Annotated in this window: 109 protein-coding genes (1 of these 109 only partly in view); 61 read left to right on the top strand and 48 right to left on the bottom strand. The window is 71.2% G+C overall.

The features are described from left to right. Positions 1–253, bottom strand: partial view of a cell division protein ZapE gene (zapE, locus tag ACFFGE_RS07680; protein WP_376835727.1) — the start only. It extends 845 nt beyond the left edge of the window; 253 of the gene's 1,098 nt are visible here — the first part of the coding sequence; its start codon is at positions 251–253; the stop codon falls past the left edge of the window. Between the two features lie 144 nt (positions 254–397). Between zapE and ACFFGE_RS07675 the strand changes: the two genes are divergently transcribed. Then, positions 398–1,444 carry an aspartate-semialdehyde dehydrogenase gene (locus tag ACFFGE_RS07675; protein WP_376835726.1) on the top strand — a complete coding sequence of 349 codons (1,047 nt, stop codon included), beginning with the start codon at positions 398–400 and terminating at the stop codon, positions 1,442–1,444. Positions 1,445–1,446: 2 nt separating this feature from the next. Beyond that, positions 1,447–2,352, top strand: coding sequence for an EamA family transporter RarD (rarD, locus tag ACFFGE_RS07670; RefSeq protein ID WP_376835725.1), 906 nt, complete (start codon positions 1,447–1,449; stop codon positions 2,350–2,352). 134 nt (positions 2,353–2,486) lie between these two features. On the opposite strand, the gene ACFFGE_RS07665 is transcribed toward rarD, so the two are convergent. From ACFFGE_RS07665 to ACFFGE_RS07655, 3 genes are read right to left on the bottom strand one after another with little or no spacing between them, the layout of a single operon-like run. Then, positions 2,487–3,290 (bottom strand): tryptophan 2,3-dioxygenase, encoded by an 804-nt coding sequence (locus tag ACFFGE_RS07665; protein ID WP_376835724.1) that lies wholly within the window; start codon positions 3,288–3,290, stop codon positions 2,487–2,489. A gap of 36 nt (positions 3,291–3,326) precedes the next feature. Continuing rightward, the gene (locus tag ACFFGE_RS07660; RefSeq protein WP_376835723.1) at positions 3,327–4,958 is read right to left on the bottom strand and encodes a TadG family pilus assembly protein; all 1,632 of its coding nucleotides are present in this window, start codon (positions 4,956–4,958) and stop codon (positions 3,327–3,329) included. A gap of 1 nt (position 4,959) precedes the next feature. After that, entirely contained in the window at positions 4,960–5,391 is a 432-nt protein-coding gene (locus ACFFGE_RS07655; protein ID WP_376835722.1) for a TadE/TadG family type IV pilus assembly protein, read from the bottom strand. A 97-nt stretch (positions 5,392–5,488) separates the two neighbouring features. On the opposite strand from ACFFGE_RS07655, the gene ACFFGE_RS07650 reads away from it, so the two are divergent. The 4 genes from ACFFGE_RS07650 (at position 5,489) to ACFFGE_RS07635 (ending at position 7,312) form a co-directional block, all read left to right on the top strand. Continuing rightward, complete coding sequence (locus ACFFGE_RS07650; protein ID WP_376835930.1) at positions 5,489–6,313, top strand: type II secretion system protein N; 825 nt, start codon at positions 5,489–5,491, stop codon at positions 6,311–6,313. Between the two features lie 3 nt (positions 6,314–6,316). Then, positions 6,317–6,781: a GspH/FimT family pseudopilin gene (locus ACFFGE_RS07645; RefSeq protein ID WP_376835721.1), complete on the top strand. Its 465-nt coding sequence runs from the start codon at positions 6,317–6,319 to the stop codon at positions 6,779–6,781. Between the two features lie 36 nt (positions 6,782–6,817). Continuing rightward, positions 6,818–6,994 carry a hypothetical protein gene (locus ACFFGE_RS07640; protein WP_376835720.1) on the top strand — a complete coding sequence of 59 codons (177 nt, stop codon included), beginning with the start codon at positions 6,818–6,820 and terminating at the stop codon, positions 6,992–6,994. Between the two features lie 66 nt (positions 6,995–7,060). After that, positions 7,061–7,312 carry a GlsB/YeaQ/YmgE family stress response membrane protein gene (locus ACFFGE_RS07635; RefSeq protein ID WP_376835719.1) on the top strand — a complete coding sequence of 84 codons (252 nt, stop codon included), beginning with the start codon at positions 7,061–7,063 and terminating at the stop codon, positions 7,310–7,312. Between the two features lie 61 nt (positions 7,313–7,373). On the opposite strand, the gene trxA is transcribed toward ACFFGE_RS07635, so the two are convergent. From trxA to ACFFGE_RS07600, 7 genes are read right to left on the bottom strand one after another with little or no spacing between them, the layout of a single operon-like run. Next, positions 7,374–7,718 carry a thioredoxin TrxA gene (trxA, locus tag ACFFGE_RS07630; protein WP_376835718.1) on the bottom strand — a complete coding sequence of 115 codons (345 nt, stop codon included), beginning with the start codon at positions 7,716–7,718 and terminating at the stop codon, positions 7,374–7,376. 42 nt (positions 7,719–7,760) lie between these two features. Continuing rightward, on the bottom strand, positions 7,761–11,213 hold the full coding sequence (addA, locus tag ACFFGE_RS07625) for a double-strand break repair helicase AddA (protein WP_376835717.1): 3,453 nt from the start codon (positions 11,211–11,213) through the stop codon (positions 7,761–7,763). Continuing rightward, entirely contained in the window at positions 11,210–14,257 is a 3,048-nt protein-coding gene (gene addB / locus ACFFGE_RS07620; RefSeq protein ID WP_376835716.1) for a double-strand break repair protein AddB, read from the bottom strand. Before addB ends, addA begins: the two co-directional genes overlap by 4 nt. Then, complete coding sequence (gene murU / locus ACFFGE_RS07615; protein WP_376835715.1) at positions 14,254–14,967, bottom strand: N-acetylmuramate alpha-1-phosphate uridylyltransferase MurU; 714 nt, start codon at positions 14,965–14,967, stop codon at positions 14,254–14,256. The genes addB and murU overlap by 4 nt, the downstream gene beginning before the upstream one ends. Continuing rightward, on the bottom strand, positions 14,964–16,070 hold the full coding sequence (gene amgK, locus ACFFGE_RS07610; protein ID WP_376835714.1) for an N-acetylmuramate/N-acetylglucosamine kinase AmgK: 1,107 nt from the start codon (positions 16,068–16,070) through the stop codon (positions 14,964–14,966). Before amgK ends, murU begins: the two co-directional genes overlap by 4 nt. Next, positions 16,054–16,512, bottom strand: a complete 459-nt coding sequence (gene tsaE / locus ACFFGE_RS07605) for a tRNA (adenosine(37)-N6)-threonylcarbamoyltransferase complex ATPase subunit type 1 TsaE (protein ID WP_376835713.1) — start codon at positions 16,510–16,512, stop codon at positions 16,054–16,056. Before tsaE ends, amgK begins: the two co-directional genes overlap by 17 nt. 10 nt (positions 16,513–16,522) lie before the next feature. Beyond that, the gene (locus tag ACFFGE_RS07600; RefSeq protein WP_376835712.1) at positions 16,523–17,347 is read right to left on the bottom strand and encodes a lysophospholipid acyltransferase family protein; all 825 of its coding nucleotides are present in this window, start codon (positions 17,345–17,347) and stop codon (positions 16,523–16,525) included. A gap of 150 nt (positions 17,348–17,497) precedes the next feature. Between ACFFGE_RS07600 and ACFFGE_RS07595 the strand changes: the two genes are divergently transcribed. The 3 genes from ACFFGE_RS07595 (at position 17,498) to ACFFGE_RS07585 (ending at position 22,466) form a co-directional block, all read left to right on the top strand. Continuing rightward, positions 17,498–19,585, top strand: a complete 2,088-nt coding sequence (locus ACFFGE_RS07595) for a S9 family peptidase (protein WP_376835711.1) — start codon at positions 17,498–17,500, stop codon at positions 19,583–19,585. Positions 19,586–19,658: 73 nt separating this feature from the next. Next, entirely contained in the window at positions 19,659–21,707 is a 2,049-nt protein-coding gene (locus tag ACFFGE_RS07590) for a prolyl oligopeptidase family serine peptidase (RefSeq protein WP_376835710.1), read from the top strand. 60 nt (positions 21,708–21,767) lie between these two features. Then, on the top strand, positions 21,768–22,466 hold the full coding sequence (locus ACFFGE_RS07585; RefSeq protein WP_376835709.1) for a lysozyme inhibitor LprI family protein: 699 nt from the start codon (positions 21,768–21,770) through the stop codon (positions 22,464–22,466). 4 nt (positions 22,467–22,470) lie between these two features. Here the strand turns inward: ACFFGE_RS07585 and ACFFGE_RS07580 are convergent, their stop codons facing one another. Beyond that, positions 22,471–22,602 (bottom strand): hypothetical protein, encoded by a 132-nt coding sequence (locus ACFFGE_RS07580; protein ID WP_376835708.1) that lies wholly within the window; start codon positions 22,600–22,602, stop codon positions 22,471–22,473. Between the two features lie 53 nt (positions 22,603–22,655). After that, positions 22,656–23,972 carry an amidohydrolase gene (locus ACFFGE_RS07575; protein WP_376835707.1) on the bottom strand — a complete coding sequence of 439 codons (1,317 nt, stop codon included), beginning with the start codon at positions 23,970–23,972 and terminating at the stop codon, positions 22,656–22,658. A 72-nt stretch (positions 23,973–24,044) separates the two neighbouring features. On the opposite strand from ACFFGE_RS07575, the gene ACFFGE_RS07570 reads away from it, so the two are divergent. The 14 genes from ACFFGE_RS07570 (at position 24,045) to truA (ending at position 32,688) form a co-directional block, all read left to right on the top strand. Next, positions 24,045–24,455, top strand: a complete 411-nt coding sequence (locus ACFFGE_RS07570; RefSeq protein WP_376835706.1) for a hypothetical protein — start codon at positions 24,045–24,047, stop codon at positions 24,453–24,455. A 9-nt stretch (positions 24,456–24,464) separates the two neighbouring features. Beyond that, positions 24,465–25,763 (top strand): MFS transporter, encoded by a 1,299-nt coding sequence (locus ACFFGE_RS07565; RefSeq protein ID WP_376835705.1) that lies wholly within the window; start codon positions 24,465–24,467, stop codon positions 25,761–25,763. A 10-nt stretch (positions 25,764–25,773) separates the two neighbouring features. Beyond that, the gene (locus tag ACFFGE_RS07560) at positions 25,774–26,208 is read left to right on the top strand and encodes an SRPBCC family protein (RefSeq protein WP_376835704.1); all 435 of its coding nucleotides are present in this window, start codon (positions 25,774–25,776) and stop codon (positions 26,206–26,208) included. A 214-nt stretch (positions 26,209–26,422) separates the two neighbouring features. Further along, on the top strand, positions 26,423–26,752 hold the full coding sequence (locus tag ACFFGE_RS07555) for a YbaB/EbfC family nucleoid-associated protein (RefSeq protein ID WP_376835703.1): 330 nt from the start codon (positions 26,423–26,425) through the stop codon (positions 26,750–26,752). Between the two features lies 1 nt (position 26,753). Beyond that, the gene (recR, locus tag ACFFGE_RS07550) at positions 26,754–27,356 is read left to right on the top strand and encodes a recombination mediator RecR (protein WP_376835702.1); all 603 of its coding nucleotides are present in this window, start codon (positions 26,754–26,756) and stop codon (positions 27,354–27,356) included. Positions 27,357–27,368: 12 nt separating this feature from the next. Further along, on the top strand, positions 27,369–27,827 hold the full coding sequence (locus tag ACFFGE_RS07545; protein WP_376835701.1) for a DUF29 domain-containing protein: 459 nt from the start codon (positions 27,369–27,371) through the stop codon (positions 27,825–27,827). A 46-nt stretch (positions 27,828–27,873) separates the two neighbouring features. Then, on the top strand, positions 27,874–29,124 hold the full coding sequence (locus ACFFGE_RS07540) for a DNA recombination protein RmuC (protein WP_376835700.1): 1,251 nt from the start codon (positions 27,874–27,876) through the stop codon (positions 29,122–29,124). A 32-nt stretch (positions 29,125–29,156) separates the two neighbouring features. Further along, positions 29,157–29,555 carry an acyl-CoA thioesterase gene (locus ACFFGE_RS07535; protein ID WP_376835699.1) on the top strand — a complete coding sequence of 133 codons (399 nt, stop codon included), beginning with the start codon at positions 29,157–29,159 and terminating at the stop codon, positions 29,553–29,555. Between the two features lie 57 nt (positions 29,556–29,612). Beyond that, positions 29,613–30,176, top strand: a complete 564-nt coding sequence (gene def, locus ACFFGE_RS07530; protein ID WP_376835698.1) for a peptide deformylase — start codon at positions 29,613–29,615, stop codon at positions 30,174–30,176. After that, positions 30,173–30,400: a hypothetical protein gene (locus ACFFGE_RS07525; protein WP_376835697.1), complete on the top strand. Its 228-nt coding sequence runs from the start codon at positions 30,173–30,175 to the stop codon at positions 30,398–30,400. Before def ends, ACFFGE_RS07525 begins: the two co-directional genes overlap by 4 nt. Before the next feature lie 32 nt (positions 30,401–30,432). Then, positions 30,433–30,642 carry an antitoxin MazE family protein gene (locus ACFFGE_RS07520; protein WP_376835696.1) on the top strand — a complete coding sequence of 70 codons (210 nt, stop codon included), beginning with the start codon at positions 30,433–30,435 and terminating at the stop codon, positions 30,640–30,642. Further along, positions 30,639–30,962 carry a type II toxin-antitoxin system PemK/MazF family toxin gene (locus tag ACFFGE_RS07515; protein ID WP_376835695.1) on the top strand — a complete coding sequence of 108 codons (324 nt, stop codon included), beginning with the start codon at positions 30,639–30,641 and terminating at the stop codon, positions 30,960–30,962. The genes ACFFGE_RS07520 and ACFFGE_RS07515 overlap by 4 nt, the downstream gene beginning before the upstream one ends. Positions 30,963–30,977: 15 nt before the next feature. After that, complete coding sequence (gene fmt, locus ACFFGE_RS07510) at positions 30,978–31,937, top strand: methionyl-tRNA formyltransferase (protein ID WP_376835694.1); 960 nt, start codon at positions 30,978–30,980, stop codon at positions 31,935–31,937. Positions 31,938–31,950: 13 nt separating this feature from the next. Further along, positions 31,951–32,688 carry a tRNA pseudouridine(38-40) synthase TruA gene (gene truA, locus ACFFGE_RS07505; RefSeq protein WP_376835693.1) on the top strand — a complete coding sequence of 246 codons (738 nt, stop codon included), beginning with the start codon at positions 31,951–31,953 and terminating at the stop codon, positions 32,686–32,688. Between the two features lie 7 nt (positions 32,689–32,695). Here the strand turns inward: truA and ACFFGE_RS07500 are convergent, their stop codons facing one another. Further along, positions 32,696–32,833: an entericidin A/B family lipoprotein gene (locus tag ACFFGE_RS07500; RefSeq protein WP_376835692.1), complete on the bottom strand. Its 138-nt coding sequence runs from the start codon at positions 32,831–32,833 to the stop codon at positions 32,696–32,698. Between the two features lie 119 nt (positions 32,834–32,952). On the opposite strand from ACFFGE_RS07500, the gene ACFFGE_RS07495 reads away from it, so the two are divergent. Beyond that, complete coding sequence (locus ACFFGE_RS07495; protein WP_376835691.1) at positions 32,953–34,620, top strand: thiamine pyrophosphate-binding protein; 1,668 nt, start codon at positions 32,953–32,955, stop codon at positions 34,618–34,620. A 67-nt stretch (positions 34,621–34,687) separates the two neighbouring features. Continuing rightward, positions 34,688–36,526, top strand: a complete 1,839-nt coding sequence (locus ACFFGE_RS07490; protein WP_376835690.1) for a DUF885 domain-containing protein — start codon at positions 34,688–34,690, stop codon at positions 36,524–36,526. A 53-nt stretch (positions 36,527–36,579) separates the two neighbouring features. On the opposite strand, the gene holA is transcribed toward ACFFGE_RS07490, so the two are convergent. From holA to ACFFGE_RS07470, 4 genes are all read right to left on the bottom strand, one after another. Then, the gene (holA, locus tag ACFFGE_RS07485; protein WP_376835689.1) at positions 36,580–37,632 is read right to left on the bottom strand and encodes a DNA polymerase III subunit delta; all 1,053 of its coding nucleotides are present in this window, start codon (positions 37,630–37,632) and stop codon (positions 36,580–36,582) included. 169 nt (positions 37,633–37,801) lie between these two features. Then, positions 37,802–38,269, bottom strand: coding sequence for an LPS assembly lipoprotein LptE (gene lptE / locus ACFFGE_RS07480; RefSeq protein WP_376835688.1), 468 nt, complete (start codon positions 38,267–38,269; stop codon positions 37,802–37,804). Further along, complete coding sequence (gene leuS / locus ACFFGE_RS07475; protein ID WP_376835687.1) at positions 38,269–40,824, bottom strand: leucine--tRNA ligase; 2,556 nt, start codon at positions 40,822–40,824, stop codon at positions 38,269–38,271. The genes lptE and leuS overlap by 1 nt, the downstream gene beginning before the upstream one ends. Before the next feature lie 33 nt (positions 40,825–40,857). Next, on the bottom strand, positions 40,858–41,304 hold the full coding sequence (locus ACFFGE_RS07470; protein WP_376835686.1) for a DUF3576 domain-containing protein: 447 nt from the start codon (positions 41,302–41,304) through the stop codon (positions 40,858–40,860). 264 nt (positions 41,305–41,568) lie between these two features. Here ACFFGE_RS07470 and ACFFGE_RS07465 point away from each other — a divergent pair, with 264 nt between their 5' ends. Beyond that, the gene (locus ACFFGE_RS07465; RefSeq protein WP_376835685.1) at positions 41,569–41,964 is read left to right on the top strand and encodes an NtrZ family periplasmic regulatory protein; all 396 of its coding nucleotides are present in this window, start codon (positions 41,569–41,571) and stop codon (positions 41,962–41,964) included. Here the strand turns inward: ACFFGE_RS07465 and ACFFGE_RS07460 are convergent. Then, positions 41,961–42,608, bottom strand: a complete 648-nt coding sequence (locus tag ACFFGE_RS07460) for a thiamine phosphate synthase (protein ID WP_376835684.1) — start codon at positions 42,606–42,608, stop codon at positions 41,961–41,963. The genes ACFFGE_RS07465 and ACFFGE_RS07460 overlap by 4 nt on opposite strands. Between ACFFGE_RS07460 and ACFFGE_RS07455 the strand changes: the two genes are divergently transcribed. Further along, positions 42,607–43,317, top strand: a complete 711-nt coding sequence (locus tag ACFFGE_RS07455; protein WP_376835683.1) for a YggS family pyridoxal phosphate-dependent enzyme — start codon at positions 42,607–42,609, stop codon at positions 43,315–43,317. The two genes, ACFFGE_RS07460 and ACFFGE_RS07455, sit on opposite strands and share 2 nt — an antisense overlap. 65 nt (positions 43,318–43,382) lie before the next feature. Further along, the gene (locus tag ACFFGE_RS07450; RefSeq protein WP_376835682.1) at positions 43,383–44,069 is read left to right on the top strand and encodes a response regulator transcription factor; all 687 of its coding nucleotides are present in this window, start codon (positions 43,383–43,385) and stop codon (positions 44,067–44,069) included. Between the two features lie 9 nt (positions 44,070–44,078). On the opposite strand, the gene ACFFGE_RS07445 is transcribed toward ACFFGE_RS07450, so the two are convergent. The 7 genes from ACFFGE_RS07445 to ACFFGE_RS07415 all read right to left on the bottom strand — a co-directional run bounded on the left by ACFFGE_RS07445 (position 44,079) and on the right by ACFFGE_RS07415 (position 50,580). Further along, positions 44,079–44,699, bottom strand: coding sequence for a class I SAM-dependent methyltransferase (locus tag ACFFGE_RS07445; protein WP_376835681.1), 621 nt, complete (start codon positions 44,697–44,699; stop codon positions 44,079–44,081). Continuing rightward, positions 44,678–45,562, bottom strand: a complete 885-nt coding sequence (locus ACFFGE_RS07440) for a ParB/RepB/Spo0J family partition protein (RefSeq protein WP_376835680.1) — start codon at positions 45,560–45,562, stop codon at positions 44,678–44,680. Before ACFFGE_RS07440 ends, ACFFGE_RS07445 begins: the two co-directional genes overlap by 22 nt. A 39-nt stretch (positions 45,563–45,601) precedes the next feature. Continuing rightward, positions 45,602–46,426 (bottom strand): ParA family protein, encoded by an 825-nt coding sequence (locus tag ACFFGE_RS07435; RefSeq protein WP_376835679.1) that lies wholly within the window; start codon positions 46,424–46,426, stop codon positions 45,602–45,604. Beyond that, a complete protein-coding gene (gene rsmG, locus ACFFGE_RS07430) occupies positions 46,416–47,030 on the bottom strand; it encodes a 16S rRNA (guanine(527)-N(7))-methyltransferase RsmG (RefSeq protein ID WP_376835677.1) in 615 nt (204 codons plus the stop codon). The genes ACFFGE_RS07435 and rsmG overlap by 11 nt, the downstream gene beginning before the upstream one ends. Then, on the bottom strand, positions 47,030–48,901 hold the full coding sequence (gene mnmG, locus ACFFGE_RS07425; RefSeq protein ID WP_376835675.1) for a tRNA uridine-5-carboxymethylaminomethyl(34) synthesis enzyme MnmG: 1,872 nt from the start codon (positions 48,899–48,901) through the stop codon (positions 47,030–47,032). Before mnmG ends, rsmG begins: the two co-directional genes overlap by 1 nt. A gap of 85 nt (positions 48,902–48,986) precedes the next feature. Next, positions 48,987–50,285 (bottom strand): tRNA uridine-5-carboxymethylaminomethyl(34) synthesis GTPase MnmE, encoded by a 1,299-nt coding sequence (mnmE, locus tag ACFFGE_RS07420; protein ID WP_376835673.1) that lies wholly within the window; start codon positions 50,283–50,285, stop codon positions 48,987–48,989. A gap of 58 nt (positions 50,286–50,343) precedes the next feature. Continuing rightward, complete coding sequence (locus tag ACFFGE_RS07415) at positions 50,344–50,580, bottom strand: DUF6489 family protein (RefSeq protein WP_376835671.1); 237 nt, start codon at positions 50,578–50,580, stop codon at positions 50,344–50,346. A gap of 62 nt (positions 50,581–50,642) precedes the next feature. Here ACFFGE_RS07415 and ACFFGE_RS07410 point away from each other — a divergent pair, with 62 nt between their 5' ends. Further along, positions 50,643–51,629, top strand: coding sequence for a quinone oxidoreductase family protein (locus tag ACFFGE_RS07410; RefSeq protein WP_376835669.1), 987 nt, complete (start codon positions 50,643–50,645; stop codon positions 51,627–51,629). Between the two features lie 116 nt (positions 51,630–51,745). Here the strand turns inward: ACFFGE_RS07410 and rho are convergent, their stop codons facing one another. From rho to hemE, 4 genes are all read right to left on the bottom strand, one after another. Then, positions 51,746–53,149 (bottom strand): transcription termination factor Rho, encoded by a 1,404-nt coding sequence (gene rho / locus ACFFGE_RS07405; RefSeq protein WP_376835667.1) that lies wholly within the window; start codon positions 53,147–53,149, stop codon positions 51,746–51,748. Positions 53,150–53,332: 183 nt separating this feature from the next. Further along, positions 53,333–53,800 (bottom strand): CopD family protein, encoded by a 468-nt coding sequence (locus ACFFGE_RS07400; protein ID WP_376835665.1) that lies wholly within the window; start codon positions 53,798–53,800, stop codon positions 53,333–53,335. Beyond that, entirely contained in the window at positions 53,797–54,843 is a 1,047-nt protein-coding gene (hemH, locus tag ACFFGE_RS07395; protein ID WP_376835663.1) for a ferrochelatase, read from the bottom strand. Before hemH ends, ACFFGE_RS07400 begins: the two co-directional genes overlap by 4 nt. Next, a complete protein-coding gene (gene hemE / locus ACFFGE_RS07390; protein ID WP_376835661.1) occupies positions 54,840–55,904 on the bottom strand; it encodes a uroporphyrinogen decarboxylase in 1,065 nt (354 codons plus the stop codon). The genes hemH and hemE overlap by 4 nt, the downstream gene beginning before the upstream one ends. 495 nt (positions 55,905–56,399) lie before the next feature. Between hemE and ACFFGE_RS07385 the strand changes: the two genes are divergently transcribed. Genes ACFFGE_RS07385 through dnaQ form a run of 5 tightly spaced genes read left to right on the top strand, consistent with a single transcriptional unit; the run spans position 56,400 to position 60,018 of the window. Next, on the top strand, positions 56,400–57,257 hold the full coding sequence (locus ACFFGE_RS07385) for a pyruvate, water dikinase regulatory protein (RefSeq protein ID WP_376835659.1): 858 nt from the start codon (positions 56,400–56,402) through the stop codon (positions 57,255–57,257). Beyond that, positions 57,251–57,847, top strand: coding sequence for a Maf family protein (locus ACFFGE_RS07380; protein ID WP_376835657.1), 597 nt, complete (start codon positions 57,251–57,253; stop codon positions 57,845–57,847). The genes ACFFGE_RS07385 and ACFFGE_RS07380 overlap by 7 nt, the downstream gene beginning before the upstream one ends. After that, on the top strand, positions 57,844–58,653 hold the full coding sequence (locus tag ACFFGE_RS07375) for a shikimate dehydrogenase family protein (protein ID WP_376835655.1): 810 nt from the start codon (positions 57,844–57,846) through the stop codon (positions 58,651–58,653). Before ACFFGE_RS07380 ends, ACFFGE_RS07375 begins: the two co-directional genes overlap by 4 nt. Further along, complete coding sequence (coaE, locus tag ACFFGE_RS07370; RefSeq protein ID WP_376835654.1) at positions 58,650–59,282, top strand: dephospho-CoA kinase; 633 nt, start codon at positions 58,650–58,652, stop codon at positions 59,280–59,282. Before ACFFGE_RS07375 ends, coaE begins: the two co-directional genes overlap by 4 nt. 13 nt (positions 59,283–59,295) lie before the next feature. Continuing rightward, positions 59,296–60,018, top strand: a complete 723-nt coding sequence (dnaQ, locus tag ACFFGE_RS07365) for a DNA polymerase III subunit epsilon (protein ID WP_376835652.1) — start codon at positions 59,296–59,298, stop codon at positions 60,016–60,018. On the opposite strand, the gene secB is transcribed toward dnaQ, so the two are convergent. Beyond that, positions 60,019–60,549 (bottom strand): protein-export chaperone SecB, encoded by a 531-nt coding sequence (gene secB / locus ACFFGE_RS07360; RefSeq protein WP_376835650.1) that lies wholly within the window; start codon positions 60,547–60,549, stop codon positions 60,019–60,021. 156 nt (positions 60,550–60,705) lie between these two features. On the opposite strand from secB, the gene timA reads away from it, so the two are divergent. Together timA and ACFFGE_RS07350 are read left to right on the top strand one after the other, a co-directional pair. Further along, positions 60,706–61,335, top strand: a complete 630-nt coding sequence (timA, locus tag ACFFGE_RS07355; RefSeq protein ID WP_376835648.1) for a TIM44-related membrane protein TimA — start codon at positions 60,706–60,708, stop codon at positions 61,333–61,335. A 152-nt stretch (positions 61,336–61,487) separates the two neighbouring features. Beyond that, entirely contained in the window at positions 61,488–62,477 is a 990-nt protein-coding gene (locus ACFFGE_RS07350; protein WP_376835647.1) for an MltA domain-containing protein, read from the top strand. On the opposite strand, the gene ACFFGE_RS07345 is transcribed toward ACFFGE_RS07350, so the two are convergent. Next, on the bottom strand, positions 62,474–63,985 hold the full coding sequence (locus tag ACFFGE_RS07345) for a helicase HerA-like domain-containing protein (RefSeq protein ID WP_376835645.1): 1,512 nt from the start codon (positions 63,983–63,985) through the stop codon (positions 62,474–62,476). The genes ACFFGE_RS07350 and ACFFGE_RS07345 overlap by 4 nt on opposite strands. 111 nt (positions 63,986–64,096) lie before the next feature. On the opposite strand from ACFFGE_RS07345, the gene ACFFGE_RS07340 reads away from it, so the two are divergent. From ACFFGE_RS07340 to hslU, 5 genes are all read left to right on the top strand, one after another. Then, complete coding sequence (locus ACFFGE_RS07340) at positions 64,097–65,239, top strand: AI-2E family transporter (RefSeq protein ID WP_376835644.1); 1,143 nt, start codon at positions 64,097–64,099, stop codon at positions 65,237–65,239. A 247-nt stretch (positions 65,240–65,486) separates the two neighbouring features. Continuing rightward, the gene (locus ACFFGE_RS07335; protein ID WP_376835642.1) at positions 65,487–66,323 is read left to right on the top strand and encodes an outer membrane protein; all 837 of its coding nucleotides are present in this window, start codon (positions 65,487–65,489) and stop codon (positions 66,321–66,323) included. Positions 66,324–66,461: 138 nt separating this feature from the next. Then, the gene (locus ACFFGE_RS07330) at positions 66,462–71,345 is read left to right on the top strand and encodes an NAD-glutamate dehydrogenase (RefSeq protein ID WP_376835641.1); all 4,884 of its coding nucleotides are present in this window, start codon (positions 66,462–66,464) and stop codon (positions 71,343–71,345) included. Between the two features lie 18 nt (positions 71,346–71,363). Continuing rightward, positions 71,364–71,828: a universal stress protein gene (locus ACFFGE_RS07325; protein WP_376835640.1), complete on the top strand. Its 465-nt coding sequence runs from the start codon at positions 71,364–71,366 to the stop codon at positions 71,826–71,828. A gap of 55 nt (positions 71,829–71,883) precedes the next feature. After that, on the top strand, positions 71,884–73,182 hold the full coding sequence (hslU, locus tag ACFFGE_RS07320) for an ATP-dependent protease ATPase subunit HslU (RefSeq protein WP_376835639.1): 1,299 nt from the start codon (positions 71,884–71,886) through the stop codon (positions 73,180–73,182). Positions 73,183–73,332: 150 nt separating this feature from the next. Here the strand turns inward: hslU and mdh are convergent, their stop codons facing one another. The 7 genes from mdh to ACFFGE_RS07285 form a co-directional block, all read right to left on the bottom strand. Further along, positions 73,333–74,295, bottom strand: coding sequence for a malate dehydrogenase (gene mdh, locus ACFFGE_RS07315; RefSeq protein ID WP_376835638.1), 963 nt, complete (start codon positions 74,293–74,295; stop codon positions 73,333–73,335). Between the two features lie 228 nt (positions 74,296–74,523). Next, positions 74,524–75,261, bottom strand: coding sequence for a DUF1223 domain-containing protein (locus tag ACFFGE_RS07310; RefSeq protein ID WP_376835637.1), 738 nt, complete (start codon positions 75,259–75,261; stop codon positions 74,524–74,526). Between the two features lie 72 nt (positions 75,262–75,333). After that, complete coding sequence (locus ACFFGE_RS07305; protein ID WP_376835636.1) at positions 75,334–77,526, bottom strand: prolyl oligopeptidase family serine peptidase; 2,193 nt, start codon at positions 77,524–77,526, stop codon at positions 75,334–75,336. Between the two features lie 155 nt (positions 77,527–77,681). Beyond that, complete coding sequence (locus ACFFGE_RS07300; protein ID WP_376835635.1) at positions 77,682–79,871, bottom strand: prolyl oligopeptidase family serine peptidase; 2,190 nt, start codon at positions 79,869–79,871, stop codon at positions 77,682–77,684. Positions 79,872–80,086: 215 nt separating this feature from the next. Next, positions 80,087–80,407 carry a 2Fe-2S iron-sulfur cluster-binding protein gene (locus ACFFGE_RS07295; RefSeq protein WP_376835634.1) on the bottom strand — a complete coding sequence of 107 codons (321 nt, stop codon included), beginning with the start codon at positions 80,405–80,407 and terminating at the stop codon, positions 80,087–80,089. A 91-nt stretch (positions 80,408–80,498) separates the two neighbouring features. Beyond that, positions 80,499–80,843: a TFIIB-type zinc ribbon-containing protein gene (locus ACFFGE_RS07290; RefSeq protein WP_376835633.1), complete on the bottom strand. Its 345-nt coding sequence runs from the start codon at positions 80,841–80,843 to the stop codon at positions 80,499–80,501. 183 nt (positions 80,844–81,026) lie between these two features. Continuing rightward, complete coding sequence (locus tag ACFFGE_RS07285; RefSeq protein ID WP_376835632.1) at positions 81,027–82,229, bottom strand: BaiN/RdsA family NAD(P)/FAD-dependent oxidoreductase; 1,203 nt, start codon at positions 82,227–82,229, stop codon at positions 81,027–81,029. A gap of 85 nt (positions 82,230–82,314) precedes the next feature. On the opposite strand from ACFFGE_RS07285, the gene ACFFGE_RS07280 reads away from it, so the two are divergent. Next, a complete protein-coding gene (locus ACFFGE_RS07280; protein WP_376835631.1) occupies positions 82,315–83,274 on the top strand; it encodes a calcium/sodium antiporter in 960 nt (319 codons plus the stop codon). 6 nt (positions 83,275–83,280) lie between these two features. Here the strand turns inward: ACFFGE_RS07280 and polA are convergent, their stop codons facing one another. The 3 genes from polA to ACFFGE_RS07265 all read right to left on the bottom strand — a co-directional run bounded on the left by polA (position 83,281) and on the right by ACFFGE_RS07265 (position 87,133). After that, positions 83,281–86,184, bottom strand: coding sequence for a DNA polymerase I (polA, locus tag ACFFGE_RS07275; protein ID WP_376835630.1), 2,904 nt, complete (start codon positions 86,182–86,184; stop codon positions 83,281–83,283). 63 nt (positions 86,185–86,247) lie between these two features. Continuing rightward, positions 86,248–86,694, bottom strand: coding sequence for an OmpA family protein (locus ACFFGE_RS07270; protein WP_376835629.1), 447 nt, complete (start codon positions 86,692–86,694; stop codon positions 86,248–86,250). Positions 86,695–86,782: 88 nt separating this feature from the next. Then, a complete protein-coding gene (locus tag ACFFGE_RS07265) occupies positions 86,783–87,133 on the bottom strand; it encodes a YMGG-like glycine zipper-containing protein (protein WP_376835628.1) in 351 nt (116 codons plus the stop codon). A 148-nt stretch (positions 87,134–87,281) separates the two neighbouring features. On the opposite strand from ACFFGE_RS07265, the gene ACFFGE_RS07260 reads away from it, so the two are divergent. From ACFFGE_RS07260 to ACFFGE_RS07250, 3 genes are read left to right on the top strand one after another with little or no spacing between them, the layout of a single operon-like run. Then, a complete protein-coding gene (locus tag ACFFGE_RS07260; RefSeq protein ID WP_376835627.1) occupies positions 87,282–87,635 on the top strand; it encodes a hypothetical protein in 354 nt (117 codons plus the stop codon). Between the two features lie 50 nt (positions 87,636–87,685). Further along, positions 87,686–88,627, top strand: coding sequence for a diacylglycerol/lipid kinase family protein (locus tag ACFFGE_RS07255; protein WP_376835626.1), 942 nt, complete (start codon positions 87,686–87,688; stop codon positions 88,625–88,627). Beyond that, complete coding sequence (locus ACFFGE_RS07250; RefSeq protein WP_376835625.1) at positions 88,627–89,478, top strand: metallophosphoesterase family protein; 852 nt, start codon at positions 88,627–88,629, stop codon at positions 89,476–89,478. Before ACFFGE_RS07255 ends, ACFFGE_RS07250 begins: the two co-directional genes overlap by 1 nt. Before the next feature lie 43 nt (positions 89,479–89,521). Here ACFFGE_RS07250 and ACFFGE_RS07245 read toward each other — a convergent pair whose 3' ends face one another. From ACFFGE_RS07245 to ACFFGE_RS07235, 3 genes are all read right to left on the bottom strand, one after another. Further along, a complete protein-coding gene (locus ACFFGE_RS07245; RefSeq protein ID WP_376835624.1) occupies positions 89,522–89,698 on the bottom strand; it encodes a DUF1328 domain-containing protein in 177 nt (58 codons plus the stop codon). 149 nt (positions 89,699–89,847) lie between these two features. Further along, positions 89,848–90,246, bottom strand: a complete 399-nt coding sequence (locus tag ACFFGE_RS07240; protein ID WP_376835623.1) for a hypothetical protein — start codon at positions 90,244–90,246, stop codon at positions 89,848–89,850. After that, positions 90,246–90,590, bottom strand: a complete 345-nt coding sequence (locus ACFFGE_RS07235) for a glycine zipper domain-containing protein (RefSeq protein WP_376835622.1) — start codon at positions 90,588–90,590, stop codon at positions 90,246–90,248. The genes ACFFGE_RS07240 and ACFFGE_RS07235 overlap by 1 nt, the downstream gene beginning before the upstream one ends. 139 nt (positions 90,591–90,729) lie before the next feature. On the opposite strand from ACFFGE_RS07235, the gene ACFFGE_RS07230 reads away from it, so the two are divergent. The 8 genes from ACFFGE_RS07230 (at position 90,730) to ACFFGE_RS07195 (ending at position 101,660) form a co-directional block, all read left to right on the top strand. Then, positions 90,730–91,380, top strand: coding sequence for a fumarylacetoacetate hydrolase family protein (locus ACFFGE_RS07230; protein ID WP_376835621.1), 651 nt, complete (start codon positions 90,730–90,732; stop codon positions 91,378–91,380). Beyond that, positions 91,377–92,024 carry a maleylacetoacetate isomerase gene (gene maiA / locus ACFFGE_RS07225; RefSeq protein ID WP_376835620.1) on the top strand — a complete coding sequence of 216 codons (648 nt, stop codon included), beginning with the start codon at positions 91,377–91,379 and terminating at the stop codon, positions 92,022–92,024. Before ACFFGE_RS07230 ends, maiA begins: the two co-directional genes overlap by 4 nt. A gap of 172 nt (positions 92,025–92,196) precedes the next feature. Continuing rightward, entirely contained in the window at positions 92,197–93,090 is an 894-nt protein-coding gene (locus tag ACFFGE_RS07220) for an aldo-keto reductase family protein (protein ID WP_376835618.1), read from the top strand. 59 nt (positions 93,091–93,149) lie between these two features. After that, positions 93,150–95,852: a DNA mismatch repair protein MutS gene (gene mutS / locus ACFFGE_RS07215; RefSeq protein ID WP_376835617.1), complete on the top strand. Its 2,703-nt coding sequence runs from the start codon at positions 93,150–93,152 to the stop codon at positions 95,850–95,852. After that, complete coding sequence (gene glnD, locus ACFFGE_RS07210) at positions 95,849–98,545, top strand: [protein-PII] uridylyltransferase (RefSeq protein ID WP_376835616.1); 2,697 nt, start codon at positions 95,849–95,851, stop codon at positions 98,543–98,545. The genes mutS and glnD overlap by 4 nt, the downstream gene beginning before the upstream one ends. A gap of 27 nt (positions 98,546–98,572) precedes the next feature. After that, entirely contained in the window at positions 98,573–100,168 is a 1,596-nt protein-coding gene (murJ, locus tag ACFFGE_RS07205; protein ID WP_376835614.1) for a murein biosynthesis integral membrane protein MurJ, read from the top strand. Then, positions 100,168–101,208: a tryptophan--tRNA ligase gene (gene trpS / locus ACFFGE_RS07200; protein WP_376835613.1), complete on the top strand. Its 1,041-nt coding sequence runs from the start codon at positions 100,168–100,170 to the stop codon at positions 101,206–101,208. Before murJ ends, trpS begins: the two co-directional genes overlap by 1 nt. After that, positions 101,205–101,660, top strand: a complete 456-nt coding sequence (locus ACFFGE_RS07195) for an OsmC family protein (protein ID WP_376835611.1) — start codon at positions 101,205–101,207, stop codon at positions 101,658–101,660. The genes trpS and ACFFGE_RS07195 overlap by 4 nt, the downstream gene beginning before the upstream one ends. A 4-nt stretch (positions 101,661–101,664) precedes the next feature. Here ACFFGE_RS07195 and ACFFGE_RS07190 read toward each other — a convergent pair whose 3' ends face one another. After that, a complete protein-coding gene (locus ACFFGE_RS07190; RefSeq protein WP_376835610.1) occupies positions 101,665–103,383 on the bottom strand; it encodes a hypothetical protein in 1,719 nt (572 codons plus the stop codon). 192 nt (positions 103,384–103,575) lie between these two features. Between ACFFGE_RS07190 and chvI the strand changes: the two genes are divergently transcribed. From chvI to ACFFGE_RS07165, 5 genes are all read left to right on the top strand, one after another. Further along, positions 103,576–104,274, top strand: a complete 699-nt coding sequence (gene chvI / locus ACFFGE_RS07185; RefSeq protein WP_376835609.1) for a two-component response regulator ChvI — start codon at positions 103,576–103,578, stop codon at positions 104,272–104,274. Then, positions 104,243–105,886 carry a two-component sensor histidine kinase ChvG gene (gene chvG / locus ACFFGE_RS07180; RefSeq protein ID WP_376835608.1) on the top strand — a complete coding sequence of 548 codons (1,644 nt, stop codon included), beginning with the start codon at positions 104,243–104,245 and terminating at the stop codon, positions 105,884–105,886. The genes chvI and chvG overlap by 32 nt, the downstream gene beginning before the upstream one ends. Continuing rightward, positions 105,883–106,329, top strand: coding sequence for an HPr kinase/phosphorylase (locus ACFFGE_RS07175; protein WP_376835607.1), 447 nt, complete (start codon positions 105,883–105,885; stop codon positions 106,327–106,329). Before chvG ends, ACFFGE_RS07175 begins: the two co-directional genes overlap by 4 nt. 100 nt (positions 106,330–106,429) lie before the next feature. After that, the gene (locus ACFFGE_RS07170) at positions 106,430–106,834 is read left to right on the top strand and encodes a PTS sugar transporter subunit IIA (protein ID WP_376835606.1); all 405 of its coding nucleotides are present in this window, start codon (positions 106,430–106,432) and stop codon (positions 106,832–106,834) included. Further along, the gene (locus ACFFGE_RS07165; protein WP_376835605.1) at positions 106,831–107,109 is read left to right on the top strand and encodes an HPr family phosphocarrier protein; all 279 of its coding nucleotides are present in this window, start codon (positions 106,831–106,833) and stop codon (positions 107,107–107,109) included. Before ACFFGE_RS07170 ends, ACFFGE_RS07165 begins: the two co-directional genes overlap by 4 nt. 119 nt (positions 107,110–107,228) lie before the next feature. On the opposite strand, the gene ACFFGE_RS07160 is transcribed toward ACFFGE_RS07165, so the two are convergent. Then, a complete protein-coding gene (locus ACFFGE_RS07160; RefSeq protein WP_376835604.1) occupies positions 107,229–107,642 on the bottom strand; it encodes a BLUF domain-containing protein in 414 nt (137 codons plus the stop codon). Between the two features lie 359 nt (positions 107,643–108,001). Next, positions 108,002–108,712, bottom strand: coding sequence for an arsenical resistance protein ArsH (gene arsH / locus ACFFGE_RS07155; RefSeq protein WP_376835603.1), 711 nt, complete (start codon positions 108,710–108,712; stop codon positions 108,002–108,004). Positions 108,713–108,750: 38 nt separating this feature from the next. On the opposite strand from arsH, the gene ACFFGE_RS07150 reads away from it, so the two are divergent. The 3 genes from ACFFGE_RS07150 to ACFFGE_RS07140 are packed head-to-tail and all read left to right on the top strand — an operon-like array spanning position 108,751 to position 109,738. Further along, on the top strand, positions 108,751–109,107 hold the full coding sequence (locus ACFFGE_RS07150; RefSeq protein ID WP_376835601.1) for an ArsR/SmtB family transcription factor: 357 nt from the start codon (positions 108,751–108,753) through the stop codon (positions 109,105–109,107). Next, positions 109,104–109,532, top strand: coding sequence for an arsenic resistance N-acetyltransferase ArsN2 (gene arsN2, locus ACFFGE_RS07145; protein WP_376835599.1), 429 nt, complete (start codon positions 109,104–109,106; stop codon positions 109,530–109,532). The genes ACFFGE_RS07150 and arsN2 overlap by 4 nt, the downstream gene beginning before the upstream one ends. Continuing rightward, positions 109,532–109,738: a hypothetical protein gene (locus ACFFGE_RS07140; RefSeq protein WP_446680615.1), complete on the top strand. Its 207-nt coding sequence runs from the start codon at positions 109,532–109,534 to the stop codon at positions 109,736–109,738. The genes arsN2 and ACFFGE_RS07140 overlap by 1 nt, the downstream gene beginning before the upstream one ends. Positions 109,739–109,797: the final 59 nt, after the last annotated feature.

The raw sequence follows: 109,797 nt of genomic DNA, 5'->3' as shown, positions 1-109,797 counted from the left end.
GGAAGTGCGCCCGCGTCTTCTTGGGCTCGGGCGCGCAGGCGAAGAACAGGTCCATCAGCATGGACTTGCCCCGCCCCGGCGGCCCCCAGAGGTAGATCCCGCGCACGTCCGGCCGCCCGCCGAACAGCCCGCGCCTTCCCAGGCGCGTCTCGAGCGCCGACAGCCGCTCCAGCGCCTGCGTTTGGGCGGGATCATCCTTCAACCGGCCGGATTTCAGCCGCTCGGCATAGGCCTTGCGCAGTCCTGAGGGCATGGATTGGCTCTAGACTGCGACCCGATTGGTGAAAAGGCGTTGCTTCGCAGACGCGAAAGCCTAAATGCGACTTCCTACCATCCGATTGCGCTCAAGCAGCGAGGCGCCGCGCGCCGAGCGGTAGCGCGCCCGAAGGGACTGATCATGAGCTACCGCGTCGCCGTCGTGGGCGCCACCGGGAATGTCGGCCGCGAGATGCTGGCCATCCTGGAAGAGCTGAACTTCCCGGTCTCGGAGATGCACGCCGTCGCCTCGCGCCGCTCGAAGGGGGTGGAGGTGGCCTTCGGCGACCGCACCCTGCGCTGCGAGGACCTGGAGCAGTTCGACTTCTCCAAGGTCGACATCGTCCTGATGTCCGCCGGCGGCGCGGTGTCGAAGGAATGGTCCGAGAAGATCGGCAAGGCCGGTCCGATCGTGATCGACAACTCCTCGGCCTTCCGCATGGACCCCGACGTGCCGCTGATCGTGCCGGAGGTGAACCCCGACGCCGTCAAGGACGCCAGGAAGAAGAACATCATCGCCAACCCCAACTGCTCGACCGCCCAGCTGGTCGTGGCGCTGAAGCCGCTGCACGACGCGGCGAAGATCACCCGCGCGGTGGTGGCCACCTATCAGTCCGTCTCCGGCGCCGGGAAGGAGGGGATGGACGAGCTGTGGAACCAGACCAAGGCCATCTACGGCCTGGGCGACGCGACGCCGAAGAAGTTCCCCAAGCAGATCGCCTTCAACGTCATCCCCTTCATCGGCGCGTTCCGCGACGACGGCTACACGGACGAGGAAGCCAAGATGTGGGTCGAGACCCACAAGATGCTGGACCCCTCGATCCGCCTGACGGTCACCTGCGTGCGGGTTCCGGTCTTCGTCGGCCATTCGGAGGCCGTCACGCTGGAGTTCGACCGTCCCATCGAGCCGGAGGAGGCGCGCGAGCTGCTGCGTGACGCCCCCGGCGTGCTGGTCGTCGACAAGCAGGAGGCCGACGGCTACGTCACCCCGGTCGAGGCGGCCGGGGAGTTCGCCGTTTACGTCAGCCGCATCCGCAAGGATCCGACGGTCCCGAACGGCCTGTCCATGTGGGTGGTCTCCGACAACCTCAGGAAGGGCGCGGCCCTGAACGCGGTGCAGATCGCCCAGCTGCTGGACGAACAGGGCGTGATCCAGCCTCAGAGCGGCTATCGCACCCTGACGGTCTGATCGTGACCGGCGAGACGCGCCCGGCCTATCTGTCGGCGCTGGGTTGCTACGTCATCTGGGGCCTGATGCCGCTGCTGTTCATGGGGCAGGCGGCGCAGGGCTTCACCGCGCTTGAGATCCTGGCCTATCGCGCCCTGTTCGCCGCGCCCTTCGCGCTGGCGCTGGTCTGGCTGGCGCGGCAGGGGGGCCAGGTGCGCGCCGCGCTGGCCCAGCCGCGCACCCTGGCCTGGCTTCTGCTCTCGACCCTGCTGATCGCCGTGAACTGGGGCGTCTACGTCTGGGCGACCACGAACCAGGCCACGCTGGAGGCCAGCCTCGGCTACTACATCAACCCGCTGCTCAACATGGTCGTGGGGCTGTGGCTGTTCCGCGAGCGGATCGACCGCTGGGGCTGGGTCGCCATCGGCCTGGCGGCGGTCGGAGTGCTGTTCCAGGCTCTCGCCCTGGGCCGGCCGCCCTGGATCTCGCTGATCCTGGCGTTCAGCTTCGGCGCCTATGGGGTGATCCGCAAGCGCGTCCCCGTGGAGGCCCAGAGCGGTCTGTTCATCGAATGCCTGATCCTGGTCCCGTTCGGCCTGGCCTATGTGGGCTGGTTGACCGCCTCGGGCGGGGGCCATGCGCTGGACGGCGCGGCCTCGCTCGCCTGGGCGCTGGCGAACGGCCCGGCCACGGTGATCCCGCTGGCGCTGTTCGCCTTTTCGGCGCGCCGCCTGCCGCTGTCGACCATCGGCTTCATCCAGTTCCTGGCGCCCACCCTGCAATTCTGCGTGGGCGTGCTGGCGGGCGAGGCCTTCACGCCGCTCAGGGGGATCAGCTTCGCCTTCATCTGGGGCGGGGCGCTGGTCTTCGCGCTCGCCGCCTGGCGCCGCAGCCGTCTGGCCCGACGCGCCGTGGTTCAGCCGGTCTGAAGATTCTTCCGCCGCCATCCTCGGGCTTGACCCGAGGATCGGACCGTCCGCGTCCATATCTGTAGGCGCCGTGCGACACGCCCTCCGACCCTCGGATCAAGTCCGACGATGTCGATGTGTGATCGTTCAGAAGCCTAAAGGGCGGTCCTGAGCGACCACAGCTCCGGGAAGCAGCGCCGCTTCAGCGTCGAGGCCAGATAGCCCACCCCGTCCGTGCCGCCGGTGCCGCGCTTGCCGCCGATGATCCGCTCCACCGTCACCACGTGCTTGTGTCGCCAGGTCAGCAGCGCGTCGTCCAGGTCCATCAGCTTCTCCGCCAACTGATAGAGCGGCCACCACCGCGCGGTGTCGCGATAGACCTGAAGCCACGCCGCCTCGACGCCGGCGTGCGGCTCGTAGGGCCGGCGCACGTCCCGCCCGAGCACCTCGGCCGGGACCGGCAGCCCGGCCTCGGCCAGTTGGTGCAGCGCGTCGTCATAGAGGCTGGGGTGGTCGATCGCGGCCTGGAGCGCCGCCTTCGCTTCGGGCCGGTCCTCGTGGAACGCCAGAAACCGTGCGTCCTTCAGCCCCAGCAGGGCCTCCAGCCGGCGGAACTGGTCGCTCTGGAACCCCGACGAGGGCCCCAGCACCTGGCGGAAGCGCAGGTAGTCGGCTGGCGTCATGGTCGCCAGCACGTCCCAGCTCTGGGTCATCACCGCCTGGATGCGGCTGACCCGCGCCAGGCTCTTGTAGGCCGGCACCAGATCCCCGGCGCGCACCAGTCGCTTGGCCAACGCCACCTCGTGCAGGATCTGCTTCAGCCACAGCTCCTTGGTCTGGTGGATGACGACGAACAGCATCTCGTCATGCTGATCGCTGAGCGGGTGCTGGGCGGCGAGCAGCTCGTCGAGCGCGAGATACCGCGCATAGGTCATGTCGCCGGACGTGGGATGGGTCATGCCCCGGTCTAGCCCCCGCCGCGGTCGGCGCTCAAGTCATCCGACCAGCACGGCCGCCCGGCCGTCGCCCGTGGGGCATTCCACGCCATGGACCGTCAGGTTCGCCTCGCCCAGCCCGACGCCCAGCAGATCCAGGAGCGGGTTCACCACGCCGTCCAGCGTCGCTCCGACGGGCGCGAGCAGCGATCCGAGCGCCGCCGTGAGACCGCCGAGGCCGAGGCCCAGCCCCAGGACCTGAACCTCCAGGTCCAGATCCCTGAGCAGGGAAGACGCCGCACCCTCGACCATTTCGCGGCTCTGGACCGTGCGGGGGCTCCGGGCCGCCACGTCGCCCGGGCTGAAGCGGACGTCGGCCCAGCTCCGGTCCTCCGCCTTCATGGCGGCCGCGCCATGCACCCGCACGAGTCCGGCCACGCTCAGCAGGGTCGCCGGGCCCGACACGGGCTCCCGCTTGAAGTCGTTCAGCCGCGCCTCGTCGACGGCCCCCAGACGGACCGAACCGACGCCCGGCCGCGCGCTGAGCGTCACCGCCCCGGCCGGACAGTCGATGCGGCTGAGCCGCGCCTCCGCCGAGGCGAGCTCGATCAGGATCGGCAGCTCGACCTGCGCCAGTCCGTTCAGCTTCTGGGCCGTGCGGGCCTTCAGGAACAGCCGCGCCTGGGCGGTGCGGATCGTCGGCGCGCCGTCCTTGGCCACCGCCATCCAGGGACTGCCGTTCGGCCGCTCGCCGATCGCCAGCACGACATCCAGATCCGCCAGTCCGGCCTGGGCGCCGAGGTCCAGCGCCACCTGCCGCCGGCCGGCGCCGATCTGAAGGATCGCGCCGGCCAGATCCAGGCTCGAAACCGCCACGTCCAGCCCGCCCTTCAGCCCGTCCGGGCCGGTCGCGGACGCCCCGATCAGGTCGCCGATCTCCAGCTCCGCCGATCCCGCCGCCGAAGACAGCCCCTCCAGCGCGTCACCCGCTCGGCCGCCGGTCAGCTGGCCGAGCACCTCCAGCGCGACGCCGGACGTGGTGGTGCGGGCGAGCAGGCCTTCATAGTCGCCCGCCGTGACGCCCAGTCGGTGCGACAGGGCGTCGGCGAACTCCAGCATGCGCACGTCCGCGTCCGCCAGCGCGCGATAGTCCATCGCCGACAGGCTGACTTGCGACCCCGTCAGACCGCTCAGCAGCTGATTCGCCAGACCGCCGTCCAGCGAGGCCAGGCGGGAGCCGATGGAGAAGGCCGCGACTGGCGGCTGGGCGCGGGTCGCGGCCCGGCCCGTGCGTGTCACCGGCCAACGCTCCCGACCCAGAAAGATATGGGCGAAGTAAAGCCTCGCCTCCGCCGTCAGCCGCACCTCGGCGGCGTCGGGGTCGAGGCTCGACGCCGTGAACCGGTCGACCGGGGCGAGCGCCGGATCCGGGCGGTAGCGCCCCAGCGTCAACGCATAGCCGGTCAGGTCCGGCAGATTGGCGGCGGCCGTGGCCCGCGCCGCGGCGTCCGCGCGCTCCAGATGGCGCGCCGCCGACTGGGCGGCGAGGTCAGCCGCCCCCTGCACCCGCCGGGCGGTCAGGGCGATGGAGCCGAGGTCGATGGCCACGGCGGCGGCGGCCAGGGCGACGGCGCCGCCGACCGCCGCCATCACCGCCACCGCTCCAGAACGCTCGTGGACGAAGCCCCGCACCTCAATAGCCTCCGACCCGAACGACGGCGCTGCGCACCAGGATCTCCGGAGGGCGCGGCAGGGGGCCGGCCAAGGCCGTCAGCGGATGTTCGGTCAGATCCAGCCGCACCGTGACCGTCAGCCGCTCGGCGGTCTCGTCCACGTCGGCGCTCAGCCGCTCTGCGGCCAGTCCCGTCATCCCCGGGGCCTGGGCCGCGATTTCCGCGCGGGCCAGAGTCTCGCGCTCCAGGGGATCAAGGCCCGCGACCGCCGCCCGGGCCGCCTCGGCCGCCAGCGCCTGCACCGAGTGGGCCAGCCAGTACCAGCCGCCGTAGACCGCCACCGCGAGGAACAGCAGGATCAGGAAGGGGGCCACCAGGGCGAACTCCACCGCCGCGACCCCGGCTCTGGGATCGTGACGGTGGAGCGCTCGCTGGGGACGAGGGGTCGGCATGACTTCTAGTTGTAACAACTAGGCGTAAACAACTCGTATAAGTTGTTCTGCGTCCTGTCATCCGGCTGTCGCGCGCCGGGCCTAGATCGCGCTCGTGATGATCCTGTCCCGGATGAAGCTCCCCTTCGCGACGCCTGCGCCGGGCGGCCTGAGCTGGCCGCTGGTCGTCAGCGTGGCGCTCGGCCTGCTCCTGGTCGTTCAGGCCGGCCGGCTCGTGTGGGTGTTCGCCGGGCCCGCAGCGGCGCAGCCGGGCGCGGCCGCCCCCGCCGCCGCGCCCGCTGTCGATCTCGAGATCTTCCAGCGCATCGACGCCTTCTTCCGTTCGGGCGCGGCTTCGACGCTCGCGGAGCCGGGCTCCGGCGACGCCGCCCAGCTTCGCCTCTTCGGCGTGCGGGCGGGCGGCGCCGACGGCGGCTCGGCCATCATCGGCCTGCCGGACGGGACCCAGCGGTCGGTGATCGTCGGCGAGGAGGTTCTCCCCGGATTGGTGCTACAGGCGGTGGACGCCGAGGGGGCCACGCTGTCGCGCGGCGGCTCCTTGAGCCGGCTCCTGTTCAGCGACGCGCCGGCGCCCGCCCCCGCTCCGGCCCAGACGACCGCGCAGGTGGTCTCGCCCACCCCCGCCGCCTCCGCCGATCCGGTGGTCGATCCCGCGGCCCTGGCGGCCCAGGCGGGCCTGCGCCCGCGTCTCAGGGGCGCGCGGATCGACGGCTTCGTGGTTCAGACCCGGGGCGACGGGGCCGCCGTCCGCGCCGCCGGCCTCCAGTCCGGCGATGTCATCCTGGCCGTCAACGGCGTCGAACTGAACGGCGTGCGGCAGGTGGCGCAGCTGCGCCAACAGCTCGCCGACGCGGCCAGCGCCGAAATCCGCTTCGAGCGCGGCGGGGCGGTGCGCACCGTGACCGTCCGCACCCGGCCCTGAGCCATGGGCGCCCGGCGACGCGGCGGCTTCAGCCTCGTCGAGGTCCTGGTCGTGGTGACGATCATCGCCCTCGCCGCCACCGCCGTCATCCTCACCGCTCCGGACAGCTCGCCGAGCGCGCGGGGCGACGCCGAACGTCTGGTCGTTCGCCTGTCCGAGGCCCGCGCCGAAGCTATCCTGACATCCCGACCGGTCGCGCTCGACCTCGGCGCCCAGGCCGTCGCCCCCCTCGCCTTCTCGGGCGGACGCTGGTCGCCGCTCGCCGGGACCCGCCTGGGCATGGACTGGAGCGAGGGCGTGTCGCCCCTGCTGGACGGCGACGTCCAGCGCGTCGCCTTCGATCCCACCGGCCTGGCCGAGCCGGTCGAGATCCGCCTGTCGGGGCCGGACGGGACCGTTGTGGTGCGTGTCGACGCGACCGGTGAGGCAAGCCTGCCACAGGGGCGTGGCGATTCCACTTCACGTTAAGGCTTCGCCGCAACTCGGCCTTAAGTTCGCGCGCTCATGCTGGACGCTCAACTCCAGGCGATCCGCATGGCCCGGCCGATCCTCATTCCCGTCTCTCCGATGACGCCTCCGAGGCGCCCGGCCCGGTCGTCCGGCGGCATGGGCGCGCTCGCGGGCGCGGCGCTGGGCGCGCTCGCGGTGGCGCTCAGCCTGGTGATGCAGCTGATCGGCTGAGCCCGACGCGCAACGATTCGTCGCGGCCCGCATTCTTCCTGCACCTAACGCTGGAAGGAGCACACCATGGGCATTCTCGCCTGGATCGTCATCGGTATCGCCGCGGGCTGGCTCGCGGAGCAGATCATGGGCCGCAACCACGGCCTGCTGACCAACCTCGTCGTCGGCGTGCTCGGCGCCATCATCGGCGGCTTCCTGTCCGCCAACCTGCTGGGCGTCCCGGTCGGCGGCTTCAACCTGACCACCTTCATCGTGGCCACCATCGGCGCGGTGATCCTGCTGTTCGTGCTGGGGCTGTTCAAGCGCCGCACCGTCTGAGCCTTCCGGCTGGATCGAGACCAGGAAGGGGCGGCCCGACGGGCCGCCCTTTTCACGTGCGTCAGGCCGCGTCGCCACCGGCGGTCACACCGGCCTCGGCCAGCCATTCCAGGATCTTGCCCTTGGGCATGGCCCCGACCTTCATCGACGCCATCTGGCCGTCGCGGAACAGCATCAGGGTCGGGATGCCCTTCACGCCCAGCTTCGACGGCGTCATGGGCGAGTCGTCGATATTCAGCTTGGCGATGCTGACCTGACCGGCCAGCTCGTCGGCGATCTGCTCCAGCGCGGGACCGATCTGCTTGCAGGGGCCGCACCATTCCGCCCAGAAATCCACCACCACGGGCGTGGACGCCTTCAGCACGTCGGTGTCGAAGCTGTCGTCGGTGACCTTGATCGTCGCCATGTCATTCCTTTCGATCGCGGCCCGGCCGCGCGTTCAGCGTCCTCAGGTGGCGGGGCTCGCGGCGGAAATCAACCGCTCCAGCGCCCGATCCATCAGCTCGGGGGCGACCGGCGTCAGTTTCGGCCCGTCGGTCCAGACCAGCGCCGCCTCCACCGTCCGTCGCGGATACAGCTCGCTCAGCACCGCGCGGTAGACCGCCAGCTGCAGCACATAGGCGGGGTCCGCGTCCTCGGCCCGCTCCGGAGCCGGCCGCTGGGTCTTGTAGTCGACGATCAGGACACGATCCGCCGTGACCACCAGCCGGTCGATCCGGCCCGCCACCGGCCCCGGCAGCCCCGCCGCGCGCCCGGCCAGCGCCACCTCGGCCCGCGAGCCCGGTCCGAACACCTCGGCGAAGCGCGCGTCCTCGATCACCGAGAGGGCCGCCGACAGGATCTCCCCGGCCGCCGCGTCGGACAGCCCCGGCTCGCGCGCCAGCATCCGCCGCCCCGCCTCCGCCCGCTGGTCCGCCGCGAAGTCCGGCAACCGCTCCAGGAGCTTATGGATCAGACTGCCGCGCCCGAACCGACCGAGCCGCCCGTCGCCCGACGCCGCGCTCAGCGGCGACGGAACCGCCGCGCCCCGGATCGGCGCCAGCCGCGACGGCGCCAGCGCCTCGGCGCCCCGGTCCGGGGCCACGCGCGCGTTCAGCCAGCCCGGCCGGTCCGGCGTCTTCGATGCTGGCGACGGCTCGGCGGGCGTCGCCGCCGTCACGGGCGCCGGTCCGAACCGCACCGCCCCTTCCCGTCCCTCGACCGGTTCGGTCGGCAGGGCGTCGAAGGTCTGGGCGATCGCCGTCCACCAGCTGCGCTCGCTGGGGCCGGCCCTAGCCGAGCGACGCCCCGCCACGATCACCCGGTCCCGCGCCCGGGTCAGCGCCACATAGAGCAGCCGCATCGCCTCGGCGTCGCTCCGATCCTCCCGGTGCGCCCGCGCCCGCGCCACGGCGGGGCAGTCGTCGCCCCTGGACGAGGGGCACATCAGCCAGCCGACCTCGGCGTCGTCCCCGTCCACCGCCGGGATCAGCATCGGGCGGTCGCCGCCGCCGCGTCCGGTGGTGTCGGGCAGGATCACCACCGGCGCCTCCAGCCCCTTGGCGCCGTGGACGGTCATGATCCGCACCTCGCCGCGCGGTCCCTCCAGCTCACGCTTGACCTCGACCTCGGCCGTCTCCAGCCGGTCGAGCGCGCTCTCCAGGTCGGTGATCCCCTGACGCTCCAGGTTCAGGCACTGGCTGAGCGTCTCCTCCAGCACCTCGATCGCTTCGGCCCCAAGGCGCGCCAGGATGCGCGCCCGCCCCGACCGGCCCTGCCCGTCCACGCGGTCGAGCATCCGGGAGACGAAGCCGAACGCGGTCTGGTCCGCCGCGCCCCTCGCCGCCTTGAGCACCTCCAGCGCTTCAGACCATTCGGCGCGCTCGCCCGCCCGGTCCCGGATCACGCGCCAGAGGGACGGCCGCTTCGGCTCGCGGCCCGCCAGTTCGAACAGGGAGTCCTCCTCGACGTCGCACAGGGGCCCGCGCAGGATCTCCGCCAGCGACAGGTCGTCGTGCGGATAGAGCGCGAACCGCATCAGCGAGATCAGGTCGCGATAGGCGATGTGCTCGGACAGCTTCAGCCGGTCGGCGCCCGCCACCGGCACGCCCTTGTCCTTCAACGCCCGGATGATCTCCTCGAAAGTCGCGTCGCGCCGACGGACAAGGATGAGAAAGTCACCGTAGTCGCAGGGCCGATACTCGCGCCGATCCTTGTCCAGAACCGCCACGCGCCCGTGCACCTGCCGCTGGATCTCCTCGGCGATGTCGGACGCCAGTCGCTTTCTCGCGCTCGTCTCGCCGGTCTGGTCCACCGGGTCGATCCAGCTTTCGCGGTCGGGGATCGCCGGCTCGACATAGAGGGGCCACAGCTCCACGCACCCCGGATCGGTCCGCATCGCCGCATGCGCGGGCCTGTCGCCGGTCAGCGGGCTGAGCGCCCGGCTGCGAACCGGATCGCCGCCGAACAGGGCGTCCACGAACCCGAGCACCTGAGGCGTGGAGCGATAGGACGTCGACAGGGGCGAAAACGCGAACTCCCGGCCCGCCGCCGTCACCCGGTCCCGGTACTTGCGCCCCTCCTGGATCAACCGCTCGGGGCGCGCGCCCTGGAAGGAGTAGATCGACTGCTTCTCGTCCCCCACCGCGAAGATCGTGCGGCGGCCCTCCGGATCGGTGAAGAAGTCGTCGGTCAGGGCGCGGATGATGTCCCATTGCTCGGGCGCGGTGTCCTGCGCCTCGTCGACCAGCACGTGCCGGATCCCGCCGTCCAGCTTGTAGAGCACCCAGGCCGAGCTCGACCGGTCGGTCAGCAGCTCGACCGTGCGCGCCACCAGATCCTGGAAGTCCAGCGCGCCGGCCCGCGCCTTCGCCGTCTCATAGAAGCCGGCGTGCGCCCGCGCGAGCGTCAGCGCCTTGACCGTCTCGTCCGCGGTCTTCCAGGCGGCGATCTCGTCCTTGGCCGCGAACCAGGCCGCCTGCCACGCCAGCAGGCGCGCGCGCACCGCCTCCGGGATCTTCCGCGTGCCGAGATAGTCCTCGCCCTTGGGCGTTCCGTCCGAGGCCTTGGCGAAGACGGGGCGCATCGCCGCGTGGGACCAGTCCGTCTCCAGCACTGACAGCATGCAGGCGCCCAGGTCCGCGTCCCGCTTGGAGCTCGCCGCCAGCGCCTCGGCGCAGCTGCGCCAAGCCTGGGGGTCGACTCCGGACAGGAACTGCGCCGCGATCACATCCGCCGTCCGCTCCGGATCGGCGCCGGTCAGGGTGAACGGCCCGTCCGCCTCGCGCGCCTCCACCGCCGCGACATAGGCGGCCAGCTCCGCGCGCCGGTCCTCCAGCTGCTTCAGGAAGCCCTCGAACCGCTGGTGATCCATGGCGACGGCGAAGTGGGCGTAGGCTTTCCCGACGGGCCCGTCGGGATCGGCGAGCGCGGCCTGGGCGAGGTCGTCGCGGGCGCGGCGCGACAGTCCTTGCGCGCGCGCGTCCTCCAGCACCTCGAAGCGCGGCGACACCCCCGCCTCCACGGGAAAGCGCCGCAGCAGCGCCTCGCACAGGGCGTGCAGCGTCTGGATCTTAAGCCCGCCCGGGGTCTCCAGCGCGCGTGCGAACAGCCGCCGCGCCTTCGCCAGGGCCTCATCGTCGATCCCGGCGGCATCCCGACCGTCCAGGTCGACCAGGGCCTTCTCCAGCTCGCGATCGTCCGCCAGCGCCCAGGCGCCCAGCTTGTCGAACAGCCGCGTCTGCATCTCCGCCGCGGCCGCCTTGGTGTAGGTCACGCACAGGATCGCGCCGGGCTCGACCCCGGTCAGCAAGAGCCGCGCCACCCGGTCCACCAGGGTGGTGGTCTTGCCCGACCCGGCGTTCGCCGCGACGAAGACCGACAGGGCCGGATCGGCCGCCTGACGCTGCGGGTTCACGCTCACGACGCGCTCTCCGACAGGGCGTCGGCGCCGACCACCGACCACTCCCAGACCCGCGCCAGCACGTCGTAGTCCCCGTCCAGCCCCTTGGCGAACTGCGGCGCGGTCCAGGACGGATAGGGGGTGGCTGGATTGCGATAGACCTCGACCCGGCGGCGCAGACCCTCCAAGGCCTCGGCCGACAGCTCCTCGGCCGTACGCGCGTCGGTCTTGGTCGGGGCTCCGACATCGATCTCCTCGCCCGCCTCGCCCCGCCCGGTCAGGCGCACATAGGTCAGGGCGCCCGGCCGCGCCGCCGGCACGCCCTCGAACCCTCCGGCCGCGACGATCGCGCCCGCCAGCGTCAACTGTGGACTGAAGCCCGTCGCGACCTGCTTCCGGCTGGGCGCCATGCCGGTCTTGAAGTCGATGATGTCGGCGACCCCGTCCGCCACCTCGATCCGGTCGGCCCGGGCCTTGATCGTAAAGGGCGCGCCGCCCGCAGTGATCTCCAGCTCCCCCTTCACCTCGGAGCGGATCAGGGTCCCGGCCCTGCGCCGCCGCGCCTCGAAATCGACCAGCCAGCGGGCGCAGGCGTCGGCCAATAGCCCCTCCCGCGCCAGGCCGGCGGCCGGGAACCCCGCCTCGATCAGCCCGTCCCGCATCCAGCCCGCCAGCACCGCCGCGCAGCCGGGGGGCAGCTCGTCGGGATGCTCGCGCGTCAGTCGGTCCACCGCCTCATGGATGGCGTTGCCCCGCGCCGCCGCCTCCAGCGACTGGCCCGGCCTCAGCATGGCGGGCAGGTTCAGGATGTAGCGCGCATAGATGTGGTACGGGTCGCGCACCCACCGTTCCACGGCGGTGACGTAGAGGCTGTTCGGCCGCCGCTCGACCGGCGGGCGCGGCTCGGGTCTCGGCGCCAGCTTGGGCGGCGCGGTCGGCGCGTCGAGCGCCCGCGCCAGCGCAGCGGTCGCCTCGTCCCGCGCGATCCCGGCGCCCGCGCCTCTCGCCATCATGTCCAGCCGCCACAGCCAGCGCGAGCGGATCGTCGGCTGTCCGCCGCGCCGCTCGACGTGCACCAGCGTCACGTCCGGCGCGGCCGCCGCCTGGACGAAGTCCTGCGCCGTCTGGCCCAGCCTGCGCTCCGGCGAGGGCAGGCCCAGCGTCCTCCGCATCGCCCGCGACAGGAACGGATCGACCTGGGCCCCGGCGGGCCAGACGCCCTCCTCCAGCCCGGCCAGGATCATCCGGTCGGCCCGGACAAGCCGCGCCTCGATGGCGCCGAGGATCCTCAGGCGCGGGTGGGTCGCCCCGCCGGTGCGGATCGGCTCGGCGGCGAAAAGGTCGCGCACCAGCTCCGGCAGGTCGGCCCGCGCCACCCGTCCCAGCGCCCCGCCCGCCTCGATCAGCCGGGTCAGCAGACCGGCCGCCGCCTCGCCGTCCGCGCCGGACCATACGGCCTCGCCCGCCAGCGTCTCGACCAGCTCCACCAGCGCTCGCGCCGCGTCGTCCGCCGAAGCCTCGGGCGTGAAGCGGGCGCCGGCCCGGTCCAGCATCGCCTCGACGGCCCGAACCAGCCGCTCGGCCGAGGCCAGCCGCGCCAATTTCCAGTCCGGCGGCGGAGCACCCCGCCGATCCGGCCCCCGCGCCTTGACCAGCCGCTTCATCAGGTCGGCGGCGTCCCGGGGCGGCGCCTGGCGAAGCGCCGCCTCCTCCAGCGCCTCCAGCCCGGCCAACGCTTCGGGCTCGCCCGGCAGGGCCGTCAGCGGCGATTTCAGCGCCGCCAGCAGCAGATGCGGCGACATCGGTTCGGCGATCCAGCGCGCCGCCGTCTCCACCAGCCGCCCGACCGGCGTCAGGTCCAGCGGCGTCCCCGCCGAGACGTCCGGCCTGACCCCCCAGCGGGCCAGCCGGGCCTCCACCCGCCGCGACAGCTCCAGGTCGGGCGTGACGAGCGCGCAGGTCAGACCCGGCGTCTCAAGGGTCTCACGCATCTTCACCGCGATGGCGGCGGCCGCTTCGTCCTCGGTCCGCAGCGTCATCAGCGACAGCCCCGCGAGGCCCTCGGCGACCGGGTCGCGCCCCGTCCCGGCCTCTTCCGACCGCCAGGCCTTCAGCGCGCCCTGCCAGGCGTCGGTGGCGTCGGCGGGCCTCAGCGCCCCGTTCAGCAACCGTTGACGGGCCCCGCCGCGCCGCGAGGTCTCCGGCGAAGGCCAGGCTCGCACCTCCGCCCGCGTCACGCCGCGTCCGTCCAGCAGCGCCTTCAGCGCCGCCTGGGGATGTTGGTCCTCGATCCGATCCCACACGTCGTCGGGCAGCTCCAGGTCCAGCCCCGGCAGCACCACGGCCCCTTGGGGCGCCTCGGCCACCGCGCCCAGCACCGCCGCGGCGGCGGGAAGCGTGCCGGTCGAGCCCGCGGCGATCACGGGATGTTCCGGCGGCCGCTCATCCCACTGCGCCGCCAGCCGCCGGAGCAGCGTCGCGCGACGCCGGGCCGGATCGCTGGCCCCCAGTTCCTCGAGCCGCCTCGGCCACAGCTCCAGCGCCCCGCCGAGCAGGGACGCCGCGGTGCGCCAATGGTCGGCCAGATCCGCCTCGACCAGATCGATCACCCGCTCGGGCCGCTCGACCTCCTCGAGATAGATCGCGTCGAGGAACCGGCCCAGGGCGTCGCCCATCGCCAGCGCCCGCATCGGCGACTCCGTGCGCCCCGTCAGCCGGGCCGCCAGGGTCGCCAGCTCGAACCGGCGCGTCAGGCCGTCCAGCGGCGGCGCGAGGTCCAGCTCCAGCGACCCCGGCGCGAACGGCGGCTCGTCCGCCTCCAGATCGCCCAGCGGCCGCACCTGCGGCAGCAGCACCGGATGGTCCGACACCTCCGCCAGGGCGTCGGAGAAGGCCCGCGCCGCCCGCCGATTGGGCAACAGCACCAAGGCGTCGGACAGCCGCTCGGGCGCCTCTGGGCCAAGCCAGTCCAGCAGCCCCGCGGCCAGGTCCTTCAGGAACGGCCGGTGCGCCTGGATCGCCCACCAGCGCGGCCCGGCGCCCGCGAATGGATCGAATTCGCTCATCCGCCCGCCTTCAGCCGCGCCTCGGCCTCGTCGCGGGACCGCGGGTCGCCGACGTGCATCCAGTCGCCTTCCAGCACCGTCCCGAACAGCCGCCCCTCCGCCGCCAGACGCCGCCACACGCCCGCCAGCGAGAACGGCCCCTCCGGCCCGTCGTCCACCACCTGCGGCTTGGTGATGTGCACGCCCATGTAGGCGTAAGGCGCGCTCGGCGCCTCGCCCCGGAAGGTCAGCCGCCCGTCCTCGGCCATGAACACGTCGCCCGACCCCTCGAACCCGATCGAGCCCTCGCGCCGCGCCAGCAACAGCGCCACGTCCATCCGCGCCGGGTCCCACAGTCGGATCAGATCGGCCAGCGCATTCCCGCGATCGATCCAGACGCTGTCGATATTGGCCACGAACACCGGATCGTCGCCCACCAGCGGCCGCGCCTTCTTCAGGCCGCCGCCGGTCTCCAGCAGCTCGGCCCGTTCGTCGGAGATGACGACCGTCGGCCGGGTCCGCCCGCTCAGGTGATCCTCCAGCCGGTCGGCGAACCAGTGGACGTTGACCACCGCCTCCTCGACGCCTGCGTCCGCCAGCCGATCCAGCACATGGTCGATCAGGGCCCGCCCGCCGACCTCGACCAGCGCCTTGGGCCGGTCGTCCGTCAGCGGGCGCATGCGGGTGCCCAACCCCGCCGCCAGCACCATCGCGCGCGTCGGCGAACTCATCTTCCGATCTCCCCCGGCGCGTGTTCGGCGAACCAACGCGCCACCGCCTCCAGCCCCCGCGTCTCCAGATTGCGCCTGAGATGGTCCCACATCCGGGGCATGAAGGCGGCGTAGCGGGGCTTGCCGTCCCGCACGATCAGGCGGGCGAAGACGCCCAGGATGCGCGCCTCGTTCAGCGCCGCCAGCCCGGCGTAGGCCCGCATGAAGGCCTCCCGATCCGTCTCGGGCCTGAGGGCGAAGTACCGGTCCAGCGCCGCCGCCTCCAGCTCGGGGGCCACGTCGCGGCGCGCGTCCTGGAGCAGGGAGTGAAGGTCCCAGGCCGGGTGCGCCCGGACCGCGTCCTGGAAGTCGATCATGCCCGCCCGCGCCGGACCAGCCCGCTCGGCCAGCCAGATCAGGTTCTCGGCGTGATAGTCCCGGTGCGCCATGACGCTCGCCCCCGCCGCCCCGGCCTCGACCACCGGTAGCCAGGCCGCGCGCCACGCCTCGATCGCCGCCGCGTCGAACGCCAGCCCGGGCTCCAGCTTCGGCAGCCATTCGACGAACAGGTCCGCCCCGGCCTGCAACGCCACGGTGTCGTAATCCTGAACCGGCCAAGGGCCGCCCGGGCCGTCCAGCACCTCTGGGGGCGGGCCGGCCGCGTGCAGCCGGGCCAGCGCCTCGATGGCGGCGAAGTACAGGTCGCGGGGGTCCGCCCCCGCCTCGATCACCCGCGCGAACACCGCCTCGCCGAAGTCCTCGAGCACCGCCAGGCCGCTCTCGGGGTCCAGCGCCACGATCTCGGGCGCGGAAAGGCCCAGCCCCTTCAGATGCGCCGCCACCGCGGCGAAGGCCTCGATCCGGCCCGCCGACAGGCGCGCGGTCGCGTTCCAGCCCTCGGCCCGCCGCCGCGCCTCGTCCCACGACGGATCGGCCGGCGGGCTCTCCGCCGACGGCGCCTGGTCCATCAGCATGAGGGTCGTCCCCGACGGCGTGGTCAGACGCTCGTAGCGCCGCGTCGAGGCGTCGCCCGGCAGCGGCGCGCGGCGCGCGTCGGCCAGCCCCGCCTGGGCCAGAAAGGCGCGTCGCCGGTCCTCGCGGTCGATGTCAGGGCTCGAGGTCACGCAGCTTTCTCTCCCAGCTCCCTGCGCCGGAAACGGTCGCAACGCGACCCGCTCCCTCCGGCGCGATCTCCACCGTCAGCCGATCCGGCCCAAGCCAGCGCGCCACGTCCTCGCCCAGCCGTTCAGGCCATTCCACCAGCGCCGCGCCCTCGTCCAGCGCCTCCGTCAGCCCGATCTCGCGCGCCTCGTCGGCCGTTTCCAGCCGGTAGAGGTCGAAGTGGGCCAGGGGCGGCTCGGCCTCGTAGTACTGCACCAGGGTGAAGGTGGGGCTCGGGACGTCCTCTTCCGGCGTCGTCAGCGCCCGCACCAGGGCCCGCGCCAGGGTCGACTTGCCGGCGCCCAACGGTCCTGACAGCAGAACCGCCTCGCCGGCCTCCAGCCGTGCGGCGACCGCCTCGCCCAGCCGCCCCGTGGCGGCCTCGTCGCGAAGCGCGATCCTCATGCGCCGACCTTCAGGCAAAGGACGCGTCCGGTTGCCCCGGCAGCACCCGCTCCACATAGGCCTTCAACGCATAGGTCGCCTTCGCCGCGTCGATGTCCAGCCGGGCGGGCGGGATCGGCGGCCCCACCTTCAGCTCGAATCGGCGACCGGTCTTGTTCAGCATCTCATGGAACAGGGTGACGTCCCTCAGCTCCTGCGAAAACCGGTCGAAGAGGTGGAACAGCCGGGAATAGGGCCCATCCACGTGGATCGGCACGATCGGCGCCTGATATTTCCTCGCCAGGGACGCCGCCGTCGTCGCCCAGTCGGGGTCGGTCAGGGAGCCGTCCTTCGACACCCGCGCCAACCGCCCCGCCGGGAACATCACGACGCAGCGTTCCGCCTCGAAGGCGTCCCGGGCGGCGTTCAGGGTCGCGCGGGTCTTCTCCCGGGTGCGTTTGGCCTCGACCCACTCCACCGGGATCACGCTCTCCCCCAGTCGGGGACTGACCCTCAGGGCGTCGGCGTTGGCGAAATAGATGGCGTCGCCGCGCGCCCGCTGGACCGCGGCGTGCACCGCCAGACCGTCCGCGATGCCCGTGGGGTGATTGGCCACCACCAGACAGCGGCCCGTGGCCGGAATCCGCTCCTCGTTCAGCACCCGCACGTCCAGCCTCAGCAGCTCCGACACATAGGCCAGGGCGTCAGGCCCCGACATGTGGGCGATGGCGTCGGCCATGGCGCGCGCCCGGCCGTAGCCCAGCACGGCGTAGAGCACGGGACGGACCAGGGGCCAGGCGGACGACGCCGTCAGCCGGGGCGCCCGCTCGGCGATGAGTTCGTCGACGATGTGCATCGGCGCGCCCCTCTCGGGCGCGGCGCGTCGGACGCTTTCAGGATCGACCAGGACCATCGCCCGCTTGTCGCCGCTTCGTGAGGGTCGGGCAAGCTTCCGCGCCGTGGCAGGGCCATGCTACCGATCGCGCCTCATCGTCGCGAGGGTCTCATGCGCCTGCTGTCCGCCGTCTCCGCCGCCGCCGTCCTGGCTTTCGCCGCCGCGTCCGCCTTGGCCCAGGACGCGGTCCAGGACGCGCCTCAGCCCTTCACCTATCGCGATCTGATCGAGCTGAACCGGCTGTCGGACCCGCAGGTCTCGCCGGACGGAAACTCGGTCGTCTACGCCGTGCGCGCCACCGACCTGGAGAACAACCGCGGCGTCACCAGCCTGTATCTGCTGCCGCTGAACGGGGGCGAACCGCGTCGGCTGGCGATCTCGGACGGGGGCGCCAACACCGCGCGATGGGGCCGGGACGGGCGACTGTATTTCCTGTCGGCGCGCTCCGGGTCCAATCAGGTCTGGATGACGGACGCCGATGGGGCGACCGCCGTCCAGGTCACCGACTTGCCGACCGACGTCCAGGCCTATCGCCTGAGCCCGACGGGGGACCGCATCGCCGTGTCCCTGTCCGCCCATCCCGACTGCCCGGACCTGGCCTGTTCGGTCGAGCGGGCGAACGCGCCGCGCATGGGCTCGGGCCTGACGTACGACCGCGTCTTCGTGCGTCATTGGGATGCGTGGGGCGACGGCACGCAGAACCACCTGTTCACCCAGGGCCTCGACGCCTCGGGCCGCGCGACCGGGCCGCTCGCCTGGGTGACGAAAGGCTTCGACGGCGACACCCCCTCCAAGCCGTTCGGCGACGAGAGCGAGTTCGCCTTCACGCCCGATGGCGCCTCCGTCGTCTTCGCCGCGCGCGAGGCGGGCCGGACCGAGCCCTGGAGCACCGACTTCGATCTCTACGTCACGCGGTCGAACGCCGACGCCGACGGGCGGTTCGAGAACCTGACCGAGGCCAATCCCGCCTGGGACACCGGGCCCGTCTTCTCGCCGGACGGGCGCACCCTCGCCTATCGCGCCATGGCCCGGCCGGGGTTCGAGGCGGACCGCTTCGTCATCCACCTGCGCGACGTCGCCACGGGCGCGGTGCGCGCCCTGGCCGCCGACTGGGACCGCTCGCCCGACAGCCTGACGTGGAGTCCGGACGGCCGCACGCTCTACGCGACAGCGCAGGACGTCGGCTCGACCCGGCTGTTCGCCATCGAGGTGGCGTCCGGCCGGGTGACCCCCGTCACCGGCCCCGGCCATGTGGGCGCGGTGCAGACCACGCCGCGCGGGCTCGTCTTCTCCCGCGACGCGCTGGACGCCCCGGCCGACCTCTACTTCAAGACCTATCGCGGCCGCGACGCGCCGCGCCGCCTGACCGAGGTCAACGCCGAGCGCCTGGCGGACCGCGCCTTCGGCGAGCATGAGCAGTTCAGCTTCCCCGGCTGGAACGGCGAGACGGTCCACGGCTTCGTGATCAAGCCCGTCGGCTACGTCGAGGGCCGCAAGTATCCGACCGCCTTCCTGATCCACGGCGGGCCGCAGGGGTCCTTCGGCGAGAGCTGGTCGTATCGCTGGAACCCGATGACCTACGCGGGCGCGGGCTATGCGGTGGTGATGATCGATTTCCACGGCTCGACCGGCTACGGCCAGGCCTTCACGGACTCCATCAGCGGCCACTGGGGCGACCGCCCGCTGGAGGACCTGCAGAAGGGCTGGGACCACGTCCAGCGCACCTACGACTTCGTCGATGGCGAGCAGGCCTGCGCGCTGGGCGCCTCCTACGGCGGCTACATGATCAACTGGATCGCCGGCAACTGGGCGGGCGCGTTCGACTGTTTGGTCAACCACGACGGCATCTTCGACACCTTCGCCATGGGCTATTCCACCGAGGAGCTGTGGTTCACCGAATGGGAGAACGGCGGCACGCCCTACGACGTCCCCGAGAATTACCAGCGGTTCAACCCCGCCAACCACGTCCGGAACTGGCGCGATCCGATGCTGGTGATCCAGGGCGACCTCGACTTCCGCGTGCCGACCACCCAGTCGCTGTCGACCTTCAACGCCCTGCAGCGGCGCGGGATCGAGAGCCGGCTGATCGTCTTCCCGGACGAGAACCACTGGGTGCTCAAGCCGCGCAACAGCCTTCAGTGGCACACCGAGGTGTTCGGCTGGCTGGACCGGCACCTCGACGGCCAGGCCGGACGCTGAGCCGCGGCGGCTTGGCGGCCCAGCGTCGCGTGCTAACGATGCGCCCCTGAAGATCGGATCGGGGAGGATCGGAATGCGTGTCGTCGTCGCCTTGCTGTGCGCAGCCCTCGCGTCACCCGCCGTGGCGCAGGAACCGGCCGCCCCGGCGCCCACGGCGTCCGGCGGCCTCAGCCTCGAGCAGCTGGCGATGATGGAGCGGGTCTCGGACCCGCAGCTGTCCCCGGACGGGCGACGGGTGCTCTACCATGTGCGCACCACCGACTGGGCCGGCAACCGGGGCGTGGGCGCCCTGTGGATGATCGAGGCGGACGGCGCGAACCGTCGGCTGCCGATCTCCGACGGCGGGGCCGCGAACGGCCGCTGGAGCGCGGACGGAAGGGCCGTCTACTTCCTCTCGAGCCGGGGCGGCTCCAGCCAGGTGTGGCGGACCGACGCCGAGGGCCAGGCCGCGACCCAGGTCACGACCGCGCCGGTGGACATCGGCGGCTTCCGCGTCTCCCCGTCTGGCGACGCGCTGATCCTGTCGGCGGCGGTCTTCATCGACTGCGCGGACCTCGCCTGCACCCGCGACAGGCTGAAGGCGCGGTCCGAGCGCAAGGCGACGGTGGAGAGCTACGACCGGCTGCCCCTGCGCCCCTGGGACAGCTGGAACGACGGACGGCGCAATCACCTGTTCCTCCAACCACTGAACGGCTCGGGGTTGGCCGAGGGCGCGCCGCGCGATCTCACGCCCGGCCTCGACGCGGACATCCCGTCCCGACCGCAGGGCGGCGAAGGCGAATACGTCGTGAGCCCCGACGGGCGCCATGTGGTCTTCTCCACCCAGACCCAGGGACGCGTCGAGGTCTTCACCAACAACAGCGACCTCTACCGCGTGGCGGTGGACGGCGGCACGCCGGTCAATCTGACGGAGCAGAACCCGGCCCCCGACTTCGCCCCGGCCGTCTCGCCGGACGGACGCCGCCTGGCCTGGCTGGCGGGCCGCCGCGAGAACGTCGGCGGCGATCAGGCGCGCGTCATGATCGCCGGGGCCGACGGCTCGGCCGCGCGCGTCCTCGTCGACGACTGGGACCGGGGGCCGGCGAGTCTCGCCTGGCGCTCGGACGGCCGCGCCCTCTACGCCACCGCCGCGGAGAACGGGCAGAACAAGCTGTTCGAGATCGACGCCGCCTCCGGTCGGGTTCGCGCCCTGACCGATCGCGGGACCGTGTCGGGCCTGGACGAGGCGGGCGGGCGGCTGGTGATGGCCTGGGACGCGTCGGACCGGCCCACCCAGATCGTCGAGGGCGCGCGCGCCCTGACCGACCACAACGCCGCGCTCCTGGCCTCGACCGCCCTGTCGACGCCGGAACCCTTCACCTTCGCGGGCTGGAACGGCGACACCGTGCAGGGCTGGGTCTACAAGCCGGTCGGCTGGCGCGAGGGCCAGACCTATCCCGTGGCCCACCTGATCCACGGCGGGCCGAAGTCGCCGTGGACCGACGGCTGGAGCTATCGCTGGAATCCGCAGGTCTATACGGCCGCGGGCTTCGGCGTGGTGATGATCAATTTCCACGGCTCGCCCGGCTTCGGCCAGGCCTTCACCGACGCGATCAACGACCACTGGGGCGACCGCCCGCTGGAGGACCTGGAGCGGGGCTTCGAGGCCGCGCTGTCCGCCAACCCATGGATGGACAGGGGGCGCGCCTGCGCGCTCGGCGCCTCCTACGGCGGCTACATGGTGAATATGATCGCGGGCCGGGCGCACGAGCCCTATCGCTGCCTCGTCAATCACGCCGGCGTCTTCGACGTGGGCATGCTGATGAACGCCATGGACATCGGCAACTTCATCTGGGAATTCGGCGGCCCCTCGTGGGAGCGGGCGGCCCTCTACGCCGAGATGAGCCCCAACACCTATGTGGGCCAGTGGGAGAAGCCGATGCTGGTGCTGCACGGATCGCGAGACTTCCGCGTACCCGTCGAGCAGGGCCTGGCCACCTTCTCCGCCCTCCAGCGCCAGGGGATCGAAAGCCGCTTCGTCCACGTGCCGGACGAGAACCACTGGATCCTGAAGCCGCAGAATTGGGTGGAATGGCAGCGGGAGATCCTCGACTGGACGACGCGCCATACGGCGGCGCCATAGAACCGCCGGCCTGTCGGGGCGTTAGTTCGTCGGGCTGAGCAATCTCGGGAGACGGGCGCGATGACCCCGGATCGGAACCCTGGCTGGCGCGCACGCTTCACGTCCGCCTTCGACCACGGCCGTCGGCGCTGGCCGCTGAAGCGTCGAGGAACCATCACCCTGGGGGCCCTGGCCGCGACCGGCCTGATCGGCGTGGCGGGGCTGAACGCCGTCGGGGCCGCGCTCGACGGGCGGGGCGGCGAGCCGAGCGGGCCGGGGCTGCAGATCGCCCTGTTCGACCCTCCGCCCCCGCCGCCCGCCGAGCCCGGCCCTCGACTGGAGGTCCTGAGGGATGCGCCCGACGGCTTCGAGCTTCCGCCGCCCCGGCCGGTCGAGCCTGTGGAGACGGCGATCCTCCCGCTCGACGCGCCGGACCCGCTGGACTTCGACGATCCGCTCGGCGGCGCGGCGTCCGCTCGAAAGCCGGCGGCTCCGCCGAGGGAGGCGCGGGTCTATCGCTCCGCCGGCGACGAGTGCAGCCACGCCCTCACCCGCGCCGAGGCCATGGTCTGTCGCGACGGCCGCCTGGCCGCGGCGGACCGCCGCCTGCGCCGGACGCTGGATGAGGCGCTGGACCAGGGTCGGGTCGAACCCCGTCGCCTGCTGCGCGATCAGGAGGCCTGGGAGCGGGCGCTGGACCGCGCCGCCGTCGACGGCCCCGGTGCGCTGGACCGGCTTTACCGTATCCGGCAGGCCGAGCTCGAAAGCGCACTGAACTGATCGGCTAGAGCAACGCCCCGGCCGCCCACCAGGCCGCGGCGAAGACCACGGCGACCAGGCAGGCGAGGCCGAACAGGCTCCGGCCCCCCTCGCCTCGGGGTCGCTCCGGCGGAAGCTGGACGGGCAACTGACGCATGGGCGCGGCCTCTGCAACGCGCCAGCATCCGCCCGTCACGCTTTACCTTTCGTTCACGAACGTGGTTGCTCGAGGAACCGCAGGGCCGTCAGCACATGGGCGCGGACACCCACCGGCAGGACCGACTCATTGACGTCGAACTCCGGCGAATGGTTCGGCGGCGAGGTCGCCGGATCGACGCCGTCGGCCGAGGCCCCAAGATGGTAGAAGACCCCGGGGATGCGCTGCTGGAAGTAGCTGAAGTCCTCCGCCACCGTCGTCGGCGGCGTCGCCGGATTGACGTTCTCCGCGCCCGCCGCCTCGCCCAAGACCGGCGCCAGCCAGGCGGACAGGTCGGGATCGTTGAACACCAGCGCCGCGTTCTGGCGGACGGAGAATTCGGCTTCGGCGCCATGGGCGTGGGCCACGTTCTCGATCGCCGCCTCGGCCCGCTGGATCAGGGCGTTGCGCTGATCGACGTCGAAGGTCCTGAGCGTGCCCGACAGCGTCGCGTCGCCCGGGATGATGTTGTAGCGCACGCCCGCGTCCAGGGTGGCGATGGTGAAGACCGTCGGCGTGGTGGTCGGATCGACGGTGCGCGCCGTCAGGGTGTTGACCGTCTGCACCACCGCCGCAGAAGCCGCGATCACGTCCACGCCCTTCCACGGCCAGGCGCCGTGGGTCTGACGCCCCGTCAGGCGGATGTCGACGCGGTCCGACGCCGCCATGAACCCCTGCGGGCGATAGAAGATCGTCCCGGGCCGCCCCGGCACGACATGAAGGCCGAAGATCGCCTCCGGCGCCGGGTTCTCCAGCGCGCCCTCCTCGATCATCAGCGCCGCGCCCCCCAGCGGCTCGCCGGGAGGCGCGCCCTCCTCCGCCGGCTGGAAGATGAACACCACCGTCCCGCTGATCCGGTCCCGCAGGCCGGTCAGCACCTCGGCGGCGCCCATCAGCATGGCGATGTGGGCGTCGTGACCGCAGGCGTGGGCGACGGGCACGGTGTTCCCCTGATAGGTCCCGGTGGCCGTGGAGGCGAACGGCAGGCCCGTCGCCTCCTGCACCGGCAGGGCGTCCATGTCCGCTCTCAGCGCCACGGTCCGGCCGGGCCGCGCGCCCCTCAGGACGCCGATCACGCCGGTCTTGCCGACGCCCTCGCGCACCTCCAGCCCCAGCGCCCTGAGGTGGGCGGCGACCACGCCGGCCGTGCGCGTTTCGGCGAAGCCCAGCTCAGGGTGCTGGTGCAGGTCGCGACGCCAGGCGACGACCTCCGGCGTCACCGCCTCGACGGCGCGGGCGACCTCGGCGGCGGCGACCTGGGCCGCGGCGGGTGCGGCCGCCGTCAGGGCGGCGAGGGCGAGGAGGGCGGCGGCGAGGGCGGGGTGGCGCATGGCGGGCTCCTGGAACAGCGGCCCCGCAGCATGGGCGGAACGAACACCGTGACGCAACCGCTTGCGACTGTCATGGAACGCCCGCATCTCAGGACCATGCCGCTCAAGACCGCCAAGACCCGCTGGCGCGAGGTCGTCCTCGTCTGCAGGAAGTGCCAGAAGAAGCTGGACGGCGGCTTCGGACCCGATGGGGATCAGAGCCTGAAGAAGGCGCTGAAGCGCTACCTCAAGCCCGAGATGAAGGTCGGCAAGGGGCGCAAGGCCGATCTCGCGGTCATCGAGACGGGCTGTTTCGACATCTGCCCCAAGGGCGCGGTGGTGGCGGTGAACGCCGCCCGGCCCGAGACGGTGCTGATCGTGCCGCCGGGCATCGATCTTCTCGAGCTGCGCCAGAAGCTGGGCGTGCCGGAACGTCGACGCCCGGCGGACACCTTCGAGATCGTGGCCCGCGACCCGGTGGACGCCGCGCGCCGCAAGGCCTAACCGGAGCGTGTGACCCTTCGCTCCACCGCCTTCGGCCTCCTGTTCGCCGTCAGCCTGATCGCGGCGGCGGGCAACATGGCGCTGCAGTCGGTGCTTCCCGCCATCGGCCGGGCGTTCGAGCTTTCGGACACCCTGGTCGCCGGCGCCTTCGCCATCTCGGCGCTGATGTGGACGCTCACCTCGCCCTACTGGGCGCGGCTGTCGGACCGGCTGGGCAGGAAGCGCGTCATCCTGATCGGCCTTTCGGGCTTCGTCGCCTCCATGGGCGCCTTCGGCCTGGCCGCCACCAGCGGGCTGGAAGGCTGGCTGGCCGCGCTGGTCGCCTTCACCCTGATGGCGGTGGCGCGCACCATCTACGGTCTGTTCGGCTCGGCCGCGCCGATCGCCTCCCAGGCCTATGTGGCGGACCGCACCAGCCGCCGGGCCCGCACCCGCGCCATGTCCATGCTGGCCTCGGCCCAGGGGCTGGGCACCGTGCTGGGCCCGGCGCTGGCGCCCTTCTTCGTCCTGCCGTTCGTCGGACTGGCGGGGCCCATGTACGCCTTCGCCGCGCTGGGCGCCGTTGTCCTGGTGCTGGTCTGGCGCCTCTTGCCGTCGGGCGGGGTGGAGCGCCGGCCCACGACGCCGGATACGCACAGGGGCCTGTGGAAGGATCCCCGCCTGCGGGACTTCCTGCTGTACGGCCTGCTCGTCACCGGGGCCCAGGCGGTCAACATCGGCGTGCTGGGCTTTCACGTCATCGACGAGCTGGCGGTTCAGGGCGTGGGGCTCGAGGCCGCCCAGCCCTTCGTGGGGATCGCCATGTTCGCCGGCGCCGCCGCCACCCTGATGGTCCAGTGGGGCGTGATCCCGCTGCTGCGCATGCAGCCGCGCGCCCTGATGCGCTGGGGCGCCGCCCTCGCCCTGGCCGGCAACGGCGTCAGCGTCTTCGCCGAGGGCTTCTACGGCGTCGTGGCGGGCTATGCGATCATTTCGATGGGCGTGGGGTTCGCCCGCCCCGGCTTCACCGCAGGCGCCTCGCTGGCCGCCCGTCCGGAGGAACAGGGCGCCGTGGCCGGCCTGATCATGGCGCTGGCGGGCCTCAGCTTCCTCGCCCCGCCGGTCGCGGGCGTCGCGCTTTACGAATGGGCCGAGCCGGCGCCGTTCTGGCTGAACGTCGTCCTCCTCGCCGTGTCGCTGGCCCTGTGCTTCATCAGTCCGGCGCTGAAGGACGGCGAGGGCCGCGCCGCCCCGACCCAGCCGGCCTCCCAACCGGGTCCGGAAGGCGCCGCTGTCGCACCGCCTTCCTCAGGCCGGATTAGCGTGTGAGAACAGCGCCATGAGCACCGTCATGAGAGTGGAGAGCCGGGTCGGCGTACGCGCGACCTCGGAGCGGATCTGGGACCTGTTCGCCGACTTCGGCGACTGGTCGCGCTGGAATCCCTATGAAGGCGATGTCCAGGGAACCCTCGGCATCGGCGCGCCCGTCGCCCTGACCGAACGCCTGCCGGGCCTGAAGGAACGCCGCGTCGAGGCGCGCCTGGGCGACTGGCAGCCCTACGCCCAGCTGGTCTGGCACGAGCGCCGCGGCTGGCAGTTCCGCGCCACCCGCTACTTCGAGATCGAGGAGCTGGAGCCCGGCAGCTGCATCGTCGCCAACGGCCTGATCGTCGGCGGCCTCGTCGGCGAATGGTGGTTCGACAAGCACCGCCGGAAGGTCAAGGAGGCCTACGCCGAGATCGGCGAGGCCATCCGGCGCGCGGCGGAGGGATAGAAGCTTTCTCCTCCCCCGCCTGCGGGGGAGGGGGACCGCCCGAAGGGGGGTGGAGGGGGCGAGTTCAGGCGCCGGCGCTCCCAGTCGCCCCCTCCACCGCTTCGCGGTCCCCCTCCCCCTCGCGAGGGGGAGGAGATGGTCGCGCGTCTTCATGCCCACCTCGCCGCTCTCATCACCCTGTTCCCACCGCTCGAACGCGCCTATCTAGACCCCCATGAAAGACCTCAACGCCCTGATGCAGCAGGCCCAGGCGATGCAGCAGAAGCTGCAGGACGCCCAGGCCAAGATGGCCGAGACCACCGCCGAGGGCTCCTCCGGCGGGGGGCTGGTGACCGTGGCGCTGAAGGGCCCGGGCGAGATCACCCGCGTCGCCATCGACGACAGCCTGATGGTCCCCGGCGAGACCGACATCCTGGCCGACCTGATCGTCGCCGCCCACGCCGACGCCAAGCGCAAGCTCGACGAGGAAAACGGGCGGCTGATGCGCGAGGTCGCCGGGCCGCTCGGCGGGATGAACATCCCGGGCATGCCGAAGCTGTTCTGACTTGGCCGCGACCGCCGGACCCGAGATCGAGCGCCTGATCGGGCTTCTGGCCAAGCTGCCGGGCATGGGCCCGCGCTCGGCCCGGCGCGCCACGCTCGCCCTCCTGAAACGCCGCGAGCAGCTCCTGGAGCCTCTGGCCCAGGCCCTGCGCGACACCGCCGACCGGGTCGTCTCCTGCTCGATCTGCGGCGCGCCCGACACCCGCGACCCCTGCGCCGTCTGTTCCGACGACGCCCGCGACAACGGGCTGGTCTGCGTGGTGGAGGAAGCAGGCGCCCTGTGGGCCATGGAACGATCCGGCGCCTTCCGCGGCAAGTACCATGTGCTCGGCGGGCTGCTCTCGGCGCTCGACGGCGTGGGGCCGGAAGCGCTCAGGGTCGGCGAGCTGGTCGGCCGCGCCCGCTCCGGCGCCGTGAAGGAGGTGGTGCTGGCCCTGCCCGCCACCGTCGACGGCCAGACCACCGCCCACTATCTCGCCGAACGCCTGAAGGAGTCCGGCGTCGAGATCACCTCGCTGGCCCGCGGCGTTCCGGTCGGCGGCGAGCTGGACTGGCTGGACGACGGCACCATCGTCCAGGCGCTTCGCGCCCGCCGGCCGGCGTGATAGTTTCCGGCCATGGCGGATGATCGCATCAGGCCCGATGATCTCTACGAGACGGACTTCGTCGCTTGGACAGAGGCGCAAGCGGACGCCCTGCGTGCGCGCCGGAGTGGTGGGAACGCGCTCGACTATGACCATCTCGCCGAGGAGATCGCGGATTTGGGCCGATCCGACGTCCGCGCCTGCCGCAGCCTGATCGACCGCATCGTCGAGCATCTGATCAAGCTTGAGGCCTTTCCCCACGATCAGGCTGTCCCGCACTGGCGGCGGGAGGTGCGGGTGTTCCGTCGCGATCTGGCCGACACCCTGACGGCGACGATCCGTCTTCGACTCGAGCCGAGACTGGCCGACGTGTTCTCCGCCATGCGCTCGGGGCTGATCGAGGACGGCTACGACCTGGCCGCGTTCGACCGGGAGCCCTACGGCTGGGAACAGGTCGTCAGTCCCAACTGGCTGCCGGGCGGCGACGGCTGAAACGTCCAGCCTTTCTCGCGCGCCGGACTCGCGCTAGGAACGGAGCATGAACGCTCTCGCGATCGCGCTCGCCGTCCTCTCCGCCGCCTTGGCCGGCGGCTTTCTGTGGGCCTTCCTCGGCTGGCAGCGGGCCAGGAGCGAGGTCGCGGCCGCCGAGCACCGCATCGCCCTGATCGAGGAGAGCCGGAAGGAGACCGCCGAGTTCATCAAGGCGCAGTCGGCGCAATCGGCGCAGGCGGTGGCCGAACAGCTGGTCCAGCGCGCCACCGAGACCTTTCAGGCCCAGGACCGCGTGGCCCGCGAGCGCATGGAAGCCCAGCTCAAGCCCGTCGCCGAGACGCTGAAGGCCTTTCAGGAGAAGGTCTCCCTGCTGGAGAAGGAGCGCGCCGAACAGGCGGGCGGCCTCAAGGCCCAGATCGACGCCCTGATGCGCGCCTCGGCGGAGACGCAAGGAGAGGCGAGGAAGCTGTCGGCGGCGCTCCGGCGCGGCGCGGGCGTGCAGGGCCGCTGGGGCGAGCAGACGCTCAGGAACGTGCTGGAGGCCGCCGGCCTGACCAGCCGGTTCGACTTCGAGGAACAGTTCAGCCTGGACACCGAGGAAGGCCGCCGGCGTCCCGACGTCAAGGTGCGCATGCCCGGCGGCGGCGTCTTCGCCATCGACGCCAAGGCCTCGTTGAACGCTTTCCTCGAGGCGCAGGAGGCCGCCGACGACGCCGCACGCGAACAGGCCCTGATCCGTCACGCCCAGTCGCTGAGGGCGCATATGAACGGCCTTTCGGCCAAGGCCTACTGGGACCAGTTCAAGGGCGAGGCCTCGCCGGATTTCGTCGCCATGTTCGTCCCCGGCGATGGCTTCCTCGCCGCCGCCCTGGAGCGCCAGCCGGACCTGCTGACCGAGGCCATGGACAAGCGCGTGCTGATCGTCACCCCGACGACCCTCTTCGCGCTCTGCAAGGCCGTCGCCTACGGCTGGCGCGCCGAGGAGCAGACGAGGAACGCCGACAAGGTGGCTCAACTGGGCCGCCAGCTCTATCAGCGCCTGTCGGTCATGGGCGGCCATGTCGAGGGCCTGCGGCGAGCGCTGGATCAGGCGGTGGGCAAGTACAACCAGTTCGTGGGCTCGCTCGAGAGCCAGGTCATGGTCTCGGCCCGCCGTTTCGAGGATTTGCACGTCGATCACGAGGGCAAGGATCTGCCGGAACTCGGCGCGGTCGAGCAGACGCCGCGCGGCCTGGCGCGACCCGAGCTGACGGCGCCCGACGCGCCCGACCGCCCGCGCCTGATCGCAGAGGGGTGACGCGCGCGCCGACGCCCGCCATAAGCGCGGCCATGACGGACCTCCCCGCCTCCCCCATGCCGACCGGCCAGCTGGTCGGCCGCATGATCGCCATGCCCGCCGACACCAACCCCGAAGGCGACATCTTCGGCGGCTGGCTTCTGGCCCAGATGGACCTGGCCGGCTCCACCCCCGCTTTCGACCTTGCGGGCGGGCGCTGCGCCACCGTCGCGGTGGACGCCATGGTGTTCCACCAGCCGGTGTCGGTCGGCGACGAGATCAGCCTCTACGCAGAGGTGTTGAGGACCGGCCGCACCTCGATCCGGGTCCGGGTCGAGGCCTACAAGCGCGGCCGCGCCTCGGACCACATCGTGCGCGTGACCGAGGGCGTCTTCACCTATGTGGCCATCGACGCGGACCGCCGGCCGCGTGCCCTGCCGGGGGTGGAGTAACCCACCTCCAGGGTCGGAAATCTTGACCCGGACGACCTCCGGGCTTACCTGCCGCCCATGGCCGTCCGTCGCATCCTGACCATTGACAACCCCGCCGACCTGCAGGTCCTGAAGCAGGTCTCGACCCCCGTCGCGGCGGTGGACGACGACGTTCGCGCGCTCATGGACGACATGCTCGAGACCATGTACGCGGCCCCCGGCATCGGCTTGGCCGCGGTTCAGATCGGCGACACCCGGCGCGTCGTTGTGATGGACCTCGGCGACGGCGAACCCGACCCGGACGCGGAAGACGGCGAGGACGCGCGCCGTCCCAACCCCCGCTACTTCGCCAACCCCGAGGTGCTGTGGGCGTCGGACGAGCTGTTCGCCTACGAGGAAGGCTGCCTTTCCATCCCGGAATACTTCGACGAGGTGAAGCGCCCCGCCCGCGTGCGTGTCGCCTATCTGGATCGTGAAGGTCAGCGGATCGAGGAGGAGATCGAGGGCCTCTACGCCGTCTGTTTCCAGCATGAGCTCGACCATCTGAACGGGGTGCTGTTCATCGATCACCTGTCGCGCCTGCGTCGCGAGCGCGCGGTGGCCAAGGTCAAGAAGACCCAGCGCGAAAGGGCCGCGGCATGACCCTCCGGCGCGGCGGCAAGAGCCGCATCATCGATCCGCGCGGCCGTCGTCGCCTGACCCGCAGCGAGCGGGTGGGCGTGGCGGGCGTGGTCACCCTGCTCGGCGTCGCCGCCATCGGGGTGATCGCGGGCGTCCTGCTGGATCGCCTGCTCGACTTCGACGACGCCCTGGACGCCGGCGGCGAGTGGGACGAGGGCGGCGGGACCTTCACCCGCTGGCAGTAGAAATTTCGCGCCGCATGCGTTACATGTAACGCATGTCCAGCTCCGCCAAGCGTGTCGCTCAGCACCGCGCCACGCTGCGCGCACAGGGCCTTCGTCCCGTGCAGATCTGGGTGCCGGACACCCGCGCGCCCGGCTATTGGGAAGCCATCGAGCGACAGCTCGCCGCTCTGAAAACCAGCGAGGCGGAGCGCAAGGCGTTGAAGGAGCTCGACGAGTTTCTCGACTGGGACGATGAGGATTGAAGCGCGGTGACATCGTCATCACCCTGGTGAAGGGCGAGTATGGCAAGCCGCGCCCCGCTTTGGTCGTTCAGAACGACCGGTTCAGCGCGCATACCTCGATGACCATCGCCCTGATCAGCGGCACGCTCGCCGAACTCGACGGCATCCGACTGACGATCGAGCCGTCGCCATCGAACGGGTTGCGCAAGCCCTCGCAGGTGCAGCTCGATCGCCTGCAGACCGTCCCCCGAGGCCGGATCAAGGATGTCGTGGGACGCCTGTCCGCCGAGGAAATGACACGCGTCGATCGTGGGATCGCCCTGTTCCTGGGCCTCGCCTGAGGGTAAATCCCCGCCATGCGTCTCGCCTTCATGGGCACCCCCGCCTTCGCCGTTCCGTCGCTGGCCGAGCTGATCGCCTCGGGTCACGAGATCGTGGCCGTCTATTCCCAGCCGCCCAAGCCGCGCGGACGCGGCCAGAAGCTGACGCCCAGCCCGGTCCAGGCCTTCGCCGAGACGATGGGTCTGCCGGTTTTCACCCCGGCGTCCATGAAGGCGCCCGACGCCGTCGAGACCTTCCGGGGTCTGGAGCTGGACGCGGCCTGCGTCGTCGCCTACGGCCAGATCCTGAAGCCCGAGGTGCTGGAGGCGCCGCGCCTCGGCTGCCTGAACCTGCATGGCTCGCTCCTGCCGCGCTGGCGGGGCGCGGCGCCCATCCAGCGGGCGATCATGGCCGGCGACCGCCAGACGGGCGTCCAGATCATGCGGATGTCCGAGGGTCTCGACGAGGGCCCCATCCTGCTGTCGGAGGTCATCCCGATCCACGCCGACGACACCTCGGGCACGCTCGCCGAACGCATGTCGACCATCGGCGCGAGCCTGTGGCCCCGGGCGCTGGCGGCGCTGGAGCGGGGCGGGGTCGTCCCTCAGCCCCAGGTCGGCGACGCCACCTATGCGAAGAAGATCAGCCCCGCCGAGGCCCGCATCGACTGGTCGCGCCCCGCCGCCGAGGTGGACGCCCACATCCGGGGCCTGTCGCCCGCCCCCGGCGCCTGGTTCGAGGCGCCCGGCCCCGACGGTGCGGTGCGGATCAAGGCTCTGTTCTCCCGCCTCAGCCTGAAGGGCTCGGGCGCGGCCGGCGAGGTGTTGGACGACCGCCTGCTGGTGGCCTGCGGCGACGGCGCGGCCGTGCGCCTGCTCAAGGTCCAGCGCGAGGGCCGGGCGGCGCAGGACGCCGAGGAGATGCTGCGGGGGTTTCCCATTCCCGCTGGGGCGGTGCTCCCCTCAAGCAGCGAGCCCCCGCGGGGCGAGCGGTAGGGGAGCACGAAACATGCCCCGCTATCGACTGACGGTCGAGTACGACGGCTCGGCCTACAACGGCTTCCAGGTCCAGGCCGGTCAGCCGACGGTCCAGGGCGCGATCGAACGCGCGATCACCGCCTTCAGCGGCCAGACCGTGCGCATCGCCGCCGCCGGCCGCACCGACACCGGCGTGCACGCCACGGGCCAGGTGGTCAGCTTCGACCTGGACAAGGCCTGGCCCGCCGCGACCGTCATGAACGCGCTCAACGCCCATCTGGTGGAGGAGGCCGTCGCGGTGCTGGACGCGTCGGAGGTCGATGCGGCGTTCCACGCCCGCTTCTCGGCGACCGGCCGGGCCTATCTTTACCGCGTGTTGAACCGGGCGGGACGCCCGGCGCTCGATCTGGGGCGGGTCTGGCACGTGAAGGGCGCGCTGGACGTGGAGGCCATGCGCGCCGCCGCCGCCCATCTGGTCGGCCAGCACGACTTCACCACCTTTCGCGACGTCAACTGCCAGTCCGCCTCTCCGGTGAAGACACTCGACGTGGCGGACGTCGCGCGCTCCGGCCACGAGGTGCGGCTGGTGTTCGAGGCGAGGAGCTTCCTGCACCGCCAGGTGCGGTCCATGACCGGCAGCCTGGTCCAGGTGGGCCTCGGCCGCTGGAGCCCGGATGACCTGAAGGCGGCGCTCGACGCGCGCGACCGGAGCGCCTGCGGCCCGGTCGCGCCGTCGGACGGTCTTTATCTGACCGGCGTCAGTTACTGATCGGACGTCAGTTCCGGGCTTCGTTCGAGGCACCGGTGACCGCGTCGCCCGCGGCCGAGACGTCGCGGCCGATGCCGGCGACGGTGTTGCAGGCCGACACGGCCAGGGCGGCCCCGAGGGCGGCGAGAATGACGAGCTTCTTCATGGCGGGTCTCCGCGTGTGAGTTGAACCGTGGCCGTTAACGCCAAGCGTGGCCATACGGTTGCACCGCCCGCACTCGGTCGCGTGGCCAACGCGCCGCATCCTCTGCTAAGTCCCCCGCCATGTCCCAGCCGCCCAACACCGCCGCCCGCCGCCTTGTCGAGACCCTGATCGTCAACGGGATCGACAAGGTCTTCTGCGTGCCGGGCGAGAGCTACCTGGCGGTGCTGGACGCGCTGGCCGACGTGCGCGACCGCATCCAGGTGATCACCTGCCGCCACGAGGCGGGCGCCGCCAACATGGCCGAGGCCTACGGCAAGCTTACGGGCAGGCCCGGCGTCTGCATGGTCACACGCGGACCCGGCGCGACCCACGCCTCGATCGGCGTGCACACGGCGCACCAGGACTCCACGCCGATGATCCTGTTCGTGGGCCAGATCGCCCTGAAGGACCGCGGCCGCGGCGCCTTCCAGGAGGTCGATTACCGCGAGGTGTTCGGCGGCCTGGCCAAGTGGGCGACCGAGCTGGAAAGCCCGGATCGGACCGTCGAGATCGTCGAGCGGGGGATCGCCACGGCCCTGCAGGGCCGGCGCGGCCCCGTGGTCATCGCCCTGCCAGAGGACATTCTCGAAGAAGACGGCGGCCCGGCGCCCGCCGGCCCCGTGGTTCCGGCCCGCGCCGCGCTCGACCCCGCCCTCCTCGCGGACATCGGCGCGCGGCTGGCCCGGGCGGAGCGGCCCCTGATCGTGGTCGGCGGCTCCGGCTGGAGCATCGAGGCCGCCCATGCGCTGGCTGACTGGGCCGAGCGGCTGGGCGTGCCGGTCTCCGGCTCGTTCCGGCGCAAGGACATCATCGCCAACGACCGGCCGAACTACGCCGGCGACCTGGGGCTGGGCTGCAATCCGAAGCTGATCGCGCGGGCGCGCGCCGCGGACCTGATCATCGCCGTCGGCGCCCGGCTCGGCGAGAACCCGACCCAGGGCTATACCCTGTTCGACCGCGACCACACGGCCAAGGTCCTGGTCCATCTGCATCCAGGCGCCGAGGAACTTCACCGCGTCTGGCCCGCGGCCCTCGCGGGAGTCGCCGACAACAGCCTGGCGGCGCTGGCGCTGACGACGTTGGAGCCCGGCCGGACCTGGACCGAGGGCGCGGACGCCCACGCGGACTACATCGCCTTCTCCACCCCGGTCGCCGTGACCGGCGCGGTGAACCTGTCGGAGTGCATGGCGCACCTGAACACGGCCCTGCCGGCCGATGCGGTGATCACCAATGGGGCGGGCAACTTCGCCGCCTGGCTGCACCGCTTCTATCGCCACAGGGCCTGCCGTACCCAGCTGGCGCCCACCTCCGGGGCCATGGGTTACGGCTTTCCGGCCGCGCTGGCGGCCAAGGCCGTCCACCCGGAGCGGGAGGCGGTGTGCGTCGCCGGCGACGGCGATTTCCTGATGACGGCCCAGGAGCTGGCCACCGCCGTCCAGCACGGGCTGAACGTGGTCGTCATCGTGGTCGACAACGGGACCTACGGCACCATCCGCATGCACCAGGAGACCCATTATCCGGGCCAGGCGCGGGTGATGGCCACCGACCTGACGAACCCGGACTTCGTCAGATACGCCGAGGCGTTCGGCGCCTTCGGGGTGCGCTGCGAGACCACCGGGGACTTCCCGGCGGCGCTGGACGCGGCGCGGGACGCGGCCAGGGGCGGTCGTCCGGCGCTGGTCCACCTGATCACCTCGGCCGAGGACATCGCACCCGGCCGCACGCTCACGGCCCTGCGCGGCGGCTGATCCCGCTTGCCAGGGGCGCGCCGTCGAGGCGAAGGTGCGGCCCTCCGAAGGGATCGAGGAAGCGTCCATGCGTAAACTGCTCACCGTCGCGGCGGGGGCCGCCGCCCTGCTGCTCGCCGCCGGAACGCCGGTTCTGGCCCAGAACGGGCCCGCGGCGGCGGCTGAGGCGACCCAGGACGCGGAGCTGAACGCCTTCTTCGAACAGGCCTTCCAGGCTCGCATCGCCCTCAGCCCGCAACAGATGACGTCGCTGGGCCTGAAGACGGATTACGACAAGCTGGACGACGTGTCCGCCGCCGCCGCGGACCGCGCGCTGGCGCTGCAGGAGACGCAGCTGGCCGAGATGCGCGGCCGCTTCAATCCGGACCGCCTGAGCGCCCAGGCGCGACTGTCCTATCGCCTGTTCGAATACGGCGTCGAACAGGCCCGGCGGGGCGCGCGCTGGCGCGACTGGGGCTTCCAATTCGCCGCCAACGGCAACCCGACCACCGGCCTGCCGGTCTTCATGATCAACAACCACCGGGTCGGATCGGTCGAGGACGCGGAGGCCTATGTCTCCCGCCTGACCGAGGTCGAGCGCTACATGGGTCAGGTGGTCGAGACGCTGAACGCCCGCGCCGACGCCGGGGTGATCTCGCCCCGCTTCGTGTTCGAGCCGTCGGTGGCCGCGACGCTCGCGGTCATCACCGGGGCGCCCTTCGACGACGGGCCGGACAACCCGGTCTGGGCCGATTTCCAGCGCAAGGTCGCGGCGCTGGACGCCCCCGAGGCCGAGAAGGCCCGGCTGATCGCGGCCGGTCGCGACGCCCTGACGGGGCCCTTCCGGCGCGGCTACGAACAGGTTCTGACCGCGCTGGACGCCGTGGCCGAGCGCGCCGACTCCGACGCCGGCGTGTGGCGGCTGCCGGACGGCGAGGCCTACTACGACGCCCGTCTGCGGCTCTCGACCACCACCGACCTGACCGCCGACCAGATTCACGAGATCGGCCTGGCGGAGGTCGCCCGCATCCAGGCCGAGATGGAGGCGATCAAGACCGAGGTCGGCTTCGACGGCACGCTCCAGGAATTCTTCACCTTCGTGAAGACCGACCCGCGCTTCCAGTATCCGAACACGGCGGAAGGGCGCGAACAGTATCTCGCCGACGCCCGGGCCTTCGTGGCCCAGGTCATGGCCGTGGGCCCGCGGTGGTTCCGTGACCTGCCCGAGGCGCCGCTCGAGGTGCGGGCGGTGGAGCCCTGGCGCGAGGCCACCGCCTCGATCGCCTTCTACAACTCCCCCGCCCCGGACGGGTCGCGGCCCGGCATCTACTACGTCAACCTCTCGGACATGACCCAGGTGCTGAAGCCCCAGATCGAGGGCATCAGCTATCACGAGGGCGCGCCGGGCCATCACTTCCAGATCGCCTACGCCCAGGAGATGGAGAACCTGCCGCGCTTCCGCCGCTTCGGCGGCTACGGCGCCTACGCCGAGGGCTGGGGCCTCTACGCCGAGCGGCTGGGCCGGGAGATGGGCTTCTACCAGGACCCCTATTCGAACTTCGGCCGGCTCTCGACCGAGCTGTGGCGCGCGGTTCGGCTCGTCACCGACACGGGCCTTCACGCCAAGCGCTGGAGCCGCGAGGACGCCATCGAATACTTCCGCGCCAACTCGCTGCTGTCCGAGCGCGACATCGTCAAGGAGGTGGAGCGCTACATCACCAACCCCGGCCAGGCGACCAGCTACAAGATCGGCGAGCTGAAGATCATGGAGCTCAGGGACCGGGCCCGCGCCGAGCTCGGCGACCGCTTCGACATCCGCGACTTCCACGCGGTGGTGCTGGGCTCCGGCTCCATGCCGCTGGACGTGCTGGAGGACGTGGTGAACGCCTGGATCGCGAGCGGCGGCGGCGATCCGACGGCCTCGTAGAAGAAGGTCGTCATCCTCGGGCTTGACCCGAGGATGACGTGACTGGGCGAGCCTCAAAGCCCCGCCCGGCGGGCCCTGGCGGAGACCTCGAGCAACAGGCGTTCCGCCAGCAGCTGGTCGGGCGAGCCGGTGGAGCGCACGGCGGCGTCGGTCGCGTAGACGCTCTCGTGCACCTCCTCGAGCAGCTCCAGCCGCCAGGATCTGGCCTGGCGCAGCATCTCCGCCTCCTGCTTCCAGAAGACGCCGGCGGCCTTGGCGGCCTCCTTGGGACCCGCGCCGTTCGCGGTCAGCACCGCGATGCGGCGCAGCTTCTGCAGGTGGAGGCTGAGCTGGCGCAGCGCCGAAACAGCGCTCTCGCCCTCGGCGAAGGCCCGGCGCAGCGCCCCTTGCGCCTTCTCCGCCCGGCCGCCGAACGCGTCCAGCGCCGCGTCCTGCAACGAGGCGTCCGGCTCCACGCCGAGGTGCGCCTCCAGCCCGTCCAGATCCAGCGTCCGGCCGCTGCCCGGCCCGATGTAGAGGGCCAGCCGCTCGATCTCCTGACGCATCAGGCCCCGCTCGCGCGGCAGCCGCGCCACGAACCGCTCCAGGGCGTCGGACGTCAGGCCGACCTTGTCCGCCGCCAGCGCCTCGCGCGTCATGCGGGCCACATCCCCGGTCTCGTCCTCGTAGCAGGCGATCGCGGCGGCCCCTTGCGCCGCCTCCGCCGTCTTCCTCAGCGCGGAGTCGCGGCCGAGCGCATCCGTTTCGATGACCAGGAGCGTCTCGGGGTTGAACTCGCCGTCCGCATGGCGCTTGACGGCGTCCGCCAGCGCCTTGTCGATCCCGGCCTTGGCCGCGCCCAGCCGAACCCGCACCAGCCGGCGCCCGCCCATCATGGACATGGCCGCGAGCGCGTCCTCCAGCCGGCCGTCGCCGGCGTCCAGGTCCGCGTCGGTCAGCAATGTGACGTTGAAGGGGTCGTTCAGATCCTTGACGACGGTCCTGCCCAGCGTCGTCGCCCGCTCGCCCACGCCCGACCGGTCCTTGCCGTGCAGCAGCACAGCCCTGACCGCCGGATCGGGCCGCGCCAGGAAGCGATCCACCTCCGGCCGCTTGGCCAGGATCATCTGACGAAGCCCTTCTCCCCTCGGGGGAGAAGGTGGGCCGCAGCGCGGCTCGGATCAGGGGGCTTGCTCAGCTCGCACATGGTCAAGAGGTGGGCGGTGGACACTTCCCCCTCATCCGTCATGCTCCGCATGCCACCTTCTCCCCCGAGGGGAGAAGGACGACGATCCGTCATTCCGCCAGCACCCGCATCAGGTCGAGCCGGATCAGGCGGGCCAACTCGGCGGCGGCGCGCTCCTCGCCGTCCTGCTGGGCCGCGATGGCGGCGTAGGGCTGGTCGGCCGCCGCATAGGTGGTGGTCACCACCTCGCGTCCGGTCGCCGGCGCGCCCCCGCCCGACGGCGTCAGGGTCCAGTCGCCGGTCACCACCAGCTCATAGCGCACCGCCGTGTCATCGATCCTGCGCCCCAGCGGACGGCGCTGCTGATCCACCGCCACCTCCAGCCTGTGGGTCGTCGCCGCGCCGGGGTTCCGCCCCAGCGCGTCCTCCAGCTGCTCGCGCAGGCGATAGCCCAATCGGTCGTCCGGCGTGGACACGGCGATGCGCGACAGGGTCCCCAGCTCGGGCTCGGCGTACAGCGGCGTGAATCCGCAACCGCCCAGCGTCAGCAAGGCCAGGGCGACCGCCGCGCGGCGCATCAGGCGATCACCAGGTTGACGATGCGGTCCTTGACCACGACCACCTTCTTGATGGCCTGGCCTTCCAGCTTCGCCTTGACGGTCTCGTCGGCCAGCACCAGCGCCTCCACCTGCGACGGCTCCATGCCCCGCGCCACGCGGATTTCGGCGCGCCGCTTGCCGTTGACCTGGATCGGCAGGACCACCTCGTCGTCCGCCGCCAGCGCCGGATCATAGACCGGCCAGGGCGCGTCGAGAACCATTCCTTCCATGCCCAACCGCGTCCAGCCTTCCTCGGCGAGATGCGGGGTGAAGGGTGCGATCAGTCGGGCCAGCGCCGACAGGGCCTCGCCCCGCGCCGCGCCGCCGGCCTTGTCGTGGTCGCGAAGGGTGGCGACGAAGGCGTAGAGCTTGGCGATCGCGGAGTTGAAGCGGAAGCCTTCGACTCCTTCGGTCACCGCCTTGATCGCCTTGTGGGTCTCGCGGCTCAGCGCCTCGTCGGCCGCCGGATCGCCCGGCTTGTCGGCCTCGTGCGCGTCGAACAGGGCCCAGGCGCGCTGCACGAACCGGCCCGCGCCCTCCAAGCCGCCGGCGGTCCACTGCACGTCCCGCTCCGGCGGGCTGTCGCTGAGGACGAACAGCCGCCCGGCGTCGACCCCGTGGCTCTCCAGGATCTCGGCCGGCGCCACGACGTTCTTCTTGGACTTCGACATCTTCTCGATGTCGCCGATGGTCAGGGTCTCGCCGGTCGACAGCTGGCGCGCGCGCCGCGCCCCGCCCTCGGTGACGATCTCCACGTCCGTGGGCTCGACCCAGGTTCCGTCGGCCCGGCGATAGGTCTCGTGGACCACCATGCCCTGGGTGAACAGCCCGGCGAAAGGCTCGCGCACGTCCATCAGGCCCGCGTCCGACAGCGCCCGTGAGATGAACCGGGCGTACAGCAGATGCAGCACCGCGTGCTCCACCCCGCCGATGTACTGGTCCACCGGCAGCCAGCGGTTCGCCGCCGCCCGGTCGATCGGCGCATCGGCCTTCGGATCGGCGAAGCGGGCGAAGTACCAGCTGGAGTCCACGAAGGTGTCCAGGGTGTCGGTCTCGCGCACCGCCTTGCCGCCGCAGGACGGACAGGCGACGTGCTTCCAGGTCGGATGCCGGTCCAGCGGATTGCCGGGGACGTCGAAGCTGACGTCCTCCGGCAGCACCACGGGCAGCTGGTCGTCCGGCACGGGGACCGCGCCGCAGCTCTCGCAGTGGATGATCGGGATCGGGCAGCCCCAGTAGCGCTGGCGGCTCACCCCCCAGTCGCGCAGGCGATAGATGGTCGCGCCCTGCCCCTGGCCCATGGCCTCGATCTTCTCGATCGCCGCCGCCTTGGCCGCCTCGATGTCCAGCCCGTCCAGGAAGTCTGAGTGGAAGATGCGGCCCGGCCCGACATAGGCCTCGTCGGCCACGTCGAAGTCCTCGCCCGCCCCGTCCGGCTTCACCACGGGGATGACGGGCAAGTCGTACTTCCGGGCGAAATCCAGGTCGCGCTGGTCGTGGGCCGGGCAGGCGAAGATCGCGCCCGTGCCGTATTCCGACAGGATGAAGTTGGCGATCCACACCGGCAGCTCGCGCCCGTCGAAGGGGTGGACGACCTTCAGGCCCGTGTCGAAGCCGATCTTCTCGGCCTGTTCGATCTCCGCCTGACTGGAGCCGCCCTTCCGGCACTCGGCCACGAAGTCCGAGACCGCCGGGTTCGCCGCGGCCAGCTGCTGCGAGATGGGGTGGTCCGGGGCCAGGCCGATGAAGGAGGCGCCGAAGAGCGTGTCCGGGCGGGTCGTATAGACCTCCACCGCCTCACGCCCCTCGGGGGCCGCGCCCTCGGCGAAGCGCCAGCTCATGCGCAGTCCCCTGGACCGGCCGATCCAGTTCTCCTGCATCAGCCGGACCTTGTCCGGCCAGCGGTCCAGCGTGGCCAGGCCGTCGATCAGTTCGTCGGCGTAGTCGGTGATCCGCAGGAACCACTGGTTCAGCTTGCGCTTCTCGACCACCGCGCCCGAGCGCCAGCCGCGCCCGTCGATGACCTGCTCGTTGGCCAGGACGGTATTGTCGACCGGGTCCCAGTTGACGACTCCGTCCTTGCGATAGACCAGGCCGCGCTCGAACAGCTTCAGGAACCACGCCTGCTGCTTTCCGTAGTATTCGGGATCGCAGGTGGCGAACTCCCGGTCCCAGTCCAGCGACAGACCCAGCAGCTTCAGCTGGGACCGCATGTTGGCGATGTTGTCGTAGGTCCAGGCCTTGGGATGGACCTTCCGCTCCATGGCCGCGTTCTCGGCCGGCATGCCGAAGGCGTCCCAGCCCATGGGGTGCAGCACGGCGAACCCCTGGGCCCGCTTGAAGCGCGCCACCACATCGCCCATCACATAGTTGCGGGCGTGCCCCATGTGGATGTTTCCCGAGGGATAGGGAAACATTTCAAGCACATAATAGGTCGGTCGGCCGTCGTCGGCTTGCGGCGCGGAAAAGGCGTTCGCCGCCTGCCATCGCGCCTGCTGGCGGGGCTCGGCGGCTTTCGGATCGTAGCGGGCCATTCGGTCCTGAGGCGGGAGGAGTGTCGGTCCGGCTCAGCCGCCGGCGGCGAGGTTCAGCTGGCGCGCGCGCGTCAGGATGGCGTTCTCGAGGTCCGCCTCGGTCTGGGCGGCGAGCGGCGCGGTCGTCCACTGGCCCGAGGCGTCCTGAACTTCCTTGGTCACGCTGACGTTCAGGGCGTCGGCGCGCAGGCGTCGATCAAGGATGAACACCGTCGCCTTGAAACGCTCGTTGGGAACCTGCGGATTGACGTACCAGTCGTAGTTGATGACGCCGCCCCAGGGGTCCGCCGTGGTCAGGGGCATGAACGACAGGGTGTCGAGAGACGCGCGCCACAGGAAGGCGTTGACGCCGATGCCGAGTCGCTCGGTCGCGTCCGCGGGCTCGCCGCGACCCCCGAGGCCCAACCCCCCGCACCCGGCCAGACCTGTCGCCGTGAGCGTCATCGCCAGGGCGATCGAGGCGCCGCGAACCATGCCCATAGGTCTCATCTCCGTCGTGATCGAGGCCGTCCGGCCGCTCCGGCCGGTCGAGGCGCTCGTCGGCGCCCCCGCGCCCTGCTTCGTCTATAGCACGGCGAAAAGGGGCTCTGACAAGCGTGGAGCCCCGGCCCGGGCCGTGACGAAGGGGACACACGCGCCGGGGGAACGAAGTTCGCCGAGGAGGGGTTCATTGACCGCGGCCGGCGGAGGGATCAAATGCCAGTTTCAGAGACCGGTCGAACCGGCGTTGAGGGATGGCTTGGGATGCGCGCTCGCGGCGTCATCGGCGGACTGGCGGCGATCTTCGTGATCGCGAGCGCCGGCGCGGCCGTCGCCCAGTCGCCCGCCCAGAGCCAGACGCCCGCGGCCACGCCGAACGCCCGGACGACGCTCCAGCTCAACGAGGCGCGCGCCGCCCGGCGCAGCCTGCAGTTCAACGAGAACGGGCGCTGGAGCCTGAACCTCAACATGCAGCAACCGGTCGGCCGCGAAACCGAGTGGGGCGATGTGGAGGCCGGGGCCTACTATCGCGTCAATCCTCGCCTGCGTCTGGGGGCGTCCGCCGGTCTGGGCCGCCCCGAGACCGATCCCGCCCGCGCCGCCGAAAGCGATCGCCGCGCCCAGCCGCGCGTGCGCCTGGAATCGATCTTCCGCTTCTAGTCGGAACCGAAGGCCCGCCGGATCGCGTCCACGCCGGCGATTCCGCTCGCGCCGGTCCCCCGGAGCGTCCCGACGTTTCCCGCCGTCAGCCCGCCCAGCGCCACCACCGGCAGCCGGGTCGTCGCCGCGAGCTTCGCCACCCCGTCGGGCCCCAGCGGCGCGCCGCTCGAGCGTCCGCCGGGGACGAACACCGGCGAAAGCATCGCGAAATCCGCACCCGACGCCGCGGCGTCAGCCAGCGCCCTCGCGTCGTGGCAGGCCGCGCTGATCAGTCGATCAGGGCGCCTGGCGCGCAGGCGCGCCGCCCGGTCGATCATCCGCTCCGGCAGATGCACGCCGTCCGCCCCCACCGCCTCGGCCAGATCCGGATCGGCGGCGATGAGGAAGATCACCCCCGCCCCGGCCGTCGCCGTCCTCAGCCGCCCGGCCCAATCCAGAGCTTCCGGCCGCCCGAAGTGGCGCAGGATAACCCCCGCGCCCGCGGGCAGGCGCGCCGCCGCGCCCCACGGCTCCGGCGTCCGCTCCGGGTCGGTGAGGAACCACAGCGGCGGGATCGATCGGCCGGCGGGGCTGACGCGGGCGTTCTCCCGGCCTAGATCAAGCGCCGTGGCCCAAAGGGTCCTCGCTTCAGCCGACAGGGTCATGACCGATCTCTCGCCCGACCACCCCGCCGCGTCCAGTCCGAGCGTCGCCGAAGCCTTCGCCCGCGCCCGCCATCGCATCTCCAGGGCGGCTCGCGCGGCGGGGCGGCCGGATGAGGACGTGGTCCTGGTCGCGGTGACCAAGACCCAGTCCGACGCCGCCGTCGAGGCGGCGCTCGCGGTCGGCCAGCGGACGTTCGGCGAGAACCGGGTGCAGGAGGCGCAGGCGCGCTGGGCCGGACGCAAGGCCGTCCTCCCGGACCTGAATCTGCGCCTGATCGGCCCGCTCCAGACCAACAAGGTCGTCGACGCGCTGCGGCTGTTCGACGTCATCGAGACCCTGGACCGGGAGAAGCTGGCCCGTGCGCTGGCGGAGGCCGGATCGAAGCTGGGCGTCCGGCCGCGCGTGCTCGTTCAGGTCAATACCGGCGCGGAGCCCCAGAAGGCGGGGGTCCTGCCGGGCGAGGCGCCGGCCCTGATCGCGGCGGCCCGGGCTCTGGACCTGGCGGTCGAGGGGCTGATGTGCATCCCGCCGGTCGATGAGGCCCCGGGCCCTCATTTCGCCCTGCTGGCGAAGATCGCCGCCCGTGAAGGCCTGGGCGTCCTGTCCATGGGCATGAGCGACGACTATGAGACGGCGGTGCGCTTCGGGGCGACCCATGTGCGGCTGGGATCGGCGCTGTTCGGGCCGCGCTCGAAGCCCGCACCTTGAACCAGCGGCGATTTTCGGCGTTTCCGGCCTTGGCGTGGCCGTATCGCGTCGCCATTGTCTAGGTCATGCCCAGCCCCAAGAGCCTGCTCATCATCGACGACGACGACGACCTGCGCGAAGCGCTGGCGGAGCAGCTGGCGCTGCATGAGGAGTTCCGGCCGATCCAGGCCGCGACCGCCGCCGACGGGCTCAAGCTGGGGCGCGAGACGCGCGCCGACCTGATCATCCTCGACGTCGACCTGCCCGACATGGACGGGCGCGAGGCCTGTCGTCTGCTGCGCAAGGACGGCATCTCGACCCCGATCATCATGCTGACCGGCCAGACCTCCGATTCGGACGCGATCCTGGGCCTTGACGCCGGGGCCAACGACTATGTGGCCAAGCCCTTCCGCTTCGCCGTGCTTCTGGCCCGCATCCGCGCCCACCTGCGCAGTCACGAACAGTCCGAGGACGCGGTCTTCTCCATCGGGCCCTATGAGTTCCGCCCCGCCGCCAAGGTCCTGATCGACGCCAAGGGCAGGAAGATCCGCCTGACGGAGAAGGAGACCAACATCCTGAAGTACCTCTATCGCGCCGGCGCCAAGGCGGTGTCGCGCGAGGAGCTGCTGACGGAGGTCTGGGGCTACAACGCTGGCGTGACCACGCACACGCTCGAGACCCACATCTATCGCCTGCGCCAGAAGATCGAGCCCGAGCCGGGCCAGGCGCGGCTGCTGCTCACCGACACCGGGGGCTACAGGCTGCAGCCCTGAGGCCGGGGCTCAGCCGCCCTTTCGCGCCAGCCAGATGGTGGCGTTTCCGGCCGAGGCGTCGTCGGTGACCTGCTCCACGACCCGCAGCCGGCCGCGCGCCAGGGCCGCCGCGTAGGCCCCTGGGTCCAGGCTGGCGTGGTAGAGCGGAACGCCGTTCCAGTCCCCCAGGCGCTCGTCGGCCCGATCCCCGGACGTGAACATGGCCACGCCGCCCTCGACCAGCCAGCCGCCGATGCGGGCGATCAGCTCGGCCTGCTGCGCCGGCCTCAGGTGGAACAGGCTGTGCCAGGCGATCACGGCGGCGACGGGCGCGCCCGGCGTGAACGCCCGCATGTCCGCCTCCACCCAGGTCTGGTTCGGCCAGGCCGCGCGGGCGTGGTCCAGCAGGGCCGCGGAAGCATCGACACCGATCACGCGCCTGCCCCGCGCGATGAGATAGCGGGCGACCGGCTCGCCGAAGCCGCAGCCGAGGTCCAGCACCGGCCCGTCGGGCGCCAGGGCCAGGAAGCGGTCGAGCCAGGGCCGCTCGAACAGGGTGGTCGTGCGCCGCGCCACATAGTCCGCCGCGCCGTCGCGATACAGGTCCACGACCGCCGAGGCGGCGCGAGTCAGCGCATCAGGCGTCGGCACAGGTCGTCCAACTGCTCCAGGGACTCGAACCGGAGCTTCAGGTCGCCCCGGCCGTCCCGATAGGTCAGCTGAACCCCGAGGCCGAGGACTTCCGCCAGGTCGTGTTCCAGAGCGACGATGTCGGGCGAGGTGTCGCGGGGGGCCGATCGCCCCGCCGGGCGCGGCCTGACGCCCTGCACCGCCTGGCGCGCGAGGGCTTCGGTCTGGCGCACGTTCAGCGACTTCGACAGCACCTCCTCGGCCAGGGCGGCCGGGTCGGGGGTCGTCACCAGCGCCCGCGCGTGACCGGCGCTGAGCCGCCCGTCGGCGACCATCTCGAGCACCGGATCGGGCAGTTGCAGCAGACGCAGGACGTTGGCCACATGGCTGCGGCTCTTGCCGACGACCCCCGCCAGCGCGTCCTGGGTGCGGCCGAAGCGGTCCATGAGCTGGCGATAGGCCTGAGCCTCCTCGACGGGGTTCAGATCCGCGCGCTGGACGTTCTCGATGATGGCGACCTCGAGCACCTCGACGTCGTTCATCTCCCGCACGATGATCGGGGCCTCGCTCAGACGCGCGGCCTGGGCGGCGCGCCAGCGCCGTTCGCCGGCGATGATCTGCCAGATCCCCGGCTCGCCGGGCTGCTCCCGCACCAGGATCGGTTGCAGCACCCCCTTGTCACGGATCGAGGCGGCCAGTTCGTCGAGCTCCGCCTGGGCGAAGCGGCGGCGCGGCTGATCGGGATTGGGGCGGATGCTCTCGATGGGAACCAGGCGCACCCCGCCCTGGGCCGCGACGGCGCCCGCGACCGGCGTCTCGATCGCGATATCCTCCCCAAGCAGCGCCGACAGGCCGCGCCCCAGTCCCCTCTGACGTTCACTCACAGGCGTTCCGCCCTCTTCTGTCCGCGGTTTCGATTTGGCTCAGGCCGCCTGGCGACGCCGGCGCTCGCGCGACACCACCTCGCGGGCCAATTTGAGATAGGCTTGGCTGCCGGCGCACTTGAGGTCATAGATCAGCGCCGGCTTGCCGAAGGACGGGGCCTCGGACACCCGCACGTTACGGGGGATCACGGCCTCATAGACCTTGTCGCCGAAGTGGGCGCGGACGTCGTTCGCGACCTGGCCTGACAGGGCGTTGCGCCGGTCGAACATGGTCAGGACCAGTCCCTGGATCTCCAACGCCGGGTTCAGGCTGCGCTTCACCATGTCGATGGTGCGCATGAGCTGCGACAGGCCTTCCAGGGCGAAGAATTCGCACTGCAGCGGCACCAGCACCGCGTCCGCCGCCGCCATGGCGTTCAGCGTCAACAGGTTGAGCGACGGCGGGCAATCGATCAGCACATAGTCGTACCGGGTGTGACCGCCGCCCTGAGGTCCCCCCTGACCCTGTTTCGCCAGGGCGTCGCGCAGCCGATAGGACCGCCGATCGGCGTTGGCGAGTTCGATCTCGATGCCTGACATGTCCGCGTCGGCCGGGATGATCGACAGGCCCGGCACCGCCGTCGCGACCGCGGCGTCGTCCACGGCGCGCCCATCGACGATCACGTCGTAGATGGTCACCCGCCGCGTTTCACGTGGAACGCCCAGGCCGGTGGACGCATTGCCCTGCGGGTCCATGTCGACGATCAGCACCCGCTCGCCGATCGCGGCGAGCGCGGTCCCCAGGTTGATGGCGGTGGTGGTCTTGCCCACCCCGCCCTTCTGGTTGGAGACGGCGAGGACGCGCGTGGGGCGTTCAGCGGACACGGCGAAGACTCCGGACGAGAACGAGGCGGCCGCGTTCGTCGCTGGCCGAGGGAAGAAGCTCGGCCTCGAAATGCCAGGATTTCCGCGCCTGAAGCAACTCGTCCTCCACGCGCTGTCCCTTCAGGAACAGACCTTGTCCACCGGCGGCGATGTAGGGCTGTGCGTAACCCAGCAGCCGTTCCATCGGCGCGACCGCGCGCGCGGTCACGACCTCGACCTTCAGCCGCTGATCCTCGGCCCGGCCGTTGACCACCGTGGCGGGCAGGCCGAGCTCGTCAACGATGCACTCCAGAAAGCGGCAGCGCTTCGCGAGGCTCTCGACGAGCCAGACGTGCGCACCCGCTCGGCCCTTCAACAGTATGGCCAGGATCAGACCCGGGAAGCCCGCGCCGGCCCCGAGATCGGCCCAGGTCACAGCCCCCGGTTTCACGTGAAACAGCTGGGCGCTGTCCCAGGCGTGCCGGTTCCAGAAGTCGGGAAGGCTGTCGGGGCCGACCAGGTTCATCACGGCGTTCATGCGCGTCAGCCGCGCCTGGAAGTCGTGCAGGTCCGCCATCGCGGAGTCGCTCGCTCCGGTGCGCGCCTGGAACGCCTCGGGCGTCATCAGGCGGCTGCGTCCCGGTCGGCGCGTCGCACATGCGCCAGCAGCGCCGTCAGGGCGCCGGGCGTCACCCCCTCGATCCGCCCCGCCTGGCCGAGCGTCGTCGGACGCACGCGCGCCAGCTTCTCACGCACCTCGGACGACAGGCCGCCGATCGCCGCATAGTCGAGATCGGGCGGCAGCATCAGGGCCTCGTCCCGCCTCAAGGCTTCCGCGTCCGCCGCCTGACGGTCCAGATAGCCCGCATAGGCCGCGTCGATCTCCACCTGCTCCCGGATGTCCTCCCGCCAGCCGGCGATATCCGGCGCGGCGGCCACGAAGTGATCCAGGGTGACGCCCGGATAGGCGAGAAGGTCCAGGATCGACCGCCGCTGGCCGTCGGCGTTGACCGCGATCCCCAGGCTCGCGGCCTCCTTCGGGGTGAAGCGGGTCTCCCGCGCCAGCCGCTGGGCCGCCGCCAGCGCGACCGCCTTGGCCTCGAAGGCGGAGCGTCGGGCGGGGCCAGCGAGACCCAAATCCGTCGCGAGGGGGGTCAACCGTTGATCGGCGTTGTCGGCCCGCAGCGACAGTCGGTATTCGGCCCGGCTGGTGAACATGCGGTAGGGCTCGGTCACGCCGCGTGTGACCAGATCGTCGATCATGACGCCGATGTAGGCCTGGTCGCGGCGCAGGATCACCGCGTCCAGGCCGGCCGCCGCGCGGGCGGCGTTCAGGCCGGCCATCAGCCCCTGGGCTCCCGCCTCCTCATAGCCGGTGGTGCCGTTGATCTGACCGGCGAGATACAGGCCGGGCAGCGCCTTGACCTCCAGCGCCGGCGTCAACTCGCGCGGGTCGACGTAGTCGTACTCGATGGCGTAGCCGAAGCGGAACACCTCCACCGCCTCCAGCCCCGGAATGGTGCGCAGGAACGCCAGCTGGGTCGCGTCAGAGACCGAGGTGGAGATGCCGTTCGGGTACACGGTGGGATCGTCCAGCCCCTCGGGCTCGAGGAAGATCTGGTGCGAGGTCTTGTCGGCGAACCGGACCACCTTGTCCTCGATCGAGGGGCAGTAACGCGGCCCGCGACCTGACAGGCGGCCGCCGTAGACGGCCGACTCGCCGAGGTTCTCGGCGATGATGCGATGGGTCTGTTCGGTCGTATGGGTCACGCCGCAGGCGATCTGCGGCACGGTGATCCGGTCGGTCATGAAGCTGAACGGGACGGGCCGATCGTCGGCGGCCTGCATCTCCAGCCGGTCCCAGGCGATGGTGCGGCCGTCCAGCCGCGCGGGCGTGCCCGTCTTCAGCCGCCCGAGCGCGAGGCCCGCCGCGTGCAGATCCTGGGCCAAGCCGGTGGAGGGCGCCTCGCCATGACGCCCGGCCGGCACGCGAAGATCCCCTCGATGGATCACCCCGTTCAGGAAGGTGCCGGTGGTCAGCACGACGGCGTCGGCCGCCAGCGCCCGTCCGTCCGCGGTGACGACACCCCGAACCCGACCGTCGATCAACCTCAGCCGCTCGGCCGCGCCCTCCACCAGGACGAGGTTCGGCGTGGCCGCCAGTTCGGCCTGCATGGCCTCACGATACAGTCGCCGGTCGATCTGGCTGCGGGGGCCCCGCACCGCGGCGCCCTTGGAGCGGTTCAGCATGCGGAACTGGATGCCGGACATGTCCGCCATCCGGCCCATCAGGCCGTCCAGGGCGTCGATCTCGCGGACAAGATGGCCCTTGCCGAGGCCGCCGATGGCCGGATTGCAGCTCATCTCCCCGATCGTGTCGAGACGCTGGGTCAGCAGCGCCGTCCGCGCGCCCAGGCGCGCGGAGGCCGCGGCCGCCTCGCAGCCCGCGTGGCCACCGCCGATCACGATCACATCAAAGGAGAGCGCCGTCGTCATGGGCGGCGACACATAGGCGAAAGGGGCCGAAATCTCCAGATGCGGCGGTCCGCTGTTTCACGTGAAACGGCGCTGGGACGATCTCCTATTTGCCGATGCAGAAGTTGGCGAAGACCTCGCCCAGGATCTCCTCGACCCCGACGGCTCCCGTGACCGCCGCGAGCGCCGCCCCGGCGCGACGAAGCTCCTCCCCGGCCAGCTCCGGGGCGTCGGCCAGCCGGTGGCGCGCCGAAAGCGCCGCCGAGCGGGCCGCCTCCAGCCGCCGCCGATGGCGCGCCCGGGTCACGGGCGGAAAGTCCGATCCCGACAGGGCCGCGGTCACCCGGTCCGTCAGCGCGGCGCGCAGCGCCTCCAGACCCGCGCCGGTCGCCGCGCTCACCGAAAGCCCCTCCCCTGCCGGGGCGCCCAGATCGGCCTTGGTCCAGACGATCAGGTCGCCGGACCTGACGAAGGGCGCCGCGGCGCCGTCGGGATCACCTGGGGCGCGCACCCACAGCCGGAGGTCCGCCGACTCCGCCCGCGCCCGGGCGCGCCGGACGCCCTCGGCCTCCACCGCGTCGTCGCTGTCGCGCAGCCCCGCCGTGTCGGACAGGATGACGCGATAGCCGCCGAGCGTGAGTTCCGCGTCCAGCACGTCCCGCGTCGTGCCCGGGATCGGGGTCACGATGGCCGCGTCGCGGGCGACGAGCGCGTTGAACAGGGAGCTCTTGCCGGCGTTCGTTTCGCCGATCAGGACCACGCGATAGCCGTCGCGCACCCGCTCGCCCCGCGCGGCGTCGCCGAGCGCCGCCTCCAGCGCCTGGATCAGCTCATCGAGCACCGGACCGGCCGAACGGGCCAGGTTCTCGGGCACATCCTCGTCGGGGAAGTCGATCTCCGCCTCGACCAGCGCCAGCGCGCGCACGAGGCGGGCCCTCAGCGCGGCGTAGGTCTGGGCCAGCGCCCCCTCCAGCTGGCCGAGCGCCTGCCGCGCCTGGGCCGAGGTCTCGGCGTCGATCAGGTCCGCCACGGCCTCGGCCTGGGTCAGGTCCATCCGGCCGTTCTGAAAGGCGCGACGGGTGAACTCCCCCGGCTCGGCGGGCCTCAACCCCGTGTCGATCAGGGCCGCGCTGACCGCCTCGACCACCGCTCGACCGCCGTGCAGATGCAGCTCGGCCACGTCTTCGCCGGTGTAGCTATGGGGCGCGACGAACCGGAGCACGAGCGCCTGGTCCAGCGCCGCGCCCGCATGCGCCAGCGTGCGCACGCCGGCCAGACGCGGCTTCAGGCCGCCGGCGCCGAGCGCCTCCAGCGTCCCGGCCACCTGCGGCCCCGACAGGCGGATCACCGCGACAGCGCCCCGCCCCGGCGGCGTCGCCAGGGCGAAGATGGTGTCGTGGCTCACACGCCGCCCCCTTCTGGCGCCAGGCGACCGAACCGCGTCCGAGGATGCGAGACGGGCCTCACGCCCTGGAGCCCGACACAGCCGCCTCCATCAGGCGGCGGAACTGGTCCTGGGCCTGCACGCCGAAGCTGGTCCAGGTCTTCATCAGCTCCTCGGGCTGCATGGCCTGCATGTTCTCGGCCATCCGTCGCTGCATCTCGGCCACCAGATGCTCATTCAGCGGCGTGACGTCCGGCAGCCCCAGAAAGGCGCGGGCCTCGACGGGGGTACAGTCGATCTCGACCTTGATATTCATCGGCGGGCTCCAACTTCCACCAGGCCACCTTTGGCGCAAACCCCGGCCGGAAGGAACCCGCCATGAGCCAAGCCGAGCATCGCGCCATTCGCCTGAACCAGACCGGCGGACCTGAGGTCCTGGAGCTTCACACAGTGGCGACGCCAGAGCCCGGCGCGGGCGAGATCCGTGTGCGTCACGCGGCGATCGGGCTGAACTTCATCGACATCTACCAGCGGGACGGCCTTTATCCCCTGACCTTCCCGACTGGCCTGGGCCTGGAAGCCGCCGGCGTCGTCGAGGCGGTCGGGGACGGCGTCACCCGCTTCGCACCGGGCGATCGCGTCGCCTACGCCAACGGCCCGGTGGGCGCCTACGCCGACACCCATGTGGTCCCGGCGGATCGGGCCGTGACCGTACCTCAGGACGTCGACCTGACGACGGCCGCCGCCGCCCTTCTGAAGGGCATGACCGCCGAGATGCTTCTGCGCCGGGTGTTTCACGTGCAACAGGGCCACGTCGTCCTCGCCCATGCGGCCGCCGGAGGCGTCGGCCTCATCCTTACCCAATGGGCCAAGGCGTTGGGCGCCACGGTGATCGGCACGGTCGGCGACGAGGCCAAGGCCGAGTTGGCGCTCGCCAACGGCTGCGATCACGTGATCCTGTACGACCGCGAGGACGTGGCGGCGCGGGTCCGGGAGATCACCGACGGGCAAGGCGTCGAGGTCGTGTACGATTCCGTGGGGGCCGCGACCCTGGAGGCGTCGCTCGCCAGCCTGAAGCGACGCGGCATGCTGGTCAGCTTCGGCAATGCATCCGGGCCCGTGCCGCCGATCGCGCCGCTCAGGCTGTCACGCGGTGGCTCGCTCTATCTGACCCGGCCCACCCTCTTCGACTATGTCGCCACGGTCGAGGAGCTGGACGCCAGCGCCAAGGCCCTGTTCGACGTCATCCGGTCGGGCGAGGTGAAGGTCCGCATCGGCCAAACCTTCCCCCTCGAGCGGGTCGCCGACGCCCACCGGGCGCTCCAGGGCCGCGCCACCACCGGCTCGACCCTGCTGATCCCCTGAGTTCCCCGGAGGCGGCCCCCGCCCTCAAACAGCGAGGCGCAGAACGCCGAGCGGTAGGGCGACTCCAACACGCCCTCAAGCAGCGAGCGACGGCGTCGCGAGCGGTAGGGCAAGCCTCACGTATTCATGCTCTGGAAGAACTCGCTGTTGGTCTTCGTCTGGCGCAGCTTGTCGAGCAGGAACTCGATCGCGTCCTGCGGGCCCATGGGGTTCAGGATGCGGCGCAGCACATAGGTCTTGGTCAGCTGGTCCTTCGGCGTGATCAGATCCTCTTTCCGCGTGCCGGATTTCAGCACGTCGATGGCGGGGAAGATGCGCTTGTCGGCCACCTTCCGATCCAGCACGATCTCCGAGTTGCCGGTGCCCTTGAACTCTTCGAAGATCACCTCGTCCATGCGGCTGCCGGTGTCGATCAGGGCCGTGGCGATGATGGTCAGGCTGCCGCCCTGTTCGATGTTCCGGGCGGCGCCGAAGAAGCGCTTGGGCCGCTGAAGCGCGTTGGCGTCCACGCCGCCGGTCAGGACCTTGCCCGACGACGGCACCGTGGCGTTGTAGGCGCGGCCCAGGCGGGTGATGGAGTCCAGCAGGATCACCACGTCCTTCTTGTGCTCGACCAGGCGCTTGGCCTTCTCGATCACCATTTCGGCGACGGCGACGTGACGTGACGCCGGTTCGTCGAAGGTGGAGGCCACGACCTCGCCCTTCACCGTGCGCTGCATGTCGGTGACTTCCTCGGGCCGCTCGTCGATCAGCAGCACGATCAGGAACACCTCCGGGTGGTTGGCCTCGATCGACTTGGCGATGTTCTGCAGCATCACCGTCTTGCCGACGCGGGGCGGCGCCACGATCAGGCAGCGCTGGCCCTTGCCCAGGGGCGCCACGATGTCGATGACCCGCCCCGACCGGTCCTTCAGGGTCGGGTCCTGGATCTCCATGTGCAGCCGCTCTTCGGGATAGAGCGGAGTCAGGTTGTCGAACAGGACCTTGGTCTTGACCGTCTCGGGGTCTTCCAGGTTGATCGTGTCGACCTTCAGCAGGGCGAAGTAGCGTTCGCCCTCGCGCGGGCCGCGCACCGCCCCGTGGATGGTGTCGCCCGAGCGCAGGCCGAAGCGCCGGATCTGCGACGGCGAGACATAGATGTCGTCCGGCCCCGGAAGGTAGTTGGCGTCCGGGCTGCGCAGGAAGCCGAAGCCGTCCGGAAGGATCTCCAGCACGCCGTCGGCGATGATCTCGACCTCCTCGTCGGCCAGGGCCTTGAGGATGGCGAACAGCAGGTCCTGACGGCGCAGGTTCGAGGCGTTCTCGACCTCCAGCTGTTCGGCGAAGGCGACTAGGTCGGCGGGGGTCTTCTCGTTCAGCTCGGCCAGGGTGATGCGGCCGTTCGGCACGATCGGCTCGCCGTCCTCCTCGTCCTCCTCGGCGGAGGTGTCGACGCCCTGGTCCTGGTCCTGCTCGGTCGCGCCGGCGTCCAGTTCCGGGGTTTCGGGGGCGGTCGGGTCGGTGTCGCGCACGTCGGTCATGGTCGAAAACTCTTCAAGCGCGCGCGTCCGCTCGCGGGGGCGAGGGCGGACGGGCTGACGATGTCATGGCCTCGCGGCCGGAGGGAGACGCGGAGGGTCCCGGGCCACAAGGCGCGGGGTCCGCGAAAGGAAGGGAGCCCAGCCGAACCACAGGGGCGAAACGGCGTCAAGCGGAACGGGAGATCAGGCTCCCCACTCCAAGGTGACGGACAGGACCATGACGATGGCGATGAGGAAGGGAATCTCGTTGGTCATCCGCCAGAAGCGGCCTGTGCGGACCGACGTCCCCGCCTGGACGCGACGGAACTCGGCCGACAGATAGCCATGCCACCCGCTCAGCGCCAGGACCCCCGCCAGCTTGGCGATCATCCAGGGCTGGTGGGCGAAGCTCCAGTCCGCGCCGCTCCCGCTGCGGAGCCAGAACAGCCACAGGCCCAGACCCCAGGCCAGGATCATCGCCGGGTTGACGATGATCTTGAGAAGACGCCGCTGCCAGGTCCGCAACAGCGCCCGCATCTCGCCCTTCAGCGGCTCGGCCTTGTCCGCCTGCTCGGCGTCATAGGCGTAGAGACGGGGCAGGAACAGCAGACCCGCCATCCAGGCGATCACCGCCAGGATGTGGAGGCCCCGCGCGAGATCATAGAGGTTCACGCCGCCCGCCTTTCCCGCTGACACGGGCAGGCCTTCCAGCGGCCCTGACAACCCGGACCGAACGGCGCCACGCCGGTGCGGCCCAGGCCGTCGATCACGGCATCGGCCAGGGCGCCCACGAACGCCGGGTGCAGGCTGACGGTCGGCGCCCGCAGATAAGGCGCGACGCCCTCCTCGTGGGCCAGCTCGCCGTATTCCTCGTCCAGCTCGACCAGGGTCTCGATATGCTCCGAGACGAAGGCGATCGGGACCAGGACGACCCCCTTGCCGTCCCGACCGGCCTGTTGGATGGCGTCCGGCGTCGCCGGGCCGAGCCATTTCAGCGGCCCGACGCGGCTCTGGTAGCAGATCGACCAGTCGATCGGGCCCAGCCGCGCGGCCACGGCGGCGCAGGTGGCCTCGATTTGCTCCTGATACGGATCGCCCTTCTTCGCCACGAGCGTCTCCGGAATTCCGTGGGCGGAGAACAGCACCCGCACCGGCCGATCGCCGGCCTCGGCCAGCTTGGCGCGGATCAGGTCGGCCTGGGCTTCGATCCATCCATCGGCGCGCGGATAGCAGCAGACCGTACGGCTCACCCCCGGCCCGCGGTAGGTCTCGTTCCAGAGCTTCAGCGAGGACTGGCTCGTGGTGGTCGAGAACTGCGGATAGAGCGGCAGGAGCACGATTTCGTCGGGCGCAAAGGCGGCGACCTCGGCGGCCGTCTGCTCCGTCAGCGGATTCCAGTACCGCATGGCGATGAAGACGCCGACCTCGTCGCCGGGACGGCGGCTCTGAAGCTCGGCCTTCAGCGCCTCGGCCTGGCGGCGGGTCTCAGGAAGAAGGGGCGATCCGCCGCCCATGCGGGCGTAGTTGGCCTGGGCCTCCTTCTCGCGCCGGCTGGAGATCAGACGGGCCAGAGGCGTGCGCACGACGCCGGGCAGGCCGATGATCGCCGGGTCGTTGAACAGGTTGAACAGGAAGGGCTTCACGTCGGCCTGGCCATCCGGCCCGCCGAGGTTGAACAGAACGACGGCGATCCGCCGTCCGTTGGCCGCGCTCATTCCGCGCCGATCCTCTTCAGCACCTGTTCCACATGGGCGATCGGGGTGTCGGGCAGGATCCCGTGGCCCAAGTTGAAGACGTAGGGACCGCCGGCCCAGGCGTCCAGCAGCTGATCGACCCTGCGATCCAAGGCCGCGCCCCCGGCTCGCAGCAGCAGCGGGTCCAACGCCCCCTGGATCGGCTTGATCGCCTGCACCCGACGACCGACCTCGAGCGGACAGGCGGTATCGAGCGCCACCAGCTGCACGTCACAGGCCCGGGCGTAGTGTTCGGCGATGGCCGCCGAGCCGCGCGGGAAGCCGATCAGGGGCGCGGTCACGCCCAGCTCGCGCACTCTCGCGACCAGCTTCTGGTGCGGCTTCAGCACCAGTCGGTCGAACAGGTCGTCCGACAGGCCCTCGGCCCAGCTCTCGAAGATCTTCAGCGCCTGGGCCCCGGCGTCGGCCTGCATCTTCAGATAATGGGCGGTCGCCTCCACCAACACGTCCAGAACGGCGTCGACCTTCTCCGGTTCGCGATAGGCGAAATCCCGCGCCTCGGCCCTCTGGCCCTTGCCGATCGCGCGTTCGCCGCCGTCCAGCATGTAGGTGGCGACGGTCCAGGGCGCGCCCGCGAAGCCGATCAAGGCCCGGTTGGCCGGCAGGGCCGCGCGCACCCGCGACAGGGTCTCGCCGACCTGGGACAGGGCGCCGCCGGCGTCAGCCGACCGCTCCGCCATCGCCTCGACCGGCGGAAGCGGCCCCAGGACCGGCCCCTCCCCCGCCTCGAAGGCGACCTGCTGGCCCAGCGCCCGGGGGATCAGCAGGATATCGGCGAACACGATGGCCGCGCTGAACGGAAACCGCCGCATGGGCTGGAGCGTCGCCTCGGCGGCCTTCTCCGGGTCCAGGCAGAAGGCGATGAAGTCCGGCGCCGTCGCCCGCAGCGCGCGATACTCCGGCAGGTATCGACCCGCCTGCCGCATGAACCACACGGGCGGCGTCGCCTGACGCTCCCCGGCCAGCACCTTCAGGAAGGGCGCCTCGCCCAGGGTCGGAACGGTCTCAAGGCCGGAGGTCATGACGGGGCTCTAGGCCGGTCGACGCCAAGGCTCAAGGTTCGCGCCCCTTCCCTCCTCTCCTCTCAAGATTCGAAAGGTTGAAGAGGATAGGTGGAGGGGGGGAACAACGGGCGCCGATCCCCGCCTGTCCGCAGCCGATCGACCTCGGCGCCCCGGTGTCGACGCCCGAGATGGCGTCTATGCGAAAGCCTGTCGAAAACGGGGATGGATCCTAACGAATCCTTACCGATCGGGCGTTTGACCGCGCCGCTCCGAGGACTCGGACGAAGACTGCGTTAGGGACTCATTAACTTTTCCCCGGCGAAGGGGCACAGAGAGCTCACACTTGGCAAGACTCGGGAAAACGGCGCCTCCGGCGTCCCGGTCTGTCCTCGCTCGCCCCCCGCATCGCGGCGCGCTATAGGCGGCGGGACCGGATCATCCGCAGCTTCGCCCACCCCATCCACAGGGCCGTCCAACGTTGCTGGCCCGCTCGCCCACGGGAATCCGCCGCTCATGCATAAGCCGCACGGCCGGCTCGCCACCTACTTCCACGTTCACCTGGTCTCGGACTCGACCGGCGAGACCCTGAACGCCATGGCCAAGGCCGTGGTGGCCCGCTTCGACGGGGTGATCCCGATCGAGCACATCTACGCGCTCGTACGCTCGAGAAAGCAGCTCGACCGGGTGCTGGAGGAGATTTCCGCATCGCCCGGCGTCGTGCTGCACACCATCGTCGACAAGGAGCTGCGGGCCGCCCTGGAGGACGGCTGTCGCGCCCTGGACATGCCCCAGATCGGCGCGCTCGATCCTCTGGTCGGGGCCCTGTCGCGTTATCTGGGCGCGGCCCTTTCCACGCGGGTGGGCGCCCAGCACGCCCTTGACCACGACTATTTCAACCGCATCAGCGCGCTCGACTTCGCCATGGCGCACGATGACGGCCAGGGCACGGCCGAGGAGCTGGAACGCGCGGACGTCGTCCTGTGCGGAGTCAGCCGGACGTCGAAGACGCCCACCTGCATCTATCTGGCGCACCGGGGCATCCGCGCCGCCAACGTGCCCCTGATCCCCGGGCAGGAGGACGGCGAGCGTCTGACCCATCTGAAAAACCCGCTGGTGATCGGCCTGACGGTCTCGCCTGACCGGCTGGTCCAGATCCGCCGCAACCGGCTGGACAGCCTGAACGCCGACCGGTCCTCGGCCTATGTCGATCATGACCTGGTCCGGGAAGAGACGGTGAAGGCCCGGCGCGCCTTCGAGCGGCGCGGCTGGCCGGTGATCGACGTCACCCGCCGCTCGGTCGAGGAGACCGCGGCGGCCATAGTCAACCTGTTGAGCGAACGCCGCACCAAGCAGCTGGGGGCGACATGGTGAGGCCCCCGATCGTGCTCGCCTCGGCCAGCGCCGCGCGTCGGGCCATGCTGTCCGGCGCCGCCGTCCCGCATACGGCCCAGGTCTCCGAAGTGGACGAGCCGGCGCTGAAGGCGTCGCTGACGGACGCCTCACCCGCCGAAGTCGCGCTCGAGCTGGCCAGGGCCAAGGCCCTGGACGTGTCCGCCCGGCGGCCCGGTACGGTGGTGATCGGCTCGGACCAGACCCTGGATCTCGACGGGCGGACGCTGGACAAGGTCGCCGACCTCGCCGCCGCGCGCGAGCGGCTGATCTCCCTTCGGGGCCGGCCGCACCGGCTGCATTCGGGCGCGGCCTTGGCGCTGGACGGCCGCATCGCCTTCGCCGTGGTCGAGAGCGCGACCCTGACGGTGCGCGATTTCTCGGATGCCTTCCTGGACGACTATCTGGCCACCGAAGGCCCGCGGGCGCTCGGCTCGGTCGCCTGCTACAGGCTGGAGGGGCCCGGCGCCCAGCTGATGGCGGCCGTCGAGGGCGAGCATTTCACCATCCTGGGCATGCCGCTGTTTCCGGTGATGCAGGCGCTGCGGAACCTCGGGGCGCTCCCGTCGTGAGCCGGACGGTCCGGGCCGGGGTCGTCGGCCATCCCATCGATCATTCCCTCAGTCCCCTGATCCACGGCGCCTGGATCGCGGCGCTGGATCTCGACGCCGCCTACGATCGGTTCGGGCCGGGGGATCAGGCGGGCTTCGACGCGCTGGTCGGGCGGTTGAGGGCCGGAGAACTGCGGGGACTGAATGTCACCGCCCCTTACAAGGAACGGGCTCTGGCCCTGGCCGATCAGGCGTCCGACGTCGCGCGGGCGGCGGGGTCGGCGAACCTTCTAACCTTTGAGAACGGCCGACTGATGGCCGACAGCACCGACGGGCTGGGCATGATCGCGGCGATCCGGGAGCAGGCGCCCGCGCTGGACCTGACGTCCGGCGCGGCGGTGGTGCTGGGGGCCGGAGGCGCGGCGCGGGCGGCGATCCGGGCGCTGCTGGACGCGGACGCGCCGGAGGTGCGGATCGTCAACCGCACCCGGGCCAAGGCCGAGGCGCTGGCGGAGACCTTCGGTCCGAGGGCCCGCGCGGCGGGACCCGAGGCGCTGGACGGCGCGCGGCTGGCGGTGAACGCCGCCGTGGGCGCTGATCCGCCGGACCTGTCCGGGATGGTCTCGAACGGAGCGGTGATGGACATGACGTACAGGCCGCTGATGACGCCTCTGCTGCGGGCCGCCGTGGCCCGCGGCCTGACGCCGGTCGACGGTCTGGCCATGCTGATCGGCCAGGCGCGGCCGTCGTTCGAGCGCATCTTCGGCGCGGCGGCGCCGGTCGATGTGGACGTGCGCGCGCTGGCGCTACAGGCGATGGACGCATGATCGTCCTCGGACTGACCGGCTCCATCGGCATGGGGAAGTCGACGACGGCGGAGATGTTCACCGAAGCCGGCTGCTACGCCTGGAACGCCGACGCGGCGGTGCATCGCCTCTATGCGCCGGGCGGGGCGGCGGTTGAGAAGGTGGCCGAGGCCTTTCCGGGCGTGGTCGTCGACGGGGCTGTGGATCGCGACCGCCTGGCGGCGGCGCTGGGCGCTGACGCGGCGGCGTTCCGACGGCTGGAGGCGATCGTGCATCCCCTGGTCGCCGCCGATCGCGCCGAGGCCCTGACGGCGGCGGCCGATCGCGGCGTGACGGTCGCGGTGCTGGACATTCCCCTGCTGTTCGAAGTGGGCGCAGACAAACTGGTGGACGCGGTGGTGGTCGTCACCGCCGACCCTGAGATCCAGGCGGCGCGGGTGCTGGCCCGGCCCGGCATGACGCGCGAGCGGTTCGAGGCCATCCTGGCGCGCCAGGCGCCGGACCCCGAGAAGCGCGCCCGGGCGGACTTCGTCATCGACACCGGGCGGGGCCTAGAGGCCGCCCGCGCCGAGGTCGAGCGGATCGTCCGCACCGTGACCGATCCGTCGTGGATATCGCCGCGCAGGGGATTCACCTCCCCGGCGACTTAGGCCAAGAAGGGTCATGGCCCGCGAGATCGTCCTCGACACCGAAACCACCGGCATCGACCCGCGCCAGGGTCACCGGATGATCGAGATCGGCTGTATCGAGATCGAGGAACTGATGCCGACGGGGCGGACGTTCCACCGCTTCATCAACCCAGAGCGGCTCATCGATCCGGACGCCATCCGGGTCCACGGCATCACCGACGAGAAGGTCAGGGACGCGCCCGTCTTCCGCCTGATCGCCGAGGAGCTGCTCGAGTTCTGCGCCGACGCGCCCCTGATCGCCCACAACGCCGCCTTCGACCGGGGCTTCATCAACCACGAACTGGGTCTGTGCGGTCATCCGGAACTGCATGAGAGCCGCTGGGTGGACACCCTGCGGCTGGCCCAGACGCGCTTTCCCGGCATGGCCAACTCGCTCGACGCCCTGTGCCGCCGCTTCAAGATCTCGCTGGTCGAGCGGACGCTGCACGGGGCGCTGATCGATGCGCGCCTCCTGGCGGACGTCTATCTTGAGCTGAAGGGCGGCCGCGAGCGGGCGCTGGACCTGGGCTCCGGCGTCGCGGCCCGCGCCATGGTGGCGGCGGCCGCCTCGGGCGGACACGGGGATCGGCCCCGCCCGCTTGCGCCCCGCTCCACGGACGAGGAGCGGGCCGCGCACCTCGCCTTCCTCAGGGCCAACCTCAAGGACCTGTCGCTGTGGGCCGCGAACGGACTGCCGGTCGAGACGAATCCGGCCTGATCAGGCTTGGGCCGGGGCCCCGGGGAGCTGAGCGGCCTGGGCGGCCTGCTGGCGCCGGGCGATGTAGATGGCGGCGAAGTCCAGCGGCTCCAGCATCAGCGGCGGATAGAATCCGCCGTCGGCCGTCTGCTTGGCGATGATCTCCCTGGCGAACGGGAAGAGGTAGCGCGGGCACTCGACCAGCAACATCGGCTCGATGTCCTGTTCGCGCACGCCCTGGAGCTGGAACAGGCCGCCATAGACCAGCTCGACGTGGAACAGGGCCTGATCCGCGTGCGACGCCTTGATCGACAGCTTGATGTCGACCTCGAACAGATTGTCCGGACGTCCCTGGGCGCTCATCTCCACGCCCATGTCGATCGCCGGCTTGCCATCGACTCGCAGGCTGTCGGGCGCGCGCGGGTTCTCGAACGACAGGTCGCGGACGTATTGGGCCAGCACGCGATAGCCCGGCGCCGGCGGGGTTCCCGCCTGGCCGTTGGCGGCGCCGTCGGTCGGCGTGGCGGTGGTGTCTGCGGGAACGTCTGTCATGGCGGGCCTTGAAGGGCGAGTGTCGATAGGCGGCGGCGACTAGCACGGCGCGTCCCAGGGTCGCAACGTCGCAGGCCGGTTCGCGCGGCGGGGGCGGCGGCTTGGCGGGGCGACCCTATATCCGCTAGAGCCAATCGTCGCCGCCAGGGAAACGCCGTGCCCTATCAGTTCCAGATCGTCATCTTCGCCGCCATCGCGGCCGTGGTGCTGTTCAGCCTGTACAACGTGCTGGGCAAGAAGGTCGGCCGTCAGCCGGAGGACAACGCCGACAAGGCCCCGCCGGCGGGGATCCCGCCGGCCGAGATCGTCCAGGCGCCCAAGGCGCCGCCGCCCGTGGATCCCTTGACCGCCGCCGCCGCGGCGCCCCTGAAGGCGCGCGACCCGGCGTTCGACCCCAATCGCTTCCTCGAAGGCGCGCGCACGGCCTATGAGACCATCGTACGCGGCTATGCGTCCGGCGATCGCGGCGCCTTGAAGCCGCTGCTGACCGAGGCCGTCATGGGCTCCTTCGAGGCCGGCATCACGGCCCGCGAGGGCCGCGGCGAGCGCGAGGAGGTCGAGTTCATCCAGGCTCCGCGCGCCGACCTGGAGAGCACCTCCGTGGCGGGCGATCGGGCCTCGGCCAAGGTCCGCTTCCTGGCCGAACTCAGGAACCGGGTGATCCCCGTGGAGGGAGAGCCGGTGATCGAGGAGCGTCGCACGGCCGAGCACTGGACCTTCGAACGGACCCTCGGCGCCTCGGATCCCAACTGGGTTCTCGCCCGCGTCGAGCCGGCCGAGGCGTGACATCGGGACGAGGCTTGCGGGCGTGGGCCGCGATCTCGTTCGCGGCCCTCGCGTCGGCCTGCGCCACGCGGCCCGAAGGCGCCGCCCCGCCGCCGCCTTCGCCTTCGCCCGTTCCCGCCCCGCGTCCCGAGCCCCCGGTCGGGCGTCCTCCCGTGACCGCGGACGGGACGGTCGCGGCCCTGCCGGGCTGGGCCGAGGAGGACCACCGGGCGGCGTTGCGCGCCTACGCCGCCACCTGTCGCGTGGCGCCCGGACCGGCCGAGCGCGCGGTTTGCGCCGCCGCGGCGGACCTCGCGCCGTTCGCCGACGCCGCCCGGGCGCGCGCCTTCTTCGAGACCCGGTTCACCGCCGTGCCCGCCGAGACCGCCGACGGGCGCCCGGGCCTGCTGACCGCCTATTTCGCCCCGGAGTATCCGGCGCGGGCCACGCCGTCGGCCGAGTTCGACGCGGCCGTCCTCGCCCGCCCCTCCGATCTGGTGCGCCAGGGCGGCCAGGTGATGCGCCGGACGACGGGGGGGCTCGAGCCCTATCCCGACCGCGCCGCCATCGAGGCGGGTGCGGTTCAGACGGAAATCCTCGGCTGGATGCGCACCGAGGACCTCTTCTTCATGCAGATCCAGGGCTCCGGCTACCTGACCTTCGAGGACGGACGGCGGGTGCGCGCGGCCTATGCGGCGGACAACGGCCGGCCCTTCGTCGGCATCGCCCGGCCCATGGCGGAGCGGGGCCTCCTGCCGCCGAACGGCACGTCGGGCGAGGCGATCCGCGCCTGGCTGGCGGCGCGTCGGGGACCGGAAGCGAGGGCGATCACGGCGCTGAACCCGCGCTACATCTTCTTCCAGCTCCAGCCCGACGACGGCGAGCCGGTCGGCGCGGCGGGCGTTCCGCTTGTCGCGCGCCGCTCGATCGCGGTGGACCCGGCGTCCTGGCGCTACGGCGACCTCGTCTTCATCGACGCCGACGGCGGGAATCTAGCGGGCGCGCGAGCCAGCTATCGCGGGCTGGTGACCGCGCTGGACACCGGCAGCGCCATTCGCGGCCCGGTCCGCGCCGACTTCTACATGGGTCGCGGCGACGCGGCGGGCGAAGAGGCCGGCACGGTGCGGCACCCCTTGCGCATGTGGCGGCTGGTTCCGCGCTAACGCCGCCGCATGCTTCCGAGCACGCCGCGCAGGATTTCGCGGGTGATCGCCGAGCCGGCCGTCCTGAGCACCGACTTCGTCAGGGCCTCCATCGGCGTCTCGCGCGTGCGGGCGCGGGGTCGGGCCTCGGCCTTGGCGGCGTCCCTAGCCTGGCGTTCGGCGATCTTGGCCTCGGTGGCGCGGGCGGCCTCGGCGGCTTCGGCCTGGGTCGAGGCGGCGGCCCGGGCGGCCAGCACCTCGTCGGCGGATTCGCGGTCCAGCGCCGTGTCATAGACCCCGCGCACCGGGCTTTGAGCCATGACCGCCTGCCGCTCCGCCTCCGTCGCGGGGCCCAGCCGCGAGGCCGGCGGGCGGATCAAGGTCCGCGCCGCCACCGTCGGCGCGCCCTTCTCGTCCAGCACCGAGACGACCGCCTCCCCCACGCCCAGGGCCTGGATCGCCTCGGCGGTGTCGAAGCCCGGATTGGCCCGGAAGCTGTCCGCCGCCGCCTTCAGGCCCCGCTGCTCCGAGGGCGTATAGGCCCTCAGCGCGTGCTGGACCCGGTTGCCCAACTGAGCCAGCACGGTGTCGGGGATGTCCGCCGGGTTCTGGGTGACGAAATAGACGCCGACCCCCTTCGAGCGGATCAGGCGCACCACCTGCTCGATCTTTTCCAGAAGCGGCTTGGGCGCGTCGTTGAACAGCAGGTGCGCCTCGTCGAAGAAGAAGACCAGGCGGGGTTTGTCGGGATCGCCGATCTCCGGAAGCTGTTCGAACAGCTCCGACAGGAGCCAGAGCAGGAAGGCCGCGTAGACGCGCGGGCTGTTCATCAGCCGGTCGGCGGCCAGAACATTGACCTGGCCCCGGCCCGACAGGTCGGTGCGCACAAGGTCCTCGAGCCTGAGCGCCGGCTCGCCGAAAAACGCTTTGCCCCCTTGGGTCTCCAGCTGCAGCAGGGCGCGCTGGATGGCGGCGACGGAGGCCGGCGCCACATGGCCGTAGCGCTTGCCGATCGTCTCGGCGTTCTCGGCGACGTAGGCCAGCAGGCTTCTGAGGTCGTCGAGGTCGAGCAGCAGCAGGCCTTCCTGGTCCGCGACATGGAAGGCGATGGTCAGCACCCCCTCCTGCACCTCGTTCAGATCCAGCATCCGTGACAGCAGCAGCGGCCCGATCTCGCTGACGGTCGCGCGCACCGGGTGGCCCTTCTGGCCGTACAGGTCCCAGAACACCGTGGGGGCGGCCTTCGGCTCCAGCGTCAGGCCCAGCTGAGCCGCGCGGGCCAGGAGCTTCTCGTTCGGGGAGCCGGGCTGGCTGATGCCGGACAGATCGCCCTTCACGTCGGCGCAGAAGACGGGGACGCCGGCGTCGGAGAAGCCTTGCGCCATGATCTGCAGGGTCACGGTCTTGCCGGTGCCGGTCGCGCCGGCGACCACGCCGTGACGGTTGGCGCGCTTGAACAGCAGATTCTGGGCCGCCCCGCCCGACGCGTCCTGGGCCAGCCCCAGGAACAGACCCGCCGTCTCGCTCATTGAAGGACGCCTCCCGTGTCGCTGCGTCCCTGCTTAAGCCCTCATCGGGACGGGCTCCAGCCGAAAGACCCGCGATTGACGACCCCGTCCGGCCGCCCGACAAGACGTCGCATGAAAGCGCCGATCACCCTGCCGACCTCGACCGTCACCCGCAACGCGGTGGTTCTCATCGCCGCCGTGGCGGTGGGGGCGGCGCTGTACTGGCTCAGGGACATCCTCACGCCGCTGGCCATGGCGATCTTTCTGCTGATCATGATCGACGGGGTCAAACGCTTCGTGGAGAAGCGCTTCCGCCTGCATTCCCGCGCGGCGGGGACCGTGGCGCTGATCCTGGTGATCCTCGGCTTCTTCGCCTCGATCGGCATCCTCGTGAACGGGGCGGCGGGCTTCTTCACCGACGCCTCCGGCGTCTCGACCAACCTCGGACCCAGGCTCGACGCCATCATCCGTGACGGCGCCGCCCTGTTCGGCATGGAGACGGCGCCGACGGCGGCCGAACTGATCCGCGACATCGACATCCGGGGCTACGTCACAGACCTCGCGTTCCAGATGCAGGGGGTGGCGTCGGGCGCCTTCTTCGTCCTCGTCTACCTCGGCTTCCTGATCGCGGCCCAGGCGGGGTTCAGGAAGAAGCTGGTTCATCTGTTCCCGCACCGCGAAGCGCGCGGCGAGGCGGTGGAGGTCTTCGAGCGGGTCCGGTCGGGGGTCGAGGGCTATCTGTGGGTCCAGACGGTCACCGGCGTGATGATCTGCGCCGCCGCCTGGATCCTGATGCGGGCCGTCGGGCTCCAGAACGCCGAGTTCTGGACCTTCGTCATCTTCATCGTGGGCTTCATCCCGGTGCTCGGCGGGGCGGTGGCGGGTCTGGCCCCGCCGCTGTTCGCCCTCGTGCAGTTCGACAGCTACTGGCCGGCGCTGATCCTGCTCATCGGGCTCCAGACCATCCTGTTCCTCGTCGGCAACCTCGTCCAGCCGAGGATGCAGGGGGACAATCAGAACATCGACCCGGTGGTGGTGCTGCTGTCGCTGGCCCTCTGGGGCAAGATGTGGGGCGTCGTGGGGATGTTCTTGTCGACCCCCCTGGCGGTTATGGCCATGGCGATCCTGGCCGAGTTCAAGGGATCGCGCTGGATCGCCGTCCTGCTGTCGGGCGACGGGGAGCCGGACACGGGCCACCCCGATCCCCACCACGCCGGCCGCCGCGACAAGCCGCCACAGGTCGATGAGGCCAGGACGCCGCCCCCCGCATCTTGACCTACACGTCAAGCGCTCCCACCTGCACGTTACAGACGGAGCCTCCCTCCCCCTCCCTCGGCTCCGTCTCAGTCCGCCGGTCCCTCCCCTCCCTCCCCTGGGCCGGCAACGAAGACCGCCGGCCGCGAAAGCGCCGGCGGTCTTTTCGTTTTCGGCGCAAGCTTCACGGGAACCGGGTCAACGAGGCCGCGTTGCATCGCACGGAAGGGCTCACGCGCCCGCGGGCGCACCCGGGAGATCAGTTTTCATGAAGACCGCAGTTTCGTTCGCGGCCCTCGCGGCCGCCGGCCTCATCGCGTCCCAGGCGCAGGCCCAATCCGCCCCGACCGACTGGTCGGGCCCCTACGTCTCGATCTACGGCGGCGGCCTCCTTCCGGAGGACGACGAGGACGAGCGTCTGGTGTTCGATCGTGATTTCGACGGCGACTTCGACGACACCGTGGTCACCGGCGCCGGCGCCGACGCCTTTTCGCCGGGCTCGTGCGGCGGCCAGGCCCTGGGGGCCACCCCCGCGGCGGGCTGCGACGACGACGGCGAGGGGGTCGAGGCGGGCGTCCGTGTCGGCTGGGACTGGGCGTTCGGCCCGATCGTGGTCGGCGCGCTGGCCGAATACGGCGTCGCCGACGCCGAGGACACGGTGACGTCCTACAGCACCACGCCCGCCTTCTACAGCTCGACCCGTACGCTCCAGCGCCTCGGCGCGGTTCGGGCCCGGGCGGGTTACGCCTTCGGTCAGAACCTCCTCTACGCCACCGGCGGCCTGGCCCAGGCGGAGATCACCAACACCTTCTTCACGTCGAACCGGGCGAACAGCTTCACGCCGACGGTCAACGACGACGAGGCCGACGGCTGGCAGGCCGGGGTGGGCTGGGAGCGTCAGCTGGGCCGGGGCCTGAGCTTCGGCGCGGAGTATCTCTACACCTCGCTGGAGGCCGGAGAGTACGACATCCGCGTGGGACCGGGGACGGCCCCGGCCACCAACCCCTTCATCCTGCCGCCCAACACGGCCGGCACCGACCTGCGCCGCAGCAACCCGGATTTCGAGATGCATCAGGTCCGGGTGAGCATGGGCTACCGCTTCTAAGTCCCCCCAGAGGAGCTTTCGCGCGCCGCCGGTCCCCCGGCGGCGCGTTTCTTTTGGGCCGTGGTTGATCGGCGCGTCGAGAGGTCTAGTTTGCCGGCGTTCAGCGGCCTCAGAAGCCGTGCCAGCCCAGGTCCCCGAATGCCCGCCGATTCGCGCACTCCCGCCCGTCCGCAGCCGGAGAAGGGGGGCCAGGACGCGCAGGTCCTGCTCGATCATTTCGCGAAGGCGCTGGGCAAGGCCGGACCCGCCCTGAACTCGCTCGAAAGCGACTTCGTCGCCCAGGCCCACGAAGACTATCTGGCCGACGAGACGCCGGAGCTGGACCTGGTCGATCTCGCCGCCGCCCTGGCCGACGCCTGGCGCGCGGCCGAGGACCGCGCCGACGGGACGCCGCCCCTGATCTCCGTCGGCCCGCTCAAGGGCGCCGACGGCCGGCAGACCGGCTACGACGCCCTGCGCATCATCCAGGACGACGCGCCTTTCCTCGTCGACAGCGTCATGGGCGAGATGGCCGACGCCGGCGTGACCGTGCGCGCCCTGTTCCATCCCGTCGTGGCCCACGAAGGCGGTCGTCGCGAGTCGGTCATCCTCGTCGTCTTCGATCCCGTCCCGCAGGAGCGACGGGACGCGATCGGCGAGGGCGTGGCCGCCGCCCTGGCGGATGTCCACGCCGCCGTGGGCGACCACCAGGCCATGTTCGAGCTTATGCGCCGTTCGGTGAGGGAGTTGGAGGCCTCCTCCGAGGGCGTGGACCCGGCCGTGGTGGAGGAGAACATCGCCTTCCTCCGGTGGCTCAAGGACGATCATTTCGTCTTCCTGGGCGCGCGCGACTACAGCTATCCGCGCACCCCCGACGGCGGCTACGAGGCCGAGGCGCCGCTGGACCAGTCCGGCGAGGGGCTGGGCGTGCTTCGCGACCCCAGCCGAACCGTCCTGCGCCGGGCGTCGGAGCCCGCGGTCCTGACGCGACAGATGAAGCGCCAGCTGGATCTGTCGGAGCCGGTGACCGTCGCCAAGGCCAATCTGCGCAGCCGGGTGCACCGCCGAGCCTACATGGATTACGTCGGCGTCAAGCGGTACGGCCCCGACGGCCGTCCGTCGGGCGAGACGCGCTTCGTGGGTTTGTTCACCGCCGAGGCCTATGACCGCGCCGCCTCGGAGGTGCCGCTGGTGCGGCGCAAGCTGGCCAACGCCCTGACCCGCGCCGGCAAGCTGCCCGGAAGCCATAACGAGAAGCGGCTGAAGAACATCCTGGAGAACTATCCCCGGGACGAGCTTTTCCAGATCACCGAGGACGAACTGCTCGAGACGGCGCTCGGCGTCCTTCACCTCTACGACCGGCCCCGGGTGAAGATCTTCACCCGCAAGGACCCGTTCGACCGCTTCGTCTCCGTCCTGGCCTTCGTGCCGAGGGAGCGGTTCGACGCCGGCGTGCGCGAGCGGATCGGCAAGCTGCTGGCGGCCGCCTGGGGGGGCCGCCTGTCGGCCTGGTATCCGCAGCTGTCGGACGCGCCCCTGGTGCGCATCCACTACATCATCGGCGTGACGCCGGGCGATCACCCGATCCCGGACATGGCCGAGCTGGAGGCCGCCGTGGTCGAGACGGCGCGCAGCTGGACGGACCGCTTCGAAGCCGCGGCCCGCTCGGCCGACTTCGCCGAGGCCGAGATCGGCGCGGTCAGCGCGCGCTGGGCCGAGGCCTTCGGCCCCGCGTACCGCGCCCGCTACGACGCCTTCGAGGCCATCGCCGACCTGATGGAGATGGATCGGCTGAGCGCGGACGGCTTCGGCCTTGAGGGCGTGGCGGTGCGGGCCTTCCGCGCGGCCTCGGACACGCCGCTGCAGTTCCGCTTCAAGCTTTACAAGCGGGGCGGCGCCGCCCCGCTGTCGGACGTCCTCCCGATCCTGGCCGACATGGGTCTGAAGACGCTGGAGGAGTACGGCCACGAAATCCATCCGGCCGACGACGCGCCCATCCACATCCACGAGTTCCTGCTGGAGGATCCGCGCGGGGAGGCCCTGACGTTCGCCGATGTGAAGGCGCCGTTCGAGGCGGGCTTCCAGGCGGTCTGGTCCGGCCGGACCGAGAGCGACGGCTTCAACAGGCTGGTGCTGGAGCTGGGCGTGTCGTGGCGGGAGGCGGCGCTCATCCGCACCCTCGCCAAGTATCGCCAGCAGTCGGGCCTGGACCCCAGCCAGTCGGTGCAGGAAGAGGCGCTGGCCCTCTATCCCGACGTGGCGCGCGGCCTGCTGAAGCTGTTCACGCTCAAGTTCGACCCCGGGGCCGGAGGTGACGCCGCGTCCCGCGTCGCGGCCGCCGACGCCCTCAAGGCCGAGATCGCCGCGGGCGTTCAGGTCGTGAAGAGCCTGGAGCACGACCGCGTGCTGCGCCGCCTCGCCGACCTGATCGACGCGATCAAGCGGACCAACTATTTCCAGACGGACGCGGCGGGCGAGCCCAAGCCCTACATCTCGATCAAGATCGCCTCGCGCGAGGTCGAGGACCTGCCGCTGCCCAAGCCCTATCGCGAGATCTTCGTCTGGGCCCCGCACGTGGAGGGGGTGCACCTTCGGTTCGGGCCGGTGGCGCGGGGCGGCCTGCGCTGGTCGGACCGGCGCGACGACTTCCGCACCGAGGTGCTGGGCCTGGTGAAGGCCCAGCAGGTCAAGAACGCGGTGATCGTGCCGGTCGGCTCCAAGGGCGGCTTCTATCCCAAGGGGCTGCCCGCCCTGGTGCGGGCCGGCGCCGAGCGCGACGCCATCCAGGCCGAGGCGATCCGCGCCTACAAGACCTTCCTGTCCGGTCTTCTCGACCTGACCGACAACATCCTCGCCGACGGTTCGGTGAAGCGGCCCGACGCGGTGGTCGCCTGGGAGGACGACGACCCCTATCTGGTCGTGGCCGCCGACAAGGGCACGGCCACCTTCTCCGACATCGCCAACGGGGTCTCGGCGGATTACGGCTTCTGGCTGGGCGACGCCTTCGCCTCGGGCGGCTCGGCCGGCTACGACCACAAGGTGATGGGCATCACCGCCCGCGGCGCCTGGGAGGCGGTGAAGCGGCACTTCCGGGAGATGGGCCGCGACATCCAGACCGAGCCCTTCACCGTCGTCGGCGTCGGCGACATGTCGGGTGACGTGTTCGGCAACGGCATGCTGCTGTCGAAGGCCACGAAGCTGGTCGCCGCCTTCGATCACCGCGACATCTTCATCGACCCGAACCCGGACCCCGCCTCGAGCTGGGAAGAGCGCAAGCGGATGTTCGAGCTGCCGCGCTCGTCCTGGCAGGACTACGACGCCTCGAAGATCTCCAGGGGCGGCGGCGTCTTCTCCCGCTCGGCCAAGTCGATCGACCTCTCGCCGGAGGCGCGCGAGGCGCTGGGGATCGAGGCCGAGAGCCTCGACCCGGCGACCCTGATGAACGCGATCCTGAAGGCGCCGGCGGACCTGCTCTACCTCGGCGGGATCGGCACATACGTGAAGGCCGGCGGCGAGACCGACGCCCAGGTGGGCGACAAGGCTAACGACGCCATCCGCGTCGAGGCGGGCGAGCTGCGCGTGAAGGTGGTGGGGGAGGGGGCCAATCTCGGCCTCACCCAGGCGGCGCGGATCGCCTTCGCGGCGAACGGGGGACGGATCAACACCGACGCCATCGACAACTCCGCCGGCGTCGATTCCTCGGACCACGAGGTCAACATCAAGATCCTGACCGGATCGGCGATCGTCTCGGGCGCGCTCAAGGCCGAGGATCGCAATCCGCTTCTCGCGTCCATGACCGAGGAGGTGGCGCAGAAGGTTCTGGCCCACAACTATGACCAGACGCTGGCTCTGACGCTGCGCGAGGTCCAGGGGACGGCCGAGCTGGACCATCAGGCCGGCTTCATGCGTCGGCTGGTCGAGGCCGGTCGCCTGGACCGCAAGGTCGAGGGTCTGCCGACCGACGCCCAGATCTCCGAGCGGCGCGAGCAGGGTCGGGCCCTGACCCGGCCGGAGCTGGCGGTGCTGCTGGCCTATTCCAAGCTCGAGCTGAGCGAGGACATCGTCGCCTCTCGGGCGCCCGAGGACCCCTTCTTCGAGGAGACCCTGGTCCGCTACTTCCCCGAGCCGCTGGCCAGGTTCGACACAGAGATGAAGACCCACCGGCTACGCCGCGAGATCGTCGCCACGGTGATGTCGAACGAGATCGTCAACATGGCCGGCTTCACCTTCCCGGCCCGGCTGCGCGCGGCGGCGGAATGCGACACCACCGCCCTGGTGGTCGGCTTCGAGGCCGCGCGGCGCATCTTCCGGCTGGATCAGGCCTGGGACGCCGTCTCGGCGCTGGACCTCAAGATCCCGGCCGACGCCCAGATCGCCCTGTACCAGGAGGTGGCCAACGGCCTGCGGCGCCAGACCCTGTGGCTGGCCCGGCGGGCCCAGGCGACGGGTCGTGGGGTGGAGGCGCTGATCGCGGCCTACCGGCCCGCGGCGGACGCGCTGCGCTCGGCCGGCGGCGATGTGCTGTCGCGCTTCTCCCAGAGCCGGCTGAAGGATCGCATCGACGGGCTGACGGCGCTCGGCGCCCCCGCCGAGATGGCGGCGGACCTGGCCATGCTGCAGCCGCTCGCCCCGGCCACCGACATCGCCGACCTGGCGCGCGAGGCCGGCTGGAGCGATCCGGCCATGGCGCGGCTGTATCACCAGGTGGGCGCCGCCTTCGATTTCGACCGCCTGCGCGCGGCGGCGCGGCAGGTGCCCTCGGAGGACCACTACGATCGCCTGGCGGTGCGGCGACTGATCAGCGAGCTGTCGGTCGAGCAGATGGCGCTGACCCGGGCGGTGGCCAGGGGCGCGAACGCCGGCGTCGGCGATACCGAAGCGGCGGCGGAGGCGGCCGTCGACGCCTGGATCGGGCCGCGTCTGGCCGAGGTGGAGGCGCTCAGGGCCTCGGTGGACGAGATCGAACAGTCCGGTCGCGGCTGGTCCTTCGCCAAGCTGACGATCGCCAACGGCGCGATCCGCGGCTTCGCGGCCGCGCTGTAGCCGGGCGGGGAGGGGGGCATGCCGAGGAAGTTCCTGGTCGTCGCCGACGACACGCCCGAGTTCGCCAGCGCCCTGGCTTTCGCCGCGCGCCGGGCGAAATCCACCGGCGGCCGCGTGGCGCTGCTCCGCGTCATCTCCCCGACCCATGACGAGCACTGGTCCGGCGTCCGCGAGGAGATCGAGCGTCAGATGCGCGAGGAGGCCGAGGCGCTGCTCCGCCGCTTCGCCGAGGAGGCCGAGGCCCGCTCGGGCGCGCAGCCGGTGCTGCTGATCGAGAGCGGCGACGTGCAGACGGCGATCCGCAAGGCCGTGGCCGACGATCCGGAGATCAAGATCCTCGTGCTCGCCGCCAGCGCCGGGGCGCGCGGGCCGGGCCCCCTGATCAGCCTGCTCCTCAAGCAAGGGGGCCTCGGGGGGCGCAAACTGCCGGTCACCATCGTGCCTGGAGAGCTGTCAGAGGCGGAGCTTGAGGACCTGGCTTGAGCCTCGCGGCCAGGTCCCCCTCCCGCCGCCGCTGATCAGGCCCTATCTGGCGGGGATGACAGACCTTTCCCCCCGCGAGATCGTCTCCGAACTGGATCGTTTCATCGTCGGCCAGGACGACGCCAAGCGCGCCGTGGCCGTGGCGCTGAGGAACCGCTGGCGCCGCAAACGGGTCCCTGAGGACCTGCGCGACGAGGTCACGCCCAAGAACATCCTGATGATCGGCCCGACGGGCGTGGGCAAGACCGAGATCGCCAGGCGGCTGGCCAAGCTGTCCGGCTCGCCCTTCCTGAAGGTCGAGGCGACCAAGTTCACCGAGGTCGGCTACGTCGGCCGCGACGTCGATCAGATCATCCGCGACCTGGTCGAGGCGGCGCTGGTCATGGTGCGCGACCGCCGCCGGGCGGGCGTGCGGGCCCGGGCCGAGGGCCAGGCGGAGGCGCGGCTGCTGGACGCGCTGGTGGGCCCGGGCTCGCAGCCGACGACCCGCGAGGCGTTCCGGAAAAAGCTGCGCGCCGGCGAACTGGACGACAAGGAGGTGGAGATCGCGCTCGCCGACACCGCCTCGCCGCTCCAGGGTCTGGACCTGCCGGGCGCCAATGTGGGCGTGCTGAACCTGTCGGAGATGTTCGGCAAGATGGCCGGGGGGCGCACCAAGACGGTCAAGCTGCCCGTCCGCGACGCCTGGGCCCCGCTGGTCACCGAGGAGAGCGACAAGCTGCTGGATCAGGAGAGCCTGGCCAAGGAGGCGGTTCTGCTGGCCGAGAACGAGGGCATCGTCTTCCTGGACGAGATCGACAAGGTCGCGGCCCGCTCCGAGGCGCGCGGCGCCGACGTCAGCCGCGAGGGGGTCCAGCGCGACCTGCTGCCCCTGATCGAGGGCACCACGGTCTCCACCAAGTACGGGCCGGTGAAGTCGGACCATGTGCTGTTCATCGCGTCCGGCGCCTTCCACGTCGCCAAGCCGTCGGACCTGCTGCCCGAGCTGCAGGGGCGGCTCCCCATCCGGGTGGAGCTGAAGGCCCTGACGCGGGACGACTTCCGCCGCATCCTGACGGAACCCGAGTCCAACCTGATCCGCCAGAACCAGGCGCTGCTCGCGACCGAGGACGTGACGCTGGAGTTCACCGACGACGCTGTGGATGCGCTCGCCGACGCGGCGGTGGCGGCCAACAGCGCGGTCGAGAACATCGGCGCCCGCCGGCTTCAGACCGTGATCGAGCGGGTGCTGGAGGAGACCAGCTTCAGGGCCTCCGACCTGTCGGGCCAGACCGTCCGCTTCGACGGCGACGCGGTGCGCGAGAAGATCGCGGGCCTGGCCGCCAACGCCGACCTGAGCCGGTATATTCTCTGAAGTAAGTTCCTCCCCCGCCTAGCGGGGGAGGGGGACCCTGCGCAGCAGGGTGGAGGGGGCGAGTTCAAGCGCCGGCGTCCGGGGGGGTCGCCCCCTCCACCACTTCGTGGTCCCCCTCCCCTTCAAGAGGGGGAGGAAACGCCTGTCCGATCAGCCCAGCGAGGGGTCGATCTGCTTGCAGGCCTCGATCAGGCCCTGCACCGAGGCGACCGACTTGGCCAGCATGGCCTTCTCGTCGTCGTTGGTGGTGAACTCGATCACCTTCTCCGCGCCGCCGGCGCCGATCAGGGCGGGCACGCCGACGTAGAGGTCGTTCAGGCCGTACTCGCCCGACAGCCACACGGCGCAGGGCAGAACGCGCTTCTGGTCCAGCAGGTAGGAGCGGGCCATGGCCACGGCGCTCTCGGCCGGGGCGTAGAAGGCCGACCCGGTCTTCAGCAGGGCCACGATCTCGCCGCCGCCCTTGCGGGTCCGCTCGACGATGGCGTCCAGTTCGGCCTGCGTCATGAAGCCGGCCTTGACCGCGTCCGGCAGGGGCAGGCCGCCGACGGTGGAGTGGCGCACCATCGGCACCATGTCGTCGCCGTGGCCGCCCAGCGTCCAGGCGTGGATGTCCTGGATCGACACGCCCGTTTTCTCCGCCAGGAAGTAGGCGAAGCGGGCCGAATCCAGCACGCCGGCCATGCCCACGACCTTCTCCTTCGGAAGGCCCGAGAACTTCTGCAGCGCCCAGACCATCGCATCCAGGGGATTGGTGATGCAGATCACGAAGGCGTTCGGCGCATGCGCCTTGATGCCCTCGCCCACGGCCTTCATGACCTTCAGATTGATGCCGAGCAGGTCGTCGCGGCTCATGCCAGGCTTGCGCGGCACGCCCGCGGTGACGATGCAGACGTCGGCGCCGGCGATGTCGGCGTAGTCGTTCGCGCCCTTCAGCGCCACGTCCTGGCCGATGACGGCGGTGGCTTCCGCGATGTCCAGCGCCTTGCCCTGGGGGGTGCCCTCGGCGATGTCGAACAGGATCACGTCGCCCAGCGCCTCGCGCGCGCAGATGTGGGCGAGGGTGCCGCCGATCATGCCGGCGCCGATGAGGGCGATCTTCGCGCGAGCCATTCAGGCCTCCAGAAGCTTGTGCGTTGCGAAACGGAACGCCGCGCGGTCTAGACCCGGGCGGGGCGAGGGGCAAGCCACCCGTCTTCCTCACCCATAGCGTAGCGTATGGGGGAGGGGGACCATGCGCAGCATGGTGGAGGGGGCGAGTTCAAGCGCCGGTGTCTGGAGTCGCCCCCTCCACCGCTTCGCGGTCCCCCTCCCCCGCTCGCGGGGGAGGAGAGACATGCCCTACCGCGCCGCCGCCGCCAGGATGCTGCCGTCGGCGCGGCTCTGGACCAGCACGGCCATGGCCGCGCCGTCCTCGATCTCGGGCAGGGTCAGAAGGGTCGAGCGGCCGCGCCAGTCGCCGAGGGACCGCACGTCGCTGACCACGTTGACCTGGCGCAGCTCTCGGCCCCGATTGTCGCCTGCGCCGACCTCGACCACCTGGACGCCCGGCTTGAACACCACGGCCCAGACCTCCGCGCCGCCCGCCGGCGGCCGTCCGGATCCGACGCCGACGTGACGACCCGTCTCGCGAAACTCGATCTCAGGCGGGAACAGGCGCTCCTCGGCGGCCGCGTTGACCGCCTCCGTCACCGCTTCGGCGTCCACGCCCGAGACCGCCCGCCGCCCGTCGATCACGATCTGAGGCGTATAGACCCCGCGCAATCTGAGCGCCTGCTGATAGGCGCGCTGGCGTCGCACGAACTCGGGCTTGGCGAAGGTGTCGGCCCAGCCCTGATAGTCCCAGTAGTCGACCCCGTAGGTCAGGGCGATGACGCCCGGCGCCTCGGCCAGGGCCTCCACCGTGCGATCGGCCTCGGGACAGGCGCCGCAGCCCTGGGCGGTGAAAAGCTCGACCACCACCGGCTCGGGCACGGCGACGCGCGCGGGGGAGGACCGGGCCGGCTGCGCCGCCGACCCGGCCGTGAACGCCAGCGCCAGGGCGCCCGCCCCGGCCATGACCCAGCCCCTCGTAACCATGTCCGACGTTCTACGGCCGCGCGAAGATCACCGCCCCTCATATCTGCGTGAGGCGAAAAAGCGGCGCGAGATTCAGTCCATCAGCTGCTGGGACAGATAGACGTAGTGCCGCGCCCACCGCCGGGCGTTCGCCACCGGGTCGGCGTCGTTGGAGTGCCCGCCCGACGTCTCCTCGTAATAGAGGTGATCGTAGCCGAGGTCGCCCAGCCGCGCGGCGAACTTGCGCGCATGGCCGGGATGGACCCGGTCGTCCAGCGTGTTGGTCGTGATGTAGACGCGCGGATACTCCCGGCCCGGCGCCAGCCGCTGGTAGGCCGAATACGCCGCGATGAAGGCCGCGTCGCCGGGCACGCGCGGGTCGCCGTACTCGCCGATCCACGAGGCCCCGGCCGGCAGCAGGTGATAGCGCAGCATGTCGATCAGGGGGCTCTCGATCACCGCCGCGTCGAACAGCTCCGGCCGCTGGGTGATCGAGACCGAGGTCAGGACCCCGCCGTTGGATCGCCCATAGATGCCCAGGTGATCCGGGCTGGTGATCCGCCGCGCGATCAGGTCCTCGGCCACGGCGGCGAAGTCGTCGAAGGCCAGTTGGCGGTTCTCGCGCAGCGCCGCCTGGTGCCATTCGGGCCCGAACTCTCCGCCGCCCCGGATGTTGGCCTGGACGAAGACGCCGCCGTTCTCCAGCCACAGCTTGCCCATCTCGGGCTTGTAGGCGGGCGGGAAGCTGACCTGGAACCCGCCGTAGCCGAACAGGATGGTGGGCGCCGAGCCGTCCATCGCCAGGTCGCGCGGCCGCACCACGAAGTAGGGGATCAGGGTCCCGTCGCTGGACCGCGCCTCGAACTGCTCCACCTGATGGGTCGAGGCGTCGAACAGGGCGGGCGCGGCCTTCAGCGGCGCGATGCGTTCCGGCGGCGGCGGCGTGCCGGGCGCGCGGCGGGGGATGGCCACGCCCGCGTCCAGCAGTCCCAGCGACGGCGGCGTCAGGAAGCCTTGCGACGCCACGAAGACCTGCGCGCGGCTCTTGGAGGCGTCGCCCAGGTCGATGGCGCTGTTGTCAGGCGCCTCGACCGAGCGTTCGGTCCAGCCCCATTCGCCATGGTTGGCGAAGATCGACACGCGGCCGCGCACATTGTCGTTTCGCGCCACCACAACCCGGTCCGACAGGACGGCGACGTCGCTGATGGACTGGCGCGGGCCGGGCGCGAGGATCTGGCGCGCCTGGTTACTGATCACGACCTCGTTCCCGTCACGCAGCGTCGCGAGCGGGAAGGACAGCAGGGATCCGGCCGCATACTCGATCCCCGTCGGCGCCCACGCCTGTTCGGGAGAGAAGATCAGCACGTTCCCGATCGTCCCATAGATCGAGGCCCGCTCGGGAAGGTTCAGGCGGACCACGCGTCCGTCCACCCATTCCGACCGCTCGCTCCTGAAGGTGTCCAGCGGGCGGTTGAAGATCACGGCCTGGACGACGCCCTCGGCGTCCCGGAAGACCGAGGCGCTGACGCCGTAACCCCCGTCGCTCCGGTCGCCGCGATAGACTTCCGTCGCCTGGGCCAGGGTCTGCCCGCGCTTCAGCGACTTCACGATGTAGGGATAGCCGGACTCGGTCAGCGTCCCGGGGCCGAAGTCCGTGGCGACCAGAAGCGTGTCGGCGTCCAGCCAGCTGATGCGGTGCTTGCCCTCCGGCAGGCTGAAACCGCCGTCCACGAAGGCCTTGGCCGCGGTGTCGAACTCCCGCACCACCACCGCGTCCTTGCCGCCGTCGGACAGGGAGATCAGGCAGCGGCGCTCGTCCGGCGCCAGGCAGTTGGCCCCCTTGAAAACCCAGTCCTCGCCCTCGGCGCGGGCCAGCGCATCGATGTCGAGCAGCGTCTCCCAGGCCGGCGTGTCGGTCGCATAGCTCTCCAGCGTCGTGCGCCGCCAGACGCCCTTCGGATTGGCCGCGTCCTGCCAGAAGTTGCCCAGGCCCTCTCCGAGAAAGGTCGGGTAGGCGATCCGGTCCTGCGACGTCAGGATCGCCTCGGCCTCGCGCCGAAAGGTCTCGTAGCGCGGATCGCCGGTGAGGCTGGCCAGCGCCCGCTCGTTCGACGCCCGCACGAAGGCCAGGGCCTCGGCGCCCTGCACCTCCTCAAGCGCCAGATGGTCGTCGGCGGCCGCGACGGCCTCCGGCGTCAGCTCGGCCGGAAGGTGCGGCATCGCCTGCTGGGCGACAGCGGGAGACGCGAGGACGAGGGCGGAGGCGGTGAGCAGCAGCAGGCGCATGGGAACTCCAGTTTTCTGTTTCCTCCCCCTCGCAGAGGGCGAGGGGGACCGCGAAGCGGTGGAGAGGGCGAGGTCAGGGCGCGGTGGTCGAGGTCTCCCCCTCCACCACGCCACGCGGGGTCCCCCTCCCCCGCTCGCGAGGGAGGCGTGGGTCTTCAGTCCTCCGGCATCAGCCGGTCGGACAGATAGGTGTACTCCAGCGCCAGCCGTCGGGCGGTCTCGCGCAGGTTGGCGCCCGCCGCATGTCCACCGTCGGTGTTCTCGTAGAACAGGACCGGATAGCCCAGCTCCTGAAGCCGAGCGGCGGCCTTCCTCGCATGGCCGGGGTGCACGCGGTCATCCTTGGTCGAGGTGTGGATGAAGACCTCCGGATAGGGCTGGCCGGCGCGCAGGTTCTGATACGGCGAATAGGCCTGAATCCAGGCGCGCTCCTCGGGGATGTCCGGGTTGCCGTACTCCGCGATCCAGGACGCCCCGGCGAGCAGGCGGTGATAGCGCAGCATGTCGAACAGGGGGACCTGGATGACCGCGGCGTTGATCAGGTCCGGCCGCTGGGTCAGCATCGCCCCCATGAACAGCCCGCCCTGGCTGCCGCCCATGATCCCCAGGTGCGGCTGGGAGGTGATCCCGCGCCGAATCAGGTCCAGCGCCACCGCCTGGAAGTCCTCGTGCGCCCGCTGGCGGTTCGCCTGCAGCGCCGCCTGGTGCCAGCGCGGGCCGAACTCGCCCCCGCCCCGGGTGTTGGCGACCACATAGACGCCGCCACGCTCCAGCCACAGCTTGCCGACGGTGGCCGAGTAGCCCGGCAGCATCGACACCTGGAACCCGCCGTAGCCGTAAAGCAGCGTCGGATTCGAGCCGTCCATGGGCATGTCGGACCGGCCCACGACGAAATAGGGGACCATGGTCCCGTCGGCGGAGCGCGCCTCGAACTGGCGAACCTCCATGCCCTCGGCGTCGAACTTGGCGGGCAGGGACTTCACGGCTTGCGCCTGCAGCGTCGAGGCGTCGGCGAGATACAGGGTGGACGGCGTCAGGTAGCCGTTGATCGAGACGAACACCCGGTCGTCCAGCTCGCTGGCCGAGCCCAGACCCACAGACACGTTCTCGGGCAGGTCCATCCGCTCGCGCGTCCAGCCGTCGGCGGTCGGCTGATAGACATAGACCCCGCCGCGCACGTTCTCATACAGGGCGACGATCAGGCGGTTGCGGGTGATCTGGACGCCTTCGATCGACTCGCGGGGTCCGGGCCGCAGGATCAGTTGCATCGGCGCGGCCGAATCGGCCAGCCAAGCGTCGAGGTCGACGCTGAACAGGTCGCCGGTCTGGAAGCTCTGGCCGGAGCCCGAGGTGAAGTCCTCGTCCGTCGTCAGGATCAGCCGGTCGCCCAGCAGGCCGGTGATCGACGCCTTCTGCGGCAGCTCCAGCCGGCGCGTCGAGCCGTCGGCCTGCAGCACGAAGTATTCGCGCGTGTAGAAGGTCATCGCCCGCGAGATCAGGGTCGCCCTCAGCGTCCCGTCCGGGTCGCGCAGGGTGAAGGCGCTGACGAAGACGTCGTCCGGCCGGGCCTCGAAGATCGTCTGCGCCTGATCCAACGACTGGCCGCGCGCGAGTCGCTTCAGGATCCGGGGATAGCCGCTGGCGGTCAGCGAGCCCTCCCCGAAGTCGCGGGTGATGAGAAGCGTGTCTTGGTCGATCCAGGTCGCGTCGCCCTTGGATTCCGGCAGTACGAAGCCGCCCTCCACGAAGGCGCGGCTGACGCGGTCGAACTCGCGCAGCGTCGAGGCGTCCTTGCCGCCGTCCGACAGCTCCACCAGACAGCGCCGGCCCTGCGGCTCCAGGCAGTTCGCCCCGCGCCAGACCCAGTTCGCATCTTCGGAAGCCGCCAGGGCGTCGAGGTCCAGCACCGTCTCCCAGGCCGGCTCGGCCGTGGCGTAGCTCTCCGGCGTCGTGGTGCGCCAGACGCCCCGGACGCTGTTCGCGTCCTGCCAGAAGTTGTCGATGCGCTCGACCCCCTCGACCCTGCGGAAGCCGGGCGTGGGGATGCGGTCGCGGGATTCCACCAGCGCCAGGGCGTCGGCGTGCAGCCGGTCGTACAGCGGATCGCCCTGCAGCCGCCCGAGCGACGCCGCGTTCTGCTCGCGGACCCAGGCCATGGCCCGCTCGCCCTCCACCTCTTCGAGCCAGATGTAGGGGTCGGCCTCGGCGACCTGCTCGGGGGCGTGCGGAGGGGTGGGCAGGCCGACCTGCGGCTCCTGCGGAGGATTGGACATGGGCGTCTCTGAAACGGCCGATCCGGCCAGAAGAACCGCCGCGAGGGCGGCGAGCGAGGCGGCGCGGGACATCAGGGCTCCCCCCAGTCGAAACACAGGGCGGGCACCTTAACCGGCTGAGGACGCGGATCAATCTCTCCTCCCCCAGCGCAGCGTACGGGGAGGCGGACCGCGCGCAGCGTGGTGAAGGGGGGCGAGGGCAAGCGCCTGCGCTCCCGGTCGCCCCCTCCGTCTCGTCGCTGCGCGACGATCCACCTCCCCCGCTTCGCAGGGGAGGAGACCCTCATTCAGTGCTGGCTCTCGGGCAGGCGGACGACCAGCCCGTCCAGGTCGTCGGAGACGCGGATCTGGCAGGACAGGCGGCTGTTCGGCTGCACGTTCTCGGCGAAGTCGAGCATGGATTCCTCCATCGCCGACGGCCGCCCGGTCTCGGCCTGGAAGGCCTCGTCGACATAGACGTGGCAGGTGGCGCAGGCGCAGGCCCCGCCGCAGTCCGCGTCGATGCCGGGCACGTTGTTGCGGATCGCGCCCTCCATCACGGACAGGCCCGTCTTGACCTCCACGACGTGCTCGGTTCCGTCGTGCTCGATGTAGGTGATCTTCGCCATCCGGGCCTCATAGCAACGCCCGCGCGGAATGGAAGCCGACGCTCTTTTTGCCGCGCTATCGCTCGCGACGCGGTCGCTCGCTGCTTCAGCGCTAGTCGAAGATGTCGAAGATCGACGGGCGCTTCTTGCGATAGCCGTAGCCGCGCTCGCCGTACTCGCCGCGTTCACCCCATTCCCCGCGTTCGCCACGTTCGCCATAGCCCCAGGGCTGCTGGGGCGGCGGCTGCGTCGGATAGGGGGGCGCGGGCGCGGCCTGGGGCGGCGGCGCGGGCTGGGCGACGCGCGGGGCCTCGTCCACGGCGGCCTGCATCAGCTTCTCCAGCTCGCCCCGGTCCAGCCAGACGCCCCGGCAGGTCGGGCACATGTCGAACTGCACGCCGGAGCGCTCGACCGTGGTCATGGCGGCGTTGTCGTTGGGGCACATCAAGAGCGGCATGGTCGTCCTCTCAAGCAGGGAAGGTCACCCGCGGTCCGACATCGCACGCCGTCCGTGACGGCCCGCCAGAGGGGCCCGCACCGCCGACCGACACTAGGGGCGCGACGGCGCCGCTTTCAAGGCCATGAGCGCCAACAAGCCCGCCCTCAAGCAGCGAGCGACCGCGTCGCGAGCGATAGGGCGTCAACATACCTGCCCCGCGGCCCAGCCGGACGACCAGGCCCACTGGAAGTTATAGCCGCCCAGCCAGCCGGTGATGTCGACGGCCTCGCCGATGACATACAGGCCGGGGGCGGTCTTCGCCTGCATCGTCTTCTGGTCCAGCTCATCGGTCGCGACGCCGCCCAGCGTCACCTCGGCGGTGCGATAGCCTTCCGAGCCGACCGGCTTGACCCGCCAACGGTTGATCGCGGCTCCGACCGCCGCCAGCCGCGCGTCCGGCCTCTCGGCCAGCGCCCCGCTCGCCCCCTCGGCTTCGGCGACCGCTTCCGCCAGGCGTCGCGGCAGGTGTTCGGAGAGCGCCGTGACGACCCCTTGCCGTCCCGCCTCCCGCTTTCGGGCCTTCAGCATCTCCGCGACGTCGACGTCCGGCGCCAGGTCCAGCTCGATCGACTCGCCCTCGCGCCAGTAGCTGGAGATCTGCAGGATCGCCGGACCGCTGATCCCCCGGTGGGTGAACAGCACCGCCTCGCGGAACCGGCCCGACCGCCCGCCCTCGCCCGCGCGGGCCACCGCGTCGGGCGCGGCGACGCCCGCCAGCGGCTTCAGTCGCTCGAGCAGCGCCGCCTCGAAGGTCAGGGGCACGAGCGCGGGGCGGGTCTCGACGATACGGAGGCCGAAGCGGCGGGCGACGTCATAGGCCCAGCCGGTCGCGCCCATCTTGGGGATGGACTTGCCGCCGGTGGCCAGCACCAGCGAGGCCGCCTCGATCCCCTGGCCGTCCGAGAGGGTCGCGCGGAACCCGTCGCCCGCCCGCTCGACCGCCTCCACGGAGGTGTTCAGGCGCAGCTCCGCGCCCGCCCGCCGCATCTCCTCGGTCAACAGATTGACGATCTGGCGCGAACTGTCGTCGCAGAACAGCTGGCCCAGCGTCTTCTCATGCCAGGCGACGCCGTGACGGTTCACCAGGGCGATGAAGTCGTGCTGGTCGTAGCGCTTCAGCGCCGAGGCCGCGAAACGAGGGTTCTCGCCCAGGAACGCGTGGGGTCCGCAGCCCAGGTTGGTGAAGTTGCAGCGCCCGCCGCCGGAAATCCTGATCTTCTCGCCGGGCGCCCTCGCATGGTCGATCACCAGCACCGAGCGGCCGCGCCGCCCCGCCTCGGCGGCGCACATCATGCCGGCCGCGCCCGCGCCGACGATCAGGACATCCACCTTGCGGCTCTTCATGCGAGGGGCCATAGCAGGCCGGAGCGGGCAAGGCTTCACCGTGTCGCGGTTGCGATGACCGGCGGTTCATGACAAGCGGCGCCGCATGATCACATATCTGATGTTGGCGCTCGGCCTGGTTCTCCTCACGGTCGGCGGTGACACCCTCGTGCGCGGCGCCTCGACGGCGGCCAAGAGCCTGGGTGTTTCGCCCCTGCTGATCGGCCTGACCCTGGTCGGCTTCGGCACCTCGACGCCCGAACTGGTCACCAGCCTTACGGCCGCCCTGGCCGGGTCGCCGGGGATCGCGGTCGGGAACGTGGTGGGCTCGAACACCGCCAACATCCTGCTGATCCTGGGGCTGACGGCCCTGATCGCGCCGATCGCTGTGGACCGCACGGCGTTCCGGCGGGACGGCTGGATGCTGGTCATCGCGGCGGTCGTCTGCGCCGCCGCCGTTCTGGCCGCGCGGATCGGACCGATCTGGGGCGCGGCGATGGTGGCGATGCTGCTCGCCTATCTCGTCGTCGCCTGGCTGGGCGAGCGGAACGCCGTCGACCCCGAACGGGACAAGTACGAACACATCGCCGAGGACGCGCCGAAGTCCGGCGGCGGCCTTCTCGTCGGGCTGGGTCTGGCGGTCCTGGGCATCGCCCTGACCATCGGCGGCGCGAACCTGCTCGTGAGCAACGCCATCGTCATCGCGCGGGACTTCGGCGTGTCGGACGCGGTGATCGGCGTCACGGTGGTGGCGGTCGGCACCTCGCTGCCGGAAATGGTGACGTCCGTGGTCGCGGCGATGAAGCGTCACGCCGACGTGGCGCTCGGCAACGTCGTCGGCTCAAACATCTTCAACGTGCTGTTCATCCTGGGCGTGACCTCGATGGTCCAGCCGATCCAGGTCCCGGCCGAGATCGCCCGGCTGGACATCTGGGTCATGCTGGCCGCGACGGCGCTTCTGGTGGTGTTCGTCCGCACCGGCATGAAGATCGTGCGCTGGGAAGGCCTTGCGCTGCTGGCCGCCTACGCCGCCTACATCTGGTCGCTGGTGCGCGGGATCGTCTGACCAGCGCTAATGAGCGTCGTCCCAGTTGGCGGCGGCCTTGGCCTCGACCTCCAGCGGCACGGTCAGCGCCACGGCCGGCTCCGCGGCGGTCTCCATGACGCGGCGGATCAGGGGCAGGGCCGCCTCGACCTCGGCCTCGGGCGCCTCGAACACCAGTTCGTCGTGGACCTGCAGCAGCATGCGGGTCTGAAGCCCGGCGTCGCACAGGGCTGACGGCATCCGCATCATGGCCCGGCGGATGATGTCCGCCGCCGCGCCCTGGATCGGGGCGTTGATCGCCGCGCGCTCGCCGAACGCCCGCTCGGCGTTCGACTTGGACCGGATCGCCGGGATGTGGATGCGCCGCCCGAACAGGGTGGAGACGAACCCCGCCTCGCGCACCTCGGCCTTGGTGCGGTCCATGTAGGTGCGGATGCCGGGGAAGCGCTCGAAATAGGTCTTGATGTAGGCCCCGGCCTCGCCCTGGTCGATCCCGAGCTGGTTGGCCAGGCCGAAGGCCGAGATGCCGTAGACGATGCCGAAGTTGATGGCCTTGGCGCGCCGCCGCGTCTCGGCGGGCATGCCCTCCACCGGCACGCCGAACATCTCGGACGCCGTGGCCGCGTGGATGTCCAGCCCCGCCTTGAAGGCGCGCTTCAGCTCGGGGATGTCGCCGATGTGGGCGAGCAGCCGAAGCTCGATCTGGGAATAGTCGGCCGAGATCAGGACGTGGCCCGGCCGGGCGATGAAGGCCTGACGGATCTGTCGGCCCACCTCGGTGCGGATCGGGATGTTCTGAAGATTGGGGTCAGAGCTCGCCAGGCGTCCGGTGGTGGCCGCGGCCAGCTGGTAGGAGGTGTGCACCCGGTCCGTCTCCGGGTCGGCGGCGGCGACCAGCGCGTCGGTATAGGTGCCCTTGAGCTTGGACAGCTGGCGCCATTCCAGCAGGGTGGCGGGCAGGTCGTGCGTCAGCGCCAGCTCCTCCAGCACGCTGGCGTCGGTGCCCCACTGGCCCGTGGCGGTCTTCTTGCCGCCCGCCAGGCCCATCTCGCCGAACAGGATGTCGCCGATCTGCTTGGGGCTGCCCAGGTTGAAGGGCCGACCCGCCAGGCCGTGGGCCTTCTCCTCCAGCTCGGCCATGCGCAGGCCGAACTCCGACGACAGCCGGCGCAGGCGCTCCGGATCGACGCGGATTCCCGCCAGCTCCATGTCGGCCAGCACCGCCGGCATGGCCCGCTCCAGCGTCTCATAGACGGTGGTCAGCTTCTCCTCGACCAGCCGGGGCTTGAGGATGCGCCACAGGCGAAGGGTCACGTCCGCGTCCTCGGCGGCGTAGCAGGTCGCCGGCTTGAGCTCGACGTGCTTGAAGCTCTTCTGGCTCTTGCCGGTCCCCGCCACGGTCTTGAAGGCGATGGGCTCGTGGCCGAGATGCAGCCGCGCCAGCTCGTCCATGCCGTGGCCGTGCAGGCCGCCCTCCAGCACGTAGGAGATCAGCAGGGTGTCGTCGATCGGATGGACCCGGATGCCTCGGCGCGCCATCACGGCCAGGTCGTACTTGATGTTCTGCCCGACCTTCAGCACCGCCGGGTCTTCCAGCAGCGTCTTCAAGCGCGCCAGGGCGGTGGGCTTGTCGATCTGGGTCAAGGGTTCGCGCGTGTCGGCCTCGCCGCCGAAATCCAGCCCGCCCGAGCCCTCCACGGGCGCGTGCTCGTGGGTCAGGGGGATGTAGCAGGCCTGGTTCGGCCCGATGGCCAGCGACACCCCGCAGAGCCCCGCGTGGGTCGCCGACAGGCTGTCGGTCTCGGTGTCGAAGCCCACGATCCCGGCCGCCCGGGCCTTGTCGATCCAGGCGTCCAGTTCCTCCAGCGTCTGGATGCAGGCGTAGCCGTCGTGGTCGAAGGCATGATCCCCAGGCTCTACCGGCGCGCGGGGCGCGTAGCGGGGCGTCATCACCGGCGCGGTCAGAGGCTTGGGCGCCCGCTGCATGGCCGGACCGTCCCGCTCGGGCGCCTTGCCGTCGCCGACGCGCCGCGCCAGCGAACGGAACTCCATCTCGTCCAGGAAGGCCGACAGGGTCTCGGGGTCCGGATCGCGGACGGCGAAGTCCTCCATCGGCTCGGGCGCCGGGGCGTCGCAGGTCAGGCGCACCAGCTCGCGCGACAGCCGGATCTGGTCGGCGAACCCGATCAGGGTCTCGCGCCGCTTCGGCTGCTTGATCTCGCCGGCCCGGGCCAGCAGCGTGTCGAGGTCGCCGTACTCGTCCAGCAGCTGGGCCGCCGTCTTGGGGCCGATGCCCGGCGCGCCCGGGACGTTGTCGACGCTGTCGCCGATCAGGGCCTGCAGATCGACCATCTTGTCCGGCGTGACCCCGAACTTCTCCATGACCGCGTCCTCGGCCAGGACCTTGTCCTTCATCGGGTCGTACATGACCACCGACGGGCCGATCAGCTGCATCAGGTCCTTGTCGGAGCTGACGATGACGGCCTTGCCCCCCGCGTCCCTGGCCTTGCAGGCGTAGGTGGCGATCAGGTCGTCGGCCTCGTAGCCGGGCAGTTCCACGCAATGCACGCCGAAGGCGGCGGTCGCCTGGCGCACCAGGGCGAACTGGGGGACCAGGTCCTCCGGCGGCGGGGGACGGTGGGCCTTGTAGCCGTCGTAGAGGTCGTTCCTGAACGTCTTCTCGGAGTGGTCGAAGATGGCGACCAGATGGGTCGGGCCGTCCTCGCCCTTCAGGTCCCGCAGCAGCTTCCACAGCATGTTGCAGTAGCCCTGCACCGCCCCCACCGGCAGGCCGTCGGACTTGCGGGTCAGCGGCGGCAGGGCGTGGTACGCCCTGAAGATGTAGGCGGAGGCGTCGATCATCCACAGCCGGATCGGCGGCCCGTCTTGCGTGAGGGGGCGGTCGGTCGTCTCGGCGGCGTCGTCGGTCATGGGTGGAAGATAGGCGGGCGCGCCGCCGCCGTCATCGCCTGATCTGGGTCGCCACGACGGGTGTCAGCGCGGCGCGGCGTCGATCCGGACCTCGACCCGGCGTCGCAGCGGTTCGGCCGCCCCGGTGGGGGTCACCGCGCCCTGATCGCCCGCGGCGTAGAGCTGGAACTCGGGGGCCGGAAATCCGGAGGCTGCGAGCGCCCGCGCGACCTCGGCGGCGCGGCGCTCCGACAGGGAAAGATTGGCGCTGCTGGACCCCGTGGCGCTGGCCAGGCCCACCACCTGGACCGCGCGGACGGCGCAGGCGGAGACCATATCGGCGTGCAGCCGCACGGCCTCGGCCGCCGGATCGGTCAGCCGCGCCTCGCCCTCACGGAAATACACCTCGAACACATGCGCCCGGCACGCCGCAGGCGCGGCGACCAGCGGCGCCCGATCTTCGGCGCGACCCGCGCACCCCGCCGCCAGCGCCGCCAGCGACACCGCCGCCAATCCCCGAACCCACGTCATTGGAGCCTCCCCAGGCCTGTCGAGCAGAGAAAAGGCGGCCCGCGTCGCGAGCCGCCCTGTACGATGTCTCTCGCGGACCGCGATCGCCTCAGTAGCGACGCGAGCCGTCTTCCCAATAGCATTCGACCTGGCGGCCGTCGTAGCAGTAGTAGTAGGCGCGACGCTGGGCGTCGTAGTAGCGCTGCTGGTTGGCGCGGTCCTGCTGCGAGCCGCGGATCGCGCCCGCCGCGCCGCCCACCACCGCGCCGATGGCCGCGCCGGTGCCGGCGTTGCCGTCGCCGACGTTGTTGCCGATGATAGCGCCGGCCACGGCGCCGATGCCGGCGCCGATCGCGCCCTGGCGGACGGTCTCATTGGTCCCGCCGTAGCCGTACGGGTCGCTCGCGCAGGCCGAGGCCAACAGACCGGCGCCGGCGACGGCGATAATCGCCTTTTTCATGTGAGATCCCTTTATCCCTGCGGTTCGCCCCCGGGGTGAGAACGCTGGACCAGCGTGGCGGTTCCAAGGCCTATCCCCGAGCGAGCGTTGAGATTATCACGTTCGACGAGCAGGTGGGAGCGGGCGAGACCGCCCGTCGGGAGGCGACATGAAGTTCCTTGAACCGGTCCGCATGGCGGACGACGACGGCCACGGTCCGGTCTGGGCCCGCTCCAGACGCAAGAGCGGCGGCAATCCAGTGGTGGGCCTGATCGTGACCCTGGTTGCGCTGTTCGGGGCGCTGACGATCGCCCTGTCGGTCGCGGAGCGCTCGGTGGCGGGCGCGGGAGAACGGATCGACGGCTGGATCGCGGTCGCCGTCGACGGCGTTCGCGGCCTGACCGGACAGGCGGACGAGGCGGCGGAGGCGGCCGGGCAGGAAGCCGTCCAGGCCACCGAAAAGGCCGGCGACGCCATGCAGGCGGGGGCCGAGGCGGCGCGTGAGGAACTCTCAAATCCCTGAAGCCTGTCCCTCGAACGGAACGGCAAGGGTCGGACGGGCGTTGGCGGGCGATGACCGCCGCTGACGCCCCCCTTCCCGATCTGTCCGAAGCGAAGCGGTCGAGCCTGACGCCTCACGCGCCGCTGAGACGGATCACGGTGCTGGTCAATCCGCTGTCGGGCTCAACCGGACCCCACGCCGCCGAGCAGGCGGAGGCCCTGCTGGCCGATTACGCGGTCGAGGCGGAGGTGCGGCGTCTGACCGACGGCCGGTTCGAGCCGCAGATCGAGGCAGCGCTGGCCGACGAGCCCGACCTCCTCGTCGTCCTGGCGGGGGACGGCACCGCCCGAGCGGCGGCCGGGCTGGCCGGCCCCAGGGGGCCGCTGGTGGCGCCCCTCCCCGGCGGGACCATGAACATGCTGCCCAAGGCGCTTTATGGCACCACCGACTGGCGCGCCGCGCTGAAGGTCGCGCTGGAGGAGGGTGAGCCGCTGGACGTGGTCGGCGGCGAGGTGGACGGCCACCCCTTCTACTGCGTCGCCATCCTGGGCTCGCCCGCCTTGTGGGCGCCGGCGCGGGAGGCTGTGCGGGTGCGCAAGTTCAGTCTGGCCTGGCAGTACGCCCGGCGAGCGCTGCGCCGGGCCTTCTCCGGCCGTATCCGGTACAGCCTCGACGGCGGCCCCCGCACCTCGGCCGAGGCGCTGGCGCTGATCAGCCCTCTCATCTCGAAGGCGCTGGAGGAGGATGACGGGCTGGAGGCGGCCGCCATGAGCCCCGTGGACGCGGCCGAAGCCTTTCGCCTAGCCTATCACGCCCTGACGAGCGACTGGCGCCATGATCCGGCGGTCCGGACGCGAAAGATCCGGCGCGCCGAGGTGACGGCGCGCTCCCGCATTCCGGCCGTTCTGGACGGAGAGTCCGTGCTGCTGACCCACCATTCCCGGGTCCGTTTCCGGTCCAAGGCCTTCCGCGCGCTGGCGCCGCGACCGCCGGCCGAGGCGGACAGCGTCTGATGCCCAAGCTCCTTCAGTTCTCGGACGTCCACTTCGGCGTGGAGCATGCCGACGCCTGCGCCGCGGCGCTGGACTATGCACGCGCGGCGCGCCCGGACCTCGTGCTGGTCACGGGGGACGTGACGCAGAAGGGGCTGCCGGACGAATTCGAGGCCGCCGCGCGATGGATCAAGGCCCTGCCGGAACCGGTGTTCGTCATCGTCGGCAATCACGACGTGCCCTATTATGACCCCGTCGCGCGCATCTTCTATCCGTGGCGGCGGTTCGAGACGGTGATCGGCCATCCGGCCCACGATCACGAGTATCGGGGTCCCGGCGTGATGGTCCGGGGCGTGACCACGGCGCGGGGCTGGCAGGCGCGGCTCAACTGGTCGAAAGGCGTGATCGACCTGGATCAGACCCGCCGCGCGGCCCAGGCCCTGGCGGCGGCGCCGACCGGCGATCTTCGCATCCTCGCCTGCCATCACCCCCTGATCGAGATGATCGGCACGCCCATGACGGGCGACGTCATCCGGGGCGAGAGGGCCGCTCACATCTTCGCCGAGGCCGGCGTGGACCTCATCATGACGGGCCACGTGCATGTGCCGTTCGCCCTGCCGATCCGCCTCGGCGACGGCTGCTCCTACGCCGTGGGATGCGGGACCCTGTCCCGGCGCGAGCGCGGGGCCCCGCCCAGCTTCAACCGCGTGGAGTGGGACGATCGCCGGATCGTGGTGACCGCGGTGGCGTGGAAGGACGGCCGGTTCGCCGACAGCCAGACCTGGACCCTGAACCGTCGCCAGGACACCCGGCACGCCGAGTCGCGACCGCCGGCGCCGAGCGAGGCGGCCATAAGAAAAGCCGCCGTCTGATCGACGGCGGCTTGCCTTGTAACCCGATGACCTGGAGGTCGCGCTAGATCCTCGACCCTCGACCGCGCAGACCGCCGGCGACCAGAGAGATCACGAACAGGATCAGCGCGATGACCGCCACGAACTTGGCGATCTCGAAAGAGAAGTTGGCGATGCCGCCGAAGCCGAGAACGGCGGCGACCAGCGCGACGATCAGAAAGATAATGGCCCAGCGAAGCATGGGGTCCCTCCGTTGTTGATCGGCGAGTCGGCGACGACTTGCCGAGCTCGAGCACACAACGTTTGGACGGCTCCGCTGTTCCCTCGCCAGAAGAAAGGACCCGGCCGGATACCTTCCGACCGGGCCCCGCCGCATTCAATGGGGACGTCTCAGCGCCGCCGGCGCGAGCTCCGGCTCTGCTCGGTGAAGGCCGCCGCGACCATGGTCGCCAGGGCGGGGTTGCGGAGAAAGATCCAGCCGCCCGCCAGGGCCGCCACCGTGCCGAGGATCGGTCGCTGGCGGAAAAGATGGTAGGCGCGCGCGCCGAGCCCTTCCGGCTCGTCGTCCTCTTCAGGGTCGTCGCCGCTCGCCTTCGACAGGAACATTGCGGCGACACCTCCGGCGAGGGCGGCGAAGATCAGGGCGGTCACGGCCGCGGCGCCGAGCGGCTCAAGCGCCAGGGCCAGGGCGTAGTAGGTCGCCGCGCCCAGCGCCACGACGACGACGAAGGCGCAACCGGCGACGACGAACGCCGCCGCCAGGCGCTTGACCAGCCCCTTGCCCAGCATCAGTGACGCCGGCCGGCGAGCAGCAAGCCGAGGACGACGCCGACGCCGAGGGCGATTGCGGTGGACTGCACCGGGCGCTCCTGAACCCGCTCGACCAGATAGCGCTGGGCTTCGTCGAGCCGTTCGGCGGCGTCGTCGTAGTACTCGCGGCCGCGCGTGCGGGCCTCGTCGTAATAGACCCGAGCGCGCTCGCGGGCGGCTTCGGCCTTCTCGCGCAGCCGGGCCTCGGTCTCCGCCGCCTTGGCCTTGAGGCGGGCGGACTCCTCGCGGCTCACGGCCTTGAGATCTTCCTTGAGGGTGTTCAGGTCGTTCTTGACGTCTTCCCGAGCCTTGGACGTGGCCATGATGCGCGCTCCTGAGGTGAAAGCTTGGCGTTACGATGATCTAGGGGACCCCGCGGGCAAACGCCAGATCGGGGCGAGGGTTCCCACCGTCAGACCCGGCGGTCGACAGCTCGCGGGCCGCCGACTATGGCTTCGGGCCATGAGCGAATGGCTGTTCGACCCGCCCGCCGCGCCGTCCCTGCCCATCGTGGGGCGGACCGAGCGCTTCCCGGTCCGCCGCATCCTCTGCGTCGGCCAGAACTACGCCGCCCACGCCCGGGAGATGGGGTCTGAGCGCGCCGAGCCCTTCTTCTTCTCGAAGCCCGGCGACGCGATCGCTCCGGAGGGGGGGCGGGTCGCCTATCCGCCCTCGACTGCGAACCTGCACCATGAGGTCGAACTGGTCTGCGCCATCGGTCCGGGCGGGACGATCGTCGGCTGGGCGGTCGGCTGCGACCTGACCCGGCGCGACCTCCAGGCGGCGGCCAAGGCGGCGGGGCGTCCGTGGGACGCGGCCAAGGGCTTCGACCAGTCCGCCCCCTGCGGACCGATCACGCTCGGCGCCCTGCCGGACGCGGACGGGGAGATCGCGCTCGACGTCAACGGCCGGTCGCGGCAGCGGGGCGTCCTGTCGGACATGATCTGGGCGCCGGAGGAGATCGTCGTGGGGCTGGGGAAACTGTGGCGGCTCATGCCCGGGGACCTGATCTTCACGGGAACGCCCGAGGGGGTGGGGCCGGTGGTCGACGGCGACCGGATCGATTGCCGCATCGCGGGCCTGGCCCCGCTCAGCTTCGAGATCGCCGGATGATCCTGCACGGCTATTGGCGCTCAGGGACGAGCTATCGCACCCGGATCGCGCTCAACCTCAAGGGCCTGACCTACGACCAGGTCGGCGTGGACCTGCGTGCGGGCGCGCAGCGGTCGGACGCCTTCCTGGCCTTGAACCCGCAAGGCATGGTCCCCGCGCTGGAGCTTGGTCCGGAGGACGGCGGTCCGGCGGTCCTGACCCAGAGTCCGGCGATCCTGGAGTGGCTGGACGAGGCCTTTCCCGAGCCGCCGCTCTTGCCGGTGAACAAGATCGAGCGCGCCCATGTGCGGGCCATGGCGGCGCTGGTCGAGTGCGACGTGCATCCCCTCAACAATCTGCGGGTCCTCAAGGCGGTGCGGGAGATCTCCGGCGGCGACCAGGCCGACACCGACGCCTGGGCCGCGCGCTGGATCCGGCCCGGCCTCGAGGCCCTGGAAAGCCTGATCGCCCGCCATGGGCGCGGCTGGTGCTTCGGCGAGACGCCCACGCTGGCGGACTGTTGCCTGATCCCCCAGGCCTATTCGGCCACGCGCTTCAACATCGCGCTCGACCCCTGGCCCCGCATCGCGGCCGTCGTGGCCCGCGCGGCGCTGCATCCGGCCTTCGCCGCGGCGCATCCGGACCGTCAGGCGGACGCGGACTAGGCAGTAGTCAGTAGGGCAGTCGGCGGCGGTTGGAGGCGGCTGGCCTGGACGGCAGGGGCCCTCACAAGTCCTGCTCCCTAACCCCTACTGCCTACTGTCGACTGCCCCTCCGGTAACCCTTCGGTAGCGTCTGGGAAGCGGTCCCTTAAACTTTCGGGGGCAGGGTCGTCCGGTGAACCCGTCCGCGCCCGACAATCCCGCCGAACGCCTGTGCGTCGCGCTCGCGCCCTCCCCGGTGCGTTCGCCCGCGCCGCCGCCGGGGGCCCAGGAGGACGCGACCCGTCAGCTGCTGCAGACCGCCGCGGACGCCGGCGTCCGCCGCGTCACCTCGCGGCCGGAGGGCGAGGTCGAACGTCTGCTCGGCCAGGCGTGGCCCTTCCCCTCGCCGTTCCGCGTCGATGTCCGCACCGTGGCCATCTCGGAGGGGCTGGATCGGGTGGAGGCGCGCGCCCGCCGGTCGCTCGAGCACATGGGCCTGCCCAGGGGCGAGACGCTGTTCGTCGGCCGCGCCTCGGATCTGGCCGGCGCCGAGGGTCGCGCCATGTGGGACCGGCTGGAGCGGCTGAAGGCGCAGGGCCTGTTCAGAAAGCTCGGCATCTGCGCCGGGCCGGAGGATTCGCCCGCCCTGCTGGCGCGCCGGTACGCCCCCGACGCCATGCGCGTACCGTGCAGCCTGCTGGATCAGCGGGCCCTGAGGACCGGGACGCTCGAGGCGCTGGCGGCGATGGATCTGGAGGTCCAGGTGTCGGCCGTCTTCGCCCACGGCCTGCTTTTCGGCGCCGTGGACCTGGCGCCCCAAGGGGCGGACATGCTGGCGCTGTCGCGCGTGCGGCGCCGCCTCGCCGAAGCGCGTCTGGACCCTATGCAGGCCGGGCTCAGCTTCGGGCTGGACCTGCCCGGTCGGCCGCTGCTGGTCACCTCGGTCGCGTCCGCGGCGGAGCTGCGGGCCATGCTCGCGGCCGCCCACGGTCTTCGGTCCCACGCCGGCCTGGACTGGGCGGGGTTCGCGCTCGACGCCGAGGCGGCCCAGGCGCTGTCGGCCCCCAGGGCCGCCAGCGCGGCCTGACGTCGTCGCAATCCGGCGCTTGAGCCGAAGGGGCTGATCCGCCACCCTGCGGCGGCCTCATGAACGCCCCGCTCTCCCATCCGCCGAAGACCGCCGCGAACGACGGCGCCACCCCCGTCATGGCCCAGTTCCTGGACGCCAAGGCGGGGCATCCGGACGCGCTGCTCTTCTTCCGCATGGGCGACTTCTACGAACTGTTCTTCGAGGATGCGGAGAAGGCGGCCGCGGCGCTGGGCCTAACCCTGACCAAGCGCGGCAAGCACCTGGGCGAGGACATCCCCATGGCGGGCGTGCCGGTCCACGCCATGGAGGGCTATCTCGCCCGCCTGATCCGCCAGGGCTTCAAGGTCGCCGTCTGCGAACAGGTCGAGGATCCGGCCGAGGCCAGGAAGCGTGGCTCCAAGGCGGTGGTGCGGCGCGAGGTCGTGCGCGTGGTCACGCCCGGCACCCTGACCGAGGACTCGCTGCTGGATGCGCGCGGCGCGAACCGGCTGGCGGCGGTGGCGATCGTGCGCGGCGAGGCGGCGGTGGCGGTGGTGGAGCTGTCGTCGGCCGAGGTGGAGACGGTCGCCTGCGCGCCGGAGGACCTGGCCGCGGCCCTGGCGGCGTTCCGGCCGAGCGAGGTGCTGGCGGCGGAGCGGCTGTTCGCGGACACGCACGCCCGGGCGGCGCTGGACGCCTCCGGCGCGGTCGCCCAGGCGATGGCCCAGGCGCTGGCCGAGCCGACGGGCGCGAAGGGGCGGGTCGAGCGGCTCTACGGCGTGCGCGCCTTGGACGGGTTCGGGGCTTTCACTCCTGCGGAGATCGCGGCGCTGGGCCTGGTCGCGGCCTATCTGGAGACCACCCAGGCGGGGCGGCTGCCGCCCCTGAAGGCGCCGCGCCGGCTGGGACAGACCGGCTTCCTGGCCATCGACCCGGCGACGCGGGCGAGCCTGGAGATCGACCGGACCCAGCGGGGCGAGCGGGAGGGGTCGCTGCTGGCGTGCCTCGACCGGACCGTCACGTCGGGCGGCGCGCGGGCGCTGGCGGAGCGGGTGGCCCGGCCGCTGACCGACCCGGACCGGATCAACGCCCGGCTGGACGCGGTCCAGTGGTTCCTGGAGCGGCGCGAGCTGAGGCGCGACGTGCGAGAGCTCCTGCGCGGCTCGGCCGATCTGGCGCGGGCGGCGACCCGGCTCAGCCTGGGGCGTGGCGGGCCGCGCGACCTGGCGGCGGTGCGCGCCAGCCTGACGACGGCCGAGGGCCTGGCCGCGCGGATGCTCGAAGCCGGCGAGCCGCTGGCCGGACCGCCGGCGGAGATCGCCCGCGCGCTGAAGGCCCTCACCCCCACCGCCGACACCGGCGGGCTGCTGGCGGAGTTGAACGAAGGCCTCGTCGAGGGGCCGCCGCATCTGGCGCGAGACGGCGGGTTCGTCCTGCCGGGCTACCGGCCCGAGCTGGACGCCGCGCGGGCGCTCAGGGACGACAGCCGCAAGGTCGTGGCCGAGCTGGAGGCGCGCGCGGTCGCCGAGGCGGGCGTGCCCTTCAAGATCCGGCACAACGCCGTCCTGGGCTACTTTCTGGAGACGACGGCGAAGGCGGCCGAGCCTCTGATGCGGCCAAAGGACGGACTGGGGCCGGACAGCCCCTTCATCCACCGCCAGACGCTCGCCAATCAGGTGCGCTTCACCACCGTGGAGCTGTCGGAGCTGGACGCCAGGATCAGCCAGGCCGGGCATCGCGCTCTGGCGGTCGAGGCCGAGGTGTTCGAGACCTGGCGGCGCCGGGTCGAGGCGCTGGCGGAACCGCTGGGCGCGGTGGCCGAGGCGCTGGCGGCGCTGGACGCCCACGCCGCCCTGGCCGAGTGGGCGGAGGAGGTCGGCGCGGTGCGCCCGACCGTGGACGACACGACCTGTTTCTTCGTCGAGTCGGGTCGCCATCCGGTGGTGGAGGCGGCCGTGAAGGCCGAGGGGCTGCCCTATACCCCCAACCCCTGCCGGCTGGACGGCTCTGGAGAAGGATGCGCGCGGCTGGCGATCGTCACGGGCCCGAACATGGCGGGCAAGTCGACCTTCCTGCGCCAGAACGCGCTCCTGGTGATCCTGGCCCAGGCCGGCGCCTTCGTGCCGGCGTCCTCGATGCGGCTGGGGGTGGTGGATCGCCTGTTCAGCCGGGTGGGGGCGGGCGACGACCTGGCGCGGGGCCGTTCCACCTTCATGATGGAGATGGTCGAGACCGCCGCCATCCTGACACAGGCGACGGATCGAAGCTTCGTGGTGCTGGACGAGATCGGGCGCGGCACCGCCACCTATGACGGGCTGGCCATCGCCTGGGCGGTCGCGGAGCACCTGCACGAGACCAGCCGGGCCCGCACCCTGTTCGCCACCCACTATCACGAACTCGCCGATCTGGAGGGGCGGCTGGATCACGTCTGCAACCTGTCGATGCGGGCGCAGGAGTGGAATGGCGAACTGGTCTTCCTGCATGAGGCCAGGCCCGGGGCGGCGGATCGCTCCTACGGCGTGCAGGTGGCGCGGCTCGCCGGCGTGCCGGGCGCGGTCGTCGCCCGGGCCCGCGAGGTGCTGGAGCGGCTGGAAGGCCAGGCGACGGCCAAGGCGCGGCTCGACGACCTGCCCCTGTTCGCTGTGGCGGAACCGCCCTCGCCGCCGCCGCCGAGCTCGGCGCTCGACGACGCGATGCGGGCGATCGAACCCGACGACCTGACCCCGCGCGAGGCGCTGGAGGCGCTCTACAGGTTGAAGGGGCTGGCGGGTCTCCGATGACCCTTTCTCCGGACCTCGCCGAGGCGCCTGACGTCCGCGTCGCCGTCGCCGGGGCCCTGAGGGCCCAATACGACGCCGGACGGGCCCGGGCCTTCCGCAAGCTCGAGGGCGGGGCGGGCGGGGTGGAGGTCGCGCGGCTGCTGTCGCAGGCGGCCGACGAGATGATCGGGACGCTGTGGGCGTTCACCACCGAGGTCCTCTATCCGGCGCCCAATCCGACGGAGGCCGAACGGTTGGCGGTGCTGGCGGTCGGCGGGTACGGGCGCGGCGTGCTCGCCCCCTTCTCGGACCTGGACCTCCTGTTCCTCAGGCCCTGGAAGACGACTGCGCGCACGGAGTCGGTGGTGGAGTTCATGCTCTATGTCCTGTGGGACCTGGGGCTGAAGGTCGGCTCTGCGGTGCGGTCGGTGGACGAGAGCCTGTCGATCGCGCGTCAGGACATGACGGTGCGGACCGCGCTTCTGGAGGCGCGCTGGCTGGTGGGGGACCAGGCGCTGGCCGAGGGATTCCTGACGAAGTTCAGGACCGAGGTCGGTCGCGCCGATCCGCGCGCCTTCATCGCCGCCAAGCTGGAGGAGCGCGACGCCCGTCACCAGAAGGCCGGGGCCGTCCGCTACAAGGTCGAGCCCAACGTCAAGGACGGCAAAGGGGGCCTGAGGGATCTCAACACCCTGTTCTGGATCGCCCGCGCCCTGGCGCCGGAGAGCCCCCTGGGCGAGCGGGTGATGGACGACCTCCTGACGTCGCGGGAGCGACGCAGCTTCGAGTTCGCCTTCGACTTCCTGTGGCGGGTGCGGGCTCACCTCCATCTGTCGGCGGGCCGGGCGGTCGAGACCCTGTCCTTTGACCTCCAGCCCGAAGTCGCGCGGCGGATGGGCTGGCGCGGTCGTGGCGACGAGCCGGCGGTGGAACGCTTCATGCGTCGCTATTTCCAGGTCGCCCGCGACGTCGGCGCCCTGACCCGCGCCATGTCCGCCAAGCTGGAGGCGCGGCATCAGAAGACGGCGCTGAGCCTGTCGCGACTGCTCCCCCGCAAGTCGAGGAAGCTGGGCGTCGAAGGTTTCATCGAGGACGCCGGGCGCCTGTCGGTGACGGGGCCGGAGGTTTTCGCCGACGACCCGGTCAGGCTGATCGAGCTGTTCGTCGCCGCCGACGCGCACGACCTGGACCTCCACCCCGACGCCTACGCGGCCGTGATCCGCGCCCTGCCGACCGTGTCGCCGTCCCTGAGGCGAGATCCGCGCGCGGCGGCGGCCTTCCTGCACGTGCTGGCGCACGGGGAGAATCCGTATCGGGCGCTGACGCTGATGAACGAGACCGGCCTGCTCGGCCGGTTCCTGCCGGAGTGGGGTCGGATCGTCGGCCAGACCCAGTTCAACATGTACCACGCCTACACGGTCGACGAGCACACGCTGCAGGCCATCCGGGTGATCGCCGACATCGCCGCCGGGCGGCTGAGGGACGACCATCCGCTGGCGACCGAGATCGTGCACCGGATCGCCGACCGCGAGGCGCTGTTCCTGGCCATGCTGCTGCACGATGTCGGCAAGGGCGGGGAGCGCGGCCAGCTCGAGGACGGGGCCATCGCCGCGCGACGGGCCTGCGAGCGGCTGGGGGTCGAGGGCCGCCGGATCGAACAGGTGGTCTGGCTGGTGCGGCACCATCTGGCCCTGTCCGACTACGCCCAGAAGCGCGACGTGTCCGACCCGGCGACGGTCAGGGCCTTCGCCGAACTGGTCGGGGATCCGGAGCGCCTGCGGCTGCTGCTGGTCCTGACCGTGGCGGACATCCGGGCGGTGGGGCCGGGGGTGTGGAACAGCTGGAAGGGTCGGCTGATGCGCGACCTCTACGGCCAGGTGGAGGCTCTTTTCCGAGGCGAGGCGCTGGAGCACGCCGATCCGCTGGCGGAGCATCCGGGCCTGCTGGAGGCGGCGCAGGCCGAGGGCGCGGCGGTCGAGGTGCGGGCGCCCGAGGCGCGGGTCAAGGGTCCCGCCGACGCCGACGAAAGCCTCCACGTCACCGAGGTCGCGGTCGCGGCGCGGGACCGCCCCGGACTGTTCGCCGATCTGGCGGAGGCGCTGGCGGCGTCCGGGGCCGACGTGGCGGGCGCGCGGGTGGCGACCACCGACGACGGCTGGGCGCTGGACGTGTTCCAGATCCAGGACGGGACCGGCGCGCCCTACGGACAGGCCGAGGCGCGCCGCCTGCCGGGGCTCGCGGCGGCGCTTCGGACCGCGGCGCTGGGCCGCAGTCAGGTGCGGGCGTTGGAGATCCAGCCGGTCAGCCGCCGCCGGGCCGCCTTCGAGGTCCGTCCGGTGGTGATGATCGACACCGCGACCAGTCCGCGCGCGACGGTGGTGGAGGTGTCCGGCGCCGACCGCCCGGGCCTGCTGGCCGATCTGGCGCGCACCCTGACGGAGCAGGAGGTCTCGATCCGGTCCGCCCACATCGCGGCCTTCGGCGAGCGGGCGGTGGACAGCTTCTATGTCACCGACGCCGAGGGGCGGAAGCTGACGTCGGAGGCCGCGCTCGACCGGCTGCAGACGGCGCTGGAGGCGGTGCTTGAGGAGGGGCCGCCCCTGCCGTCCGGGCCGCCGCTGATCCGGGCGCGGGCCAGCGCTCGGGACGTCTCGGAACTGAAGCGTCGCCGCCGTCGCCGACCGGGCGTATCCAGCGCCGCCGAAGCGGGCTAAGGCGAACCGTCCCTCCCGGAACCGGTCATGAGCCTCGCGCGCAACACCCTGGTCCAGTCGACCCTGATCCTGGGCAGCCGCATCCTGGGGTTCGCCCGCGACCTGTTCCTGGCCGCGCGCTTCGGCCAGGGGCCGATGATGGACGCCTTCACCACCGCCCTGATGCTGCCCAACCTGTTCCGGCGGCTGTTCGCGGAGGGGGCCTTCGCCCAGGCCTTCGTGCCCCTGTATGGCGAGGCCCGCGAGCGGGACGGCGAAGAGGCGGCGGCGCGGCTGGCCTCGGAAGCGGCGGCCTTCATGATCGCCTTCGTGGCCGGCTTCTGCATCGCCATGCAGATCGCCCTGCCCTGGCTGATGCCGCTCCTGCTGTCCGCCTATCGCGACGACCCGGAGGTGTTGAGGCTGGCGGTGATCGCCACCCAGCTGGCCATGCCGTATCTGGCCTGCATGACCCTGGCGTCCCTGTTGTCGGGGGTGCTGAACACGGCGGGACGATTCGCGCTGTCGGCCGGCGTGCCGGTGCTGTTGAACGTCTGCACCCTGATCCCGCTGGCGGCGCCGCTGGTCGGCGTCGAGATGGCCCAGTCGACGCTGCTCTTGGTCACGAGCGCCGCCGTGACGGTCTCGGGCGTGCTGCAGGCGGCGCTCCTGTGGTGGGGGGTGCGGCGGCTGGGCGTGCGGCTCAGGCTGAAGGCGCCGCGTCTGACCCCGGCGGTGAGGCGCACCATCCGGATCGCCATCCCCGGCGCCCTGGCGGGCGGCGCCATGCAGCTGAACAGCCTGGTCAGCCAGGTGCTGTCGGGCTCGGACGAGGGCGCTCGATCGGTGCTCTACAACGCCGACCGGCTCTACCAGCTTCCGTTGGGCCTGGTGGGCGTGGCCATCGGCCTGGCGCTGGTCCCGCGCCTGACCCGCGCCTTCGTCGCCGCCGATCACGCGACGGGGCAGCGGACCATGGACGAGGGCGCGGCGCTGGCCATGGCCTTCACCCTGCCGGCGGCGGCGGCCCTGTTCGTCATTCCGTTCGTGATGATCGACGCGACAGCGACGCGCGGGGCCTTCACCTCGGCGGACGCGGCGCGCACGGCCGAGGTGCTGCGCCAGTTCGCCTGGGGGGTGCCGGCCTTCGTGCTGGCCAAGGTGCTGACCCCGCCCTTTTTCGCCCGCCAGGATACGCGCCGGCCGATGCGCTACGCGGTGGTCTCGGTGATCGCCAACATCGTGCTGGGCGCCGCCCTGTTCTTCGGCTTCAGGTCCATGGGCGAAGACGGGGTGATCGGCCTGGCCATCGCCACCAGCGCCGCGGCGTGGATCAACGTCGGCCTCCTCGCGTCGACGCTGATCCGCGAGGACGCCTGGCGACCGTCGGCGGCCTTCACCGCGCGGCTAATACGGATCGGCCTGGCCGTCGCGGCCATGGCGGCGGTGCTGTTCGCGGCGGGCGTCAACTATGGACGGCTGTCGGAGCTGCTGACCAAGGAGATCGCCGTTCTGCTGATCGTCGGCGCGGGCGGGCTTGTCTATGCGCTCGCGGTCGTGCTTTTCCGGGCCGCCAGCCTGTCCGAGCTGAAGTCGGCCCTTCGCCGCGAGCCGGGCGGGCCACCGACCACCGGACTGGACTGATGACCGACCACGCCTCTCCGCCCGCCTATCAGGGCCCGCGCCGCATCCTGTCCGGCATCCAGGCCTCGGGCGCCCTGCACCTGGGGAACTATCTGGGCGCGCTGAAACGCTTCGTCGCGCTTCAGGACGAAGCGCCGCTTTTCGTCTTCGTGGCCGACCTGCACGCCATCACGGTCTGGCAGGATCCGGCGGTGCTGACGGCCCAGACGCGCGAGATCGCCGCGGCCTACATCGCTTCCGGTCTTGACCCCGACAAGGCGGTGATCTTCCCGCAGTCCGCGGTGCCTCAGCACGCGGAGCTGGCCTGGGTCTTCAACTGCGTCGCCCGCCTCGGCTGGCTGGACCGCATGACCCAGTTCAAGGAGAAGTCGGGGAAGCACAAGGAGCGGGCGTCCGTCGGGCTCTACACCTATCCGGTGCTCCAGGCCGCCGACATCCTGCTCTACAAGGCGACCGAGGTGCCCGTCGGCGAGGACCAGAAGCAGCATCTGGAGCTGACCCGCGACATCGCCGCCAAGTTCAACACCGACTTCGGCCGGCCCGGCTATTTCCCTCTGCCGGAACCGGTGATCCAAGGCCCGGCGACGCGGGTGATGAGCCTGCGCGACGGGGCCGCGAAGATGTCGAAGTCCGACCCGTCGGACCAGTCGCGCATCAATCTGACCGACGACGCCGACGCCATCGTCGCCAAGGTGAGGAAGGCCAAGACCGATCCGGAGCCGCTGCCGGAGACGGTCGAGGGGCTGGACGGCCGGCCCGAGGCGAAGAACCTGGTGGCCATCTACGCCGCCCTGTCGGACAGCACGGCCGCCGAGGTCATCGCCCGTTTCGGCGGCCAGGGCTTCGGCGCCTTCAAGCCGGCGCTGGCCGAACTCGCGGTCGAGGCGCTGGCCCCGGTCACCGCCGAGATGCGCCGCCTGATGGCCGACCCCGCCGAGATCGACCGGGCTTTGGCGAAGGGCGCCGAACAGGCCCGCGCCATCGCCGAGGTCACGGTCGCCGAGGTCAAGGACATCGTCGGCTTCTGGAGGGCGCCTTGAGCCTGCACGTCGCCGAGATCGAATGGTCGCGGGGCGATCAGCCCTTCCTCGATCAGACATACAGTCGCGCCCACGCCTGGCGCTTCGACGGCGGGATGGAGGTGAGGGCTTCGTCCGCTCCCACCAGTGTTCCCGTCCCGATGTCGGACCCGACGGCGATCGACCCGGAAGAGGCGCTCGCCGCGGCGGTGGCCAGCTGCCACATGCTGTTCTTCCTGGCCCTGGCGGCCAAGGCGGGGTTCATCGTCGACCATTACGCCGACCACGCCGAGGCGCTGCTGGAAACCGACGACCGGGGCCGCAAGTCGGTGACCCGGGTGACCCTGAAGCCGCGCATCGACTGGGCGGGCGATCCGCCGGCGCCCGAGGCGCTGCGCCAGCTCCAAGATCAGGCGCACCGGCTCTGCTACATCGCCAACTCGATCCGCGGCGAGGTGTTGGTGGAGGGCTGAGCGGTCACGCCGCCAGGCCGGCCGCCTGCATCAGGGGCTTCAGCGTCGGAAGGACGGTCGGCTCGGCCGTGATCTCGGCGCGCGTCTCCGGAGCCCTGAACAGCCGCATCGCCTCCGCCTTGGCGCGGTCGGCGGCCGGGCCGGAGGGGGCGGTCTCGCCGGCCGCCAGCTTCAGCAGCGCCGACAGCTTCTGATGCGCCGGCGCGGGCGAGCGGCCCAGCTGGGCGACCAGCCGGCCCTCCGCCTCGACCACCCCGCCCACGGCGCCGATCGCTTCGAGGATCTGCTGTTCGTCACGCTCGCCCAGCGCGGCGGCCCGCACCCCCTTCTGCAGGCGCGCCAGCACCGTCAACCGTTGCGCGGCCACGGGCGGCGTCGCGCCGGCGCGCATCTCGCTCTCGAACTTCAGGGACGTGACGCAAGCGGCGAGCCAGCGTGCGGCCGACCGCTTGTTGGCGCCGCCGGTGACGTTCTCGCAGAGCCGGGTCAGATGTTCGGCCTCGCAGATGGCCGTGTCGCAGATGGACACATAGGCGCCGACGAAGTCGGCGGTGACCAGGGCCTTGGACCGTTCGGTGAAGGCGTGCTGGATCTCGTCCAGCGAGAGGAGCCGCCCCGCCGTGGCCGTCAGACCCATCGCGAGCGCTCGCAGGATGTCGATCTCGCCTCGGGCGTTGGAGGGGCGCAGGCGGCGCGGCCCGGTCAGCTCGCGCACGACCATCCGCACGAGGGCGGCGGCCAGCAGCGGATACTCGCCCGCCGCCAGACGGGCGGCGAGCCGGGCGGTCGGCCCGTCGGTCGGCGGCATCATCGCGGCCATGCGGGGATCGGCCCGGGTCAGCATCTCGACCTCGCGCGGCGCGACAAGCCGGACCGCCGCGGCAAGGCTGGCCCCCAGGTCGAGGTCGGCGCCCAGGATCGCGGCGAGCACGGCCCGCGAGCCCAGCATCTCGGAGAGAATCTGTTCGATCGGCACCATCACCAGGGCGCGCGCGGGCCCCGCCTCCGGAGCCCGGTCGGCGAGATCCATCAGCCGGTCGAGCCGCTCGGACGGCTTGCGCAGCCCCTTCAGCGCGTCGCAGACCACGCCGCCCATCAGAAAGGCGCGGTCCGGTCCGCCGGCGAGCTTGCCGGCCACATCCGCGAGGGACCGGTTGGCCAGGCTCGGAAACTGTTGCCTCCGGCCCGCCTGGATGACCCGCTCCACCGCTTGATCGCTGAGCTTCTGGTAGAAGCGGACGAGCTCGTGCACCGGCTGCCCGGTGGCCTGGCTCTCCGGCACGGCGACCTTCTGAATCGCATGCTGGAGCTCCACGCCGGAGGCTTCGAGCAGTTCCGCGAGGTCCGGGCGGTGCAGCAGTTCGAACGCCGTCGCCCCCTGCCGCGCCAGCCAGTCCTCCAGCACCCGGCCGATCAGCTCGCGCGCGTGAGGCGTATAGAGGTCCCCCGGACCGGTGCAGGGCGGCGCCAGATCGGCGTCGCGGGACGCCTTTGGCTTCGGCGGCTCGGGCGCGCCGCGCGTCAGGATGGTGACGCTGTCGAAGGCCATGGTGTCCGGATCGAGCGTCTCCTTGGTCACGCGAACCGCCACCGCCCGCTTGTCGGTCAGCATGTCCTCGGCGGTCTCGATCGCCTGTTTGCGGTCCTCGCACGCCTGCAGCAGCGTCCAGGGGGCGGGCGCCGTCCTGCGGAAATAGATCTCGTAATGGATCGGACCGGCCATGAACGCGCTTTCCCTTGCACTGCGCGTGTAACCCTAACGGCGAGCCCGTAAGGGCCGGTTTGCGCCGGACGGCGTGGCGAAACGGCCTCGGCCGCCCTAATCTCAACAGGATCGGCGGCGAACGGTTACGCTTGCCGCGCGTTCGAATGGGGACGGGTGGCGCGGTTCGCGCCGCAACGAGGAGACTTCGCCTTGGCCAACATCACCCTGGTCGACGACGACGAGAACATCGTGGCCTCTGTGTCCTTGGCTTTGGAAAGCCACGGCCATACGGTCACCGCCTACCACGACGGGGCCTCTGGCCTGGAGGCGCTGGAGGCCAGCCCGCCGGATCTGGCGATCCTGGACGTGAAGATGCCGCGCATGGACGGCATGGAGGTCTTGCGCCGCCTGCGCCAGTCGTCGGCCGTGCCCGTCGTGATGCTGACGTCCAAGGACGAGGAGATCGACGAGATCCTCGGCTTCAACCTCGGCGCGGACGACTATATCCACAAACCCTTCAGCCAGCGGCTGCTGATCGAGCGGGTCAAGGCGATCCTGCGGCGGTCCGGCCAGTCGGGCGAGGAGATCGAGCCGGCCGGCGACGGCAAGGCCATCCGTCGCGGCAAGCTGGTGATGGACCCGGCGCGCCACGAGTCCACCTGGGACGGCAAGCCGGTGAAGCTGACGGTGACGGAGTTCCTGCTGCTCCAGGCGCTGGCCCAGCGGCCCGGCTTCGTGAAGAGCCGCGACAACCTGATGGACGCCGCCTACGACGATCAGGTCTACGTCGACGACCGCACCATCGACAGCCACGTCAAGCGGATGCGAAAGAAGTTCCGCATGGTCGACCCCGAGTTCGACGCGATCGAGACCCTGTATGGCGTCGGCTACCGATACCGCGAGAGCTGATTCCGAGGGGTCGCTTCGGGGAGAGGGCGACGGCGGCGATCGCCCCCGCCGCCGCTTCAACTTGGTCGGGTCACGCCTCGGCGGGCTGATTCTCGCGCTCAATCTGCTCAGCCTGCTGATCCTGCTCGTCGGAGCGCTGGCTCTGAACGAATGGCGGCGCAACCTGATCGACGCGCGCCTGGATTCGCTCACCGCCCAGGCGGAGCTTCTGGCCAACCTCCTGGGGGAGACCGGCGCCACGAGAGGCGAACCCTATCCGGCGCTCAATCCCGTGGACGCGGGTCTTCTGCTGCGGGACAACTTCATCCCGGTCGGCCAGCGGGCCCGGCTGTTCGATGAACAGGGCCTGCTCGTCACCGACAGCTATGCGGTGTCCGAGATCATCCCCGGAGAACCGCTGCCGCCCGCGCGACCCGCCGGCGAGCCCGTGACCCCGCCCGACCTGGAGGCGAGCGCCCGCGAGCTGGAAGAGGCCCAACGGCAGCTGAACGCCGAGGTCGAGGCCGCGCTGGGTGGACGGGGACAGGCCGGGTTGCGGCGCTCTGAGACCGGCGATCGGGTGGTCTCCGTGTCCTTGCCGATCCGCCATGTCGAGCAGGTTCTGGGCGTGCTGACGCTCGAGGCGGGCGACGTCGATGAGACCGTGGCGGCCCAGCGCCGCGCGCTGATGCCCTTCGCGGTCGTGGCCATCCTGGTCTCACTGCTGTCCTCGGCGCTGCTGCACCTGTTCGTGGCGCGACCGGTCATGCGGCTGTCCGCGGCGGCGGATGCGGTGCGCCTGCAGCGGGCGCGCGCCATCTCCTTGCCGGACCTGGAGGCGAGGAAGGACGAGGTGGGCGACCTCGCGCGGGCTCTGGAGACCATGACCCGCACCCTGTCGGACCGCATGGACGCCATCGAACGCTTCGCCGCCGACGTGGCGCACGAGATCAAGAACCCGTTGACCTCGATCCGGTCGGCGCTGGAGACCCTGCCGCTGGTCAAGGCGGACGCCCAGCGCGAGAAGCTGACCGGACTGCTCCAGGCGGACGTGCGCCGGCTGGACCGGCTGATCACCGACATCTCGAACGCGTCGCGGCTGGACGCGGAGCTGTCCCGCGACCGGCCCCGGCCGGTCGATCTGGGGCGGCTCCTGGCGGACATCACCACGGTTTACGAGGCCTCCGCCAAGTCCGGCGAGGCGCCCGTTAGGTTCTCCGCCGAGCTGGTGGACAGCGCCCGCGTCATGGGCCGCGACGGTCCCCTGGGCCAGGTGTTCCGCAACCTGATCGACAACGCCCGCTCTTTCAGCCCGCCGGGCGGGGTGGTCGAGGTGCGGCTGGATCAGGACGAGGTGGATCCGGAACGCCCGCTTCGCGTCCGCGTCATCGATCAGGGCCCGGGCGTGCCGCCGGAGAATCTGGAGACCATCTTCCAGCGCTTCTACACCTCCCGGCCGAAGGGCGCGGCCTTCGGCGCCAATTCGGGCCTGGGTCTATCCATCGCCCGGCAGATCGTCGAGGCCCACGGCGGCCGCATCCACGCCGAGAACCGGCCCGCGCCCGAGGCCGGCGCGGTCTTCACCGTACGGCTGCCGACGACGCCGTCCGCCGCGCCGCGCCGGTCGCGGTGAGCGCCTCAGAACTGATCCACGGCTGCGTCCTGGGCTCCCGCTTCGCCGAGGGCTGGCGCGGCGTGCTCATCGAGGGGCCTTCCGGCGCGGGCAAGAGCCGCCTCAGCCTCGCGCTGACGGCGGCCGGCTGGCGGCTGGTCGCGGACGACTACGCGCGGGTCTGGGCGTCCGGCGGCGCTGTCTACGCGACGGCGCCGGACACGATCGCGGGCCGAATGGAGGTGCGTGCGCTGGGAATCGTCCCGATCCGCCATCTGCGAACGGTCCGGCTCTCGCTCGCCGTGGTCCACGACGACGCGCCCGAGCGGCTTCCCGAGCCCGCCACGCGCGGCCTGTGCGGACTGGTGCTGCCGCGGCTGCGGCTCGATCTCCGCGAACCGCAGGCCGCCCAGGTGATCGCGCTCGCGGCGAGACGGCTTTCGCAGCGCGGCGTCTTGGCCTAAGACACGCCGCCTGTGCGCGCTCTCGACGGCGCGAAGCCAGCGAAGGCGGCATGAGCGGAATGCAAGTCGACGGTCGGGGCGGCCAGATGTTCGGGGCGGCATGATCGGGCTGGTCATCGTCACCCACGGGGGCCTGGCGTCGGAATTCCTGTCGGCCATGGAGCACGTGGTGGGGCCCCAGCGCGGGGTCGCGGCCATCTGCATCGGGCCGGACGACGACATGGATCGCCGCCGCCGGGACATCATCGACGCGGCCCAGGCCGTGGACGACGGCGAGGGAGTCATCCTCTTGACCGACATGTTCGGCGGCACTCCGTCCAACCTGGCGATCTCGGTGATGGAGCAGACGCGGGCCGAGGTGATCGCGGGCCTGAACCTGCCCATGCTGATCAAGCTGGCCAGCGTGCGCGGCCGGGAGCCGCTGGAGGCCTGCGTGGCCCACGCCCAGGACGCCGGCCGCAAGTACATCTCGGTCGCCAGCTGGGTGCTCGCCGGAGAGAAATGAGCGTGTCGGCCAGGGCGATCGTCAACATCTGCAATGCGCGGGGCCTGCACGCTCGCGCCTCGGCCAAGTTCGTGAAGCTGGCCTCGGCCTTTGAGAGCGAGGTCAGGGTCACCCGCGACGGCGCGACGGTCGACGCACGCTCGATCATGGGCCTGCTGATGCTGGGAGCCGGCATCGGCTGCGACATCGAGATCGCCGCCGAGGGCCCGGACGCGGACGAGGCCGTCGAGGCGTTGAAGTCGCTGGTCGAACGCCGCTTCGACGAGGGTGAGTGAAGCCGCGAGCCGAGCGGTAGCGGCCTCACTCCGCTCAAGCAGCGAGGCTCCGCGAGCCGAGCGGTAGCGGCCTCACTCCGCTCAAGCAGCGAGGCTCCGCGAGCCGAGCGGTAGCGGCCTCAAGAATGTATCGCGTCGACGTCGGTCAGGTGCTTCAGCGTCGTGATCGCGCCGAGCGGATTGTCCTCGGCGAGCTCCAGGATCTCGGCCATCAGCGGCGCGGCGTCGGGACTGACGCGGGGGACCGCCATGGCCCAGTCCGGGAACACCCGGCTCTCCAGCGGCCGCCGCAGAACGACGGAGATGTCCGAGTGCCGGGGATCGGCCTGAACGCGGCGCATCAGACGATCGATCGCGTCGCTGCGGCCCTCCACGACCTGGAAGAACCGGCCGTCGCTATAGGCCAGGGCCCCGGTGATCTGGTCGCGCCAGTTGTTCCGCTGCGACGCCGCCAGAAGTTCGGCGACCGCCTGCAGGGACTCCATCTCCACTTCGGACCGGCTGATGTAGGCGAGTTGTTCCAAGGCGGGCATGCGAGACTCCCTACGCGATCGCCGCGACGCAACGCCGCAGCGCGAGGCTATCAACCACGCGCCGTCCTGGCGAGACGTGTGTTCGGAAATCGCCTGGTGGAGCCGAGGGGATTGCATTGGGGTCGGTTTCGTCGGTCATGGCAAGTGCTGCGAGTCGGTTGATCGAGCCGCAGNCTACAGTCAGTTCATCGTCCCGAGACTGTGGCGCCGTCTCGTCACACATACCGTCCAAACGGCCCCTTCAACCGTCTCCCCGGTCACCTGATGCTCGGCGTCGGCAATCGTCTGGCCTGATCGTCAGAGGATCGACCTACTACCTTCGCCTTCGTGTCCCGAGATCGTTGGCAGGGATCGTCGGCTCACTCCAATGTGTCGGCCAGAATGCTCGCTGCCGGTGATCGACCTTCAGCCTTCCGTTCGCTGTAGCGGTCAACGAGGTAGTCTGCCCGCCCTCGGGTGAGGAGGGTGAACTTGAACAACTCCTCCATCACATCGACAAGCCGCTCGTAATACGGCGACGCCAGCATCCGGCCCTGCTCGTCGAACTCATTGAACGCCTTGGCTACCGAGGACTGGTTGGGGATGGTCAGCATCCGCATCCATCGACCCAGCACGCGAAGCTGGTTCACGGTGTTGAACGACTGCGAGCCAGCGTTGACCTGCATGACCGCGAGCGTGCGTCCCTGCGTCGGCCGAACGCCGCCGCTCTCCAGCGGGAGCCAGTCGATCTGCGACTTGAAGATGCCGGTCATGGCGCCGTGGCGTTCGGGGCTGCACCAGACATGACCCTCCGACCAGATCGACGCCTCACGCAGTTCCTGAACCTTGGGATGGCTTGGATCGGCGTCGTCTGGCTGGGGCAGGCCGCGCGGGTCGAAGATGCGCGTCTCGGCTCCGAAGCTCCGCAAGAGACGATCCGCCTCCTCGACAAGCAAGCGGCTGAAGGAGCGTTCGCGCAACGATCCGTAGAGCAGCAGGAAGCGCGGAGGATGGTCGAACGAGATCGGCTCCAGCCGATCCAGCGTCGGGTAGTCGATGAACTCGGGCACAAGGGCGGGGAAATCGGTCATGGCTTTCCCATGCCATACATTTCGTATATTCGTGAAGTATGGAATCGGAATCAGCCGTCGATGCGTTGTCCGCTCTTGCCCATGAAGGGCGACTGGCGATCTTTCGTGCGCTCGTTCGCGCCGGGCCTGATGGTCTGGCGGCGGGCAAGTTGGGCGAGGAGGTCGGGATCGCGGGCAGCACCCTGTCCAACAATCTCACCGTCCTGACGCGGGCCGGTCTTGCGGCCTCTGCGCGCGACGGTCGGTCGATCATCTACACCGCCGACTATGGTCGGATGACCGATCTGCTCGCCTTTCTTCTGGAGGATTGCTGCGACGGGTCGCCGAGTGTCTGCGCCCCGCTGGGCGACGTGATCGCCAAGGCCATGTGTTGCCCGCCGCAGGTGGGCGCATGACGCTCGCAGTTCTGACCCCAGCCGATCCTGCATGGTCTGCCTTCCTATCGGCCCTGATGGATGCCGGTCTGCCCGTCGATGACCTGACGGATGCAGGTCAGTTATTCTTCGTCAGCGAGGCTGGCGCCTACGGCGGATTCGCCCTGCTCGGATCGCATGCTCTGCTGCGCTCCATCGTGACCCCGCCGTCCCTTCGCGGCACGGGCGAAGGCCGTCGCATGGTCGAGGCTCTATGCCGAGAGGCGGCTGAACAGGGCGCCTCGACGGTGTGGCTGCTGACTACGGGGGCCGCCGACTTCTTCGCGTCGTGCGGCTTCGACCGGACTTCCAGAGACGACGCTCCCAACGCCATTCGGACCACGAAGCAGTTCTCCGACATCTGCCCCGGCAGCGCGTCGCTCATGCGCCGCGTCTTGGCCGCCTGATGGCGGTCTTCGAACGCTACCTCTCCCTCTGGGTGCTGCTGTGCATCGGGGTCGGCGTCGCACTCGGTGCGCAGGCGCCTGACGCCTTCGCCGCGCTGGGGTCGATGGAAGTCGCGTCGATAAACCTGCCGGTCGCCGGGCTGGTCTGGCTGATGATCATCCCGATGTTGCTCGCCAATGGCCTCGGGACACGAAGGCGAAGGTAGTAGGTCGATCCTCTGACGATCAGGCCAGACGATTGCCGACGCCGAGCATCAGGTGACCG

Source organism: Brevundimonas balnearis (assembly GCF_042434805.1).
Lineage (GTDB): Bacteria > Pseudomonadota > Alphaproteobacteria > Caulobacterales > Caulobacteraceae > Brevundimonas > Brevundimonas balnearis.
Note: the sequence above shows the minus strand (reverse complement) of the source record. Positions and strands in the feature narration are given on the sequence as shown.

What these genes read in the sequence shown, in the direction of transcription:
- ACFFGE_RS07675 (WP_376835726.1), top strand. Translation starts at nt 398, where the DNA reads ATGAGCTACCGCGTCGCCGTCGTGGGCGCCACCGGGAATGTCGGCCGC.
- ACFFGE_RS07665 (WP_376835724.1), bottom strand. Translation starts at nt 3,290, where the DNA reads ATGACCCATCCCACGTCCGGCGACATGACCTATGCGCGGTATCTCGCG.
- ACFFGE_RS07655 (WP_376835722.1), bottom strand. Translation starts at nt 5,391, where the DNA reads ATGCCGACCCCTCGTCCCCAGCGAGCGCTCCACCGTCACGATCCCAGA.
- ACFFGE_RS07650 (WP_376835930.1), top strand. Translation starts at nt 5,489, where the DNA reads ATGATCCTGTCCCGGATGAAGCTCCCCTTCGCGACGCCTGCGCCGGGC.
- ACFFGE_RS07645 (WP_376835721.1), top strand. Translation starts at nt 6,317, where the DNA reads ATGGGCGCCCGGCGACGCGGCGGCTTCAGCCTCGTCGAGGTCCTGGTC.
- ACFFGE_RS07640 (WP_376835720.1), top strand. Translation starts at nt 6,818, where the DNA reads ATGCTGGACGCTCAACTCCAGGCGATCCGCATGGCCCGGCCGATCCTC.
- ACFFGE_RS07635 (WP_376835719.1), top strand. Translation starts at nt 7,061, where the DNA reads ATGGGCATTCTCGCCTGGATCGTCATCGGTATCGCCGCGGGCTGGCTC.
- trxA (WP_376835718.1), bottom strand. Translation starts at nt 7,718, where the DNA reads ATGGCGACGATCAAGGTCACCGACGACAGCTTCGACACCGACGTGCTG.
- addB (WP_376835716.1), bottom strand. Translation starts at nt 14,257, where the DNA reads ATGAGCGAATTCGATCCATTCGCGGGCGCCGGGCCGCGCTGGTGGGCG.
- murU (WP_376835715.1), bottom strand. Translation starts at nt 14,967, where the DNA reads ATGAGTTCGCCGACGCGCGCGATGGTGCTGGCGGCGGGGTTGGGCACC.
- tsaE (WP_376835713.1), bottom strand. Translation starts at nt 16,512, where the DNA reads ATGAGGATCGCGCTTCGCGACGAGGCCGCCACGGGGCGGCTGGGCGAG.
- ACFFGE_RS07600 (WP_376835712.1), bottom strand. Translation starts at nt 17,347, where the DNA reads ATGCACATCGTCGACGAACTCATCGCCGAGCGGGCGCCCCGGCTGACG.
- ACFFGE_RS07595 (WP_376835711.1), top strand. Translation starts at nt 17,498, where the DNA reads ATGCGCCTGCTGTCCGCCGTCTCCGCCGCCGCCGTCCTGGCTTTCGCC.
- ACFFGE_RS07590 (WP_376835710.1), top strand. Translation starts at nt 19,659, where the DNA reads ATGCGTGTCGTCGTCGCCTTGCTGTGCGCAGCCCTCGCGTCACCCGCC.
- ACFFGE_RS07585 (WP_376835709.1), top strand. Translation starts at nt 21,768, where the DNA reads ATGACCCCGGATCGGAACCCTGGCTGGCGCGCACGCTTCACGTCCGCC.
- ACFFGE_RS07580 (WP_376835708.1), bottom strand. Translation starts at nt 22,602, where the DNA reads ATGCGTCAGTTGCCCGTCCAGCTTCCGCCGGAGCGACCCCGAGGCGAG.
- ACFFGE_RS07575 (WP_376835707.1), bottom strand. Translation starts at nt 23,972, where the DNA reads ATGCGCCACCCCGCCCTCGCCGCCGCCCTCCTCGCCCTCGCCGCCCTG.
- ACFFGE_RS07570 (WP_376835706.1), top strand. Translation starts at nt 24,045, where the DNA reads ATGGAACGCCCGCATCTCAGGACCATGCCGCTCAAGACCGCCAAGACC.
- ACFFGE_RS07560 (WP_376835704.1), top strand. Translation starts at nt 25,774, where the DNA reads ATGAGCACCGTCATGAGAGTGGAGAGCCGGGTCGGCGTACGCGCGACC.
- ACFFGE_RS07555 (WP_376835703.1), top strand. Translation starts at nt 26,423, where the DNA reads ATGAAAGACCTCAACGCCCTGATGCAGCAGGCCCAGGCGATGCAGCAG.
- ACFFGE_RS07545 (WP_376835701.1), top strand. Translation starts at nt 27,369, where the DNA reads ATGGCGGATGATCGCATCAGGCCCGATGATCTCTACGAGACGGACTTC.
- ACFFGE_RS07540 (WP_376835700.1), top strand. Translation starts at nt 27,874, where the DNA reads ATGAACGCTCTCGCGATCGCGCTCGCCGTCCTCTCCGCCGCCTTGGCC.
- ACFFGE_RS07535 (WP_376835699.1), top strand. Translation starts at nt 29,157, where the DNA reads ATGACGGACCTCCCCGCCTCCCCCATGCCGACCGGCCAGCTGGTCGGC.
- def (WP_376835698.1), top strand. Translation starts at nt 29,613, where the DNA reads ATGGCCGTCCGTCGCATCCTGACCATTGACAACCCCGCCGACCTGCAG.
- ACFFGE_RS07525 (WP_376835697.1), top strand. Translation starts at nt 30,173, where the DNA reads ATGACCCTCCGGCGCGGCGGCAAGAGCCGCATCATCGATCCGCGCGGC.
- ACFFGE_RS07520 (WP_376835696.1), top strand. Translation starts at nt 30,433, where the DNA reads ATGTCCAGCTCCGCCAAGCGTGTCGCTCAGCACCGCGCCACGCTGCGC.
- fmt (WP_376835694.1), top strand. Translation starts at nt 30,978, where the DNA reads ATGCGTCTCGCCTTCATGGGCACCCCCGCCTTCGCCGTTCCGTCGCTG.
- truA (WP_376835693.1), top strand. Translation starts at nt 31,951, where the DNA reads ATGCCCCGCTATCGACTGACGGTCGAGTACGACGGCTCGGCCTACAAC.
- ACFFGE_RS07500 (WP_376835692.1), bottom strand. Translation starts at nt 32,833, where the DNA reads ATGAAGAAGCTCGTCATTCTCGCCGCCCTCGGGGCCGCCCTGGCCGTG.
- ACFFGE_RS07495 (WP_376835691.1), top strand. Translation starts at nt 32,953, where the DNA reads ATGTCCCAGCCGCCCAACACCGCCGCCCGCCGCCTTGTCGAGACCCTG.
- ACFFGE_RS07490 (WP_376835690.1), top strand. Translation starts at nt 34,688, where the DNA reads ATGCGTAAACTGCTCACCGTCGCGGCGGGGGCCGCCGCCCTGCTGCTC.
- holA (WP_376835689.1), bottom strand. Translation starts at nt 37,632, where the DNA reads ATGATCCTGGCCAAGCGGCCGGAGGTGGATCGCTTCCTGGCGCGGCCC.
- lptE (WP_376835688.1), bottom strand. Translation starts at nt 38,269, where the DNA reads ATGCGCCGCGCGGCGGTCGCCCTGGCCTTGCTGACGCTGGGCGGTTGC.
- leuS (WP_376835687.1), bottom strand. Translation starts at nt 40,824, where the DNA reads ATGGCCCGCTACGATCCGAAAGCCGCCGAGCCCCGCCAGCAGGCGCGA.
- ACFFGE_RS07470 (WP_376835686.1), bottom strand. Translation starts at nt 41,304, where the DNA reads ATGGGCATGGTTCGCGGCGCCTCGATCGCCCTGGCGATGACGCTCACG.
- ACFFGE_RS07465 (WP_376835685.1), top strand. Translation starts at nt 41,569, where the DNA reads ATGCGCGCTCGCGGCGTCATCGGCGGACTGGCGGCGATCTTCGTGATC.
- ACFFGE_RS07455 (WP_376835683.1), top strand. Translation starts at nt 42,607, where the DNA reads ATGACCGATCTCTCGCCCGACCACCCCGCCGCGTCCAGTCCGAGCGTC.
- ACFFGE_RS07460 (WP_376835684.1), bottom strand. Translation starts at nt 42,608, where the DNA reads ATGACCCTGTCGGCTGAAGCGAGGACCCTTTGGGCCACGGCGCTTGAT.
- ACFFGE_RS07450 (WP_376835682.1), top strand. Translation starts at nt 43,383, where the DNA reads ATGCCCAGCCCCAAGAGCCTGCTCATCATCGACGACGACGACGACCTG.
- rsmG (WP_376835677.1), bottom strand. Translation starts at nt 47,030, where the DNA reads ATGACGCCCGAGGCGTTCCAGGCGCGCACCGGAGCGAGCGACTCCGCG.
- mnmG (WP_376835675.1), bottom strand. Translation starts at nt 48,901, where the DNA reads ATGACGACGGCGCTCTCCTTTGATGTGATCGTGATCGGCGGTGGCCAC.
- ACFFGE_RS07415 (WP_376835671.1), bottom strand. Translation starts at nt 50,580, where the DNA reads ATGAATATCAAGGTCGAGATCGACTGTACCCCCGTCGAGGCCCGCGCC.
- ACFFGE_RS07410 (WP_376835669.1), top strand. Translation starts at nt 50,643, where the DNA reads ATGAGCCAAGCCGAGCATCGCGCCATTCGCCTGAACCAGACCGGCGGA.
- rho (WP_376835667.1), bottom strand. Translation starts at nt 53,149, where the DNA reads ATGACCGACGTGCGCGACACCGACCCGACCGCCCCCGAAACCCCGGAA.
- hemH (WP_376835663.1), bottom strand. Translation starts at nt 54,843, where the DNA reads ATGAGCGCGGCCAACGGACGGCGGATCGCCGTCGTTCTGTTCAACCTC.
- hemE (WP_376835661.1), bottom strand. Translation starts at nt 55,904, where the DNA reads ATGACCTCCGGCCTTGAGACCGTTCCGACCCTGGGCGAGGCGCCCTTC.
- ACFFGE_RS07385 (WP_376835659.1), top strand. Translation starts at nt 56,400, where the DNA reads ATGCATAAGCCGCACGGCCGGCTCGCCACCTACTTCCACGTTCACCTG.
- ACFFGE_RS07380 (WP_376835657.1), top strand. Translation starts at nt 57,251, where the DNA reads ATGGTGAGGCCCCCGATCGTGCTCGCCTCGGCCAGCGCCGCGCGTCGG.
- coaE (WP_376835654.1), top strand. Translation starts at nt 58,650, where the DNA reads ATGATCGTCCTCGGACTGACCGGCTCCATCGGCATGGGGAAGTCGACG.
- dnaQ (WP_376835652.1), top strand. Translation starts at nt 59,296, where the DNA reads ATGGCCCGCGAGATCGTCCTCGACACCGAAACCACCGGCATCGACCCG.
- secB (WP_376835650.1), bottom strand. Translation starts at nt 60,549, where the DNA reads ATGACAGACGTTCCCGCAGACACCACCGCCACGCCGACCGACGGCGCC.
- ACFFGE_RS07345 (WP_376835645.1), bottom strand. Translation starts at nt 63,985, where the DNA reads ATGAGCGAGACGGCGGGTCTGTTCCTGGGGCTGGCCCAGGACGCGTCG.
- ACFFGE_RS07340 (WP_376835644.1), top strand. Translation starts at nt 64,097, where the DNA reads ATGAAAGCGCCGATCACCCTGCCGACCTCGACCGTCACCCGCAACGCG.
- ACFFGE_RS07335 (WP_376835642.1), top strand. Translation starts at nt 65,487, where the DNA reads ATGAAGACCGCAGTTTCGTTCGCGGCCCTCGCGGCCGCCGGCCTCATC.
- ACFFGE_RS07330 (WP_376835641.1), top strand. Translation starts at nt 66,462, where the DNA reads ATGCCCGCCGATTCGCGCACTCCCGCCCGTCCGCAGCCGGAGAAGGGG.
- ACFFGE_RS07325 (WP_376835640.1), top strand. Translation starts at nt 71,364, where the DNA reads ATGCCGAGGAAGTTCCTGGTCGTCGCCGACGACACGCCCGAGTTCGCC.
- hslU (WP_376835639.1), top strand. Translation starts at nt 71,884, where the DNA reads ATGACAGACCTTTCCCCCCGCGAGATCGTCTCCGAACTGGATCGTTTC.
- mdh (WP_376835638.1), bottom strand. Translation starts at nt 74,295, where the DNA reads ATGGCTCGCGCGAAGATCGCCCTCATCGGCGCCGGCATGATCGGCGGC.
- ACFFGE_RS07310 (WP_376835637.1), bottom strand. Translation starts at nt 75,261, where the DNA reads ATGGTTACGAGGGGCTGGGTCATGGCCGGGGCGGGCGCCCTGGCGCTG.
- ACFFGE_RS07305 (WP_376835636.1), bottom strand. Translation starts at nt 77,526, where the DNA reads ATGCGCCTGCTGCTGCTCACCGCCTCCGCCCTCGTCCTCGCGTCTCCC.
- ACFFGE_RS07300 (WP_376835635.1), bottom strand. Translation starts at nt 79,871, where the DNA reads ATGTCCCGCGCCGCCTCGCTCGCCGCCCTCGCGGCGGTTCTTCTGGCC.
- ACFFGE_RS07295 (WP_376835634.1), bottom strand. Translation starts at nt 80,407, where the DNA reads ATGGCGAAGATCACCTACATCGAGCACGACGGAACCGAGCACGTCGTG.
- ACFFGE_RS07290 (WP_376835633.1), bottom strand. Translation starts at nt 80,843, where the DNA reads ATGCCGCTCTTGATGTGCCCCAACGACAACGCCGCCATGACCACGGTC.
- ACFFGE_RS07285 (WP_376835632.1), bottom strand. Translation starts at nt 82,229, where the DNA reads ATGAAGAGCCGCAAGGTGGATGTCCTGATCGTCGGCGCGGGCGCGGCC.
- ACFFGE_RS07280 (WP_376835631.1), top strand. Translation starts at nt 82,315, where the DNA reads ATGATCACATATCTGATGTTGGCGCTCGGCCTGGTTCTCCTCACGGTC.
- polA (WP_376835630.1), bottom strand. Translation starts at nt 86,184, where the DNA reads ATGACCGACGACGCCGCCGAGACGACCGACCGCCCCCTCACGCAAGAC.
- ACFFGE_RS07270 (WP_376835629.1), bottom strand. Translation starts at nt 86,694, where the DNA reads ATGACGTGGGTTCGGGGATTGGCGGCGGTGTCGCTGGCGGCGCTGGCG.
- ACFFGE_RS07265 (WP_376835628.1), bottom strand. Translation starts at nt 87,133, where the DNA reads ATGAAAAAGGCGATTATCGCCGTCGCCGGCGCCGGTCTGTTGGCCTCG.
- ACFFGE_RS07260 (WP_376835627.1), top strand. Translation starts at nt 87,282, where the DNA reads ATGAAGTTCCTTGAACCGGTCCGCATGGCGGACGACGACGGCCACGGT.
- ACFFGE_RS07255 (WP_376835626.1), top strand. Translation starts at nt 87,686, where the DNA reads ATGACCGCCGCTGACGCCCCCCTTCCCGATCTGTCCGAAGCGAAGCGG.
- ACFFGE_RS07250 (WP_376835625.1), top strand. Translation starts at nt 88,627, where the DNA reads ATGCCCAAGCTCCTTCAGTTCTCGGACGTCCACTTCGGCGTGGAGCAT.
- ACFFGE_RS07245 (WP_376835624.1), bottom strand. Translation starts at nt 89,698, where the DNA reads ATGCTTCGCTGGGCCATTATCTTTCTGATCGTCGCGCTGGTCGCCGCC.
- ACFFGE_RS07240 (WP_376835623.1), bottom strand. Translation starts at nt 90,246, where the DNA reads ATGCTGGGCAAGGGGCTGGTCAAGCGCCTGGCGGCGGCGTTCGTCGTC.
- ACFFGE_RS07235 (WP_376835622.1), bottom strand. Translation starts at nt 90,590, where the DNA reads ATGGCCACGTCCAAGGCTCGGGAAGACGTCAAGAACGACCTGAACACC.
- ACFFGE_RS07230 (WP_376835621.1), top strand. Translation starts at nt 90,730, where the DNA reads ATGAGCGAATGGCTGTTCGACCCGCCCGCCGCGCCGTCCCTGCCCATC.
- maiA (WP_376835620.1), top strand. Translation starts at nt 91,377, where the DNA reads ATGATCCTGCACGGCTATTGGCGCTCAGGGACGAGCTATCGCACCCGG.
- mutS (WP_376835617.1), top strand. Translation starts at nt 93,150, where the DNA reads ATGAACGCCCCGCTCTCCCATCCGCCGAAGACCGCCGCGAACGACGGC.
- glnD (WP_376835616.1), top strand. Translation starts at nt 95,849, where the DNA reads ATGACCCTTTCTCCGGACCTCGCCGAGGCGCCTGACGTCCGCGTCGCC.
- murJ (WP_376835614.1), top strand. Translation starts at nt 98,573, where the DNA reads ATGAGCCTCGCGCGCAACACCCTGGTCCAGTCGACCCTGATCCTGGGC.
- trpS (WP_376835613.1), top strand. Translation starts at nt 100,168, where the DNA reads ATGACCGACCACGCCTCTCCGCCCGCCTATCAGGGCCCGCGCCGCATC.
- ACFFGE_RS07190 (WP_376835610.1), bottom strand. Translation starts at nt 103,383, where the DNA reads ATGGCCGGTCCGATCCATTACGAGATCTATTTCCGCAGGACGGCGCCC.
- chvG (WP_376835608.1), top strand. Translation starts at nt 104,243, where the DNA reads ATGGCGTCGGCTACCGATACCGCGAGAGCTGATTCCGAGGGGTCGCTT.
- ACFFGE_RS07170 (WP_376835606.1), top strand. Translation starts at nt 106,430, where the DNA reads ATGATCGGGCTGGTCATCGTCACCCACGGGGGCCTGGCGTCGGAATTC.
- ACFFGE_RS07165 (WP_376835605.1), top strand. Translation starts at nt 106,831, where the DNA reads ATGAGCGTGTCGGCCAGGGCGATCGTCAACATCTGCAATGCGCGGGGC.
- ACFFGE_RS07160 (WP_376835604.1), bottom strand. Translation starts at nt 107,642, where the DNA reads ATGCCCGCCTTGGAACAACTCGCCTACATCAGCCGGTCCGAAGTGGAG.
- arsH (WP_376835603.1), bottom strand. Translation starts at nt 108,712, where the DNA reads ATGACCGATTTCCCCGCCCTTGTGCCCGAGTTCATCGACTACCCGACG.
- ACFFGE_RS07150 (WP_376835601.1), top strand. Translation starts at nt 108,751, where the DNA reads ATGGAATCGGAATCAGCCGTCGATGCGTTGTCCGCTCTTGCCCATGAA.
- arsN2 (WP_376835599.1), top strand. Translation starts at nt 109,104, where the DNA reads ATGACGCTCGCAGTTCTGACCCCAGCCGATCCTGCATGGTCTGCCTTC.
- ACFFGE_RS07140 (WP_446680615.1), top strand. Translation starts at nt 109,532, where the DNA reads ATGGCGGTCTTCGAACGCTACCTCTCCCTCTGGGTGCTGCTGTGCATC.